The organism is Cohnella laeviribosi DSM 21336 (assembly GCF_000378425.1).
Taxonomy (GTDB): domain Bacteria; phylum Bacillota; class Bacilli; order Paenibacillales; family Paenibacillaceae; genus Cohnella; species Cohnella laeviribosi.
Genome location: NZ_KB899822.1, coordinates 1 through 100,213, shown reverse-complemented (window position 1 = coordinate 100,213; position 100,213 = coordinate 1). Strand labels below are relative to the sequence as shown.

100 protein-coding genes and 1 pseudogene are annotated in these 100,213 nt (G+C 55.7%); 87 read left to right on the top strand and 14 right to left on the bottom strand.

Annotation, left to right across the window (positions count from 1 at the left end):
- Positions 1-318 precede the first annotated feature (318 nt).
- The 39 genes from F560_RS0111815 to F560_RS24195 all read left to right on the top strand — a co-directional run bounded on the left by F560_RS0111815 (position 319) and on the right by F560_RS24195 (position 33,773).
- Positions 319-543, top strand: a complete 225-nt coding sequence (locus tag F560_RS0111815; RefSeq protein WP_019005947.1) for a hypothetical protein — start codon at positions 319-321, stop codon at positions 541-543.
- A gap of 159 nt (positions 544-702) precedes the next feature.
- Positions 703-4,932 (top strand): CARDB domain-containing protein, encoded by a 4,230-nt coding sequence (locus tag F560_RS0111810; protein WP_020621282.1) that lies wholly within the window; start codon positions 703-705, stop codon positions 4,930-4,932.
- Positions 4,913-5,419: a TadE/TadG family type IV pilus assembly protein gene (locus F560_RS0111805; RefSeq protein ID WP_019005945.1), complete on the top strand. Its 507-nt coding sequence runs from the start codon at positions 4,913-4,915 to the stop codon at positions 5,417-5,419. The genes F560_RS0111810 and F560_RS0111805 overlap by 20 nt, the downstream gene beginning before the upstream one ends.
- A 100-nt stretch (positions 5,420-5,519) precedes the next feature.
- Positions 5,520-5,825: a hypothetical protein gene (locus tag F560_RS0111800; protein WP_156828965.1), complete on the top strand. Its 306-nt coding sequence runs from the start codon at positions 5,520-5,522 to the stop codon at positions 5,823-5,825.
- A 30-nt stretch (positions 5,826-5,855) separates the two neighbouring features.
- The gene (locus F560_RS0111795; RefSeq protein ID WP_156828964.1) at positions 5,856-6,068 is read left to right on the top strand and encodes a hypothetical protein; all 213 of its coding nucleotides are present in this window, start codon (positions 5,856-5,858) and stop codon (positions 6,066-6,068) included.
- Positions 6,069-6,156: 88 nt separating this feature from the next.
- Positions 6,157-6,432, top strand: a complete 276-nt coding sequence (locus tag F560_RS0111790) for a hypothetical protein (protein WP_019005942.1) — start codon at positions 6,157-6,159, stop codon at positions 6,430-6,432.
- Between the two features lie 37 nt (positions 6,433-6,469).
- The gene (locus F560_RS23115) at positions 6,470-7,621 is read left to right on the top strand and encodes a DNA cytosine methyltransferase (protein ID WP_019005941.1); all 1,152 of its coding nucleotides are present in this window, start codon (positions 6,470-6,472) and stop codon (positions 7,619-7,621) included.
- 75 nt (positions 7,622-7,696) lie between these two features.
- On the top strand, positions 7,697-8,038 hold the full coding sequence (locus F560_RS0111780) for a hypothetical protein (RefSeq protein WP_019005940.1): 342 nt from the start codon (positions 7,697-7,699) through the stop codon (positions 8,036-8,038).
- Between the two features lie 17 nt (positions 8,039-8,055).
- A complete protein-coding gene (locus tag F560_RS0111775; protein ID WP_019005939.1) occupies positions 8,056-8,838 on the top strand; it encodes a DNA adenine methylase in 783 nt (260 codons plus the stop codon).
- Positions 8,839-8,866: 28 nt separating this feature from the next.
- Positions 8,867-9,178, top strand: a complete 312-nt coding sequence (locus F560_RS0111770) for a hypothetical protein (RefSeq protein WP_019005938.1) — start codon at positions 8,867-8,869, stop codon at positions 9,176-9,178.
- Between the two features lie 74 nt (positions 9,179-9,252).
- The gene (locus F560_RS0111765; protein ID WP_019005937.1) at positions 9,253-9,447 is read left to right on the top strand and encodes a hypothetical protein; all 195 of its coding nucleotides are present in this window, start codon (positions 9,253-9,255) and stop codon (positions 9,445-9,447) included.
- Positions 9,444-9,872 (top strand): prepilin peptidase, encoded by a 429-nt coding sequence (locus F560_RS0111760; RefSeq protein ID WP_083932068.1) that lies wholly within the window; start codon positions 9,444-9,446, stop codon positions 9,870-9,872. The genes F560_RS0111765 and F560_RS0111760 overlap by 4 nt, the downstream gene beginning before the upstream one ends.
- 117 nt (positions 9,873-9,989) lie before the next feature.
- Positions 9,990-11,210: a DNA-methyltransferase gene (locus tag F560_RS25030; protein ID WP_020621281.1), complete on the top strand. Its 1,221-nt coding sequence runs from the start codon at positions 9,990-9,992 to the stop codon at positions 11,208-11,210.
- Positions 11,179-11,406: a hypothetical protein gene (locus F560_RS0111750; RefSeq protein WP_019005934.1), complete on the top strand. Its 228-nt coding sequence runs from the start codon at positions 11,179-11,181 to the stop codon at positions 11,404-11,406. Before F560_RS25030 ends, F560_RS0111750 begins: the two co-directional genes overlap by 32 nt.
- Before the next feature lie 13 nt (positions 11,407-11,419).
- Entirely contained in the window at positions 11,420-11,632 is a 213-nt protein-coding gene (locus tag F560_RS0111745) for a hypothetical protein (protein ID WP_019005933.1), read from the top strand.
- 79 nt (positions 11,633-11,711) lie between these two features.
- Entirely contained in the window at positions 11,712-11,906 is a 195-nt protein-coding gene (locus F560_RS23105) for a DUF5049 domain-containing protein (RefSeq protein ID WP_019005932.1), read from the top strand.
- 58 nt (positions 11,907-11,964) lie between these two features.
- Positions 11,965-13,272, top strand: a complete 1,308-nt coding sequence (locus tag F560_RS0111735) for a CpaE/TadZ family protein (protein ID WP_026298234.1) — start codon at positions 11,965-11,967, stop codon at positions 13,270-13,272.
- A gap of 36 nt (positions 13,273-13,308) precedes the next feature.
- Complete coding sequence (locus tag F560_RS0111730) at positions 13,309-14,403, top strand: SAF domain-containing protein (protein WP_020621280.1); 1,095 nt, start codon at positions 13,309-13,311, stop codon at positions 14,401-14,403.
- A 12-nt stretch (positions 14,404-14,415) separates the two neighbouring features.
- Positions 14,416-15,138: a hypothetical protein gene (locus F560_RS0111725; protein ID WP_019005930.1), complete on the top strand. Its 723-nt coding sequence runs from the start codon at positions 14,416-14,418 to the stop codon at positions 15,136-15,138.
- Positions 15,128-15,970 carry a CpaE/TadZ family protein gene (locus tag F560_RS0111720; RefSeq protein WP_019005929.1) on the top strand — a complete coding sequence of 281 codons (843 nt, stop codon included), beginning with the start codon at positions 15,128-15,130 and terminating at the stop codon, positions 15,968-15,970. Before F560_RS0111725 ends, F560_RS0111720 begins: the two co-directional genes overlap by 11 nt.
- Positions 15,971-15,973: 3 nt before the next feature.
- Positions 15,974-17,854 carry an ATPase, T2SS/T4P/T4SS family gene (locus F560_RS0111715; protein WP_019005928.1) on the top strand — a complete coding sequence of 627 codons (1,881 nt, stop codon included), beginning with the start codon at positions 15,974-15,976 and terminating at the stop codon, positions 17,852-17,854.
- The gene (locus F560_RS0111710) at positions 17,844-19,919 is read left to right on the top strand and encodes a hypothetical protein (protein ID WP_019005927.1); all 2,076 of its coding nucleotides are present in this window, start codon (positions 17,844-17,846) and stop codon (positions 19,917-19,919) included. Before F560_RS0111715 ends, F560_RS0111710 begins: the two co-directional genes overlap by 11 nt.
- Positions 19,920-19,999: 80 nt before the next feature.
- On the top strand, positions 20,000-20,479 hold the full coding sequence (locus F560_RS0111705) for a hypothetical protein (protein ID WP_026298233.1): 480 nt from the start codon (positions 20,000-20,002) through the stop codon (positions 20,477-20,479).
- Positions 20,480-20,543: 64 nt separating this feature from the next.
- On the top strand, positions 20,544-20,933 hold the full coding sequence (locus tag F560_RS0111700; protein ID WP_019005925.1) for a hypothetical protein: 390 nt from the start codon (positions 20,544-20,546) through the stop codon (positions 20,931-20,933).
- Between the two features lie 15 nt (positions 20,934-20,948).
- The gene (locus F560_RS0111695; protein ID WP_019005924.1) at positions 20,949-21,497 is read left to right on the top strand and encodes a hypothetical protein; all 549 of its coding nucleotides are present in this window, start codon (positions 20,949-20,951) and stop codon (positions 21,495-21,497) included.
- A complete protein-coding gene (locus F560_RS0111690; protein ID WP_019005923.1) occupies positions 21,484-22,467 on the top strand; it encodes a hypothetical protein in 984 nt (327 codons plus the stop codon). The genes F560_RS0111695 and F560_RS0111690 overlap by 14 nt, the downstream gene beginning before the upstream one ends.
- Positions 22,468-22,539: 72 nt before the next feature.
- Positions 22,540-22,902, top strand: a complete 363-nt coding sequence (locus F560_RS0111685) for a hypothetical protein (protein WP_019005922.1) — start codon at positions 22,540-22,542, stop codon at positions 22,900-22,902.
- A 229-nt stretch (positions 22,903-23,131) separates the two neighbouring features.
- A complete protein-coding gene (locus tag F560_RS0111680; RefSeq protein ID WP_026298232.1) occupies positions 23,132-24,244 on the top strand; it encodes a copper amine oxidase N-terminal domain-containing protein in 1,113 nt (370 codons plus the stop codon).
- A 167-nt stretch (positions 24,245-24,411) separates the two neighbouring features.
- A complete protein-coding gene (locus F560_RS0111675) occupies positions 24,412-27,567 on the top strand; it encodes a DUF5704 domain-containing protein (protein WP_245554839.1) in 3,156 nt (1,051 codons plus the stop codon).
- A gap of 334 nt (positions 27,568-27,901) precedes the next feature.
- Positions 27,902-28,225, top strand: a complete 324-nt coding sequence (locus tag F560_RS0111670; protein ID WP_026298231.1) for a DUF4259 domain-containing protein — start codon at positions 27,902-27,904, stop codon at positions 28,223-28,225.
- A 116-nt stretch (positions 28,226-28,341) separates the two neighbouring features.
- The gene (locus F560_RS0111665; RefSeq protein ID WP_019005919.1) at positions 28,342-28,659 is read left to right on the top strand and encodes a DUF7678 domain-containing protein; all 318 of its coding nucleotides are present in this window, start codon (positions 28,342-28,344) and stop codon (positions 28,657-28,659) included.
- A 107-nt stretch (positions 28,660-28,766) separates the two neighbouring features.
- A complete protein-coding gene (locus F560_RS0111660; protein WP_019005918.1) occupies positions 28,767-28,991 on the top strand; it encodes a hypothetical protein in 225 nt (74 codons plus the stop codon).
- A gap of 331 nt (positions 28,992-29,322) precedes the next feature.
- Positions 29,323-29,652: a hypothetical protein gene (locus tag F560_RS0111650; protein ID WP_156828961.1), complete on the top strand. Its 330-nt coding sequence runs from the start codon at positions 29,323-29,325 to the stop codon at positions 29,650-29,652.
- Positions 29,653-29,773: 121 nt separating this feature from the next.
- The gene (locus F560_RS25025) at positions 29,774-30,022 is read left to right on the top strand and encodes a DUF2442 domain-containing protein (protein WP_083932066.1); all 249 of its coding nucleotides are present in this window, start codon (positions 29,774-29,776) and stop codon (positions 30,020-30,022) included.
- A 143-nt stretch (positions 30,023-30,165) separates the two neighbouring features.
- Positions 30,166-30,462 carry a hypothetical protein gene (locus F560_RS0111640; RefSeq protein WP_019005914.1) on the top strand — a complete coding sequence of 99 codons (297 nt, stop codon included), beginning with the start codon at positions 30,166-30,168 and terminating at the stop codon, positions 30,460-30,462.
- A gap of 262 nt (positions 30,463-30,724) precedes the next feature.
- The gene (locus F560_RS0111635; protein WP_019005913.1) at positions 30,725-30,910 is read left to right on the top strand and encodes a hypothetical protein; all 186 of its coding nucleotides are present in this window, start codon (positions 30,725-30,727) and stop codon (positions 30,908-30,910) included.
- A 40-nt stretch (positions 30,911-30,950) separates the two neighbouring features.
- Positions 30,951-31,175, top strand: a complete 225-nt coding sequence (locus F560_RS0111630) for a hypothetical protein (protein WP_019005912.1) — start codon at positions 30,951-30,953, stop codon at positions 31,173-31,175.
- Between the two features lie 342 nt (positions 31,176-31,517).
- Positions 31,518-32,534: a tyrosine-type recombinase/integrase gene (locus F560_RS0111620; RefSeq protein WP_019005910.1), complete on the top strand. Its 1,017-nt coding sequence runs from the start codon at positions 31,518-31,520 to the stop codon at positions 32,532-32,534.
- Between the two features lie 285 nt (positions 32,535-32,819).
- A complete protein-coding gene (locus F560_RS24195; RefSeq protein ID WP_019005909.1) occupies positions 32,820-33,773 on the top strand; it encodes an IS110 family RNA-guided transposase in 954 nt (317 codons plus the stop codon).
- A gap of 501 nt (positions 33,774-34,274) precedes the next feature.
- Here the strand turns inward: F560_RS24195 and F560_RS24630 are convergent.
- Positions 34,275-34,856 carry a hypothetical protein gene (locus F560_RS24630; RefSeq protein ID WP_019005908.1) on the bottom strand — a complete coding sequence of 194 codons (582 nt, stop codon included), beginning with the start codon at positions 34,854-34,856 and terminating at the stop codon, positions 34,275-34,277.
- 339 nt (positions 34,857-35,195) lie between these two features.
- Here F560_RS24630 and F560_RS0111605 point away from each other — a divergent pair, with 339 nt between their 5' ends.
- The 8 genes from F560_RS0111605 to F560_RS0111570 all read left to right on the top strand — a co-directional run bounded on the left by F560_RS0111605 (position 35,196) and on the right by F560_RS0111570 (position 39,129).
- The gene (locus F560_RS0111605) at positions 35,196-35,525 is read left to right on the top strand and encodes an ArsR/SmtB family transcription factor (protein ID WP_019005907.1); all 330 of its coding nucleotides are present in this window, start codon (positions 35,196-35,198) and stop codon (positions 35,523-35,525) included.
- The gene (locus tag F560_RS0111600; RefSeq protein WP_019005906.1) at positions 35,522-35,944 is read left to right on the top strand and encodes an SRPBCC family protein; all 423 of its coding nucleotides are present in this window, start codon (positions 35,522-35,524) and stop codon (positions 35,942-35,944) included. The genes F560_RS0111605 and F560_RS0111600 overlap by 4 nt, the downstream gene beginning before the upstream one ends.
- Before the next feature lie 92 nt (positions 35,945-36,036).
- Entirely contained in the window at positions 36,037-36,630 is a 594-nt protein-coding gene (locus tag F560_RS0111595; protein ID WP_019005905.1) for a YdeI/OmpD-associated family protein, read from the top strand.
- 37 nt (positions 36,631-36,667) lie between these two features.
- Positions 36,668-37,039, top strand: a complete 372-nt coding sequence (locus F560_RS0111590; protein WP_019005904.1) for an iron chaperone — start codon at positions 36,668-36,670, stop codon at positions 37,037-37,039.
- A gap of 522 nt (positions 37,040-37,561) precedes the next feature.
- Positions 37,562-37,849 (top strand): nucleotidyltransferase family protein, encoded by a 288-nt coding sequence (locus tag F560_RS0111585; protein WP_019005903.1) that lies wholly within the window; start codon positions 37,562-37,564, stop codon positions 37,847-37,849.
- Entirely contained in the window at positions 37,846-38,196 is a 351-nt protein-coding gene (locus F560_RS0111580; RefSeq protein WP_019005902.1) for a HepT-like ribonuclease domain-containing protein, read from the top strand. Before F560_RS0111585 ends, F560_RS0111580 begins: the two co-directional genes overlap by 4 nt.
- A 302-nt stretch (positions 38,197-38,498) precedes the next feature.
- Positions 38,499-38,756 carry a hypothetical protein gene (locus F560_RS0111575; protein ID WP_019005901.1) on the top strand — a complete coding sequence of 86 codons (258 nt, stop codon included), beginning with the start codon at positions 38,499-38,501 and terminating at the stop codon, positions 38,754-38,756.
- Positions 38,746-39,129, top strand: a complete 384-nt coding sequence (locus tag F560_RS0111570) for an aspartyl protease family protein (protein ID WP_019005900.1) — start codon at positions 38,746-38,748, stop codon at positions 39,127-39,129. Before F560_RS0111575 ends, F560_RS0111570 begins: the two co-directional genes overlap by 11 nt.
- Positions 39,130-39,328: 199 nt before the next feature.
- Here the strand turns inward: F560_RS0111570 and F560_RS0111565 are convergent, their stop codons facing one another.
- Entirely contained in the window at positions 39,329-40,318 is a 990-nt protein-coding gene (locus F560_RS0111565) for a tyrosine-type recombinase/integrase (RefSeq protein WP_019005899.1), read from the bottom strand.
- A 1-nt stretch (position 40,319) separates the two neighbouring features.
- Positions 40,320-41,297 carry a tyrosine-type recombinase/integrase gene (locus F560_RS0111560; RefSeq protein WP_019005898.1) on the bottom strand — a complete coding sequence of 326 codons (978 nt, stop codon included), beginning with the start codon at positions 41,295-41,297 and terminating at the stop codon, positions 40,320-40,322.
- Between the two features lie 606 nt (positions 41,298-41,903).
- Here F560_RS0111560 and F560_RS0111555 point away from each other — a divergent pair.
- The 5 genes from F560_RS0111555 to F560_RS0111535 all read left to right on the top strand — a co-directional run bounded on the left by F560_RS0111555 (position 41,904) and on the right by F560_RS0111535 (position 48,647).
- Entirely contained in the window at positions 41,904-43,694 is a 1,791-nt protein-coding gene (locus tag F560_RS0111555; RefSeq protein WP_019005897.1) for a sensor histidine kinase, read from the top strand.
- A gap of 122 nt (positions 43,695-43,816) precedes the next feature.
- A complete protein-coding gene (locus F560_RS0111550; RefSeq protein WP_019005896.1) occupies positions 43,817-45,532 on the top strand; it encodes an extracellular solute-binding protein in 1,716 nt (571 codons plus the stop codon).
- A gap of 133 nt (positions 45,533-45,665) precedes the next feature.
- Positions 45,666-46,634 (top strand): ABC transporter permease, encoded by a 969-nt coding sequence (locus F560_RS0111545; RefSeq protein WP_019005895.1) that lies wholly within the window; start codon positions 45,666-45,668, stop codon positions 46,632-46,634.
- An 18-nt stretch (positions 46,635-46,652) separates the two neighbouring features.
- Positions 46,653-47,579 (top strand): carbohydrate ABC transporter permease, encoded by a 927-nt coding sequence (locus F560_RS0111540; protein WP_019005894.1) that lies wholly within the window; start codon positions 46,653-46,655, stop codon positions 47,577-47,579.
- Positions 47,580-47,624: 45 nt separating this feature from the next.
- Positions 47,625-48,647, top strand: coding sequence for an endo-1,4-beta-xylanase (locus F560_RS0111535; protein ID WP_019005893.1), 1,023 nt, complete (start codon positions 47,625-47,627; stop codon positions 48,645-48,647).
- Between the two features lie 80 nt (positions 48,648-48,727).
- Here the strand turns inward: F560_RS0111535 and F560_RS0111530 are convergent, their stop codons facing one another.
- The 8 genes from F560_RS0111530 to F560_RS0111495 form a co-directional block, all read right to left on the bottom strand.
- Positions 48,728-49,174, bottom strand: a complete 447-nt coding sequence (locus F560_RS0111530; protein WP_019005892.1) for a hypothetical protein — start codon at positions 49,172-49,174, stop codon at positions 48,728-48,730.
- A 41-nt stretch (positions 49,175-49,215) separates the two neighbouring features.
- Entirely contained in the window at positions 49,216-50,181 is a 966-nt protein-coding gene (locus F560_RS0111525) for an ABC transporter ATP-binding protein (protein ID WP_019005891.1), read from the bottom strand.
- A complete protein-coding gene (locus tag F560_RS0111520) occupies positions 50,174-51,163 on the bottom strand; it encodes an ABC transporter ATP-binding protein (protein ID WP_026298230.1) in 990 nt (329 codons plus the stop codon). Before F560_RS0111520 ends, F560_RS0111525 begins: the two co-directional genes overlap by 8 nt.
- Positions 51,164-51,175: 12 nt before the next feature.
- The gene (gene opp4C, locus F560_RS0111515; RefSeq protein ID WP_019005889.1) at positions 51,176-52,102 is read right to left on the bottom strand and encodes an oligopeptide ABC transporter permease; all 927 of its coding nucleotides are present in this window, start codon (positions 52,100-52,102) and stop codon (positions 51,176-51,178) included.
- Between the two features lie 12 nt (positions 52,103-52,114).
- On the bottom strand, positions 52,115-53,071 hold the full coding sequence (locus F560_RS0111510) for an ABC transporter permease (protein ID WP_019005888.1): 957 nt from the start codon (positions 53,069-53,071) through the stop codon (positions 52,115-52,117).
- Positions 53,072-53,129: 58 nt separating this feature from the next.
- Entirely contained in the window at positions 53,130-54,848 is a 1,719-nt protein-coding gene (locus tag F560_RS0111505) for an ABC transporter substrate-binding protein (protein WP_019005887.1), read from the bottom strand.
- A 211-nt stretch (positions 54,849-55,059) separates the two neighbouring features.
- Positions 55,060-55,980, bottom strand: a complete 921-nt coding sequence (locus F560_RS0111500) for an ArsR/SmtB family transcription factor (RefSeq protein WP_019005886.1) — start codon at positions 55,978-55,980, stop codon at positions 55,060-55,062.
- A gap of 161 nt (positions 55,981-56,141) precedes the next feature.
- Positions 56,142-56,987 carry an AraC family transcriptional regulator gene (locus tag F560_RS0111495; protein WP_019005885.1) on the bottom strand — a complete coding sequence of 282 codons (846 nt, stop codon included), beginning with the start codon at positions 56,985-56,987 and terminating at the stop codon, positions 56,142-56,144.
- Positions 56,988-57,114: 127 nt separating this feature from the next.
- Between F560_RS0111495 and F560_RS0111490 the strand changes: the two genes are divergently transcribed.
- From F560_RS0111490 to F560_RS0111390, 21 genes are all read left to right on the top strand, one after another.
- Positions 57,115-59,190 (top strand): beta-galactosidase, encoded by a 2,076-nt coding sequence (locus F560_RS0111490; RefSeq protein WP_019005884.1) that lies wholly within the window; start codon positions 57,115-57,117, stop codon positions 59,188-59,190.
- Positions 59,191-59,492: 302 nt separating this feature from the next.
- A complete protein-coding gene (locus F560_RS0111485; RefSeq protein WP_245554838.1) occupies positions 59,493-60,596 on the top strand; it encodes a CgeB family protein in 1,104 nt (367 codons plus the stop codon).
- Between the two features lie 31 nt (positions 60,597-60,627).
- Positions 60,628-61,770, top strand: coding sequence for a CgeB family protein (locus F560_RS0111480; RefSeq protein WP_019005882.1), 1,143 nt, complete (start codon positions 60,628-60,630; stop codon positions 61,768-61,770).
- A 34-nt stretch (positions 61,771-61,804) separates the two neighbouring features.
- Complete coding sequence (locus F560_RS0111475; RefSeq protein WP_019005881.1) at positions 61,805-62,044, top strand: hypothetical protein; 240 nt, start codon at positions 61,805-61,807, stop codon at positions 62,042-62,044.
- A gap of 106 nt (positions 62,045-62,150) precedes the next feature.
- Complete coding sequence (gene gmd, locus F560_RS0111470) at positions 62,151-63,266, top strand: GDP-mannose 4,6-dehydratase (protein ID WP_019005880.1); 1,116 nt, start codon at positions 62,151-62,153, stop codon at positions 63,264-63,266.
- 26 nt (positions 63,267-63,292) lie between these two features.
- Positions 63,293-64,243 (top strand): GDP-mannose 4,6-dehydratase, encoded by a 951-nt coding sequence (locus F560_RS0111465; protein WP_019005879.1) that lies wholly within the window; start codon positions 63,293-63,295, stop codon positions 64,241-64,243.
- Between the two features lie 52 nt (positions 64,244-64,295).
- Positions 64,296-65,762 carry a glycosyltransferase family 4 protein gene (locus F560_RS0111460; protein ID WP_019005878.1) on the top strand — a complete coding sequence of 489 codons (1,467 nt, stop codon included), beginning with the start codon at positions 64,296-64,298 and terminating at the stop codon, positions 65,760-65,762.
- Between the two features lie 107 nt (positions 65,763-65,869).
- Positions 65,870-66,235 (top strand): hypothetical protein, encoded by a 366-nt coding sequence (locus tag F560_RS0111455; RefSeq protein ID WP_019005877.1) that lies wholly within the window; start codon positions 65,870-65,872, stop codon positions 66,233-66,235.
- 192 nt (positions 66,236-66,427) lie between these two features.
- Entirely contained in the window at positions 66,428-67,360 is a 933-nt protein-coding gene (locus F560_RS0111450; RefSeq protein WP_019005876.1) for a class I SAM-dependent methyltransferase, read from the top strand.
- Positions 67,350-67,673: a hypothetical protein gene (locus tag F560_RS0111445; RefSeq protein WP_019005875.1), complete on the top strand. Its 324-nt coding sequence runs from the start codon at positions 67,350-67,352 to the stop codon at positions 67,671-67,673. The genes F560_RS0111450 and F560_RS0111445 overlap by 11 nt, the downstream gene beginning before the upstream one ends.
- Positions 67,657-69,561 (top strand): motility associated factor glycosyltransferase family protein, encoded by a 1,905-nt coding sequence (locus tag F560_RS0111440; RefSeq protein ID WP_019005874.1) that lies wholly within the window; start codon positions 67,657-67,659, stop codon positions 69,559-69,561. The genes F560_RS0111445 and F560_RS0111440 overlap by 17 nt, the downstream gene beginning before the upstream one ends.
- Before the next feature lie 2 nt (positions 69,562-69,563).
- On the top strand, positions 69,564-71,483 hold the full coding sequence (locus F560_RS0111435) for a motility associated factor glycosyltransferase family protein (protein WP_019005873.1): 1,920 nt from the start codon (positions 69,564-69,566) through the stop codon (positions 71,481-71,483).
- A 13-nt stretch (positions 71,484-71,496) separates the two neighbouring features.
- Positions 71,497-72,552 (top strand): N-acetylneuraminate synthase family protein, encoded by a 1,056-nt coding sequence (locus F560_RS0111430; RefSeq protein ID WP_019005872.1) that lies wholly within the window; start codon positions 71,497-71,499, stop codon positions 72,550-72,552.
- Positions 72,549-73,700 carry a UDP-N-acetylglucosamine 2-epimerase gene (neuC, locus tag F560_RS0111425; protein WP_019005871.1) on the top strand — a complete coding sequence of 384 codons (1,152 nt, stop codon included), beginning with the start codon at positions 72,549-72,551 and terminating at the stop codon, positions 73,698-73,700. The genes F560_RS0111430 and neuC overlap by 4 nt, the downstream gene beginning before the upstream one ends.
- 15 nt (positions 73,701-73,715) lie before the next feature.
- Positions 73,716-75,026: a nucleotide sugar dehydrogenase gene (locus F560_RS0111420; RefSeq protein WP_019005870.1), complete on the top strand. Its 1,311-nt coding sequence runs from the start codon at positions 73,716-73,718 to the stop codon at positions 75,024-75,026.
- A 39-nt stretch (positions 75,027-75,065) separates the two neighbouring features.
- Positions 75,066-76,013 carry an NAD(P)-dependent oxidoreductase gene (locus F560_RS23090; RefSeq protein ID WP_019005869.1) on the top strand — a complete coding sequence of 316 codons (948 nt, stop codon included), beginning with the start codon at positions 75,066-75,068 and terminating at the stop codon, positions 76,011-76,013.
- Positions 76,010-77,605 (top strand): thiamine pyrophosphate-dependent enzyme, encoded by a 1,596-nt coding sequence (locus F560_RS23085; protein WP_019005868.1) that lies wholly within the window; start codon positions 76,010-76,012, stop codon positions 77,603-77,605. Before F560_RS23090 ends, F560_RS23085 begins: the two co-directional genes overlap by 4 nt.
- A gap of 5 nt (positions 77,606-77,610) precedes the next feature.
- Positions 77,611-78,618 (top strand): Gfo/Idh/MocA family protein, encoded by a 1,008-nt coding sequence (locus F560_RS0111405; RefSeq protein ID WP_019005867.1) that lies wholly within the window; start codon positions 77,611-77,613, stop codon positions 78,616-78,618.
- A gap of 18 nt (positions 78,619-78,636) precedes the next feature.
- Positions 78,637-79,362: an acylneuraminate cytidylyltransferase family protein gene (locus F560_RS24625; protein ID WP_019005866.1), complete on the top strand. Its 726-nt coding sequence runs from the start codon at positions 78,637-78,639 to the stop codon at positions 79,360-79,362.
- On the top strand, positions 79,359-80,318 hold the full coding sequence (locus F560_RS0111395) for a class I SAM-dependent methyltransferase (RefSeq protein ID WP_169449900.1): 960 nt from the start codon (positions 79,359-79,361) through the stop codon (positions 80,316-80,318). Before F560_RS24625 ends, F560_RS0111395 begins: the two co-directional genes overlap by 4 nt.
- A gap of 146 nt (positions 80,319-80,464) precedes the next feature.
- Positions 80,465-81,496, top strand: coding sequence for a mannose-1-phosphate guanylyltransferase (locus tag F560_RS0111390; RefSeq protein WP_019005864.1), 1,032 nt, complete (start codon positions 80,465-80,467; stop codon positions 81,494-81,496).
- Between the two features lie 46 nt (positions 81,497-81,542).
- Here the strand turns inward: F560_RS0111390 and F560_RS0111385 are convergent, their stop codons facing one another.
- On the bottom strand, positions 81,543-82,439 hold the full coding sequence (locus F560_RS0111385) for an AraC family transcriptional regulator (RefSeq protein ID WP_019005863.1): 897 nt from the start codon (positions 82,437-82,439) through the stop codon (positions 81,543-81,545).
- A 165-nt stretch (positions 82,440-82,604) separates the two neighbouring features.
- Between F560_RS0111385 and F560_RS0111380 the strand changes: the two genes are divergently transcribed.
- Entirely contained in the window at positions 82,605-84,710 is a 2,106-nt protein-coding gene (locus F560_RS0111380) for a glycoside hydrolase family 52 protein (RefSeq protein ID WP_019005862.1), read from the top strand.
- Between the two features lie 1,502 nt (positions 84,711-86,212).
- Here F560_RS0111380 and F560_RS0111360 read toward each other — a convergent pair.
- Positions 86,213-86,800 carry an NlpC/P60 family protein gene (locus tag F560_RS0111360; RefSeq protein ID WP_019005858.1) on the bottom strand — a complete coding sequence of 196 codons (588 nt, stop codon included), beginning with the start codon at positions 86,798-86,800 and terminating at the stop codon, positions 86,213-86,215.
- A 248-nt stretch (positions 86,801-87,048) separates the two neighbouring features.
- Here F560_RS0111360 and F560_RS0111355 point away from each other — a divergent pair, with 248 nt between their 5' ends.
- From F560_RS0111355 to F560_RS0111325, 7 genes are all read left to right on the top strand, one after another.
- Positions 87,049-87,351 (top strand): LiaF transmembrane domain-containing protein, encoded by a 303-nt coding sequence (locus F560_RS0111355; RefSeq protein ID WP_156828958.1) that lies wholly within the window; start codon positions 87,049-87,051, stop codon positions 87,349-87,351.
- 36 nt (positions 87,352-87,387) lie between these two features.
- Entirely contained in the window at positions 87,388-88,056 is a 669-nt protein-coding gene (locus F560_RS0111350; protein WP_019005856.1) for a PspA/IM30 family protein, read from the top strand.
- A 3-nt stretch (positions 88,057-88,059) separates the two neighbouring features.
- Positions 88,060-88,557, top strand: a complete 498-nt coding sequence (locus tag F560_RS0111345; RefSeq protein ID WP_019005855.1) for a PspC domain-containing protein — start codon at positions 88,060-88,062, stop codon at positions 88,555-88,557.
- Positions 88,558-88,560: 3 nt separating this feature from the next.
- Positions 88,561-89,262, top strand: coding sequence for a PspA/IM30 family protein (locus F560_RS0111340; protein WP_019005854.1), 702 nt, complete (start codon positions 88,561-88,563; stop codon positions 89,260-89,262).
- A gap of 245 nt (positions 89,263-89,507) precedes the next feature.
- Positions 89,508-90,149: a cell wall-active antibiotics response protein LiaF gene (gene liaF / locus F560_RS0111335; RefSeq protein WP_019005853.1), complete on the top strand. Its 642-nt coding sequence runs from the start codon at positions 89,508-89,510 to the stop codon at positions 90,147-90,149.
- A 12-nt stretch (positions 90,150-90,161) separates the two neighbouring features.
- Positions 90,162-91,229, top strand: coding sequence for a sensor histidine kinase (locus F560_RS0111330; protein ID WP_019005852.1), 1,068 nt, complete (start codon positions 90,162-90,164; stop codon positions 91,227-91,229).
- Complete coding sequence (locus tag F560_RS0111325; RefSeq protein ID WP_019005851.1) at positions 91,189-91,842, top strand: response regulator; 654 nt, start codon at positions 91,189-91,191, stop codon at positions 91,840-91,842. Before F560_RS0111330 ends, F560_RS0111325 begins: the two co-directional genes overlap by 41 nt.
- Before the next feature lie 175 nt (positions 91,843-92,017).
- Here F560_RS0111325 and F560_RS0111320 read toward each other — a convergent pair whose 3' ends face one another.
- Positions 92,018-92,404, bottom strand: a complete 387-nt coding sequence (locus F560_RS0111320; RefSeq protein ID WP_019005850.1) for a hypothetical protein — start codon at positions 92,402-92,404, stop codon at positions 92,018-92,020.
- A gap of 311 nt (positions 92,405-92,715) precedes the next feature.
- Between F560_RS0111320 and F560_RS0111315 the strand changes: the two genes are divergently transcribed.
- The 6 genes and pseudogenes from F560_RS0111315 to F560_RS0111290 all read left to right on the top strand — a co-directional run.
- On the top strand, positions 92,716-94,275 hold the full coding sequence (locus F560_RS0111315) for a response regulator transcription factor (RefSeq protein ID WP_019005849.1): 1,560 nt from the start codon (positions 92,716-92,718) through the stop codon (positions 94,273-94,275).
- Between the two features lie 3 nt (positions 94,276-94,278).
- Positions 94,279-96,072: a sensor histidine kinase gene (locus tag F560_RS0111310; RefSeq protein WP_019005848.1), complete on the top strand. Its 1,794-nt coding sequence runs from the start codon at positions 94,279-94,281 to the stop codon at positions 96,070-96,072.
- Positions 96,073-96,255: 183 nt separating this feature from the next.
- Positions 96,256-97,554, top strand: a complete 1,299-nt coding sequence (locus F560_RS0111305; RefSeq protein ID WP_019005847.1) for an ABC transporter substrate-binding protein — start codon at positions 96,256-96,258, stop codon at positions 97,552-97,554.
- A gap of 97 nt (positions 97,555-97,651) precedes the next feature.
- Complete coding sequence (locus tag F560_RS0111300) at positions 97,652-98,542, top strand: carbohydrate ABC transporter permease (RefSeq protein WP_019005846.1); 891 nt, start codon at positions 97,652-97,654, stop codon at positions 98,540-98,542.
- Positions 98,535-99,359: a carbohydrate ABC transporter permease gene (locus tag F560_RS0111295; protein WP_019005845.1), complete on the top strand. Its 825-nt coding sequence runs from the start codon at positions 98,535-98,537 to the stop codon at positions 99,357-99,359. Before F560_RS0111300 ends, F560_RS0111295 begins: the two co-directional genes overlap by 8 nt.
- 55 nt (positions 99,360-99,414) lie before the next feature.
- A pseudogene (locus tag F560_RS0111290) lies at positions 99,415-99,957 on the top strand (sugar-binding domain-containing protein); the annotation flags it as partial.
- Positions 99,958-100,213 lie beyond the last annotated feature (256 nt).

Sequence of the window (100,213 nt, the reverse complement as noted above, 5' to 3'; positions counted from 1 at the left end):
AAACGGCGTCCACACCTCGAGAGGCAGAACGAAGGAATGTAAGGGCTAAGACCCAGCGTGACATGGGAGGGTAAGCCGTCGGGGGAATAGAGTGGATATCCAGAGTGCGGTCATACGACTCATCCATAGATTGGGAACAGCGTCCCAACCTCTATTCCCGCCTCCGGCTCCTCCAGAAAATTATGTCATAGCTACATGACTTATCCATCTTTCAGGATGGTCGATGGTTGAAAATCTAAGAACGAGTGAGAAAACGCGAGAAAACATTAAATAATAGTGGGAGGAAAGGCCCTGGTTTACGGGACGGGGCCGGGCGCAATGAAAAAACGCTTGATGAGGTGGCTGAAGGACGAACGCGGCATCGCCTCGATTGACGAGGGGAACATGGCGATGGTCAAGCTGCTTGCCGGCATGGGACTCGGCACGCTGCTGTTTGCCGGCATCGCCGCCTTCGGATCGGCGCTCCTTGGTGACGGCGGCATCTTCCAAAGCGTCCTCACCAACACGTCCGTCAATTATGACGGCGGTCTTTGGACCAATTAAAGGGAAGGGGGAGAGCGAGACCAATCGCTCTCCCTGTTCCAAATTGCCGATGACGTAAGCGGAACGAATTTCCGGAATGATGGTTGATAAAAGAAATCATGAGTAAAGTTGCACAAAAGCATCAGGTTGAACAGAACGGTTTGGAGGTGATCATGCCAAATGCTCAGTTCGCCAAGACGAATCACGCACCGGCTAAAAGGCTTCTTATTGCTTGTGCTTGCCTTGCTGGTGATGCTGCCGTCCACCAGCCGGGCAGCCCAGAGCGAGCCTTTGGTATCCGCCACGGTGGATATCATTGTGGCGATTGATACGACGGGCAGCATGTCCGGCTGGATCCAGCAGGTGCGCTCGGAAACGACATGGTTTGCAAATCAGCTGCAGGCCGAGGGGTTCGATTACCGTCTGGGGCTTCTCGACTTTAAGGACATATCGGTCGACGGCGGCCCATGGTGGTACGGCTTCACAAACAGCGCGTCCACATTTAGCTCGCGGGTGGGCGGACTTTCGGCAACCGGCGGGGGTGATACGCCGGAGTCGGATATCAACGCACTGCTCACCGCGCAACTAAAGTTTGTGAATGAAGGGCGTTCCACGGCCGGACGGATGGTGATCCTGATCACGGATGCCCCGTTCAAAGAGCCGGAAAGCGGGTATAACGTCACGAGCATTGCGACATTATTGAACAGTCACAACATTGTGGTGAATATCATCGGTTCCGGCGCCGATGCGTACGGTCAGGCGAGCAGCTTGAATGCCCGAACGCGCGGCGAATATTACAACACGACCGATTTGCGAACGGCTTATCAGGGCATCATTTCGCAAATTCAGCGGAATACGCCGCCTCAGGTGACAGACAGCCGGATCGTCCTCCCTCCCGGTGTCGATCCGGGGTCGATTACAACGTCGACGGAGTTGGAATTTACTTTGGCCGGTTCGGACCCTGATGGCGATGTGCTCCGATATTACTGGGAGGCGCTGTCGCCCAGCGAGCGCGAAATATTTTTGGGAGACACCCCAACCATCCGCGTGCGGCTGAAAGAACCCGGCGTTTGGGAAGTGACAGGGACCGTGACGGATCCGACGGGGGAATCGGTATCCGTGACGCACCGGATCGCGGTGGGCAACCGGAAACCGACGGTCAGCAATCTGCGGATCCATAGTCCCAATACGAAAACCCCTACTCTGTTTTGGGATTATGCGGACCCGGACGGACATGCGCAAGGTAAGGTGCACATCAGGGTGAAACAGGGCGCTGCGGTGGTCTGGGACAGCGGGGAAGTGGCACAATCCGGCGCTTCTGCCGTCCTTCAGGGCATGGCCTACGGACAGAACTATACGGTTGACGTTCAGGCCATGGATCAGTACGACGCCTGGAGCGACTGGGCCAGCTTGTCCGTACACATCAACCAGCTGCCCGATCTGCGGCCGTTCGCGATGACGACGGTTCCCTCCGGTTCGGTGCTGGAGCAGGCCCCCGTGGTGGCAAAAGTACAGGTGAAAAACGAGGGGGAACAGCCGGCTGGAAGTTTTAACGTCTCGTTGTATGACGAAAGCCGCCTGATCGGCCAGCAGACGGTGACCGGCCTATCTCCCGGTGCCAGCACGGAAGTCTCGTTTTCGTTCCAGGCTGCGGGCCCGGGCAATCACACGCTGAAAGCCGTGGTGGATTCCGGCGGGCAAATTGCGGAAGCGAGTGAAACCAACAACGAAATCTCGGGAACGGTTCAGGTATTGCACCGGGTGGATTTGACCCCCTCCCTTTCCATTTTCCCGGATATGGTTCCCCAGGGCGGGAGCTTGACCGTCCGGATTGGGGTGACCAACCAAGGTCAGGGCGCTGCCGGAGCCTTCCGCGTCGATGTGCTGCAAAACGGAACCGTGATCGCGCAACAAACGATCGAACGGTTGGAGCCTGGCAATACGACCACCTTTGATATTCCGAATCTTCCGGCGCAACCGGCTGGACCGAACACGTTCCAAGTCGTGGCGGATGCGGCCAATCAAATCCCGGAAGCGCGGGAAGACAACAATACGGTTCAGAAGAGCATCCAAGTGGTTGCGCCGCAGGAAGTCACCGGTCTTGAGTGGACAGCGACTCCGGACGGGCGCTCCATCACGGTCACTTGGACGGACCCGGCGGACGTCTTTTTCGATCATGTGGAAATGACGTTTGCGCCAACCGGGGGGACCGGTACTCCAATCCGGGTGGACAAGGGGATCAGGACCCGAACCTTTTCCGGATTGACCCCTGAAACGTCCTATACGTTACGGATCCGAACGATCAATACGGCCGGTTATGCTTCTGCCGGGTTGACCCAAGTGATGGTCACGCCGCGGGATACCGTCCCGCCGGATGAAGTGGCGGAGGTCGGCATCACATCCGGTTATGAAGGACGCTCCGTGGAAGTGAGGTGGCGGGACCCCGGCGATGAGGACCTGCGGTTTGTGGAACTTCGCCTGTTGCGGCCGGACGGCACTCCTTTCGGAGAACCGATCCGGGTGGAAAAAGGCGTAGAGCGGGCCACCTTTTTGCATACTTCACCAGGTACGGAGATGATCGTCCAGCTCCAGACCATCGATGAGAGCGGCAATCGATCGGCCGGCGTCCGGCAGGCGTTTCGCACAGCGGCGGACACGATTCCACCGGCAGCGGTTCGCGATCTTGCCGTACATGCGGACAAGGCGAGCGGCACGATCCGGGTAACGTGGAACGAACCGGAGGACGAAGGTTTGGAGACGATCCACCTGTATCTGCGGAACGCGGATGAAAAGGAGGCCGAATGGCTGGAAGCGGGAAACATTCCGGCTGGCGTAAAACAGGCGGAATTCAGACCGGAACCCAATCATCGTTACTCGGTCCGCGTGATTGCCGCCGATGATCAGGGAAATCTCTCCCCCTTTGCCGAAGCGAATGTCACGTTGTTGCCCGCGAAGCCGCTGAAACCGGATCCTGTCCGTTTCAGCAAATGGGGCTCATCGCAGGTCATTCAATGGGAGGAAGCGGGAAACGTACTCCCGGTCACGTACAAACTGTACCGGCAAATGCCCGGTGAGGAAGCGAAAGAAATTGCAAGCCTTCCGGCGGGCACGACCCGTTATGTTGATTCCATATCCCTGGAAGTGGGTCTGCCGGTGAAATATTACGTCACGGCGGTCGACCGGGATGGAACCGAATCGGATCGGAGCGGACCGGTTGGTCCGGCGGGATCGTTCTCCGACAATCCCATCGTGCGGATCCTTCATGCGTCCACTGACGAAGTACGCCTGGAAAGCTCAACGGTGAAAGGAGCCCGAACCTACCGTTTGGAACGCCGCGAGTCCGGTGATTGGCAGGAAATTCAACAATCATCCGCAACGACGGAAGAGACGTTGATCTGGACGGATCGCGGTGTCCAACCGGGGCATCGTTACCAATACCGGGTGATTGCGGAAAGCGAGGGAAGACAAGCGGCTTCCGTACCCATTTCGGTGGCGGTACCGGCGTTGGCTCCGATGCCGCCGGTGAACGTCCATGCTGAACGGAACGATGACTGGCAAGTGGTCGTTTCCTGGCAACCTCCAGCAGACGGGGCGGATGCGTATAATCTTTACCGGCAGACAGACAGCGGTCCGGTCTTGCTGCTTGCTTCCCGCATCACGCCGGAAACCCGCTTTACCGATCAAACGGTGCGCCCGGATCACAGCTACACCTACTTCGTGTCCGCCTGGAAAAACGGAAAAGAATCCGAAAAAGCGGCGTCACTGCCGGTTCGGGTCACGGCATCCGCACCAGCCGGTTGGGGTCCTCCGGATGCCGATCCGAAAGACTACGTGGGTGATTTTGTATTCGTGGAGCAACTCGGAGAGAGTGTCCGCGTTTCCTGGAGAGCGGCAGAGGGAGCACCGGCCCACTATTTTGTCTACCGCCAGGAAGCGGGCACGCTGTACCAAAAGCTGATCGCGGTTTTGACCGGGGATCGTCTGCAATGGGTCGACAGCACGCCGCGGCTGGGCAAAACGTACACGTACGCGGTTCAAGCCCAGTATCGCTTCACCTATGGGAGCACGTTAACCCCCAAATTTGAGGCGGCTCCCATCACGGTTCAACCGCCCGATGGCATAGACCCCGCTGCCGTGTTCGATCCCGAGCATGTCCGGGCAACCGTCGACGATGACCGCTCCGTATTGCTTACTTGGGACGTGCCCAAAGCGGCAAAGGAATATTTGATTTATCGGAAAGAATCGGGACAAGCGATCAGCACGCTGATGGGAAGGGTCGACGGAACAAACGGCACGTTGTTTTCCGACACGTCGGTGAAGCCGGGAAGCACATACGTGTATGAAGTGATCGCCCGGTATCCGGGCGGAAACTCGGCGATGGTGAAATCCAATGCGGTCACGATTCCGTAAGAACAGGGGCAGATTTTCAAAAGAGGGGCTATCCCTTCGTGCTTTCTTTCAAGACAGGAGAGGATCAGCAAGCCTGGAGTTTGTCATCCTGCTTCCCTTTCTCCTTTTCTTCCTGTTGATCGGATTTGATTTCATGCGCTGGATCGTCGCCGCATTTTCGATTCAGCATGTGGCCGATCTGGCGATGCGGGAGATTCAGGAGAGCGGATTCGATGGACGTCTTTCCTTACAAGTGAGCGAATGGATGGAAAACAACCGGCTCGATCCCGAACAATGGAGCGGTTCCGTCACTACGGTCGGGAACGGTCGCGGAAGCCTTGTCTTCCGTTCGGCCGTTCGCTTTCGCGCCTTTTCCCTCTTCGGGTGGAACGTGTCCGTCCCCGTCGAAGCGAGAAGAACTTTTGACAAACGCGATCGTGTTGTGGAAGGCCAGGACGCATCTGAGGGTGCTCAGGAAGGAATCGGTCTGTGGGATGAAGATCCATAATGCTTCCAACATGATACAGATCAATTGGCACCAAGTTTTTTCTTAAGGAGAGAAAAGGTTAGAAAAAGAAGCGCTGGAAACAAAATGAGTTCTGTGGCGATTGACGCAATTCCGCGTGATGGCCAGAAAGGGAAGAGGAACCATGATGTTGTGGAGGAAAAAGCAAGCGGCCTCTTCGCTGAAAGATGGTTGGGTGGAGGTTGGGAAGAAAGGAAGCAAATCAACGCTTTCCGTCCAAATGAAATGGCTTCCGTCCAATCCGCAATCGGTCCTATTCCGGATCATCGACATGAAAACGGGCAGGACGGTTGTTGAACCATGGATCATGCATCAGGATCTCATCAAGATGCTCTACGATGGATTATTCAACCTTCTTTCCCAGGATCGGCCGGTTATCCGGAAATGACCTGAAAGATTGAATTGGTGGTGGAGACTCATGAGAGTGACGTTGCGTTTTCGGGAATGTGAGCACAACGGAGATCTGGATGCGTATGCTTCGGACGTGGTGAAGTGCGGTGGTATCGTGCTGGAACGCATGGTCGACCCGTTGGCCGAAAAGGGGTACTTAACCGTCAAACTGAATGGCCCGGACCCGGAAGATTTCTACCGCAAGTTCAGGAAAACGAGTTCTTATGATTTTTTGTGTTAGACATAGGCAGCATGATAAGGGCGTGTCGACTTCGGAAACGAAGTCGTTTTTTTATGCCATTTGAATTTTGGAAATGAGGAGGATCCATATGGGAAAGCCGATTCAAACGGTGATGACAAGGGGCGTTGAAAGGCTGGATTTGCCCCCTCATGTGTTACGGACGTTGTTTGACAAAGCGATCGCCAATAAAGAAAAGTCCTGGTTCATATCCTTCCAACCGAAAAATGGACGGGTAGAAATTACCGATGGCAACGACAAAATCCTGGACACCGTGAATCTTCATTTGCCTGAAAAAATATGGGTGATTTTCGATAACTACGGCGATTATCTCGTAGCCACGGCTTTGTTGCCGAGGGAGTATTAACCCGTTCCTCCCAGAAAATGGAGAAAGGAATGGGGAAATGGATTACGGTACCTGCATTGATTTGTTTTGCGGGGCAGGAGGGCTTTCCCTCGGGTTTGCATGGGCCGGTTTTCATATTGCGCTTGGCGTGGATTTGGACGTTTCCGCTCTTCGGACTTTTCAACAGAATCATCCCGTAGCTGGTGTTCTTCGCGCCAACGTGGCGGAACTGGATGGGAATACGTTAATGGATTTGGCTGGAGGCAAATCCATCACCGGTTTGCTGGGCGGGCCGCCATGCCAAGGGTTTAGCATTGCCGGAAAACATGATCCGGGCGATCCGAGAAATCAGTTGCCCTACGAATACGCCCGAATCTTAAAGGAAATCCAGCCCAGGTTTTTCTTGATGGAGAATGTGAAAGGGTTGTTGTACCAAAAACAACGTATCCATTTCGAATCCATCCTGACTTTGCTTGCACGCGCCGGATTCCGCTTGCACTGGAAGCTGTTGAATGCCTGGAACTACGGTGTTGCGCAAGTAAGAGAGCGGGTGTTTATCATCGGATTTCGCGAAGATTTAAACGTTAACTTTCAGTGGCCGGAGGAAGATCCAAGCAGACCTGTATTGCAGGATGCCATTGGGGATTTGCCCGACCCTTTGGAGGAGCCCGCGGCTCTGCCCAATCATGTGCTGCATAACCCGATGCCTCCTTCGATGAAGCACAGGATCCGGAAGAATGGCAAGGGAGCCGCAATATTTGATTGCAAGGTCATGTCCTGGGACCAGCCATGCAAAACGATCACGGCACATTTGGCCAAAGATGTTGACTTGGCGCATCCGGGGGGAATATTCAATCATTACGGTCATTTATTTGACAACGTCAAATTAGACGGTGCATTTCGTCAAGCCAATCGCCAGACCAGTTGGAAACGCCCTTGTCACACGATTACGGCTCATGCCCGAACGAACGGAATCCATCCAGGTTACATGGGAACCGTGCAAGAAAGGAACAACCCGGATTCGGGTCCGTTGGCCGTGCAGAAACCAAGACGCTTTACCGTACGGGAATGCGCCCGGATTCAAAGTTTTCCTGACTCCTATGTATTTACGGGAAGTGTGACGGCCCAGTACCGGCAGGTGGGCAATGCGGTCCCTCCAAGGCTGGCGTATCTGCTGGCGAAAAGTATATCGAATGCGCTGAACAGTTAAACAGCCTATGATTTTACTCCTGAAAAGTCCGGATCATCTTCGATGATGACGGGGAGATGATCCGGTTGCTGCTGCATGATGATCCAAGAAGGACGGACCGCTTTCATTTCGTTCACTCTCCAAGGGTGTGAAAATAACATCCTAAAAGAAAGCGTCGGATGTGCCATGGATTTACAGCTCTATATCAAAGAACAGGGTGAGTTTTATCTCGTAGGGGTTGTACCGGGGAAAGAAGTTTATTTTTTGGGACACAGCCCCCAATGGGAAAGCATTTTGGACAAAGTTTTTCAATATGCGAGTAACCTGAGTGTACCGGATGATCGCATTTTTTACCGGGGAAAGACATTGCGAACTTTTTTGTCGCAAGAAACGGAGAATGGCAGCAGCCATCCTTCCATCGAGAGAAACAGCGTCTGAGCAAAGGAGGAATCGGTATGCTCAAAAGCCCGATTCGTTGGCAAGGGGGGAAATCCCGCTTGCGAAAAGAAATTATCCGTCGTTTTCCTCCTCACACGTGCTATGTGGAAGTTTTTGGAGGCGCCGGCTGGGTGTTGTTCGGAAAGGAACGGTCAAAAGTCGAGGTGTTTGCCGATATTAACTCGGAGCTGGTAAATTTTTTTCGCGTGATCCAGGAAAATTGGGAGGAGTTGGCGCAAAGGTTTGAATGGGCCTTGTACGCCCGCGATGAATTTCAACGGATCATGGCGCGAAGGAACGAGGAACGGGACCCTGTGACGCGCGCCTATGACTTCTACTACCGGATCTATTCCCACTTCGGGGGCAAATACAACGATTGTGACGACTGGGGATACTCCCGGACAAGACCCGCCTACAATATGAGCGATGTGAAAAAGAAATTCAGGGAGACCCATGAACGACTGATCGGTGTGTACATTGAAAACCGGTCCTTTGAAGAAGTGATCCCGCGGTACGATTCGCCGGACACTTTTTTTTATTGCGATCCTCCCTATTTCGAGCTTTCGGGATACATTTACAAATTCACAAAAGAGCACCAGCTTGAATTGCGGGATTTATTGGCCGGGATCAAAGGGAAGTTTCTGCTCAGCATTAACGACCATCCGGTGGTGCGGGAATGGTATAAGCCGTTTTATATCGAAGAAGTGGAAACCCGGTATACCCTTTGCAGACAGCAAAGCGGCCGGCAGCCGGTTAAGGAACTGTTCATTACCAATTACCCGCCAGAGGAGGCAGATTGATTCCAGTTGTACGGATGGAGGGCCACGCATGATGAAAATGGACGTGAAAGTGTTCGGGAAATTGCGGAAGTTCAATCGCATTCCGGGATATGAAGGAAACCCAGATGCCTCACACATTCTTTACCGGGATGTTCCAATCTTTCTTGTTACTCCCCAGGAGATGGATGCGGCGATTCGGCTTGAAGATCTGGATGTCATGCGGGAGCATAAGGACTGTCCACTGCTCATTCTTACGGACAAAAAGCGCGTGCTGGCGGTGGATCCGCAGGGATACAACTATGCCCGCTACGTTTGCGTGATCGATGTCGAAACGGCCCGGACGATTCTCAATCGGGTGTAACATGGACGAGCAGGCGAAAGGATCGGGAGCTATAGAAAGTTCATGATGGAGTCGAAGTACTTCGGAGGTGAGACATGGTGAATGGGCACAAGTGGGAGCATATCGATGCTGAGCTGGAGGAAAAGGTAGAGCAAGTTTGTGAACGCGGTTCAATCGAGGTATCCACTTATGCGGAAGCCGAAAAGCTTGTGGATTATGCTTTGTTCATGCACCATAATCGCCTTGGTATTGACAAGGGTTCGACAGGTTTCCGTGTATACAAGAAATGATGATCGCCGGATTGTCCGTTGGTTTGGTAACCACCATGGCATTGTTAGCTGCTTGGTACGATGGAAAGGATCAAATCATACCGAATGGAGTGAGCCTGGGAGGGATCTTATGCGGATTCCTCCTGAACGTTTTAGATGGAAATACGATGGAAAGTTTAACAGGTTTTTTATCCGCAAGCATGTTGATTGTTCCCTATCTGAAAGGATGGTTGGGCGGCGGGGATGTAAAGCTCATGATGGCATATGGAACTCTCTTGGGTCCTTCGCGATTTGCCAGTTTGTGTTTATGGGCTTTCATGTTCTCATTGCTTTGGTTGGCATTTGCCTGTACTCAACATCAACGGGGTGCAAATAAGAAGATTTCTTTTGCCATCCCGCTTGCTGCCGCGGCATTGCTCACGTGCGGTCAATCCTTCACGATTTGAATCGAATCAAACAAATATGGCAAAGGAAAGGGTGAAACAACACTGGAACATGGTCAATGCGCGCAGGTTCAGTCGAACTTCTCTTTTTTCGTGAATGTGATTATTCAGCGGCATTGCATGGATGCCTTGAAGGAATTACCAAGCGGTTCCATTCATACGTGTATCACTTCTCCGCCGTATTATGGATTGCGGCATTACGGGACTGAGCCGCAAATCTGGGGCGGAGAGAAGGATTGCATCCATCACTGGGAAGAGTTGTCGGAAAAGAAGCAAGATGGGAAGCCCGCAAGAACAGACCGAAAGCAGGTAACAAACGGGGGGAGCGTTTCCACGTTTCCTGCATCGGAGCTGTGCTTGAAATGCAGAGCTTGGCGCGGAGAATTGGGTCTTGAACCAACACCCGAATTGTATGTCCAGCATCTTATCATCATTTTCCGGGAAATTCGTCGGGTGCTTCGCCCGGACGGCACGTTGTGGCTGAACTTGGGTGACAGTTACTGGGGCGGCAAGGGACGAAGCGGACAAACCTCCCCGGAACGGCAGGCGGCTCGTGCGCACGTCTCATTGAACCGTCCGCATCAGCAAATAGGCGGCCCGGGTATAACCCGCCCGCAGGATGGAAAACATCCGGTTCTCAAACCGAAGGACATGATTGGTATCCCATGGAGAGTTGCTTTTGCCCTTCAGCAGGATGGATGGTTTCTCCGATCCGATGTCATCTGGTCGAAGCCGAACGTTATGCCGGAGAGTGTGAAAGATCGGCCAACCAAGGCACATGAATATTTCTTTTTGATGTCCAAATCGAAGCAGTACTATTACGATGCCGATGCCATCCGTGAACCTCATAAACCGGAATCCTATCAGCGACAACAGCGTGCCGTTGGCTTTTCCCATAAATATTCAAGTGGGGCACCGGGACAACCAGCCCATTCGTTCCTTCGGCCAAGACCAAATATCCGGGGGAAGCGAGGAGCGCTTGAAGCGTTGGATGCCGGTCAGGGACTGAACCGGAAAGGGAGAAACAAACGAACGGTGTGGACCATTCCCGCCAAACCGTTTCGCGGGGCTCATTTTGCCACATTCCCTGTCGAATTGATCGAACCCTGTGTGCTGGCAAGTTGTCCGGAAGGGGGGATCGTATTGGATCCCTTTTTTGGTTCCGGATCATTAGGGATTGCGGCCGTAAAACACGGCCGTTTTTTTATCGGGATTGAGTTGAATCCCCAATATGCGGATATGGCGAAAAGCCGGATTGAGACTTTTGTACATTCCATAAAAACCGTGAAGGGAAGTGAGGGATGCCCCGATGAGCCAGTCCCAGTTTCTGTTATTTATTGAAACGATGCCGATCAGCCCCAATGTCGTTCGATTAAATACGAAAGACAAATACGGAAATCCGGTGACCGTGTATGTGCGCCGCGATCGCATCAACCAGTGGCAGTGGCAATTTGAAACATCAGCCGGGAAAAGTCTGTGGCACAGCGGGGAATTGGATGAAATCCGAAATTATTGGCGGATGTTTGCCCTGCAATAAAGAGGAATGGAGGATGGCGATGAAAAACCGCATTACGTTGCCCAGGGATTGGATTACGGTCCTGATCGTTTCCCACTGCGTATCAAATGCATACTTCCGCAAGGATCTTGCTGTTTATGCGGGGGACAGGGGATACGATCCGCGAACCATCATGGAGGCAACGGACCGGCAACTGGAACGGGCGCTTCGCGGTGTGTTGAACGGCCAGGACTTCAGGATGGAATGACAGTTTTCGTTTCGAATTTTCATATTCACAATGTATCCACAACATATCCACAAGTTAAACCAAAGGAGTGGAAGATGCGATGATTCAAGTTTCCCAAAAGGTGTATGAAGGTCTTGAGGCGGTTCGCCAATCGGGCCGCACCAATATGCTGGACGTCCCTGTTGTGATCTACTGGGCGGAAGTGCTCGGTTACCCGGAGACGGCCAATTGGATCCGGCAACATCGGAACGAATACGCACGCGGCGTTTTTGAAGGGTTTGAAGTAAAACCCTGACAGGAAAAAGGTGTATCCGATTCCGGTTGGCATGCATGGCGAAAGGAGGACGGAACACATGCGGCTGGTCCTTTTTCGGCCGCGCCATCGTGAGGAGTGGATCGATCGGCTTCGGGAAAAAGGATGGGTGGTGCGGGTGTTGCACGAGGCCCATAAAGTCAGAGGGAAACTGGTCGTTCTCGATGCCGCGGACGCTAGCTGGGAAAAATTCGTGCCCGTGTTTGTCCGCAAAAAGATGACCGTTCTTCTGTTATCTGACGAGAATATCCCAAAAGAAAAATGGGCGACCATCGGGATTTCCAACGTGATCACCCCCACGGATGAACCGGATTTTGAAGCGTACGTTTCGTCTCCGTCAACATCGCGGGAGTCTTCCTTACTCTTTGAAGAAGACGAAAATATGGAGCCGGATGACCCGGTGCCGCTTTCCCAACGGGCACAAAAGGCTCCTTCAGAGGAAGTGATCCCGCAGAACGAACAGCACGAACAGGAGAAATTCCCCCGCTTTATTTTGGGGCATGAGCCGGTTTCTTCGGTATCCACGCCGCCTTCCGGATCATGGGCCGAAAAGAAAAACGAAACGCCAGTTCCATCGGTTTCCGCAGAACTTGCCCAGTATGTGCCCTCCGTTCTTGCCGCGTATGCGGCCAAAGGAGGGGTCGGAACGACCACCTTTCTGCTTCATTTGGCGGCGAAACTGGCTCGGGAGGGAGGCCGGGTGTGCATCCTGGATTTGGATTTGATGCACGGATCCGTGGCTTCCACCTTGCAACTCCAGCCAAAAAAGACGATTGCCGACCTGGTACGCCGGATCGAGGATGTAAAAGCCAGCCAAGCCTGTCTTCTGAAAACGGTGATGGGTTTTTTTATTGTCGCTGCTCCCGCCCAGGCGGGGACGTTGGTTCTGGAGCGGGAACAGTTGATCGCCGTCGTCCGTTTTCTGAAGTCGGAAATGGATACGGTGCTCATCGATACTCCCGTCCATTTCGACTCCATCACGAAGCTGGCTTTGGAGCAGGCCGAACAGTTATGGTTAATGACCACAGACGAGCCGGCCAGTATCCGCAATCTTGGCAGGATGAAACCGTTCTTGTCCGCCTTGTATCCTTCGCCGGATACCGCGGTGGTCTGGAGCCGGATGCGGGAGAAGATTCCGAAAGACCGTTTGCGCGAACTTCTTCCGTGGCCTTACGCACTTGATCTTCCCGAGGACGAAGCCGTGGGTGAAGCGGTCCGGCGCGGCGAATGTGCGACGAAAGGACCTTATGCGGCCCGAATCCATGCGTTTGTCGACCGTTACTGGTTTGGAAGGGGAATCCTTGAGGAACCCAGATGGAACCGGTTCTTTCGCTTCAAACGTTTCTGACCATATGGAAAGGAGCAATGAAGAGACATGCCATTCATGGGACAACAACGAAAACGAAACATGAAGATATTGATCGCAAGCATCTTGTTCGTTTTGTTTTTTGCTGCCGGCATGGTGCTGTACAGCTTTTTGCAAACCAAAGAAACCACAGCCCAGATGAAAGCTGAATACGAAGCAAGGATCCAGGAACTCCAAAACCGGCAGGCAGCCCAAAAAACGAGGGTGGTTGCAGTTGTTCGCGATCTCCCGGCGGGAACGGTGCTAAAATCTGAAGATTTGCGGGTGCTTGACCTTGCCGCGGATCTGGTTTCGAAAAACCGGATCACCGATCCGAAGCAGGCCATCGGGAAAGTGACGAAGATCGACCTGAGTCCAAACACGCCGCTCATTCCTTCCATGTTGTTTGAGGAAGCGCCCATTCCGCGGGATTTGCGGCTACAGGAATTTAACGTCATTCAGCTTCCGACCAACCTGCAAAAAGGCCAGTACGTGGACGTGCGGATCAACTTCCCGACCGGCCAGGACTATATTGTCCTTGCCAAAAAGAAAGTGCAGGAATTGTCGGGCAATATCGTTTGGTACACGATGGATGAACGGGAAATCCTGATGGCTTCCAGCGCCATTATCGACGCCTACCTGCAAGGCGCGAAATTGTACGCTCTCGCGTACGTGGATCCGGGCATGCAGGAGGCGGCCATTCCCAACTATCCGCCCAATCCGAAAATGCTGGACCTGATGGAAACGGATCCGAACATTTTGGAAACCGCGAAGACGGAACTGGCCAGACAGCTTCGGATCCGCCTGGACAACGATCTGAAAGCCATGAGCGACGTGGATAAAATGAAGGTGGTCCATGGCAGCGTCACGGTCCAACAGCAACTTCAAAACGAGCGGATCGTCACGCAGCAAAACAATACGAGCCGCCAAACCATCCAACCGCCGGCTGAGCCGCCGGCCGGTCAGGAAAACGGACAAGCCCGGCCCGGGAACGAGCCCGCCGCCGGCCAACCGTCGCCGGGGCCCGAAGCATCTCCGGGGGAAACGAAGGAAATGCCGCCGGAAAACGGTCAAGAAAAGCCACCGGCAAATAAACTGGAAGATGTGTTTAACCAGCCGCCTTCGGCTTCGTAAAGGGAGGGTGCCATGAAAAAGATCGCTTTTCTCGGCGCGACGGACAAAAGCCACTTGCTTCTTGCGCTAGCTAAATTGCTGGCGGCTGCGGGGCAACGCGTGCTGCTGGTCGATTCTTCGATGGCGCAATCGGTACTGGGATATTTGCCTCGAACTGACGATCGTCCGGGCGTTTTTGTGGTGGAGTTTGAAGGCTTTGACGTGGCTGCCGGATTTTTGACATATGGGCAACTGGATCGGCACGTGAACCAAACGGAAGGCGGATGGCCGCATTACGACGTGTTGCTTTTGGATACGGATCATTCCGAATTCGCGGGGCGGCATTTGCCGGCCTTCGATCACTATGTCTGGTGCGGCAACTTCGAGAAGATGACCCTGCAAAAAAACGCGGACCTGATGCGGCGGCTCGGTTTGGACAAGGCAAGCGAACAGCCGCTTGTGGGTTTCAAAATGTGGTGCCCGTTTGTGGAAAGCACGATCCCCGAAGCGTATTTTGATTCCTTTTATTCGGGCTTTCACATCCGGTGGGAGGAACCGGTGTTCCGGATTCCGCTTTCGGATCAGGATCTTTCGGTGATGATCGGCAATCAGCACCAGGAACGCGTGAACGTGAAAGGACTGTCCGGAACGTATGCAAAAAACGTGCAATGGCTGGCCCAAGTGCTGTTCAGGTTGGACGGCCGGACGGTGAAAAAAGCATGGAAGCGGATGAGGAGGGATCGGCGTGGGGCTTAGCGTTGTGTTCTGGAGCCCGGTGCCTGGCCAAACCGGGACCACGTCCAATATTGTCGCCTTATCGGCTTTGCTGGGTCTCGAATATTCGTCCTACCTGCTTTTGTTCGGGCATTTGCAAAGCCGCCGCGCCAGCTTGGAACAGGCGCTGATCCGGCGGCGGACGCAAGAGGGAGACGAACTGGCCCATGCGGCAGACACCGGCATTGATGCGCTGGAACGGCTGCTGCGCAACCGGAAGCTTACGCCGGCCATGGTCCGGGACTATACCATCCCGCTGCTGAAGGATCGGCTCGATCTCTTGCCGGGTTCGAACAAGCCGGACAAAGTATTTGTGCCCGGCATGAAAGACGTGCTTCCGCTTCTGCTGGAAACGGCGCGTTCATCCTATGACCTGGTTCTGATCGACGGGGGAAGCGGCACCGGTTCCGCCTGGACCCAAACGTTGCTGCAACATGCGGATCTGGTCGTCGTGAATTTAAATCAGAACCGCTTGGTGTTGGACCGGTTCTTCGGGCATCAGGAAGCGGATGAACAGCCGGGCGGCAAAAAACGGATCCTGGTGCTCGGCCAGTACGACCGTTACTCTTCCTATACCGCAAAAAATATTGCGCGTATGTACAGGGTGAACGAGCCGCTCCTTCCGGTTCCGCACAATGCCGGCTGGATGGACGCGACGCGGGAGGGACGCGCGATCGATTTTTGTTTTCGCAACCGCAACGTCCCCCGCGATCACGAGAACCACTTTTTCATGCAAAGTGTGCGAGTCCTGGCGAAGGCCGTCATCGAATGGGCCGGGTTGAACAAGCCGTTTTTTGGCGGGAAGGGGGAGTGACGCATGGCGCAGGTGCTGAACGGACTCCTGACGGTTCTGTTGCTTGCCCTTGCCGGCGCGTTGCTCTATTTCCGCATGAGCGAACGCAAACCGAAAAAACCGCCGGCGGAGGAGAGGATGTACACGATCGAAGCGATGACCGAATACGTGAAACAGGCGCTGCATCACCTGACGACCAGCAATCTGTACGATCTCGGCCTGTCCGAAGAAGAACTGCGCCGCCGCAAAAACAAGCGGGCGGAACTGAAAAAGGCGCTTCGCGGATGCACCTCCGGCGATATGCGGGACAAGGCGTACGTCAAACAGTTTCTGTTCGATCTGCTCCTGCAGACGTACAAGCTGGACGAATCCAACATTAACCGAATCATCCCGTTTGACGATCCGTACGAACTTTCGCCGCAGGATCAGTTCGAGATTTTACTGTACCAGTACAAAAAACGGTACGGGCCCGACGCGCTCGGTGAACTCATCCGCAAGTACGATCTGGATCGGCCGAAACGCCTGATCGAGGACGGAAAAACGGAATCGTACCGGATTACGGCGGAAGAAATTCACGAGATTTATAAAAAGGAAGCGCGGCGCCTTCATTTTGAGGACAAGCTGCACATGATCGTTCAGCGCATCTACCAAAACTACAAGGGATTCGGCGTCGTGGACGAAATCCGGGACATGCGGATTGACGGCGTATCGGGCGGTGTTTCCGGACTCCCTCCGGCCATCTGGGAAGGGGAATGGGAATTCCGGGCGGATTCGCTGCTCAGGGAAGTGCCGAAATCCCATGACAGCGTTTGGATTTTTTACAAAGGCAAGTCGATCCATCTCGCTTTCCTCTCGTTTGGGTCGGAGCGGGAATTAAAGCGGGTGTGCCAAAACATTTACAAGTTCAATTATCCCGGACAGTTGTCCGAAGCCAACGGCTACAAGGTCAACGAAATGGCGGACGGCTCCCGCGTGGTCGTCCTGCGCCCCCGGTTCTCCGAATCGTGGGCGTTTTTTGTGCGCAAATTCGACGTGCAAAATGCGACGCTGGAGCAACTGATTCGGGACGAAAACGCCGAACTTCCCATCGGGCTGATCCCGTTTCTCGTCAAAGGCGCGCGGATTACGGCGATTACCGGCGCGCAGGGCAGCGGGAAAACGACGCTTCTTATGGCGATGGTGCGGTACATTCCCGCAACCTTCACGATCCGGGTGCAGGAAATGACCTTTGAACTGCATCTGCGGAAAATTTACAGGGACCGCAACATTTTGAGCTTGCGGGAAACGGAAACGATCTCCGGCCAGGAGGGCCTCGACATCCAAAAGAAGACCGACGGCACTGTCAACATTCTCGGCGAGGTGGCCACCGATCCGGTAGCGGCGTGGATGATTCAAATGTCGCAAGTCGCATCGCTCTTCACGCTGTTTACGCACCACGCGAAAACGTTCCGGGATCTGGTGTTCTCGCTCCGCAATTCCCTGCTTAAAACCGGCGTGTTCCACAACGAGAAGGTGGCGGAGCAGCAGGTGATCAGCGTCCTTCATTTCGACATCCATCTGAAAAAAGATTATAACGGCCATCGCTACATTGAACGCATCACGGAATGCGTTCCGCTGGATCAGGACATGCCATACCCCGGCGATTACCGGAACGCCCGGACGCTGGAGCAAAAACTGGAGCGGTTTATGGACACGGCTGCCGAGTATTTCCGCCGCAGCACGGACCGGCCGCTGTACGAAGCGCGGAACGTGATCGAGTACCGGGACGGCCGCTATGTGGCGGTTCATCCGATTTCCGAACGGACGGTGCGCGAAATGCTCGAGCAAATGTCCGAAACCGATCGACAGGCGTTCCGGTCGTTCCTGGCCGCTCATTGGGGGGTGAAGGCGGAAGATGGAGCTTAAAACTTGGCTGACGTTTGCGTTCGGGTTTTCCGTCGCGTTCTTTATGCTCGCCGCGCTTCTGTTTCAAATGGTGTCCAGAAAAAATACCGGCGCGGGATCGGTCCGGGAATACGAAGGGTTGCGGCTCCCGGACAAAGCGTCGCGACGGCAGGCCGCGTACAGCTTTTTTCAGCAAATTTACGTCTGGTGCGCCAAGGTTCCGTTGCTGCGAATGTACTTGACGGGGATCCGCAGGCGGCTTGCGGTGCTGCATGTGGTTGACGAATGGAAACTGCGGCTGGAAACGGTCAAGTTGGCTCTCGCGGTGTGGGGGGTATTGCTTGCGGCCGTTGTGCCGCTTCTGTGGATCACCGACGATGTGCTGATGCTGCTCCTGCTTGCGACCGGGATATGGGTTGGACACGGGGTGATGGCTGATGCGTTCGTCCACCGCCTGGAAAACCGCCAGCTTCATCAACTCCGCCATTTTCTCGCCGATGTGAGGCATCACTACCACCGTCACGGGATGGTCGAGGAGGCGATTTTCGACGCGGCGGAAACCGCGCCGCACGAAATGGCGCTGCATGCGCGGGAAATTTACGAGGTATTGACGTCCAGCAACCCGGAGGAGAGGCTGGAGCAATATTACGAGGCCGCGCCGAACCGCTTTTTGAAGGGACTGGCGGGCATTTCCTATCTGGTCAGGGAGTACGGGGATAAAATGACGCAGCACGGGTCGGTGTACTTGAAAGCCCTCGGCCAGCTTACCGGCGAACTGAACCTGGCCATTTTGCGGCGGGAGAAACTGAGTTTCCTGTTGCAAGGTCTAACTGCCATCGCGCTGATTCCGCTTCTCTTCACGAAGCCGATCGAAAACTGGGCAAGAAGTTACTTTCCGGCGATGGACGCGTTCTACGCCGGCAAACTTGGCTGGATGACCAAAATCGTCATTCTGCTGATTGTTCTCGGATCGTACGTCCTGCTGCGCCACATGCGGGAACTGGACCGGGAACAGCCGGCGGCGCGGCGGCGAAAACCATGGGAACAGCGGGCTTATCGGGTTCCTTGGATTCGCTGGCTGGTTGACCGGATCATGCCCGGCCCCGGAAGCAAAGAGGCTGCCCGCTGCACCATGTTGCTCAAGGAAACGAGCTCGCCGCTTCGTTTGGAGTGGTTTTACGTTCAGCGGGTGGCGGTGAGTATCCTCGGATTTTTATTGTCCGTCGCGCTGTTTGTGACGCTTCATGCGGTGGCGACGCATCAGCTTCTGTATGCCTGGGATAAACCGGACACGATGTTCGGGCGCCTGTCCCCGGAAGAGGAGAAAGCGGCCAAGGATGCGGCGGCGCTGGACCGCAAAATTTTGGCGGACGTGAAGGAAGCGAAAAGCCGGATTTATGAAGCGGTTCTTTCCCGATTGCGGCAAGAACCGGAATTTGCGCAGAACGAGCAACAGCTTCATGCCACCGCACAGCGCATCCTGCGAAAGCTGGAGGTGCTGAACCAGGAATATCTGAAATGGTGGGAGGTGATGCTCAGCCTGCTGATCGGCTGGGGCGGCTATTTTGTACCCATGTGGATGCTTTGGTTCCGGAGACGGCTCAGGCAAATGGAGATGAAACACGAGGTGGACCAGTTTCACGCCGTCATCGCCATGCTGTCGGAAATGGACCGCATCTCCGTGGAACAACTGCTGGAATGGATGGAACGGTTCGCCTTCATTTTCAAGGAACCGCTCCAGCAATGCCTGTTGCATTACGAGCATGGCGCGGAGCAAGCTTTGGAACGGCTGAAGGAAGAGGCGCCGTTTGCGCCTTTCGTCCGCATCGTGGACAGGCTGCAGTTGGCTGCGGAAAGCGTTCCGATCCGCAGGGCGTTCGACGATCTGGAATCGGAACGGGAGTTTATGCTGGAGCAGCGCAAGCAGGATTATGAACGGTTGATCGAAACGAAGGCGGGGTGGGGGAAATTGATCGGTTTTGCGCCGATGGTGTCCCTCATTTTTTTCTACCTCGTTTTCCCGCTTGTTTACGTCAGCCTGAGCCAAATGTCGGTGTACTATGAACAAATTCACCGGATTCAATAGAGGAGAACCACCGCTTGAAGCCTTCATCCCGGAAGGCTTTTTTCAACATCTTAAAAAATGCAAAAGGAGTGAACGAAACGATGTCCAACGCACAAAAAGCGCTGGTGATGGCGGCCGGCATTTTTCTCGCCATCGCCCTGATTACAATTGCGGTCGTCATGTTTATTTCCGCGCAAGAAGCGACGAAAGCGGCGCAAAACAATTTCTCCAACATTCAGACCGAACTTTCCCAAACGGCTTTCACGGTCTATGACAATACGCTGGTATCCGGCAGCCAGGTGTTGAACGCCCTGCGCAAATTTGCCGATCAGGATCAATTCGGCATTCAGATCGTGACGGGAAAAAATCCGGCCGGGCAATGGTACGGCAAAGTGATTAATACCGGTGTGCCCGTAGACAGCATCACGTATGGGTCTGTCATCGGCCCCGCACCTGGAACGATTGCAGACGCGATGGACGAAGCGGACATCAACTATGTGAATCCGAGCGGCAAGTTCCGGGCGCAGCTGGTGAGAGACCGGAGCAACGTGATCCGCGGCATTGTGTTTGTGCAACAGTAACGATGCATGTTGGATGGCGGGCTCCTCCTTATGGGGGAGCCCGGTGTGTAAGGAGGAACAGAAGGTGGGACATTCCGTTCGAACGATGATCGAAATGAGCGCGGCCTGCCTCCTATTTGTGGCGGCCGTCACGGTGGGCCTGATGTTGTTTCAAAGCGGATCCGACGCATTGGGGTGGACGTATGCGTCCAACCGGATGGCGGACCCCAATATTCATTCCACGTTGTCTCCGCTGGCGGGTGACGGCAGCGTGTCCGGTGCAGAGGTATTGCATTCCGTCGCGCAAATCCGGGACATCGGGGTGGAACTGGTTGTGGACGGCACGGTGTATCCGCCGGATCTGGAAAAGGAGGATGTCCGGTTGTCCGGTATCCGGGTGAACGGCAGGTACAAACCATTCTATCAACGGGGGCCGAACGGAGAATTGACGCGCGTGGTCTTTACGTCGATTTGAGAGGGGGAGGCGGGTGTGAACAGCATCTCAAAAGTGTTTGCCATCCTGATCGCGGTCCTTTTGTTATACATTTTCCCGATCTCCGCCGCGTTTGACCATCAGGACGATGTATCGGAATTGGTCGTGCTGCGCGCGGTGACCGCGTTTGTCGACGCGGTCCGGGATAAGGGATACATTTCTCCGGAGATGTACAACGACTTTGTGCAGGCGATAAGCGCGACAGGCAACACCTATGACATTCAAATGGAACACGGCCACAAACGGTACGATCCGGTCTATGACGATCCGTCGCGCCCGGAGACGTTCCGGGGCGAATACGCGGTTCATTATGAGATGTTCTACAGCGCGCAAATTTTGCCGGTGCTCTTCCCTGACAATGCCGTGGGGAAAGACGATCCGTCGCGCCGCTACAGGCTGGCGGTGGGCGATACGTTTTATGTCGTAGTGAAGAACACAAACCGGACGAACGGAACGATTCTGCACGATTTCTTGAACAACGCCGGCAGTACCCATGTCAAAATCTTCATTCCGTACGGGGGGATGGTCCGGAATGAAGATGATTAACTGGGCCATCGTCGGGGTGCTCATCCTGTTTCCCTTCTATATGGTGAATCAAACGGAAACTCCGATGCAGCGAAAGACGATGATCACCGAATTGCGGTACGACGCGGCACTTGACGCGGCGGTGGACGATGCCGCCCAGGCGCTGATCATGAACGTCGATCCGGGGCGGGAAGCGCAATACGATTCGCTGAAACGGGTCAGGGTGAACAAGGAAGAAGCGATTGACACGTTTTACCGGACGCTCTACATGAACTTCGGCATTGCCGACGATCCGGTTTCCCAAGGTGTGCTGAACCGTTATATTCCGGCCGTGGTTATCATCGGGTATGACGGTTTTTACGTCTATGCCGAAGAAGAGTTCACGAACGCGGAAAGTGAAACGGAGATGCGCTCCGTATGGGGGCCGAAAAAACCGTACGCATATGCCGACGCGCAGGGGAACAGCCTGTCGTTTACGCTGGACGATTACGTGATCGCCTATGAGGCGGGTAGTCAGAGATGGGTTGAGGGCTTTCGGGGTGAAATCGCGGAGGATACCGCCATCCTTCTGCTGCGCGATCCGGACAAATTTGAACAGGTGCGGCGCAGCACCATCGTAAACGCAATCCAGAACGAACTGGCGTACCGGATCAACCGGCACAACGAATACGCCGCCCGTGTGGGAATTTCCTACACCTTTACGCTGCCGGTGATTTCCGGGGAAGATTGGAGCAACACAATCGACGACGTCGGCGTGATGGCCTTTCTGCAGGGAATCCCGGTCGGGCAACGATTCTACAACAACTACGCGCTGGGCGGCAGCCGGGTGCTAAAGAAGCCGGCCATCGTCGGAGCGGTGAAAAACGGAATGAAGGTGTATTACCGCAGTTCCTGCCCGTTTCCCTATCCCGTTGAGGAAACGTTTGCCAGTGAAAAAGAAGCCGCGGAAAAGGGATACGTTCCTTTAAGTTGCCATAATATCGCTCGTTAAGAAAGCCGACCGTTATGTTTTCCAATCCGTGTACCGATATTGTAAATGAAGGAACAATCGGAGGTGTTGGTCGTGTCTTTTTCCGCTGTGGATGCGAACGGGAGATTTACCCCGGAATTTGCCGCTTACACGAAGGTTACGCTGGTCAATCGGTTTCTGACCTATGGCGGGGATATGGGGATCAGCAAGTACGGCAACCGCGACGGGATCTCTTTTGCCGAGTTTATGAATGCCGTTCAGGAGAACCGGGTGGTGAATCCCCGGTATGCCCGCGCCTTGCCGGAACATGTGGTTCGGAGTTCCCGGTTGAACGCGCAATTGAACGGCAATGTTTCGTTTGAAAATCAAAAATTGGGCATGATCGAAAAAGCCTATTCGCTGGGGATGATTGGTCCGGACGTTGTTTTGCTCCCATCGTTCGAGGCCATTGCATGAGCAGTAAGATGTCAGGATCGAAAAAGGACCAAGCTGCAATCCCTACCAAAAGTTGAGGATTGTGGCTTTTTCGTTTATCAGCGTGTTTCCTGCCTAAAAGCAACTACCGTTTCCGTTCGTTCCAGCAACGGTTGATAGAGTGGACAGGTTCACGTAACAAGACTAAGATGGAGACACGAATGGATTTCCTTTTTTTCTCAGCATTCCAAACGGGAAGGAGTTGAGTTGATTGAGGAAGTGGTTGAGCCTAAGCTTGGCAATCCTGATCTGTGTCAGTCTTTTCGCGAATCTCTCCTATGCCGCGGTGACGTCGCCGGCATTTGTCAGCGTCGTGATGGATGGCCGGAAAATCTGGTTTCCGGACGCCCAAGCGTTTGTTGACGAAAACGGACGCACACTGGTACCGGTTCGCTTTGTCGCCGAAAACATGGGCGCGAAAGTGGGCTGGGAAGCGGATACGATGACGGTCCCGATTGAGCGGGGAGACAAGCGGATCCGCCTTACCGTCGGTGAAAACAAGGCGATCGTGAACGGGTCGGAAGTCATTTTTGATACGAAAGCGGTCATGAAGGGTGGGAGAACTTTCGTCCCGCTGCGGTTTGTCAGCGAAGTGCTGGGGGCGAAAGTCACTTGGGATAACCTCACGGCAACCGTGCACATATCGACGAAGGAGAACGATACGGCAAATTACGACGAATGGGGGCGGCTTGTACGCACAGCGAATTTGCCGAAAAACGCCAACGATTATCCTTATATTTTGGAAGACATACCGAATGAGATGTATGAATTTCAATATCCCCATTCGAGAAAAGGGCATACCCAAGTCTCCGTCGACATTTACAAGGAACAGATCTTTTCGACCGAAGATTTGAAAAAGATCATGCAGCGGGTGAAAAACGGTATTGCCTTGAAATTAAATGTGGACTATGAAACCATTGATCCCGCTGTGTGGGCCGAAGAATTGTTTCAGTATGAGAACCAAGCGTTCGGTAAAGTCCGGGTACAGCAAAACAAAGAGTACGCCGAATGGGTGAAGGAAAACAAAATAAAACTCGAGGGTTTTGTCGAGCCGGAGCCGAGCATGTTGTACAATTCGGGACTGGGAGGTTGGTACGTAAGAGCGAGGGTTCGTTTCAAGATCGACAACTATGCGGAGTACAAGAATATTTTTCACGACACATTCTTTAATCCGGATACCGACAAATTTGAAAAAGGAGTTTGGTACGAGGGTTACGCCGATATTTGGCTGGGCACCAATCATTCCGGTAATTACGGCGATCATCTGGCCTTGTCGACGATGGCCAGCTTGTTTGACAACAGTATCATCCGAAAAATGGAGTGAAGTGCGGGATGAAATATATGGCGGTAAGAGTAAAGGGAATCGCTTCGATTCTCTTTTTTTTGTTTTTGCTGACTTCTTTCCTCCCGGGACTCGCAAGTGCGAACGAAGCGTATTTCGATGGAGGGAAGTTTACTTTTGTCACCCAGTCTAAGAAGGCCACTAGCAGCGTGAGGTATTTAACCGTCGGCTGGTATATTCACATGCATGACACTTGCACAACGGAAGATCATACCGGCGAATGCGATCCGACGTCACAAAAAGCGGGAGAACACTTTAAACTGGAAGGCGGCCATATTATCGACGAGCGGATCACGGACACGCAGGTTATCACGACATTTCAGTGGACGAAAGAGGAAGTGCTTGCGGCGATCGGCGAAGCCAAAGCCGAAAAAGCGATTAAACAAGGTATGACGCTGTACGCAAGCGCGATCATGGTGTCCGTCGATGGTCCGAGGGAAAACCCGCATGTAAGAAAAGGCCCTTTTCATACGTTGTCGGGCATTGTGAAGGCGGAAAATTGGGCAAAACCGTCCGATTTGCGGCAATATTTCGATGTGCAAATCGTGTTTGAGGGTGACCCGGAGGGTTATCCGGTGAACAAAATCCTGTACCTTTCGGACGGAACCAAAGTGGATGAAACCCTCGTCGGAAAGTTCCCCGCCGGCCACGAAATATTGGAGTCGTTTCCGGAAGAAGTGGAGTACCGACAACAAACCTACGAGATATACCTTTCGTACCTTTCACCTGTTCTCAGGCCGGAAGAACGGAATTTCGTACAGGAAAAAGATAAAGGGGACACCAAAGTTGTCACCCGGAACTTTACCGTCTACGTTGGCGGAACCAATATGGTCGCCATGTACAGGTTAAAGAACGACGTTTGCGAAAGTGATCCGAATGCCGACGGTTGTGGGCAGCCTCCCTGCGAAGACGGAAATTGCGGAGGAGGCGGCGGAGGACACGCCGTTTGCACCGGGCCTGTTAAAGGAACGGTGCAGAGCGCACAGGTTATGGACCCGGCGGCAACAGGCGTCATCCAAGCGGATCCGCGCGGCGCGGAGCGATTCGATGTGCTGAAGGGCATTCCGACTTCAGAGAGCCTGTATGTGAATGCATCATCCAAAGCCTATCTGTACAAAAACGAATTTGCCGAGATGTCCGGAACGTGCAAGTATCCGATCCGAGTTACGAAGACATACACGTTGAAATGGACGGAAAGGGTGCCCGGACCGCCCGATTCCGATGGAAACCCGACGACGATCACCGTTCCACGATCGGATACACAAACGGTAACTAAGAACTACACGATCGAACGGAGATACCGTTATTGGGTCATCGACAATCTTGAGGTGTATGGGATCCAAAAAGCCACCTTCAACAATTACGCTTTGCCATCGGGAACGGTCACGGTGCAGCCGACCGGATATTCGCCGCCGAGCGTTTCCGCGGCGCATACGGATGCATTGGAATCGCACATTACGCATCCCGTTTATTTCGATGTCACCCTTCCCGGACAAACCATTAACGGTGGTTCGAGCCGGCCGTCCGTACCCGATGAAGACTGGACGGGCGAAGCGGAAAAGGCGATCGGGAAAATCCGGGTCAAAAACGATTCGCTTGTGTTTAACGGCACAATGGTGATGGACAATCGGACGGTGGAAGAACAGGCTCCGGCTCCCGGACAAATTCCTTCGCCGCCCGTGATTGGTCCGGACGTGCTGTACGGAAAAGGTTATCTCATCGAACCGAGCAAGACAAACAAGGCCAACCAGCCGAGTTCCGGCACCATTGATTATTCGCTCGTCAAAGGAATCAACGGCGGGGAGAACCAATCTTTCCCGATTCACGGTCTCAATCCCGTCACCGTTCACACGCCGGTGGTGAACTACGCCACAGTCTCGGACGACAGAGCCCATAACCAAAAAACCACCCCGAGCGCGGGCCGTTCGGCACTTATTTTGGACAGGCCGTTTACCGTCACTATTCCGACCGAAGGCCAGCATCGGAACATCCCGGGTTACGGAGATCGCGACTATGCGAAGTATACCAAAGAAAAACAGGTATGGTTTCCGTTCGATGTGTACAGCGGCGACAAATCCAGATTTTATCCGAAAGAAACATGGATATCGATTCCGGTGTCGCAGGAAACCACAACGTTTTTCCTGCCGGTTTGGGTCGATGAAGGCAACTACGATGTGCTGTTCCGCACCTTCGCGGAAAACAGCCCGCAAACCGGGTTCGGAACCGAGATGAACGCCAATCTGAATGTGTCCAACCATGTGGCGACCCAGGTCGTCCCGGTGGAAGTGATCGGCCGGCTGTACGATTTCCGCATCACGGATATTGCGGACTACAACTGGGAGACGGTCTTCCGGACGCAAAAAGGCGGGGCCGCGCCGACAGGAAACGCGTATTGGGTGGGCACGAAAGACATCGACGGATCGCCGCGCGGCAACCAGCCGCCGTTTGTGTTGCCGGTCCGGCAGGGCAGCCACCCGGATCCGGGTAAGAAAAATGTGGCGGTGAAGACAGGATATCATGTGAAGTTTGAAGTGAAAACCAAAGGCAATATGTTCGGAGCGGGGGACGGCATCCGCATCACGCCGAAATTTTATTTCGTGGACAGACAGGGCAGGAACCGACAGGAAGTGGATTTATACTACCATTCCGGCAATAAGCGGTTTATCCGGATCGGATCCGCAGACGATGCGGAGCGGCGGTATATCACTTTGGACGAGCGGCTGCGGAATGTACCCCGGCAAGAGCTGATCAACACCGCAAGCTCGCTCTGGAGTTTGACCGGCGCAGGCGGAAACAAGCAGGCGTATATCGACCAGTATCTGAAAAACACCAAAAAGTCCACGTACGTCGGCGGTTACGACATCATGCTGCTGCCGCCGCAATTGCGGACGTTCATCGGCAGCATGAATGTTCCTTCCGGAGTGGATGCGGCGAGGGCCAATGCGTCGGTTCAGCGGTGGTACGGGGAATACAGTCTGCCCGCTGCGGTGTATGTGGTGCCGAAAGGCACGAATCTGGCGGAGTATGGGCGCACGCATCGGCTGGACGATCAATCCCCCATTTTTCTGCGGGACGGGTATATCATTGTTAATTTCAACATCGAGACGATCCGGAATAAGGACCTGGATCACCCGCATTTGCAATACATTTACGGACCGCTGAACAACCAGTGGCAAATGGAGGGATTCAAGCGCAGTTTCACCGATCCATTTGGGGTGACGTTCCAACTGAAGGACGGGGATATCGTGTTTTACCACGCCAATCTTTCTTCGTATGACGACTTTGGAACGGGCGGAACCCATTAGTTCAGGTTTATTCGCGGCATGCAACGATGTGGAAACTCAGTTTGACCTGTTGGAGAAGGACTCTTGCATTTCCAAGGGTCCTTTTCCTGTTCTTGAGGTACGTAATTCTACGTCGGAAGATCATATTCTCACTGGACTTGCTTTTTCGGCAAAGTGGAGCAAAGCTGTGTCATGCGAAGGGAGGATCAGCGTGCGGCGATGACGTGGGATTACAATGCCGAAAGCGATGTTGTCTACGGTGTGGTGCGACTGGCGTCTGCATTGGCGTGTGTTTAGGTATTTAAGTAACGTTACGAAATGGAAAGGCCATGAATCCAAAAGGAGTGCGATTGGCATGGGGGCATGGGGATACGGCATTTTCGACAACGATGATGTGTTGGACATTCGTGACCTTTTCCGGCAGTTGGTGCGCGAAGGACTGCCGATGAAGGAAGTTACGAAGTGGTGCGTTGAAGATTATCCCGATCCGATGAATGATGTTGCGGTTGTTCTGGCACTTGCCGCTCTGCAAATGGAACAGAAACAATTGCAGCCGGAAATCAAACGGCGGGCGTTGCAAATGATCGAGAAGAGAAAAAGGACATTGCGACTTGGAACGATCCGGAAAAAAGGAAGCAAGCGCTTGAAGCCTTCCGGCAGAAAACTGCTCCGTGATTAGCATATTTGTCTGAATTCGAGCGTTAGGAAGCAGTTCAAAAAAAAGACGGGAATCGCGGCCGGAGAGGTTTTCCAGATTGGATAACCGGCGGATTTTGCAATAGGGGAGGAACAGTCATGTTTACGGAAAAAGGCAATTGGTTTATGGGCAAGCGTTATGTGGGAGAAGTCGACGGGTTTTATGTGGAGGCGCAGGTGTTTGGCGAACCGTCCATGTACGGCATAGCCGAGGGAAGAATCAGCCGTCTGCAGGTTTATCCCGACTGCTCGGCCGGCTTCGGCAGGTGTCTGGCCAATTACGACCGGGGATGGGACGGCGGGCCGCCGAAAGATCGGCGCATCCGCTCGGTCATCGAAAAAACGGTTCGCCATTTTGACGGAAAAAATGTCGATTGGTCGTCCGAGGAACGGCGTTATCAGGACAGTCGGGATTAGCGTAAAAACGGAAGCGGAAAGCATCCTTCTTGCTTTGACAATACCATACAGTGAAGCAATAATATTGAGTAAAGCATTGAAGCAAAGGTCAAGGTTGGTGATAAACAATGGCCAAAAAAATTGACAATCATACGATGGAGGCAATCAAACAGTTGCCTCAGCAGTATAACGTTAAGGAAGATGGGTGTATCGTCATCGATTTAAAAAACAACCTGATGACCGAATATGACGAAACAGGGATTTCGGACTTGATGGGCATTCGGGGAACCATTTCCGATGAACGGGCAAAAGAATGGTTGAAGGAAATTGAGGAAATGAGGGAAGGATGGTGAAAAAGGGGGTCATTCTCGATACGAACATTGCCATTGCTTTGTTGAATGATAACAAAATCGTGGTCGAAACGATCCAGGCACTTCAGAAAGACTTTTATGAGTTTTACTCGAGTTGTAAAAGCCCCCGATGCACTCATTATTGCAACCGCAATCTATAGAAAATATGATCTTTTCACATTGGACAAAGGCATGTGGTTTGCAGAAAAATACGGAATTCAATTAATAAAGGGAGCAGATTAACATTTCAGGAACACCTTGTAAAAACAACTTGCTTTAGCGTCCGGGCAGAGTTACCATCGACACACCATTTTGAGAGAAAGGGGAGCAAGGTGTGTACGGTGGTGTGCCGGAATGGTTGATAACCGCGTTCCGCAAACGGATCGACGAATGGGAACAGCGTATGCAAACCTATCCCAAACATCGGGAAAAGAGGAAGCTTGCGATCGAGTCTTTCGACCGGCTGCAAACATCGTTTTCGCGCGAGCAATTGCAGTTGTTTATGGAATGGGAAGAACACATGAGTTTTCAAGTTTCCGAGGAGAAAGAGAAATTGTATATCCGAGGGTTTTTGGACGGATTCCAATTGTATGCCTGTCTGGACGAGATAAGCGGTTGGCTTGATGCCGGCAAACGGAATGGAAAAGAAAGCCCAGATGAATAGCCGGAAAGATCAAAGGTAATGTGACGGGTAATTTTATGCCGTTTGTTACCAGGATCATTTGCCGCCCCATATTCATGTGAGAGGGGAGTACATCGCTGCGGTAAGCGAGGTGATATGATGAATGATGCATGAAATCCGCAGCACCCAACCGGTCGAACCTTTCCATCTAGTTTTGGAATTCAATTCTGGGGAATATCGTATTGTGGATATTCGTCCTTTTCTTAAAGGTCCTGTATTCGAACCTCTGAAGAACGAGCGGTTTTTCAAACAAGTCAAAGTCGACCGGGATGCCGGAACGGTGGTCTGGCCCGGAGACATCGACCTCGATCCGGATGTGTTGTATGAACATAGCAAACCCTATCTCCCTTAATCCTTCTGTGCGACTAACGTCCGGAAGGATTCGTTGTTTTTCTGAGGGTACAACCAAATCCGGATTCATTCCAAAACCGCTTGCTTCAGCCGCGAAGCAGAGTTACCATCGACACATCCAATCGAGACGATGTGAGGTGTGGCATGGAATACGAATTCATTTCGACTTTGCGGCAGCGATTTGACTTGTGGGAGCGGCAAAACCAAGCCCATCCCGTACTCCGGCAGGAATTTCAAAAAATCGAGACATTACGTGAACAGTTGAAGCAAGTTTTGAACCCCGAACAGTTTAAGATTTTTTTGGAATGGGAGGAGAGCAGTAACTGGATTCAGGCCAAGGAAAAGGAGAGGTTGTTTTACCAAGGAATTATGGAGGGATTGCAATTTTGTTCGGCTGTGATTTGTGCCGGACAGGTTCTACTGTCTGATTATGATGAATAAATTTCAGGGTCCTTCAGACTCGTTTATTGAAGAAATTTAGCATATCGTTTTGGAAACTCAAAGCCGTCCTTCGGGGCGGTTTTATTCATTTCAAGTAAATTGGGGCGTTAATATGAAGCGAATATTGTTTACTTGCCGCAGTTGTGGGAAAACGATTTGGGTCGAGCCATCCATTTATGACCAGGTGTACAAAGGGCATGAACGATGCCTTTCCTGCAGGAACAAAGCGTAACAAAAAATTGACCAAAAGAAGGTGAACATATTGGACAAACGTTACGAGTGCTTGTTGGAGGCAGCGGGATATCGCCTAAAGCTAACGGTGTTTGCAGCACACCCGACAGTAGCGGAAACATTGGCGCGGCAGAAGGCTGCGGAACGTTTGAAACAGGTATATGGACTAACGGTTGCACAAAATGATTTCCAACTGTTGCTGATACAGGAGAAGTAACCCCTTAACTTTATTGAACAGGAATGGAGGATGTAGCCGGATGATTAAAACACTTGTCTTTGGCGAATGCGATCATGAAGGGGATTTGGATACTTACGCGTGGGAGGTGGCGAACAGCGGGGGAAGGATCGTCGGGAAACGATTTAATCCGCGGCAAAAGACTGGAGTGATCGAAATTTACGTGGATAACGAACAAGAATTTGCTTCGTTCATGGATAAATTGAAGACCAAGGATGCCAGCTTCTTTTTGCGGAACGCAAGGTAACCGGTTTCTTAATACTTTTTTAGAGGTGTAAGCGGTATGACCTTTGATGAATTTAAACGGAAGGTAAAAAAAGCATATGAAGGCTACGATATCTCTTTTTCAACCAATGGAGTACAGCATATGGCCCAGGTAGGGAATAACTTGACGTTGTACACGAACGCCCATAGTGATGCGATATATGGAATGATGAACGGGAACTTCATAGGTAGATGTCCCGGTGTCGAAAAGTATGAATGACAGTTATTGGGAAAACGGGTTGCGGAAATACCGCTTCGGTGTTAACGAACGGCATAACGGTTCAAAGAGGAAACAAGATTCCACCATACCGGGGAGGAAAGACTGGTGAGCAGCAACATCGTTCCTTTTTTTAATGATAACAACCACTTTAAAAAACAAAGGCGGATAAACAAAATACCAGAAATACAATTGTATCATGGCTCGAATGGCACACTAACGTGGGATGAAGCCGTCGATCTTTTCCTCCAGGCCAAGAGGACAGAAACAGCGTCTCCCAGAACGGTGGATTTTGAAAAAGAGAACTTGAATAGTTACCGTAAAATGATGTTGGAACAAGGCATAGAACCTCAAGTGGAAGGTTTGTCCGTCGACGTACTCCGAAAACATTTTGTCGCATATATGGTCAATGAAAAGAAGTATGCGCTAAACACCATCAACAACCGGATCAAAACGATCAAACGATTTTTTTCATTTTTGCACAAAGAGGGATGGATACAGAGCAATCCCGCGGCGAACCTAAAAATAAGAAGCGGGCAGCGTCCCGTTATTTATTCGTTCACGGAGGAACAGGTTTTGGCATTGTTGGCGCAACCGGATCAATCGACTTTTACGGGGTTTCGGGATTATTGCATGCTATATCTGATGCTGGATACAGGGCTGAGATTGGGAGAAGTTTTGACGCTGAAAGTGAATCAGGTGGATCTGAAGCAATGTTATTTGATTGGAGTATTGGGGAAAAGTAAACGGCCCAGGGACGTTCCTTTTTGCGATGATGTTCGAAAGGTGCTGATAAAATACATGAAAGTTCGAGGTGAACTCCCGAATCCCACTTTGTTTGTTTCTTTAGACGGTTTACCGATGACAGGCAGAACTTTTCAGGAGACGCTAAAGGAATACGGAGAACGTGCGGGTATCAAAGGCGTCCGGGTTAGTCCTCATACCCTGAGGCATACATTTGCGAAAATGTACATCTTAAATGGCGGGGATCCTTATAGCCTGCAAGAAATTTTAGGACATACGACTCAGGATATGGTGAAAATTTATGTGAACTTGTGGAAACCGGAAAAGAAAATACAGCACCAAAAAGCTTCCCCCATACGCAACTTGAATCGAAAGGGATAGAAGGGTTGTAATTGTCTTTTGGATAAAATAAAACATTCATGACCCTGCCGGGTCACAGGCTATGATGAAAATGTAATCATAGTCTTTTTTCTTTTTCCGTAATCCCTCATACTTAGATTGAACCGGCCAGTTCGTGGGTTTTTGCGGTGGGCTCGACCCCGTAAATAAAACTGTTCGGACAACCTTGAAGCACAGGCTATCGGACCGAGAGTCCGGATAAAAAATCTTCGTTGTTCTCAGGTTGTCTTTCCGGTTCAGCATCTTCATGTTGGAGGGATTCTTACTATGCTAGAAGCCATTCTTGAACGCTGCGCGGGACTTGATGTCCACCAGGAAACCGTCGTTGCATGTCTGTTGACGGGTCCTCTTGATCGCTCCCCGAAGTCGGAGATTCGCACCTTCGGCACCATGACTGATGAACTTATGGAACTGGGTCAATGGTTAGTCGATGAAGGTTGCACTCATGTTGCCATGGAGAGTACAGGCATCTACTGGAAATCGGTATGGAATGTACTGGAGGCCTTCGACCTAAACCTTTTACTTGCCAACGCGCACCACGTCAAGAATCTTCCCGGCCGTAAGACCGACATGAAGGACGCCGAATGGATCGCCAAACTTTTGCGCTGCGGTCTCATTGAGGGCAGCTTTGTTCCCTCTGAAGACATTCGCGATCTTCGAGATCTCACCCGCTATCGCAAAAAATTGGTTCAAGATGCCACTTCGGAGAAAAATCGCATTCACAAACTGCTCCAAGATGCGAACATCAAGCTGACCACTCATATGTCGGACATCTTTGGAGCCTCCGGCCGTCTCCTGCTTCAAAAGATCGTGGACGGCGAAGTCATCACCATGGAATTTCTCGAAACGCATATGAAAGGAGCCCTCAAACACAAGTCGAACAAGCTGCTTCAATCCTTGAACGGGCGGCTTCGCAAACACCACCGGGATATGATTCGGTTTTCTTGGGATCATCTGATCTATCTCGAGCAGCAAATCGAACAGGTGGAGCAAGACATCCGACGCCGTCTGACAGACAAGCAGGAAGCGCTGGACTTGCTGACTACGATCCCGGGGGTTAATGAACAGGCAGCCTCGATCATCATCGCGGAAATTGGGACGGACATGAAAAACTTCAAAGATGATCATCATCTGGCCGCATGGGCTGGCGTCAGTCCCGGGAATCACCAGAGTGCGGGTAAAAAAAACGAACTCGGGCCCGGTCCGGAAACAACCACCTGAAAGCTGTACTATGCGAATGCGCTTGGGCTGCATCGATGACTCGGAATACGCGACTTTCTGCAAGGTATTGGAACTGGGTCAAACGCCTTGGCAAAAAGAAAGCATTGGTTGCTTTAGGCCATACCTTGCTTCGGATCATTTACCACATCCTCTTGAACAAGACCCCTTACATAGAACTTGGAGCTGATTATCTCGAGCGCTTCCGGAAGGATCAGGAAAAGCGCCGCGAAGCAGAAATGATCCGCCAATTAGAGTCCAAAGGCTTTACCGTTTCGCGTACCGCTTAGTTTTTTTCCAATCACACCCCAGTACAAGGTCTGCCGATGGTAGTCCTGTTTTGTCATGTTCAAATAACAGTTCGAGCAAGACTCATTTTCATAAAAAACAGCCAGCATGAAGAGTAAGCCGGCCGGCTGCTCAAAATGTGCACCCCAATAGATTCGTCTTTACTTGTGGGAAGTACCGGGATAGGGAATGGGATGCCTGGAGCTTGCCAATATATCAATTCAGTACGTATGTTTTAGTCGGGGGAGGACTGCCCCACGCATTTCCCGTCATATCTTGCAGATACTCAAGGTGGGTTATGAAATACTGCCCGCCCTTGCCCACTGAATCCGGTCTTTCAGGTTCCACCGTTGCCTTCCATGCAAAGGCTAATTGTTCCGGTTTATCGCCGTATGGGGCGAAATAGGCCGTTATTGTATACTGTTCGGTGTCAAGTGGACGGATCTCGATTCTTTTCAGTGGCGTGGATACGCCGACCACCTGCGGTTTGATCACATGGCGCAGTTCATGCTTTAAAAACAGGCGGGCGACAGCTCCATTGCGGGCTTTTAAAGCAGCTGCGAAATTTTCCAGGAAATGCTCTGGACTGTCCGCTTGCCTCAAATAACTGCTGATTAAATCAATGCCGTCGTCCCCGATTTCTTCTGACGGGTGCTCGTCTGTCGGATGATCAGCTTGGACGGTTGGAGTTCTCTCCAAAGTTTGCGGCGGAGACTGTGCCGCGTCCGCTTTCGAGCAGGCCGTCACCGCCACCATGAGCAGCAGGCAAACGGGGACCACAATCCATCGTTTTTCCATGTTTTTCTCCTTCCTTCTAAAAATGGATACTCATCATCCCATTAGACGACGATGTCCAGGGCAAGGTTGCGGTTGCCCGCGGCCAGCCGGTAACATAACAGCCGTGCACCCGGCTTTCATTTTGTTTTTGGCCGGCAGCCTGGCCCGCGAATGCTGACGATGTGCGCTGACGTAGTTGACAGGGCACCAAACGGTGTCCTATAATAAATTTGACACCAAAAAGTGTCCATTTTCCCGCGTTGCAGGAAAACCTTTGCCCCGTTTCGCGCGGCATCGCAGCCGCCCCGCCGTAGTGCGTCGCCTATGGCCGGGAAGCTATCCGTATTTGGGGGGGGTGTTATGAGCGAGAACAACCCGTTGCGGGATGTGTTTGACGCGATTGCCGATCCGACCAGGCGCCGGCTCATTCGTCTGTTGGCCGAGGCGGGGGAATTGCCGCTTCACAAATTGACGGCGCCGTTTTCGATGGGCCGGACGGCGGTTTCCAAGCATTTGAGAATCCTGAAAGAGGCCGGACTGGTTGTGGACCGGAAAGTCGGCAGAGAAACGCGGTATCGGCTCAACGCCTTTCCGCTCAAGGAAATTCAGGATTGGGTGGCTTTTTACAGCGTGTTCTGGAGTGCGAACATGTCGCGCCTGAACCAATTTTTGGAGGAGGAAGAAGAGTGAGCCTGAAATTGTCGATGGATTTTCAGTTCACGACGACCATCGAGAAACTTTGGTCCGCTTTAACCGATTCAAGCAAACTTGCCAGGTGGGTGGTCAACATTCACAACGGCCAGCCGAAGGAAAACAATTTTAAACCCGTCGTGGGACACCGTTTTCAGTTCCGCACGCAGCCGTTCAACGGATGGAACGGGATCATTGAAGGCGAAGTCCTTATTGTCGAGCCACCAACCCGGTTATCCTATACCTGGGCCAGTGGAGGGGAGAAGCATACGGTCACCTGGACGTTAAAGGATTTGGGGGATGGAAGGGTCAATCTTCATCTCGAGCAGACCGGGTTTTCCCAGGTTCACGGTCTGGAAGGCGCCAGGTACGGCTGGGGGAAATGGTGCGGAGAGCTTAAAAAGGTGTTGGAACAATAATCGCAGAACGCGTGCAGGATCGAACATTACCGGCTGCATTCCGTGTGCAGCCGGTCGTCGGTTAAGCAACCTTTTACGAAGGGTGAACCTTGATGAGCAAAGGCAAAAGGAATCCCAAATTGGATCCTTATTTTCACAAGCTCAAACAGTGGAAGGAAGAATTCGGGCTGCTGAGAGAGATCGCCCTTGACTGCGGGCTTACCGAGGATTTCAAGTGGATGCATCCCTGTTACACGTTTGAAAACAAAAACATTGTGTTGATCCACGGTTTTAAGAATTACTGCGCGCTTCTGTTTCACAAAGGCGCGTTGTTAAAAGATCCCTACGGGATCCTTGTCCGGCAGACGGAACATGTTCAGTTGGCTCGCCAGATTCGGTTCGCCAATGTCCAGGAAATCGACCAAATGCGGCCGGTCTTGAAGACCTATATTGAGGAAGCCGTTGAAGTGGAAAAAACCGGTTTGCAAGGGAACGTTCAAAAGAATGTGGAGCATCCCATTCCGGAGGAGCTGCAGAAGAAATTTACGGAAGTACCGGGCTTGAAAACGGCTTTTGAGGCGTTGACGCCGGGACGGCAGAGAGCGTACATTCTTCATTTTTCCGCGCCCAAACAAGCCAAAACCCGGGAGGCTAGAATCGAAAAATATATCCCGCATATTCTGAGCGGAAAAGGACTGAACGATTAGGCGCAGGCAAACCGCGGAGTTGGAGGGAGTAACGGGCATGGAGGTTTTTACCGATTATCTGGCAGGCATCCGCCATCCGGATCACCGCGGCCGGCTGGAGGAAATGTTGACGTGGGTGGCCAGAAGATTTCCGCAATTGGAACCGCAAATCAAGTGGAACACGCCCATGTTTACCGATCACGGTACCTTTATCATCGCTTTTTCCGCGGCGAAGCAGCATGTCAGTGTTTCCCCAGAAGAGAAGACCATGAGGCTTTTTGCCCACGACATCGCCCGGGCCGGCTACAGCGCCACGAAAGGTCTGTTTCGGATTCCGTGGAACGAGCCGGTCCATTACGACTTGCTGGCGGACATTATTGCGTTTAATATTCGGGACAAAGCTGGCTGTTCGACGTTCTGGCGGAAATAGAAGGGCCGTCAGTCCCGCTTTCAGAACGGCGGTGTCGCCTTTTTACAATACATCCGGCACACGGGTGCCTATAATAAAACGACAGCAGACGCGGTGCCGGCGGCAAACCGGTCTCGCTGTCGCGGGCCCAGCAACTGCGGGCTGAAACCAAACAAACAGACGGGAGGAATCACCTAGACGGATCAAGGAAATTGCCGATTTTCAAAAATTTCCATAAACAAATCGCCGAACGGCTGTGGGAGGGATATTGGAACTTGAGGAGAACAAGTAGCTTGAGACAACGGGCAGAAAGAAGTTATTGGCGGACTCGGCAAGAAAATTCCCCGATTCTTTCGCTGTGTCCTCTTTTTTTCGGGCAAGCGAGGCTTATGTCTGATACATGCACTTGGTTTCGGGAAATTCCAGGCGGGCGTTTCTGCTTTAAGAACAGGACGGTTTTGATATAATGTTAAATAAGGGAAGAAGGTTGAACTGTCAATAGCAAGTAAAGGATCGGTAAATTGCAGGTGTGAGGCGATTTCGATGAAGCGCAAGGATATTGAAAAAATTCTTAAAGAACAAAAGCCGTTTCTGGCTGAGAAGTTTTTTGTAAGCAGGATCGGTGTGTTTGGATCTTACGCCCGGGACCAACATACGGAGAACAGTGACATCGACATTTTGGTCGAGTTCATCAAACCGGTTGGATTTGAATTTTTTGATTTGAAGGAGTATCTGGAATCTGTATTCAACAAACCGGTTGATTTGGTAACGGTTCAGGCATTGAAGCCGATGATGAAGAATGACATTATTCGAGAGGTACAATTTCAATGAAAAACCGCAGTCTGCTCTATCTGAAAGATATATTGGACTCCATTAACAAGATTGCTGATTACACCAGAGGAGTCGATTATGACTTCTTTTTTCGTCATCCGATGATGGTGGATGCCGTGATTCGTAATCTGGAAGTGATTGGTGAAGCGTCAAAAAATGTTTCCGATGAAATACGTGGCAAATATCCGGAGATTCCATGGAAGAAGATGATTGGTCTAAGGAATATTCTTATTCATGAGTATTTCGGGATCGATGAAAGCATTGTTTGGGAAATTATTAAAACGAATCTGCCGGAAGTGAAGCCGTGGATTGAGAAGGCCATTCAGGAAATCGGAGACATCACATAACAATGTGGTCACTCCGCTGTCATCACGGGAGCTCTCTCCGAAGTTTGCGACGACGACCGTGAAGCGTCCACTTCCGCGCAGGCCGTCATCACCACCATGAGCAACAGGCTAACGAGGACCTCAAATCAGGGTCTTGCCGCCATGTTTCCCCTTCCTCTCATCATGAATACTCACTACATAAAAAACGATGATGGCCAGGCCGGGTTGCGGCCGCAGCGGTTTCCGCCGATCCACATAGAGAACCGTCCATCCTTTTATCGGTAATGGTATAATAGTCCAGAGGGAAGCAAAGGGGTGAAAGCATGCTGTGGTCTGAAGTGAGGGAGTTATTCCCCAATCAATTCATCCTGGTGGAAGAACTAAAATCCCATTACGAGAACGATAAGTTTCATGTGGAAGAAGTGGCTGTGGTCAGACCCATTCAGGATGCGCAACAGGCGTGGAAAGAGTTGTTTGCCGCTTCAAACGGGCGTTTTGTCTATCATACATCCAACGAGAAAATCATCATCGAAGTCCGAAATAAGCCGATGCTCAAGAGACTTTCCGTTCATGAATCGTAAGCTGATCGATGGTCTGTTATTTTCCTCTATTGTCATTACTCATCATGGAAAACATATGACCATTCGGAATGTGGTCATTGATACGGGTGCGGCTGAGTCCATTATTTCCATCGATGCGGTGGATGATCTGTTCCACTCCTGCGAACCCGAAGACTGGATCCGTTTTATGACAGGAATTGGAGGCAGAGAAGCGGCGATCCGAAGGAGAGTCGATCAAGTTCAGGTGGATACTTTTGTAATCAAAGACTTTCACATGGACTTTGGACGAATCGGAGAAGATAACGGGATTAACGGTTTAATTGATTTGGACTTGTTGATTCCCGGGAAATTTATCGTTGATTTGTCCCGTATGCAACTGTATCCGGCGGACTGACCATACTATATAGATACAAGGTTGATTATTCAATATTTAAATGGCTGATCATCAAGATTCATCCCGTTCGCGAACTGAACCCTATTGATACGCGGGGAATGAAAAAGCTGCGGGTGTTTCAAAACCCCAACGTTCAGTGTTGGCTGGATATACAAAAGGGCATCCGGAAACAGATGCCCCCTTCTTGAATGGGATTTATTTATATCACATTTCGATACCGGGCCATATGTTCAACGGGACTGTATTTTTGATGCTGCTCTTTAATATCTTTGCTGAACAATTCCACGTAATATCGGACCATGTCCAGGGTGCTGTGCCCCAGTATCTGTTGCAGGGTGAAGACGTCGCCGCCATTTAATATATAGAACTTGGCCATGGTATGCCGGAAGGTGTGCGGGGAAACACGGACTCCTGTAATCCCGGCCTTCTTGCCGTACTCCTGGACATTTTCCTGAAAGGTCCGGATATGCAACGGTGCCTCGTCAATGCTGATGAACAAGGCATCCGTTTCCGCATCGCCCCGTTCCCCCAGATATTGCTTCAGGATTTTGGCGCATGTTTTTTGAATGGGGACCCGCCGCGCTTTCCCTCCTTTGCCTTTTTGGATGCGGATTTCAAGCTCTTTGAGAAAGACGTCGTCCACCTTTAAATGGAGGAGTTCCCCAATCCTCATCCCGGTTTCCAGCATAACCACCATCATCGTGTAATCCCGTAATCCGGTAAACGTTTTTTTGTCGGGTTGCTGGAGCAAGGCAACCACCTGTTCTTTTGTAAACGTTTGAATCATTTTCTTTTCCGCTTTCACCAGTTTGATTTCTTCCGCCAGGTTATGGGGGACGATCCCTTCTTCAAACAAATACTTGAAGAACGCTTTGCAGCTTTTGATCCGGCCGTTGATCGTATTGCTGGCCAGGCCGTTTTCAATCATCCGGCCTACATAATGGTGCTTGATCTCCCGGGCTGTGAGCGTGGTTACGTTCAAGGGGATCCCCTGTTCATCAAACATTTTTTTCATCCGGACCAGGTTCTCTTCGTAAAACTGAATCGTGCGTCCGGATAAGTTTTTCGCCCGGCATTCCGTAAGAAAGGACTTTACCAGATCCATAAATTCGGCGGAGCGTTTAGGGGTGGTGGTGTTTACAGCGGCCGCCTTGATGATGTTTTTCCGGCGCGTTACGGGCCTGTCCATGTTATTGCACCTCTTCTTTCAAATCTTCGGCAAGATGTTCGACCGGACTGCATTTTTCGTGCTGTTTGTGAAGGTCTTTGCTGAACAGTTCCACGTAGTAACGGGTCATTTCCAACGTCGTATGCCCCAGCAGATATTGCAGGGTGAAGATATCGCCGCCGTTCATTAAAAAGAATTTCGCAAAAGTGTGGCGGAACGTATGGGCGGAACCTTGCACCCCTTTGATCCCGGCCTTTTGGCAGTGGCCGCTGATCATTTGGATGATACCATACCGTCGAAAGGGTTGATGGAAGACGGTGACCCAGAGGTCATCAAACTCGTGTTCCCCCCGTTCCTCCAAATATTCCTTTAGGGCGTTTACACACGTTTGCTGAATGGGGACGACGCGGAACTTCCGGCCTTTGCCCATGGGAATGTGGATGGTTTTCTCCTCAAAGTCGATATGGGAAATTTTCATTTGCGTTAATTCATTGACCCGCATGCCCGTATCCAGCAAGACCAGCATCATGGTATAATCGCGCAATCCGGTAAACGTTTTTCGGTCCGGTTGGCGCATGATGGCCTGGACTTGTTCTTCGGTGAAAGTATGGACCATTTTGCGCTCATTTTTAATGGGTTTCAAACTTTCCGCAAGGTTGGTGTCCAAGATGCCTTCGAGATGGAGGAATTTGAAAAATTGTTGGCAAGTCCGAATTTTTCCGTTGATCGTATTCGGTTTGAATCCCTGTTCCAGCATTTCGTTGACCATCCGTACAGTGAGATCTTTTGGGGTGAGGGTATTCAGGGAAAGCCCCCATTGGTCGAGATCGCGTTGCAAGGCCCGTAAATACGTATAATATCCTTCGATGGTCATCGGAGAAAGATTTCGGAACCGGCAGTCCATCAGAAACAGGCGGACGGCTTCGCTGAATTGGGCCCGCGAGGAAACGTCGGCGGGCAAGGAAAGTTTTACACTGGCATCGGCTTTGTCCTTCGACATTTTTCGTCAACCTCCCGTTTTTTGGGAGTTTGGCGCGGTCAAAGTTGTGCGAGGTTGAGGGGGTTTGGCCTCGTACAACCCGGGGAAGTACGAGCGCACAAAACCCTTCGCAAAATCGCGGGACGTATTTTTCAAATGGAAAAATTTACAATCCCTGAAATCCCTTGTGTCACAATGCTTCTCGGATTTTGGCGAACGTTTGTTCACCTCCTTGCACCTCCTCAAACTCAAAATCCGCTTCCCGCGAGGGAGTGGGGGTTCAAGTCCCTTCACCAGCACCATACTTAAATCAAAAGCCTGGGAATTGTTCTCAGGTTTTTTTGTTTTTCGTACCTTTCCCCCATTGCGGAGCGGATCCTCTTTTCTTCGTCACGAAAGAACGGTAGAATAAGAAGCAACTCAACGCGGCCATCTCGTGTATGTGGGGCAGCCGGCGCACGGGCTGATACTGGGCAATTCGTAACGGGCGAGCAAGAAAGCAAGCCAAACGATCGTTTGCGACAGGTTGAAACCGCTTACCAAACAAGCCGTCGTTCACTGGTGCGTGTCCGGCGTCGTCGAACGGTTGAATGACGTTGTGAAAAGAGCTCATAAAGGAGAGTAGGCATGAAGCTGCCGTTTAATCTCGACAACATCCGCCTGCGCAACAAGATGATGATCATCTATGTCCTGTGTGTCTTGCTGCCGATCGTGCTGACCAATGTCGTGTTTTACCGGGCGACGACGGAAAAGGTGAAAAACCAGCGCATGCAAGATATCGAACGCGCCCTTGAACAGGTCAAAAACGAATTCCGATCGGAAATCGAAGACGCCGTGAGCGTTTCGTCCGTTTTTTTTACCGACTACAACCTGAATCAAATTCTGGAAGAGGAATATCAAAACCCCGCCGATTATGTCTCCGCCTACGATTCGTATTTTCGCCGCATTTTAAACAGCTACACGCCCGTGTACACCTCGATGCAAAACATCAAAATTTACCTCGACAACCCGACGATGCTGCACTCGGGCGGCATCGGTTTTCTGTCGGAGCAAGCGAAGGAATCGGTCTGGTACAGGGCGCTGCGGGACGCCAAAAACGCCAACCCCGTCCTCGTCCGCACGGCGCGGGAAGACACGTTTGTGCCGGGACTCGGCTCCCCTTACCGCGATACGTTCAGCATCGTGCGCCGAATGAACTATTTTGACGGGAACAAGTGGGAAAAAATTCTCAAAATCGAACTTCGCACGTCGGCCGTCGAGCAGGTTTTCGGCAACCTGAACCTGAACGGCTACGTTTATCTGCTGAACGAAAAAGGCAGCATCGAATATACGACCGATCCCAACGTGAACTGGCCCGTCGACACCGTGTTCTACAACGAGCTGCAGAAACCCAAAGACGCCATCGAGTTTGAAACGACGTACGCCGGCATAAGTTATATGAAAGGCTGGAAAATTGTCGGCACGATTTCGGAGGAAGAAGTGTTCCGCGTCGTCCGCAAATCGCGGGAATTCATCATTTGGCTGGCTGCCGCCAACCTGTTCATTTCCACCCTGATCATCACCTGGATTTCGCGGTCGATGAACGTTCGCCTGGTCAACATTCTCCGGCATATGAAAAAGGTAAAAAACCAGCAGTTCGTGACCATCGAAGACGGAGCGTCGCGCGATGAAATCGGGCAGCTTCAGGTCGAGTTCAACCGCATGTCGCTGCAAATCAAGCGGCTGATCAACGACGTCTACATCGCCGATATCGAGCGAAAATCGCTCGAGATCGAGCACCGGAAAGCGCAGCTCAACGCGCTGCAAAGCCAGATCAATCCGCATTTTCTGTTCAACTCGCTGGAAACGATCCGCATGCGCAGCCTGATCAAAAACGAAACGGAAACCGCGAAAATTATCCATAACATGGCGAAGCTGCTGCGTTCCTCGCTGGCCTGGAGCAAGGACAGAGTGACGGTCGAAGAGGAACTGGAATTTATTTTGTGTTTTCTCGAAATCCAGCAATACCGTTTCGGCGACCGGCTGGTCTACCGGCTCGATGTCGATCCGAACGCCAAAAAAGCGGTCATCCCCAAGATGGTGTTTCTGCCGTTTGTGGAAAACGCCAGCATTCACGGCATCGAACCGCTGAAACATGGCGGGGAAATCGACATCAGGATTGAACTGGGGACGGATTGCCTCGAATTTTCCATTCGCGACAACGGCGTCGGCATGAAAAAGGAGCAGGTCGAGCGCTTGTACGGCTTCCTGGACAACGTGGAGGAGCTCGGGGAGCGCATTGGCGTGCAAAACGTGATTTATCGGCTCAAAATGCTGTATGGCGACCGCATTCGGCTGTTTATCGACAGCGCCCCCGGCGAAGGGACGCATATTCAAATCTCCCTTCCGGTTCAAGCCGATCCGGGCCCGCAAACCTAAACCCCTTTCCGCATTATGTTTATTTTTTGAAGGATGACCTTTAGTTTATCAGGTAAACAAAGTATTGGCCGACCGCTATAATGAAAGTGCTTACAAACTAAAGGAAAGGGGTTTCATGCACGGTGGCGAAGAAAAAGTGGTTTGCTTCGATGATCGCCCTCATCATGGCGCTATCCATGATCGTTACCGCTTGTTCGGGCAAAAAAGAAGCGGCGGAAAGCTCCGGTGAGCAGCCCGCAAGCACCGGAACCGCCGGAAGCAATACCGGCGAACAGCCGCCCGACAAGGTGACGTTCAGAATCTTTAACGGTGTCGCCGGCGAAAAAGACGTCAATACCAACGAGACCACAATCGGCAAAATGTTGGAGGATCAGACCGGGGTCAACTTCAAGATCGAGCACCTGGTCGGCGACCTGAACACGAAGATCGGAACGATGGTGGCCGCCAACGAATATCCGGACGTCATCATTCCGGACGCGGGGATCAACCAGCTTCTCGACGCCGGCGCCTTCATCGATCTGACCGACCTGATCGAAAAGTACGGCCCGAACATCAAGCGCGTTTACGAGCCGTATTTCAATCTGATGAAGGCCGAGGACGGCGGGATCTATTTCCTTCCTTTCTCCACGGTCGTCAATGGGTACATTCCCGATCCGAACATCAACCAGGGCGCGTTCTGGGTTCAGCGCCGCGTGCTGGAATGGGCCGGTTATCCGAAAATCAACAAGGTGGACGACTACTTCAAGCTGATTGAAGATTTTATCAAAGCCCATCCGAACGAAAATTTGACCGGGTTCGTCACGCTAACGCACGACTGGCGCTTCTTCGCGACGACCAACGTGCCGAATCATCTGGCCGGTTATCCGAACGACGGCGAAGTCATGGTCGACATGCAGACGCACGAAGCGAAGATATACGCCGGCACCGACTATGAAAAACGCTGGTTCAAGCTGCTGAATGAAATCAACGCCAAAGGTTTGTTCGACAAGTCCTCTTTCGTCGACAACTACGACCAATATATCGCCAAACTGACCTCGCACAAAGTGCTTGGATTCTTCGACTACGGCTGGCAGATCGGTTCCGCGCAGAATGCGCTCAGGGACGCCGCGAAGACCGATCCTTCGCAGGACGGCTACCGGTACTTCCCGCTGCCGGTCACCTTCGACGGCGGCAAAGACCAGTACCTCGATCCGCCGGGCTTCGTCAACAACCGCGGGTTCGGGATTACGGTCAGCGCGAAGGATCCGGTCCGGATCATCCAATTCGTGGACAACCTGCTGAAGGAAGAAAACCAGATCCTCGTCAAATGGGGCGTCGAGGGCGAAACGTACCTGAAAGACGAAAACGGCCGGATGTACCGCACGCAAGAAATGATCGACAAGATGAACCAGAAATTTCTCGAAGATTACGGATTCACGGTATTCGACTGGGATTGGCCGCAATACGGCACGAACTCGACGCTGGCCGACGGCAACGCGGCGTCGCCCGGTTTGCAGCCGGAAGTGTTCCAGCTTAGCTTGACGGAAGCGGACAAGAAGATTTTGTCGGCTTACGGCGTCAAAACGTACGCGGAAATGTTCGCGCCGCCGGACAACCGTCCGTGGTTCCCGGCATGGGGCATCCAGAAGGAGCAAGGTTCGCCGCCGCAAATCTTCGAGGCGAGAAAGACCGAGCTGCAGCGGAAGTACATTCCGGAGCTGGTGCTTTCGGATCCGGCCAAGTTCGAAGACGTGTGGACCAAATACACGACGGAATTGAATAAGCTGGATATCGCCGGTTATCAGCAGTGGTATACGGAACGCATCAAGGAAGTTGTGGCGAAAGCTCAAGGGAAATAAACGTTATCGTCCCGGCGTTAGCGAAAGGCCGGCTTCATCGCGCACCGCGCAAGTCCGGCCTTTCGCTCGCCGTTTCCGGCGTCGCGATCCCCGTGTCGGCGATTTTCGGCACCGTTAAGGAGAGAAATTGACGATGGAGAATAACCTTGCGTACACGGAACCGTCCGCGGCCGGCATGAGCAAGCCTGCGGGATGGAAGCGATTTTTCCGGCAGCTTGTTCAACAGCGGGCGCTGGTCGTGATGTCCGTGCCGTTTGTCGTCTGGCTGTTTGTCTTCAAATATTTGCCGCTTTGGGGATGGACGATCGCGTTCCAGGATTACAAGCCTGCAAAGGGTTTCTGGGATCAAAAATGGGTGGGGTTCCAGCATTTCGAATTTCTGTTCGGAGACGAGCGGTTCCTGCGCGTGCTTCGAAACACGCTCGTCATGAGCTCGCTCAACCTCGTGCTCGGCTTTGTCACCGCGATTACGCTGGCCCTGCTGCTGAACGAGGTGCGCCAACTGGTTTTCAAACGCGTGGTGCAGACGATCAGCTACCTTCCCCACTTCATATCGTGGGTGGTGGCGGCAGGGATTATCCAGGCCGTTCTGGCAACGGACGGCATCGTCAACGATTTGCTCATGTGGCTCGGACTTTTGGATGACGAGGTCCTGTTTTTGGGCGTGGGGCATTGGTTCTGGGGCATTTTCGGCGCCAGCATCGTGTGGAAGGATCTGGGGTGGAACACGATTGTGTATTTGGCCGCGATGACGATGATCGACCCCGCCCAATATGAAGCGGCCGAAATGGACGGCGCGGGACGCTTCAAGAAGATGTGGCACATCACGCTGCCCGGCATCAAGCCGGTCATCATCGTCCTGCTCATCATGAACGTAGGCTATTTGCTGGAGTCGGGATTCGAACCGCAGTACCTTTTGGGGAACGGCATGAACATCGATTATTCGGAAAACCTTGATATATTTGTCCTGAAATACGGGATCAATATGGGCAACTTCTCGCTGTCCGTGGCGGCCAGCATGTTCAAGACGGTGGTCAGCTTCATCCTGCTGTTCGCCGCAAACCATATCGCGAAGCGCCTTGGCGAAGCCAGGCTGTACTGAGAAGGAGGGCGTTGCAGCATGGCGGAATTGGCGGCGAAGAGACGCAAAAGACGGCGCATCCGCATGTCGTTCGGGGATCGGGTGTTTGAAGCGGTCAACTTTACGTTGCTGACGCTGCTGATGGTAGTGACGCTGTATCCGTTTCTGAACACGCTTGCCGTATCGTTCAACGATGCGACCGATTCGCTAAAGGGCGGCATTTACTTGTGGCCAAGAAAGTGGACGCTTGAAAATTACCGGTTTGTCCTGGAGGAAGCGACCATTTTTCACGCCACCCTGATTTCCGTTCTGCGCACCGTCCTCGGCACCGTGCTGACCGTCCTGTGTTCGGCCATGGTGGCCTACACGATCAGCAGGCCGGAGTACGTGCTGCGCAAGTTCGTTACGGTCGCCTTCATTTTGACGATGTACGTCAACGGCGGGCTGATCCCGACCTTCTTGCTGATGCGCGATCTGGGGCTCGTCGGCAGCTTCTGGGTCTACATCTGGCCGGGGCTGGTCGGCGTGTTTAACCTGATCATCATCCGTTCGTTTATTGAAAATTTGCCGGACAACATTCTGGAATCCGCCAAAATCGACGGAGCCGGCGACTACCGGACGTTCTTCAGCATCGTGCTGCCGCTGAGCACGCCCGTGCTGGCGACCGTGGCGCTGTTCACCGGCGTATACCAATGGAACTCCTGGTTCGACGTGTTTCTGTACAACTCTTCGTACGAGCATTTGAGCACGCTGCAGTATGAGCTGCAGAAAATATTGCAGAACTCCAACGCTTCCCAGAACGCGCCCGACTTTATCGCGGCCGGGAATACGGGGGCGAGTATGGTGACGCCCTATTCCATCCGCTCGACGATGACGATCGTGGCCTCCGTGCCGATCATCATGGTGTACCCGTTTCTGCAGAAATATTTTGTCAAAGGGATGGTCGTGGGCGGCGTGAAGGAATGACCACCGTTCGCCTCATTGCAAGTGTCAACCCCTGGAGGTGTTTTCATGGATCAGGACGCGAACGGTGTCGTGCCGAAATTGCGGGACGTGTTTGCCGGCTATTTTCGGATCGGCGCCGCCGTCAATCCGCGAACGCTCGTCAGTTCGGCCGATCTCTTGGCCCGGCATTTCAACTGCATTACCGCCGAAAACGAGATGAAATTCGAGCGCATCCATCCGCACGAGGAAACGTACGCGTTTGAGGACGCCGACCGGCTGGCCGGTTTCGCGCGGGAGCACGGCATGAAGATGAGAGGACACACGCTCGTATGGCACAACCAGACGCCGGACTGGCTGTTTGAGAAGCCGGGCGGCGGCCTTGCGGACAAAGCGTTGCTGTACGCCCGGCTGAAAGCGCATATCGATACGGTGGTCGGCCGATACAAAAGCGACGTGTTCTGCTGGGACGTGGTCAACGAGGCGGTGGCGGACGAAGGGCCCGAGCTGCTTCGCGAGTCGAAATGGCTGCGCATCGCCGGCGAAGAATTCATTGCCAAAGCGTTCGAATTCGCGCACGAGGCCGACCCGGACGCGCTGCTGTTTTACAACGATTACAATGAAAGCCATCCGGCCAAGCGGGAAAAGATCGTTACCCTCGTCCGGTCGCTGAAGGCGCGCGGCGTGCCGATCCACGGCGTCGGGCTGCAGGCGCATTGGCAACTGCGGAGTCCGCCAGCGGACGACATCCGCGCCGCCATCGAGCGGTACGCATCGCTCGGGCTGAAGCTGCATATCACCGAGCTGGACGTCTCCGTGTTCGAGTGGGACGACCGCCGCGCCGATCTCAAGTCGCCGACGGCGGAAATGATGGAGCTGCAGGAACGGCGGTACGAGCAGATCTTCCGCATCTTCCGGGAATACCGCGATGTCATCGAATGCGTGACGTTCTGGGGCGTCGCGGACGATTACACGTGGCTGGACCACTTCCCGGTGCGCGGGCGGAAGAACTGGCCGTTCCTGTTCGACGAGCGCCATCAGCCCAAACCGTCGTTCTGGAAAGTCGTGAGCGGCGCGGGGACTCAGGAGTGAAAAAGGGACAAAACGGCGAACGCCGTCCGTTTCCGTTTCGCGGAGAAGGACGGCGTTGTTGTTTTTGCGCGACGTCTGATTTATGCCAGCATGATGGAAATTTCGACGGTTTCTTCGGACCGGCCGACTTCCGTTCCGGTCTCGGCAAAACGCCAATAATCCGGAACCCGCTTTCTTAGCGATTCGAGCTCGGGCCTGGTCAAACGCAGCCGTTCAATCCGGCCGTCGCGGAACCGGTAATCCCTTTCCTCGCTCTTTCCGAACTTAATGAACAGCAGGTTTCGGATGCCGCCGATCGTGAGGAAGGGAAATTCGTATCCATTCCGGACGGCCGCCTCGATCGCTTCTTCGTGCGCGTTGGCATATTCCAGGAAGCTCTCCCAAGCGGTTTCGGGATTTACTTTCTCCCGCAGCTCCGCCGCATCGTTTCGCCGAATCAGCTTCAACGCCTCATCCGCCGAGAACCCCTTGGCCAAAATCATCTCCAGCCGGAGCCCGTAAGGCTGCGGCAATTTCGTTTTCTGCATGTTTGCTCTCCATTCGAATTTTCCAGTTCGTTTGTCCGCCGTCAGACCAAATGGCACGCGACGAAGCGCTCTCCGCCGACATGCCGGAATTCGGGCGCCTGTTCTTTGCACCGCTCTACGGCGAAAGGGCATCTCGTATGGAACTTGCAGCCGGACGGCGGGTTGGCCGGGCTCGGGATATCGCCGCTCAGCACGATTCTTTCCCGCTTGAGCTTCGGAATCGGGATCGGCACGGCCGACAGGAGCGCTTTGGTATAGGGGTGGAGCGGGTTGCGAAACAAGTCATCCCGCGGGGCCGTCTCCACCATCGAGCCCAAGTACATGACGCCGATGCGGGAGCACAAGTGCTCGACCACGCTGAGATCATGGGAGATGAACAAGTAGGTCAAGCCCCGGCTCTCCTGAAGCTTCCGGAAGAGATTGATGATCTGCGCTTGAATGGACACGTCCAGCGCGGATACGGGCTCGTCGGCAATGATCAATTCCGGATTCAGAACCAAAGCGCGCGCGATCCCGATCCGCTGACGCTGCCCGCCCGAGAACTCGTGAGGGAAACGGTCGATATGATAGGCGGACAATCCGCACGCGGCCAGCACGTCAAGAACGCGGTCGCGGATTTCCTCCTTCGGCGCCAGGCCGTGGTCGAGCAGGGCTTCGCCGATCGCATCGCCGATCCGCACGCGGGGATTCAAGGAACTGTACGGGTCCTGGAAAATCAACTGCATTTTCGGACGAAGCCGGCGCAGCTCCTCAGCGTTAAGACCGTAAAGGTCGATTCCTTTGAACCGCACTTCGCCATCCGTCTTCTCCGTCAGCCGGATCGCCGTGCGTCCGACCGTGCTTTTCCCGCTGCCCGATTCGCCTACGAGACCGAAGGTCTCGCCGGGCCGTATCGAAAGGCTGATGTCGTCAACGGCTTTGATTTGCCCGACGGTGCGGTTCAGAAAACCGGATTTGACGGGAAAATACTTCTTCAGATGACGGATTTCAAGCAGCGCCTCAGGCATGAACTACCGCCTCCTCGTACAGCCAGCACGCGACTTTCCCGTTATCCCCGACCTCGCGCAGACGCGGCTCGCGAGTCCGGCAGACGTCCATACAGCGCTCGCACCGCTCATGGAAATAACAAGAAGGTCTTAATTCCAACGGGTTCGGAACCTGTCCCGGAATCGAGTACAGCTCGTCCTGCCGCTGGTTGATGACCGGCTTGGATTTCAAGAGCCCGCGCGTGTACGGATGCTTGGGATTCGTGAACAGTTCCACCACTTCGCCTTCCTCGACGACCTTGCCGGAATACATGACGACGACGTAGTCCGCCATTTCGGCCACGACGCCGAGATCGTGCGTAATGAGCAGAATGGACATGTTCGAATCGGCCTTGAACTGCCGCATCATATCCAGAATCTGCGCTTGAATCGTGACGTCGAGCGCCGTCGTCGGTTCATCCGCGATGAGCAGCTTCGGATTGCAGGAGATGGCGATGGCAATCATGATCCGCTGCAGCATGCCGCCGCTTAGCTCGTGCGGGTAAGACTTCGCGATCTGCTCGGGCCTGGAGATGCCCACTTTGCGGATCAGTTCGATCGCCCGCGCCCGCGCAGCCTTCCGGCTCAGTTTAAGATGCTCGATCAGCGGCTCCATGATCTGCTCGCCGATGGGCAGAACCGGATTAAGCGAGGTCATCGGCTCCTGGAAAATCATCGCGATCTCGCGGCCCCGAATCGTCCGCAGCTCGTTCCGGTCAAGCCGGAGCAAATTCCGGCCGTCGAAGCGGATTTGCCCGTCCACGAATGGGCCGGCGGCCGCATTCGACCCGACCAGGCCCATGATCGACATCGCCGTAATGCTCTTGCCGCAGCCGGATTCGCCGACGATGCACACCGTTTCCCCCCGGCGAACGCGCAGGCTGACGTCGTCCACCGCTTTGACGGTTCCTTCCCGGGTATCGAAATAGACTTTAAGACGATCGATTTCAAGCAAGTCACTCATCCGATGTCGCACCTACTTCCTGGGTCTGGGGTCCAGCACGTCCCGGAGCCCGTCTCCGAAAATGTTAATGGCGATGACTGTCGCGAAAATGGAAAACCCCGGCGGAATCCACAGCCACGGACGCTTTTGAAAATCGATCATGTTGTTCGCCGAATCGATCATATTGCCCCATGTCGGCGTCGGCGGCATGACCCCCAGGCCGAAGAAGCTGAGCACGGATTCGCTCAGAATGGCTCCGCCCACGTTGAGCGATGCGATGACGATGATCAAAGGCACCAAATTGGGCAGCAAATGGTTGAACAGTTTGCGCCGGTTGCGCAGGCCGAGAACGGTAGCCGCCTGCATGAATTCGCGCTCCCGGAGGCTGAGCACTTCGCCTCTGACCATTCTGGCAAGACCGGGCCAGTTGACGAGGCTGAGCATCAGCATCACGATGTACATCCGGTATTCGGTCGGCACCTTCCAATCGGACAGCAGCGCTCCGAGGATAAACAGGAGCGGAAGCCCCGGAATGGTCAGGAGCAGGTCCGCGAGACGCATGATGATCTGGTCGCAAATCCCGCGGAAATATCCGGCAATCGCGCCGAGCAGCGAGCCGATGAATACGGAGAGGACCATGGAGGCCAGCCCCACCGTCAAGGAGATTCGTCCCGCCTGCATGACGCGGGTAAGCACATCCCGGCCGAGCGCATCCGTTCCGAGCCAATGCTGCGGACTGGGCGGTTTATTCATCTGCGCCAGATGGATCTTGTTGTCCGTATAAGGGGAGAACAGCGGGCCGATGAAACAAAACGCGAACATAAAGACCACGACGGCCAAACCGAGCATCGCGAGCCTGTTCTTCAGCAACCGCCGCGCGGCCTGCCTCCACATCGAGGATCTGACCGGCGCTGTGCCGGCCGTGCCGGCTTTGGTGATTTCGCTCCCGATCGTTGACATGGTCTTCCTCCTTTATTGCAGCCTGACGCGCGGATCGGCAACGCGGTACAGGATGTCCGACAGCAGGGTTCCGATGACGGTCAAAATCGCGATCAGCACGGTGAATCCCATCAGAAGCGGGTAGTCCCTTAAGCCGAACGAGGTCAAATAGAGCTGCCCGATTCCGGGCCAGTTAAAAATTTTCTCGATGATCAACGAACCTCCGAACAGCGCCGGCAGTTCGAAGCCGACTAAGGTAATGGCCGGAAGCATGGCGTTGCGAAGGGCGTGCGTAAACAGCACTTTCCGTTCCTTCAAGCCCTTGGCCCGGGCCGTGCGGATGTAATCCTGCTTGATGACGTCGATCATGGAACCGCGAATATAACGGGCCAGCGAGCCGACGCCCATAATCGTCATCACGATGACCGGAAGCGTCATATGATGAATCACTTCTTTCACGTAAGCCAAGCCGGTTGCCTGGCTGCCCGTCGCGATCATCCCCCCCGGAGGCAACAGCTTCCAATCGACCGCCAGAATCTTGATCAGGAACAGCCCGATGAAAAAGGAAGGGAGGGACATCGCCGCGAAGATGGCGACCATCACCAGCGTATCGAACCAGGAATACTGCTTGTAGGCGGCGACGCACCCGATGATGACCGCGGTCACCCAGGTCAGAAAGGTGGAGACGGCGGCCAGCAGAAAGGAATTCCAAATATATTGGTTAAACAAAGTGAGAACCGGCTTCTGCTGCGCCATCGAATAGCCTAAATCGCCGTGCAAGGCATTTTTCAGCCAAATGGCATAACGTTCGAGAACCGGTTTGTTGAGGCCGTAAATCTCCCGCAGCTCCGCCTTTCGTTCGGGCGTCAGCTTGATGTTGCCGGTGATGAAATCTCCCGGCGTCAAGGCGTACAGACTGAAGATGAGCAGCGACGCGGCAAACAGAATGACGACCGTATACAGCAATCGTTTGGTGATAAACGCGCTCATAATCGGCTCCTTAAACACGTTCCCTGTCCCATAAAGAGACAGGGAAGCGTTCTTCAGGTTATTGCAGATACCAATCCGGCAGACTGGGCGCGATGCCGTTGAAAGGGCTGACGTCCAGGTTCTGGATTCTGCCGTTATAGGCGTAGACCGTTTTTCGGTAGTTCGTGAAAATTACGGGCAGCTCGTCGTTCGCCAGTTGGAAAAGCTCTTTGTAAATTTGCTTCCGTTCTTCGAGGTCGTTGGTAGCCAATCCTTTGTCGTACAGTTCCTTGAATTTCGGATTGTCGTAGCCTTTGATTTCGCCGTCCACGAACTGGATCAGGCCGTCCGCGGGATCGGTCAGCAGCGGCGTGGAGAAGGAGGCGAGGTCGTAATCTCCGCCCTCCACTTTGGAGACGAGCGCGTTGAAGTCCGCGAACACTTCAGGCTCGAACTTGATTCCGAGTTCCGCGAAATTCTCTTTGGCCACCGCAATGAAGATGTCCGTGTCTTTCTTCTTGGAGCCAAGGTAATGAATGGTGAGCTGCTTGCCGTCCTTCTCCCGGATGCCGTCGGCCCCCACTTTCCAACCGGCTTCGTCGAGCAAGGCCTTTGCTTTTTCCGGATCGTATTTGTAAGGATTGATTCCTTCCTCGGTATAGGCCCAGGAGATCGGAGACGAAGGAATGTTGGCCACGGCTCCCGCTCCTTGGTTGGCGTCGACGTAGATGCTCTGGCGGTCCAGGCCGTACGCGATCGCTTGCCGCACCTTCTTGTCCTTCAACGCTTCATGCTCCAGGTTCACTTGAAGGTAGCCGTAGGTGCTCGGCGTATAGGGAAGGATATTGACGAATCCCAGGCTTTTCAGCTTTTCGATATTTTCCTGCGTCGCGCTGAACGAGGCGAAATCGATCTCTCCCGTCTCGAGGAATTGCCAGGTATCGCCTTCCGACGTCTTGTAGATGAAATGCTCCGTCTTCGGCTTGCCCTTATAGTAGTACTCGTTGGCCACGAACCGGACTTCCTGGCCCGGGATGAATTTCTCCAGCTTGTACGGCCCGGTGCCGACCGGCTTCTCATGAAGCTTCTTGATGTAGTCCAGCTGGCCGAACTTGTAGTCTTTGCCGTAATACGCTTTGGACAGCACGTCGGAGCCGAGCGTCGTCAGGGCGGACGCGTTCGGCTGCTCCAGCGTGACGGAGACGGTCAGCGGATCGATGACTTTGATGCCTTCGATGCTGGACGCTTTCCCTTCCTTGTACGCTTCTCCGCCTTTGACGTGAAGGGCGGGGACTTGGGAATCGCCGTCGTAGGCTTTGTCGTGCAGGAGCGTCCACGTGAACGCCACATCGTCGGCCGTCAACGGAGAGCCGTCGCTGAATTTCAGATCTTTTCTGAGGTGGAACGTATAAGTCAGGTTGTCGGGGGAGATGTCCCAACTCTCCGCAAGCGCCGGAATCGGAACCCCCTTGTTGTCTACGGTGACCAGCGGCGTGTAAAGCAGGGAAGAGACGTTGCCGTCGTAGCCGCTTTGGTGAAAGTACGGCGTGAACGCGCCGCTCGGGTCCGTTAGACCCACAATGATCGTATCCGTCCGCTGCTTGGCCGTATCCGGCAGCTTGGACAAGTCGGACGCCTGGATGACTCCGGAATCCGCCGGTGCCGAAGCGGTTGGGGAAGCCGCCGGCGTATTTGCGCTTTCGTTTGCGGAATTTCCCCCCTTGTCGGACGAGCAAGCGGACAGAAACAACGAACCGGCGATCAGCAGTGCGGATAGCGAAGCGATGCTTTTTTTCATGATTTCCTCCCGATTTTCTCTATTAAGTCCCGACATTTCCGATGAAATAAGTATGCTTTATGCCGGTAGTTTTATTATAGAAACCGATATTGGTTCTGTAAATAGAGAACCGAAAAATATTTCTTTTGAAGGAGAATTATTCGTTCCGCAATACGAAAAAGACTCCTTTCGCCCGGCCGGGCGAGAGGAGCCTGCAGGAGAATCCTTCCGTTCAGGCTTGCCGGATATACGCCATCAGCTTGCTCTGCATTTGCTCCAGCGCTTTCGGTCTCAGGCTGTACTCGGTCAGCGATTCGCCTTCGAAATGCGCGTAAATCAAGCCCGCCATGCGGAGTTTGGAGAGATGGTCATGCGTGATTCCCTTGGATAATTGCAGATGGCGGACGATTTCAATAAAAGTTCTGGGACCGTTGTGAAGATAGCGCAAAATTTTGAGTCTGCTTCTCTCTCCGAGGCAGCGAATCATGCGGTACTCGTGCGTGGACAGGAAGTCCGTCTCGTTGAAGTAGATTCGGGCGGCATAATGGCATACCGTCATTCCGCCGAAACAGTAGATGACATTCATCGGCTGAAAATGATATTGCGGGATTAAGACGAGCTGCTCCAAACCGGGCGTGGATTTGAAAATCAACCCGTTGGTCGTCTGATCGACGAATTCTTCCGGCGGCATGCGCGTTAAAGCGCGCTTGCGATCCCGCTCTTCGTTGCGCAGCGACTCGACAATCGCCGGATCGGTCTCCTTAAAGTACTGCTTGTTCCACTCGGCGAAAACCGTCAAGGTGCGGGCGCGAAATTCCCCCATCCGTTCCGGAAATTGCTGGCTGTAGGGGGAGATCAATTCGTACAAATCTCCTGCCGACATCCCCTCCAGCCAGGCCAGAAAGCCGTCCACGTCTTCCGATGGGCACAGATGGACAAGCAAGTAAGTCAATTTCCAGGCAAAATCGATCTCGGATTGATCCAGCAACGAAGCGAATTCGGGCGTCAATCGCCGGCGAACTTCATGGGCCCAGGAAGCGCCTATGTCGATCTTCTTGTGCGATTTGCGGCAAATATACGTATGCAAACTGTTGATGGCTTCATACAGCGGTTTAAACTGCACATCCAGACGTACATCCAAATGATGGTCCACGTTCGCTCGCCCCTCTCTGCAATCTATTATAGACGGCGGAGACAAGCCGCGCCAAGGCCAAGCCTTCGCCGCCCGGCGCACCGCCCCGAGCGTTCGGGCGGACGGTTTCCCGGCATGGTCCGCGGCCGGCATTCCGCCGGATTCGTAAACAACGGCGTGCGTCAGCCATCCTCCGCTTTCAAATACTGCTTGGGCGTCTTGCCGTACGTGCGTTTGAACATCCGGATAAAATAGCTCGTTTCCATGCCGAGCAGCTCCGCGACTTTCGCTACCGGAATCCCCGGATGCTCGCGAAAAAGCTGAACGGACCGCCGCATGCGAAGCTGCAAAAGGTACTGCTGGGGCGAAATGCCGTAGCTGGCCGCAAACAGCCGCTGAAAGTGCTGAACCGAATACCCGACCGACCGGGCGATGTTGGAGAGAAGCAGCCGCTCGTGGTAGTGGTCGTGGATCAGCCTTACGGCCGTTTGCAGGGCCGCGTTCGGCTGACCGGAGCGGCGGATGCTGCCGCGTTCCTTTTGGCCCGGATACTGATCCTCCAGTACGGAAAGAATCATGGCGTACATCCGTTTGGACAATTCCCAGTAAGCGTTTTCCCCGTTCAGATGGACGAGATGCCACAGCGATTCCAATTGGCTCCACAGCCGCTCGAAATCGGCCGCTTTGCGGACGGACAGCACAAGGCCGCTCATCTGCGCCAGCAGCGGGCCGGCCGCGGACCCGTCAAAGGCGACGAAGCCCAAATCCCATATCCCGTCCGAACCGTCGGGGGCGTATTCATGCGGCACGTTCGCCGGCAAAACGAGCAGCGTCCCGGGCGTGAGCGTCAGTTCCCCTCGTCCCTCGACCCGGAAGCTTCCCCGGCCGCTTCTCGACAGAAAGATCTGATGCGCAGGATAGCCGCCGGGCCGGGAGAGCCGCTTCTGCTCGTGGCTTCCGACGCAGCAAACGTAAAGCGGCAGAATCGGCTCCATATTCGCAAATTCCGCCAGCAGGAAAGGCATCATGCCGTCCGGCCTCCTATGTTCAATTTGTACGATTTTTTGATGGTTTTGTTCTATGAGTATAAGGGAGTTTTGCTCTAAGATCAAAGCAGAAAAGAGGATATGACGATTTCGGAAGGAGAAGGACGACATGATCCCCAAGCTAAGATTTCCGCCCGTAAGCGCAAAACTCCCCGTCCTGATGCACGGCGCCGATTACAACCCGGACCAATGGCTGCACGATCCCCGGGTGCTGGAAGAGGACGTTCGGCTGATGAAACTGGCCGGCTGCAACGTCATGTCCGTCGGCATATTCGCCTGGGCTGCGCTGGAGCCGGAGGAAGGCGTGTTCACGTTCGGGTGGCTGGACCGGGTGCTGGACCGGCTGGCGGAAGCCGGCATTTACGTATGGCTGGCAACGCCGAGCGGCGCGCGTCCCGCGTGGATGTCGGAGAAATACCCGGAAGTCAGGCGGGTGGAGGCCAACCGCGTCCGCAACCTGCACGGGATGCGGCATAACCATTGTTATACTTCGCCGGTTTACCGGGAGAAAACGGCCTTATTGAACGGCAAGCTGGCCGAGCGGTACGCGAACCATCCGGCCGTAATCGGCTGGCATATTTCCAACGAGTACGGCGGGGATTGCCACTGCGAGCTTTGCCAGGAAGCGTTCCGCGGGTGGCTGCGGGAAAAATACGGAACGCTTGAAGCGCTCAACGCCGCCTGGTGGACTTCATTCTGGGCGCATACGTATACGGATTGGCGGCAAATCGAATCGCCCGCGCCCCACGGGGAGTACATGGTGCACGGCCATAACCTCGACTGGCGCCGTTTCGTGACGGATCAGACCGTCGATTTCTGCCGGCATGAGATTCGGGCGGTGCGGGCAGCCCATCCGGCGCTCCCGGTCACGACCAACATGCATATGATCGAAGGGCTGGACTACCGCAAGTTTGCCGACGCGCTCGACGTGATCTCCTGGGATTCGTACCCGACCTGGCACGAGCAAAAGGATGACAGCAAGCTTGCCGCATCGGTCGCCTTTTATCACGATCTGTTCCGCTCGCTGAAGCGGAAGCCGTTTCTGCTGATGGAATGCACGCCGAGCCTGACCAACTGGCAGCCGGTCAGCAAGCTGAAGCGGCCCGGCATGCACCGGCTGTCTTCGCTGCAGGCGGTGGCGCACGGGGCGGATTCGGTGCAGTATTTCCAGTGGCGCAAAAGCCGCGGCTCGAGCGAAAAGTTTCACGGCGCGGTCGTCGATCATGCCGGCCACGAGCATACGCGGGTGTTCCGGGAAGTGGCCGAGTTGGGCCGGACGCTGGCGGACATTTCGGAAATCGCGGGAACGGCGACGGTGGCGGAGGCGGCCATCCTGTTTGACTGGGACAACCGGTGGGCGGTGAAGGACGCGCAGGGACCGCGCAACATGGGCATTCATTATGAAGAAACGGTATACGCGCACCATCGGGCGCTGTGGGCGCAGGGCGTGGCCACGGATGTGATCGGGTCGGACGACGACTTCGGCCCGTACAAATTGATCGTCGCGCCGATGCTGTACTTGTGCCGGGAAGCGACCGGACGGAAGCTGGAGCGGTTTGTGGAGGCGGGCGGCACGCTGGTGGCCACCTACTGGTCCGGCATCGTGGACGAGAACGATCTTTGCCATCTCGGCGGCTTTCCCGGACCGCTGCGGAAGACGCTCGGGATTTGGGCGGAGGAAATCGAGGGCTGGTACGATGATGACCGCAACGGCATCGCGATGCTCCCCGGCAACGAGCTCGGCTTCGGCGGCGAATTCGAATCCCATGAAATTGGTGAGCGGATCCACGCGGAGAGCGCCGACGTGCTGGCGGTCTATACGGACGCGGACAGCTTCTATGCCGGGTGGCCCGCGCTCACCGTGAACCGGTTCGGCAAGGGAAACGCCTACTACATGGCGACGCGCCTGAAGGACGACTTTCTCGGCGCGTTCTACCGCAAGCTGGCGGAGCGGGCGGGGCTTATCCGCGCGGTGGAAACCGATCTCCCGCACGGCGTGTCCGCCCAGGTAAGGACGGACGGCATCGCCGATTACGTGTTTATCCTGAATTTCAGCGGGCGGGCGCAGCGGGTCGCGCTGGACGGCCGCCGCTATACCGACCTCGAAACCGGGCAGCCGGCCGGCCCGGAACTGGAGCTTCCCGTCTGCGGCGCTCGGGTGCTGAAACGGCTCAGACAAGAATGAGGCCGTACCCAATCCAGAATAGCCGAATGCGAATTTGGCGGAAGACAAAACCCGGAGTTGCAAGCGGTGGATACGCTTGCGGCTCCGGGCTGTTTTTTTGGGCATATCAGAATTGACGGGGCAGCGAACATCGAAAAGGAACCGTTATCCTGGACTCCGCGCCGCCCAATGATTGGCGCCTCTGTACAAGTGCCGTTACAGGTGACTCTCGTCCACTAATACTATGGGGATAAATGTCGGTCGCCCGATCTGAAAGGCGAGGTGATGTGCGGCAAATGCCAAAGCGGGAAAAGGGGTTAAAATTGAAATCCGATACGCGGACATCGGCAAGAGCGGGTTCGAACGGCCGAAGCGCCGGTTTTAGAGCGGGTTGGAACGACGGCTATTTTCTCGGCATGTGCGAAGCGATCGGCCGCCGCACGCCCGGCTTCCGGGCGGAACCGCGCAAGCTGAAGGTGCTGTATATTCCGCAAGGCTTCGAATCGGTCGACCATGGCGTGATGGAAGGACTCGGACAAACGGTAACCGAACCGATCGCGGGAAATCCCGAGACGATGGCGGAACAGGCGCGGGAATGCCGGCCGGATCTGGTGCTGGTCATGAACGGGCTTCACGTGTTTCCCGAGAACCATCTGGAGCAAGTGGACCGCATTCGGGCGATGGGGGTGCGAACCGCGGTCTGGTTCGCCGACGATCCGTACTTCACGCAGGATACGGCGGCGATCGCTCCGCATTACGACTACGTGTTTACGCATGAAATCGGCTGCGTGGACTGGTACCGCAGCATCGGCTGCGCCAACGTTCATTATCTGCCGCTAGCGGCCAGCGTCTCGCGGTACCGGCCCGCGCATGTCGACCCCCGATATCGCAGCGACGTGTGCTTTATTGGAACGGCCTTTGAAAACCGGGCCGCGTTTATCGACAAGATCGCCCGATTTTTGTCCGGCTTGCGGGTCGTCATCGCCGGCGGTCTGTGGGATGCCCGCTTGACCCGATATGCCCTTCTGGCCGGACAAATCCGGCTCGGCTACACGCCGGCCGAAGAATGCGCCCGGTATTACGCGGGGGCAAAGATCGTCCTGAATGTGCACCGGCATACGGCTGAGCCGAAAAACACCGCCGGACTGCCGGGGAGGTCCGTCAATCCGAGAACGTTTGAAATCGCGGGATGCGGGACGCTGCAGTTGACGGACGTCCGCGAGGATCTGCCGCTTCATTATGCGCCGGGCGAAGAGATTGCGGTCTTCTCTTCGCCCGGTGAAGCCCGGGAGCGGATTCGCTACTACTTGAACCATGAAAGCGAACGGCGCAAAATCGCTTGGAACGCGCTGATGCGCACCCGCCGGGACCATACCTACGCCCATCGCTTGGACCGACTGCTCGGGACGGTGTTCGGAGATGGTTAGGCGATCATTTGGGCGAAAAGGAGGGGGACCGATGGCCAAACCGCGCCGAAGGCGAATCGAAGCGGTACCGCATGCGGAAGCGATGGTGAGACAAAAAAGGGAAGAAGGTTTTTTGACGGGTCATCATTACGGCTATCATCTTGGGCGCTGCGAAGCGATTTTCCGGCAGACGCCCGTTCATCCCCAGCGAATGTGGAACGTGAAGGTGCTGTACGTCACTTCGGGCAAAGGTTACCCGTATTCGCCGCTCGATGAGGCGATCATCGACGGCTTGAAGGCCGTCGTGCGGGAGGTGGCGATTTTTCAACTAAACCCCAAGGTCAAGACCGAGCTCGCCTCCGTCGCGATCCGGGAGAAGCCGGACCTGGTGCTTATGCTGGAAGGCCTGAATCTCGACCTGCAGTCGGTCTACCGCCTGCGCCAGGCCGGCATACCGGCGGCGATCTGGTTTACCGACGACCCCTATTATACAGACATGACGGATAAGCTGGCGCCGCATTTCGACTACGTGTTTACGCTGGAACTGAACTGCCTCGACCTGTACCGCCGGCTGGGCTGCAGGGAGGTTCATTACCTCCCGTTTGCGGCCGACGTCCGCAAGTTTCGTCCCGTTCATCTCGATCTCGTGCAGCGAAAAGAAATTTGCTTCATCGGCAGCGCCTATTGGAACCGGGTGCGGTCGTTCGACGAGCTGGCTTCTTACTTGTCGGAGAAGAAGATCTACATTTGCGGGCTTTGGTGGGACCGGCTAAAGCACTACCCGCTTCTTAAGCGGAACATCGATCTGAACCGCTGGCTATCGCCGGAAGAAACGGCTCTGGCCTACAACGGTTCGCGCATTGTCATCAATATGCACAGAGCGCACGACGATGCGACGTACAACTTCAACAGCCGCAACATTCCCGCCGCTTCGCCCAACCCCCGGATGTTTGAAATCGCTTCGTGCGGCACGCTGCAGGTGGCCGACACCCGCGACGACATGAGCCGGTTTTACAAGCCGGGCGAGGAGATTTTGACGTATTCATCCGTCGGGGAGCTGATCGAGATCAGCGAATATTTCCTGACCCATGACAGCGAGCGGCAGGAAATTGCGCTGCGGGCTCTGCGCCGCACGCTGGAGGAGCATACGTATCCGAAACGGCTCGCGCAAATGATGCAAATCGTCTTCGGCTGACGGCAAGGCGGAAAACGGGACGGGAGGTGACAAGATGGCGCGCTTTCGCAAACGCCGCGTCCGGAAGCGGAAAGCGGCCCGCGGCGGAAGGACCGCATCCCGCGTCCTCCGCAAGCGGTCCGTCCGGGCTTCGGCCCGCCGGCGGCGGGGACGCAAGGCAGGAGCGGGCAACTATGCGGAGAGATATACCTCGGCTTTCAACCAAGGTTACAACGAAGGCTTCCAAGCCGGTTTTGCCCGGGGGCTCGAGGACGGAAGCCGTCCCGCAAGCTGACCGTCCGGCCGGAGCGTCTTTCCGCCGGCGGCACGGACCGCCAGACGGAGCGCCCTTATATGCGGGCAGACCGTGAAGCCCATCATCGGACGAAGGAGAGATGCTCATGAGCAAGGTCGCTTTGATCACCGGCATAACCGGGCAGGACGGCGCCTATCTCGCCGAATTGCTGCTGGCCAAAGGTTATATCGTCCACGGGCTGAGGCGCAGAAGTTCGCTCGCCAATACGGGAAGAATCGACCGTTTGTACCGGGGCGCCCATGCGCATAACGCCCGTCTCTTTCTGCACTACGGCGACTTGACGGATACCGCCAGCCTCTTTCGTCTCATTCGGGAAGTGCAGCCGGACGAAATCTACAATTTGGCTGCGATGAGCCATGTGCAGGTAAGCTTCGAGTCCCCGGAATATACGGCCAACGCCGACGGAATCGGAACGCTGCGAATACTGGAAGCCCTGCGGATTCTGGGACTTGCGGGCAAAACGAAATTTTACCAGGCGTCGACGTCGGAGCTGTACGGGCTTGTTCAGGCGGTGCCGCAAAACGAAAAAACGCCGTTTTACCCCCGCAGCCCCTATGCCGCCGCCAAACTGTACGCGTACTGGATTACCGTAAACTATCGGGAAGCTTACGGCATGTACGCGTGCAACGGCATTCTGTTTAACCACGAAAGCCCGGTTCGCGGCGAGACGTTCGTCACGCGCAAAATTACGCGGGCGGCGGCCCGGATCGCCCTTGGCCTTCAGGAGAAGCTGTACCTGGGCAACCTGGGCGCCAAGCGCGACTGGGGACACGCGAAGGATTACGTGGAAGCGATGTGGCTGATGCTGCAGCAGCCGGATGCGGAGGACTACGTCATCTCCTCCGGCATGACGACGGAAGTCCGGGAATTCGTCCGGCTCGCGTTCGACGAGCTCGGCATCGAGGTGGTGTTTCAAGGCAACGGCCTAAGCGAAAAAGGGATCGTCCGTTCCTGCCGCCTTCCCGAATTCCAGCTTCCGGCCGGCCGCGAAATCGTGGCGGTGGATGCCCGGTATTTCCGGCCTTCCGAAGTGGATCTGCTGCTCGGAGACCCGGCCAAAGCCCGGACAAGGCTGGGCTGGACCCCCAAATACGACCTGAGGTCGCTCGTAAAGGAAATGGTGGCCGCGGATTTGAACGAAGCCCGGAAAGCGGAGCATTTGAAAAAGGGCGGCTTCGAAGTCGACCTCGATTTGGAATAAACGCGGGGGAAAGAGGAGGCGAATCGATGAAAGCGTTGGTCACCGGAATCACCGGCTTCGCAGGCAGCCATCTGGCGGAGTATCTGCTCCGGCAGAACGTGGAAGTGTACGGAACCGTGAGAAGCGGAAGCAGGCTGGACAACATCCGGGGCATCCGCCAAGACATCCGGCTTGCGGAATGCGAGCTCCGCGATCCGGTTTCGGTCGACAGGCTCGTCAAGGCGCTCAGACCCGATCTGATTTTCCATCTCGGGGCGCAAAGCTCCGTTCCCGCGTCATGGAGCGCGCCGCTCGAGACGATCCAGAACAATATCGCGGGCCAGATCAACCTGATGGAAGCGGTCCGTCGCCACGGTCTCGACTGCAAAATGCAGATCGCCTGCTCCAGCGAGGCGTACGGGGCCATATGGCCTCACGAGGCGCCGATCAAGGAAACGAATCCGCTTCGGCCGCTCAGCCCTTATGCGGTAAGCAAAGTGACGCAGGAATTTCTGGGCGGCCAGTACTTCCGCAGCTGCGGCCTTCATATCGTCGCGACCCGGGCGTTCAACCATATCGGTCCGAGGCAGAGCGAGAAGTTCGTCGCCTCAAGCTTTGCCCGGCAAATCGCCCGCATCGAGAAGGGCGACATGCCGCCGGTGCTCCGCGTCGGCAATCTGGACGCCAAGCGCGATTTCACCGACGTGCGGGACGTCGTTCGCGCCTATTGGCTGGCGCTGGAGTACGGCGAGCCGGGGGAAATCTACAACATCGCCTCGGGAACGTGCCGCCCCATCCGCGAGATTCTTCAACTGCTGCTTGCGTCGAGCAGGGCGGCGATTCAGGTGGAACAGGACCCGGGCCTTCTCCGCCCTGCGGATGCGGAAACCCTGGTCGGCGATTCCTCCAAGTTTTACCGGCGGACCGGCTGGAAGCCGGAAATTCCGTTAACGCAGTCGCTGAAGGATTTGCTGGACTTCTGGCGCGCGCAGCCGTGAAGGAGGCCGCCCCGGAAGCTTCGATCAAAATCGAGCAGAGAGGATGAGACGCTTGAAACAAAGCGCGGCAGTAAAAACGAGGGCCGGGAGAAGGAGAAGACCGGTCAAGCTTCGCCGGAAGCTGGCGAAGACGAAGAAGCATGCCGTCAAATCCGCAAGACGCAAGAAAACTTTAAAATCCGCCCGGCCGCTGCGGCTGAAAAAGTCTTCGGTCCGGACGCGGAGCCGGAAGCGGAAAGGCCGGCTTTCCGGAGCCGCCAGGAAAAAGGGGAAAACAAGAAGAGCGGGAAAAGCGAAACGGCTGCGCCGCGTCCCTCCTGCGGAAGCGGCGCTGCAGCCGGCGGAATCCGAGCTGCGGGCGGAACCGCCGGAGGAGCCGGAGGACGAGCAGCAGGAGCAGGGCGAACCCGGGTTTCGCAGAGGCGTCAACCTGATCGGATTTTTGCGAGCCGAGCTCGGCCTCGGGGAATCGGTAAGGCTGGCCGCAAGATCGCTCTCCGCCGTGAACATGCCTTTCGGGATTCTCGATTACAAGGAAGTCATTTCCGAGGGCATGAGCGACTTGACATGGGCGCATAAGGAAATCGCGGAACCGCAATACAAGGTCAACATTTTTCACATGAACGCCGACGCCCTGTCCCACTGCCATAACTATTTCGGCCATGAATTGTGGCACAACCGCTACAATATCGGCGTCTGGCACTGGGAGCTGCCCGAATTCCCGGACGAATTCTGCAGCGGCTTCAATTACGTTCAGGAGGTTTGGGCTCCGACAACATACGTGCAACACGTCGTCTCCCAGAAAGCGAATGTGCCCGTGCTCCGGATTCCGCACAGCATCCATGTGGACGTCGTGCCCGAATTGAACCGGGAAGCCTTCGGGCTCCCGCAAGACCGCTATCTTTTCTATATGATGTACGACCTGCAAAGCACGACGGCCCGCAAAAACCCGCAGGGCGCGATCGAGGCGTTCAAGATGGCCTTCGACAAGGACGATCCGCGCGTCGGTCTCGTGCTGAAAGTCAACAATTCGAGCCTGAGGCCCGAAGATATCGAAGAGCTGCGTCCGCTCATCGCCGGCCACAGCAACATTTTCCTTATTGACCGGGTGCTCTCCCGGATCGAGGTCAATTCGCTGCTGAACAGCACCGACTGCTATGTGTCGCTGCACCGGGCGGAAGGCTTCGGTTTGGGCCTTGCGGAAGCGATGTATCTCGGCAAACCGGTCATCGGCACGAACTGGTCCGGCAATACGGATTTTATGAACGAGGAAAATTCCTGCCCCGTCAACTTTTCCATGGTTCATGTGGGCGAAATTTGGGGTCCGTACCAGGCGCACCAGATCTGGGCCGATCCGGATCTGTCCCAGGCCGCCGGATATATGCGGGAGCTTGTCCATAACCCGGAGTGGCGGAACGCGATCGCGGCCAAAGGGCAGGAAACGATCCGGACGCAGTTTTCGCCCCGGGCGGTCGGACAGATGATCAAGCAGCGGCTCAAGGAGATTGGCTGGTACTGATCCCGAAATTCTGAATTTGGTTGCAATGACCAGGGAAGAAGGCCCGATCAAGCACCGGCTTGTCTGAATATATTGCTGTATACCATCCAGAATGGGGGTGACTACGCATGGCAGTATTTGTTTACAAGACCGGAGCGATCCCAAGAGCTTCGCTGGACGGGACGACGAGCGTCAGCGTGACGGTAACGACGATGAACGACGATCTCGGCGTCAACACGGCAAACATCATCATTTGGGAGGTTCCGCTCTCCGGTTTCAAAACCGCGCTTACGCAAACAGCTTTCGCCCTTCTCGCGAACAACGCCCTGACAACCGGATTTACGGTGACGTCTACGGTAGCCCAGTTTGCGGTCGAGGTCCGCTATTCGAACCCGAATATGGTTCCGGAGATTACATTGGTGGGCGGCACTGCAACTGAGCGCATTTTCGCCGGAGAATTGTTCACCGCAAGCAGCGCAACGGAAAATCCGTAATCAACGTTTCTCCGCTCGGAGGAGGACCGCCGAACTTCGGCGGTCCTTTTGCTTGGCCGGTGGCCGCACCGGCACGTACGAACCGAAATCACCTGTCGCGGCCGAATGCATAAAGTAAAAGCAGACGCAAACTCGGCGCGCGAGCGGCAAGAACGACAGATTCCCCGCGCGGATCCAAGGAGGGAAGAACCGTTGGGGGCTGAAGACCAAACGCACTACGAAGACAAGGCAAGAGACCTCTTGCGCCGGATCAGGCAGGATGCCCGGCAACTGGAAAGCGTTCTATGGTCTCCCGAAGACTGGAACCAAATCGGAAAAACGATGGAAATCTGGCAAGCGAGGATGAAGAATCAGCGCGACGATATTATCGAGCATTTGATGTGGTATAAACGGATCGGCTGGAAGAAGTTCGTTCCGGACGCCGGGGAATTGGAAAACCAAACGAGGCTGCAGGCCATCGCCGAGGAAAAAGAGCGGCTGAAAGAATGGCTGGAGGGGCAACTGCACGTATCCGAGTTTTATTTGATATTCAAGCGGCAGCTGAAGGAGAGCCGATTGTCGGAACGGCTTGCCAAATCCGGCTTGCAGGGGTGGGACCGGCTTCACGTTCTGGATGCGGCCTGCGGGGACGGGCATTGGTTAAGAACCTTCGCGAAGTGGGGGGCCGATGTCCAGCGGCTGGCCGGACTTGAACCGTGCGGCTGGATGCTCGAACGCGCCAGTCGGCTTTCGCCCCCGGGCATCGCGTTTAAGAACGCGTTTGCGGACGAACGGCCGTTTCAAGGCAAGCGATTCGATCTGATTTTGGCGTTCGGCCTGTTCATGCACATTCTGGACGACGGACTGCGGAGCCGCGTGGCGCAGGAGCTGGCTGGAGCGCTCGGCGACGGCGGGTTGATCGTGACGTTCGATTTTCTTCCCGGCACCGAGAAAGGACTGGAGCCTTACCTGCGGTATACGACCAAAGGATTGGGACGCGAGGAGCTCGCGCGGCTCTTTCCCGATTGCGAGATCGAATGCGAGACCTTGCCGCTCAGCGATCAATATCCCGATTACGGGTACGGCCTGGCGGCCATCCGCAAACGAAAACCGGACCGGAAGGACGGGGATTCGCATGGAGCTTAGCCTCGCGAAGACGCTGGAGAACGTGGAGGGGCTGCTGGTTTCCTGCGTCCTGGAATGGAAGCGGGATAACGATTACGCCGGCTACGAGCGGTTTACTCAAGCGCTGGAACAATTGGAGCGCATGGCGGACCGGTTGTCCGGCAACCCGGAGACATGGAATGCGGCGCTTGTCTCCTGTCTGGAAGAGCTGAGTCAACATATCCGGAACCAAGATATTATCGCGATCGGCGATGAGTTGGAAGGAAAGCTGATCCCGCTTGTCCGCGAATGGAGAAAGGAGGCTGTAACGACGGGTGATGGCCAACCGGGCTGACGAGAAAGAACAGGACGACTTGTACTCGAAAAATTTAGCTTTTCTGCACGAGCCGTTGCAGCGGCGTATCCGGCAGATCGAGCCCGAGGAAGTCCGGCGGCGGGTCGAGATTGTCCGTACGCGGGAAGGGCATCCCGTTTGCCGGTATAAGCGGGCGGGAACAACCGTCCGCATCAACAGCACCGACCCGGTCGGCCAGGCGGAGGCGTGGGGCGATCAGATTCCGCTCGAAGAGATCGGCGCGCTGTTCGTATACGGCTGCGGATTCGGGTATCCTCTCCTGGAAATCGCAAAGCGGAAACCGCCGGAAACCGTCGTGCTCCTATTCGAGCCCGATATTTATCTGTTCATCGCGATGCTGCGGCATTTCGACCTGGAGCCGTTGTTCCGCACGCAGAAGTTCGCCTTTTTCGTCGGGAGCTACGAAGACTTTGCCCAGGAGTTCGAGCGGCTGTTGTCGACGGATGTGTTCCACGGCTGCACGGCTCCGTCCATCGCCTTCGCTCCGGGCTCCAGGCCGTTTAAGAAGGAATGCCTCCATATCCATGAGCGCGTGTTCGAGTTCTTTATGCTGCAGCTGGAGAAACTCGGAAACGACCATTACGATTCCCTGCTGGGATTCCACCATATCGTCGACAATCTGGACGAAGTGCTGAAAAACCCGTATTTAAGCTGTATCAAGGACCAATTCAAAAACGTTCCCGCCTTCATCGTCGCCAACGGCCCGTCGTTGGACAAGGCTATAGCGGAGTTGGGAAAGGCGAAGGGCAAAGGGTTGATTCTGTGCAGCGAATCGGCGATTACCCCGCTCGTCAAAAATCAGATCGTGCCGGACGCGGTGTTCGTATCGGAGCGCTCCGAACGAAGCTTCCGACGGCATTTCGACAACAAGCGGTATCCGGAGGAGCTGGCCCTGATTGGGCTGGCCGTCATCGATCCGCGAATTTTCCCGGCTTTTGCGGGGCCCAAAATTCCCGTCTTTCGCGATTCCGAGTCCAACAGCACGTTTTTCAACCAAATCGTCGGCGACGGAAGCGCGCTGTTCGGCGGCAAAAGCTCGGCGCATTTCGCCTTTGAAGCCGCCCTGTACATGGGGGCCGATCCGATCGTGCTGGTGGGGCAGGATCTCGCATACGGACCGGACGGATCGACGCACAGCAAGCAGTCGGTATACGCCGAGGCGGCGCAGAAGGACGTGGTGCAGAAGCTGCAATCGCTGCCCGCGGTTTACGTGGAAAGCAATGACGGCCGCCTGATCCGTTCCAACCTGATCTGGCACCAGTTCAAGATCATGTTTGAGGAGATGATCGCCCGGAACCCGCAGACGACCGTGATCAATACGACGGAAGCGGGCGCCGCCATCAAGGGGACGAGACGCGGCAAGCTGGCGAGCGTGATCGAAACGCATTGCGCAAGTCCGCTGCCGCGGCGGCTTCACGAGGTGATCAGCGACAACCGGAAAGCGCTGGATATGAAGGACAGAAACCGCAAACGCGAACGATTGCGGGCCGAGCTCGAAAAATATAGGGCGATTTATCATGCGCTGGGGTTGTGGACCGAGAGAAGAAAGCGCGCATGCGAACGATTGCTGGACCGGTGCGAAACGGCGGATGCCGGCATCGAGCGGGAGCTGCGCGAGGCGTACGAAAGCAATCTCCGGGACTTCATCCGATTTCTGTCTCCGCACATGCATATTCTGTATTTCCAGCAAGTCATCATGGCCGGATTTTACAAAATGAACGTGCTCGGTCCTCCCGGCGCTCCCTGGAAATGGAGCAAGCTGTTTCTGGTTCATCACGAATTGTTCGATCATTTGACCGTCGTTTGCCAAAGCCTTGTCCGGAATATCGGGATCGCGATCGGCAAGCTCTCGTCCGGAGGCTCGTGAACATGGCGGGGACGCGGTCCGGCGGTTCCGGGCGGAACGACCGTTTTGCCCGCAACCTGCAATATCTTCACGAACCGTTAAAGCAGCGGATTCTGCGCACGGACCCGAAGGAAACGCAGCGGCGGATCGAGATCGTTCGGCCGAAGGACGGTTATCCGGTATGCCGGTATATCGAGGAAGGAAGGGCGGTTCGGATCACCAGTACCGATCCCGTCGCCCAGGCGGAGACGTGGTGCGGGCAAATCCCGTTTCGGGAGATCGGAACGCTGTTTGTATACGGGTGCGGCTTCGGTTATCCCCTGCTCGAAATGATGAGACGCAAACAGCCGGAAACGCAGGTTCTGGTGTTCGAGCCGGATCTCCATTTGTTTATCGCCATGCTGCGGGAATTCGATCTGGCGCCCTTGTTCGAAACGGGCAAATTCGCGTTTTTCGCCGGTCCGCTTCCGGAGCTTTCGAAGGAATTTGCCCGATTCATTTCGCAGCCCGACCTGTTTTATCTGACGTCTCCGTCCGTCGCGTTCGCGCCGGGGGCCCGGTTGTTCAAACAGACGTACATCCGTCTGCACACGCAGCTTTTCGAGCTTTTGGCGCTGCAAACCAAAAAATTCGGCAACGACCCCTCCGATACGCTCCTGGGCTTTCACCATATGGCCGACAATCTGGACGAAGTGCTGGAAAACCCGTACCTGAGCTGTTTGAAAAACCGGTTTGACAACGTTCCGGCTTTTGTCATCGCGAACGGCCCTTCTTTGGACCAAGCGATTCCGGAGCTGAAGGAGGCGGTTGGAAAAGGGCTGATCCTGTGCAGCGAATCGGCGATTGCCCCGCTGATGAAAAACGGGATCGTGCCGGATGCGGTATGCGTCCTGGAACGCACGGAGAAGAGCTACCGCCGGCATTTCGAAAACAAGCGGTATCCGGAAGAGCTGGCCCTGCTGGGACTTGCGGTCATCGACCCGCGGATTTTCCGGTCGTTCCCGGGGCCGAAAATTCCCGTTTTCCGCAGCCGGGATTCCGACAGCCTGCTGTTCAACCGGACGGTAGGCGACGGAAGCGCGCTGTTCGGCGGCAAGAGCTCGGCGCACTTCGCCTTTGAGGCCGCCCTGTATATGGGAGCGAATCCGATCGTGCTGGTCGGGCAGGATCTCGCTTACGGCCCGGACGGATCGACCCACAGCAGGCAGTCCGTATACGCGGAAGCGGACCAGCAGGACACCGTGGCCATGCTGAAAGCGCAGCCCGCGGTTTACGTGAAGAGCAACGACGGCCGGATCATCCGGTCCAACGCGAAGTGGAATCACTTCAAGCTGCTGCTCGTCCAAATGATCGAGCAACATCCGCAGGTCACCGTCATCAACACGACGGAAGCGGGCGCCGCCATCAAGGGGACGGTGTGCGCGCCGCTGGCGGACGTCATCCGGACGCATTGCCCAAAGCCGCTGCCGCACAAGCTGCATGCGGTCATCCGCGACAGCCGGCAAACGCTCGACATCCCGGCCCGCCAAAGGCGGGTCAAGCGCCTGTTGGCCGAACTCGAGAAGTACGCCGCGATCTACCGGGCGCTTGAGCGGCGGACCGCCGCAAGGCAAAGCGAATGCGAGCGGCTCATGCGCGGCAGCGTTCCGGAACCGGAATCGGACCGCTTCGCCGAGCTGCGCCGGTTTGCCGCCGATAACGCCCGCGGCGTTCTTTCGGATTTTCTCCATCCCGATCTGCACTTGACCCATTTTCAGCCGGTTCTGTTTGCCGGATTTCACAAGCTGGGCGAACTCGGGCCCATTCATTCTCCCGGGAAGTTCCGGCAGGCGATGCAAGCTCAAGCCGAGCTGCTCGATGGTCTGAACGCGCTTTGCCAAAGCCTTGCCCGCAACATCCGGATCGCGGCCGGCCGCATTCGCTCCCGCGGGTACGAACGGTAAGGGAGGAAACGACATGGCGTCCTTACAGTCCTTTTTCACGGAGAAAAAATGTCTCGTCGCAGCCGAAATCGCGCAGGCGCACGACGGAAGCCTCGGCACGGCGCACGCCTTGATCGACGCCGCGGCGGATGCCGGCGCAGACGCCGTCAAGTTCCAGACGCATATCGCCGAAGAGGAAAGCACGCCGCAGGAGCCCTGGAGAGTCCAATTCAGCCGCCAGGACGCAACCCGCTACGACTACTGGAAGCGGATGGAGTTTACGAAGGAGCAGTGGAAAGGGCTCAAGGAGCACGCGGAGCAAAGGGGCCTGATCTTCTTCAGTTCGCCGTTTTCCCCGCTTGCCGTCGACTGGCTTGAAGAGCTGGACGTTCCGTTCTGGAAAGTGGCCTCGGGCGAAATCGCGAACAAGCCGCTGATCGACCGGATGACCCGGACCGGCAAGCCGATTCTGGTGTCGACCGGTCTGTGCACGCTGGAGGAATTGGATGCGTGCGTCGGATGGCTTCAGGCGGCGGGAAGCGAATATCTCGTCTTTCAATGCACGTCCGAATACCCGTGTCCGCCGGAAAAGGTGGGCCTGAATTTGCTGCCGTTTTACAGGGACAGGTACGGGTGCCCCGTCGGCCTGTCGGATCATTCGGGCGAAATTTACCCGGGTCTTGCCGCCGCGCTGATGGGCGCGTCGATGATCGAGGTGCACGTCACGTTTTCCAAGCAGGCCTTCGGTCCGGATGTACCGGCTTCCCTCACGATGGAGCAGCTCAAACTGCTGACGGACGGCGTCTCGTTCATGGAGAAGATGCTGGCTCACCCCATCGACAAGGAAGCGGCCGCCTACCGGTACCGGGACATGCGGGCGATTTTTTACCGCAGCCTCGTGGCGCGCGAGGACCTTCCGGCAGGCACCGTGCTGCAGGAGGGGATGATCGCCGCCAAAAAGCCGGGAGGCGGCATTCCGCCCAGCCGCCTGGGCGACCTGATCGGGAAAACGCTGCGGCATGGCGTAGCGGCCAACCATCCGTTCCGCGAATCCGATTTCGAAGCGGATGAGGGGGGGAGCGCGCGGTGAAAATCGCCGTCGTCCTGGTCGACCGCGCCAACTACGGCCGGCTGAAGCCGGTCATGGCCCAAATGCGGTCGCGCCCGGACATCGAAATGCAGGTCGTCTGCGCGGGAACGATGCTTCTCGACCGGTTCGGCAAAGCGAAGCAGGTCGTGCTGGAGGACGGCTTTCCGGTTGACGAAGAGGTGTATCTGGAAATCGACGGCTCGCTGCCCGCGACCATGACGAAGTCGATCGGCCTCGGCATCATCGAGTTTTCCAGCGCGTTTCGCAAGTTGGCTCCCGATTTCGTGCTGCTGATCGGCGACCGCTACGAGGCTTTGGCGGCCGCTATCGCCGCGGCGTACCAGAATATTTGCCTGATTCATCTGCAAGGCGGAGAAGTGACCGGTTCGATCGACGAAGCGACGCGGCATGCGATTACGAAGCTGTCCCATTACCATTTTCCGGCTACGAAGCGTTCGGGACGCTACATCGTCAGGATGGGAGAAGACCCGAAGACGGTGTTTCCGTTCGGCTGTCCGAGCGCCGATGTGGTCGCAAGTGCGGCGGCGGATATTCCGGCCGAACGGATCGCGGACGCGGGCGTCGGGGCGCCCATCGATTTCGGCAAGCCGTATCTGCTGGCGCTGTTCCACCCCGTGACCACCGAATTCGCCGACGCCGAAGCCCAAATGGAGCAGCTGCTGCTGGCTCTTCGCGAGACGGGCGCGCAAATCGTGCTGCTGTGGCCCAACATCGACGCGGGCTCCGATTCCGTCTCCGGCGCGATCCGCCGTTTCCGCGAATTCAACCGCGAGATCCCCTTGCGCGCCTTCAAAAACTTCGAGCCGGAGGATTATATTCCGCTGCTGCGGCAGGCGGCCTGCTGCGTCGGCAATTCCTCCAGCTTCGTCCGCGAGGCTTCCTTCGTCGGGACGCCGGTCGTGCTGGTCGGCTCCCGGCAGGACGGGAGGGAGTGGTCCGAAGCGGTCCGGCGGGTGGAACCGGTCAGGCAGGCGATTGCGGAAGCGATACGGGCGCAGCTTGCGCACGGAAAATATCCGGCCAGCGAGCTGTACGGCAAACCCGGCGTGTCGGCGCGGATCGTGGATCAGATCTTGACGCTTAAGCCCTACAGCCAGAAAAAGCTGGCCTATGTCAAAGGAACCTGAAAAGGAAGTGCCGGTATGGACGTACTGGATAAAATTCGCGGCAGGTCCGCTTCCGTTGCCGTTCTCGGCCTGGGTTACGTCGGGCTGCCTCTGGCTCTCGAATTTGCGGAAGCGGGGTTTACGGTATACGGGATCGATGTTTCCGCGGAAAAGACGGAGCTTCTCCGGCAGGGCAAGTCGTATATCCGCGACGTGCCGCCGCAGCGCGTGAAGGAAGCCGTGGCGTCGGGAAAGCTTCGGCCTGCCAGCGAGCCCGACGCCCTTGCGCTGGCGGACGCCGTCGTCATCTGCGTGCCGACACCGATCAAGCACAATCAGCAGCCGGATTTAAGCTACATTCAGGCGAGCGTGGAGACGATCAAGCCCCGCTTGCATCCGCAAATGCTGATCGTGCTCGAAAGCACCACGTATCCCGGGACGACGGAGGAATGCCTGGAGAAGGAATTCCGCCAGGCGGGCTATGTCCCCGGGCAGGACTATTATCTGTGCTATTCTCCCGAGCGGATCGATCCCGGCAACCGCAAGTACGGCATCCGCAATACCCCGAAGGTGGTCGGCGGCACGACGGACGCCTGCCTTGCGGCCGGAAAAGCGCTGTACGAAACGGTCGCGGACCGCGTCGTGACGGTTTCGAGCCCGAAGGCGGCGGAGATGACGAAACTGCTCGAAAATACGTTCCGGAGCGTCAACATCGGATTCGTCAACGAGATGGCGCGGCTTAGCGAAGAGCTGGGCATCGACATCTGGGAAGTCATTGCCGCCGCATCGTCCAAACCGTTCGGGTTCATGCCGTTCTACCCGGGCCCCGGCATCGGCGGGCACTGCATTCCGCTCGATCCCCTGTTTTTGGCGTGGAGGGCCAAGCGCGCGCATTTTTACAGCAAATTCATCGAATTGGCGCAGGAGTCGAACCAGTCGATGCCCCGTTACGTCGTTCATCGGCTGATGGAAATTCTGAACGATTACGGCAAGTGCCTGGCCGGCTCGCGGTTGCTGCTGCTCGGCATGGCCTACAAGCCGGATCAGGACGACCTGCGCGAATCGCCCAACCTCGAGATTTTCGGCCTGCTGGCGGACAGGGGCGCGGCGGTGGACTATCACGATTTTTATATCGAATCGTTTACGGACGAAAGCGGCATCAAGCGGCATTCGATCCCGGAACTTACCGAAGAACGGCTGTCCGGATACGACTGCGTCGTGATTTTGACGGCTCACCGGTCGTACGATTTCGGCTTTGTCGTCCGGCATTCGCGGGCCGTATTCGATTGCCGCAACGCCGCAGCGGGGCTAAAGGATCAGCATGTCTACAGGCTTGGCGCCAAGTAAAAAAACGGCTGTCCGGCCGGCCGGCGAGGAAGTGATCGATTGAAACGATTGGTTTACAGCGGGCCGTCCCATAGCGTTCGCATCGTGGAGGAGGCGCTGAAAGGGCGGTTCGACATTCGCGCCGCCGAGGACCGGGCGGAGTCGCTGCTTCCCGAAATCGAGCGGTGCGCCGTGTTTTTGGACGCCTCGATGAAAGTCAGGCTGACCGCCGAGACGATTATGAACGCGAAGCGGCTCGAACTGGTCGCGACGGCGACCACCGGGGCGAATCATATCGACCGCGAGGCGCTGCGGCGGCGGGGCATTCCGCTTCTTACCCTGCAGGGGCAGACCGAATTTCTGCGCGGGCTGACGCCGGCGGCGGAGCATTCCTGGCTGCTGCTGATGGCGTGCGCAAGACGGCTGAGGGGCGCGGTCGCCGATACGATGCGGGGAAGCTGGGACCGTCAGCGGTTTCCGGGCGTCATGCTGCGCGGCAAAACGCTCGGCATCATCGGCATGGGCCGCATCGGGACATGGATGGCGAAATACGCGGACGCGTTCGGCATGAAGGTGGTCGGCTACGATCCCTATGCGGGCGACTTTCCGCCGTGGGCCGAGCGCGCCGATCTGGACCGGCTGCTGGCCGTTTCGGATTTTGTCAGCGTCCACGTGCACGTGACGGAGGAAACGAAGGGCCTTCTGGGGGCGGACAACATCGGGAAAATGAAACCGGGCGCCGTTCTGGTCAACACGTCCCGCGGCGAGGTGATCGACGAAGAGGCGCTGCTTCACGCGCTTCGAAGCGGTAGAATCGCCGCCGCCGGCCTCGACGTGCTGGCGGACGAACCGGACGTCCGCCGCAGCGGGCTGTGGCAGTACGCCCGCCAATCGGACCGGGTGATCATTACCCCGCACATCGGCGGCTACTGCCCGGAGGCGGTCGACCGTGCGGTCGCGTTCGCCTGCGGGCGCATTCTCGAGCATTACGGAGGGAGCGCGACATGAGCGGCCTCGCGCGCCGGCTCGCCGGGGAGCTTATCCGGTCGGGCGTCAGGCATGCGTTCGGCATCACCGGAAGCGGGATCAGCTATGATCTGATCGCCTGCCTGGAGGATTCGGGCGTGCCGTTCTATCCGGTCGCCCACGAAGCGGCGGCGGCATTGATGGCCGGCGCCTGCTGCCGGGACGGCCGGCTGCGGGCGGCCGCGATCGGGATCAAGGGGCCGGGGCTGGCCAACTTCATTCCGGGCATCCTCTCGAACCGGTACGAGGGGAGGCCGGCGCTGACCGTCAGCGAATCGTATTCCTCGGCGGCTCCGGCCTATTACATGCACAAGCGGGCCGATCACGCGGCGCTGTGCGGTCCGGCGGCGAAGGGGTACGCCCGGCTGGACCGGGAGCTTCGCAGCGTCGGCCTTCTGGCCGAGCTGGCCGTCCAAGAGGCGCCGGGACCGGTCCATCTGGACATTTCCGACGAACCGGAACGCGAGCCCCAAATCCGGACCCATCCGGACGGCGAGTCCGGGTTGCCGCACCGGGAGGACGGCGGCCGGGCGTTCGAGCGGATTCTCGAGGCGGTCGAGCGCTCGCGCAAGCCGGCCGTCGTGCTCGGCTCGATGGCGGCCCGGCGGCTCGGCTCGATCCGTTGGGACCGGCTCGGCGTGCCCGTGCTGGCAACGGCCGCGGCCAAAGGGTGCATCGACGAGCGCAGCGCTTTCTTCGGCGGGCTGGTGACCGGCGAAGCGGGGAAGCTGTCGCCGGAGCGGAACATTTTACGGGAAGCGGATCTGATCGTCGGCATCGGGCTTAGAAATACGGAGGTCGTCCGCCCGATCCGCGCGGAGGCGGAGATCGTGATTGTGGACAATGCCGGGCATGAATTAAGCGAGGGGTTTCAGGCGTCGGCGGTCGCGCATCCGTTCGATATGGAAGCCGCCGGGGAAGAGCTTGCCCGGGCCCTGTCCGCCAAATCCTGGGGCGAGGAGCTTCTGCGCCGCTATTGGCGGGAGGTGGACCGCGAGCTGTTCCGGGAAGCGTGGCTGCCGGCCTTGGCGCTGAGGGATGTGCAGGAGCGGCTGCACGGGAAGGAGACGATTCTCGTATCGGATACGGGGCTGTTCTGCACGATCGCCGAAACGGTGTGGAAGGCGCGGCAGCCTTCCGAATATTGCGGGAGCGGCAACGGAAGGTTCATGGGCACTTCGGTTCCGACCGCCATCGGCCTTGCCGTCTCCCATCCGGAGGCCGCGATCGTCTGCCTGGCCGGCGACGGGGGCATCCGGCCCTATTGGGCCGAGCTGAGGCTGGCCGCCGAGCTTCGGCTCAAGCTCTTCGTGCTCTATATGTCCGACGGCGGCTACGGCTCGATCCGGCGGGCGGCGGCGTCCAGGGCGGGCAGCGGCAAGCCGGTCGAAATCGCCGGTTCCAGCTGGTACCGGCCGATGAAAGCGATCGGATGGGAGGCGGTCCGGGTGCGAAGTTACCGGGAATTCCGGAGGGCGCTGGAACGGGCGGACCTGGACTTTCCGGGGCCGTTGTTTATGGAAATGGCGTTCGACAAGACCGGCTATACGTCGATGACTGCGAATTTGAGGTGAAAAGCATGACTGCAAAGCATATTTTGGTTGCCGGAACCGGTTCCGCCGGCAAGCGGCATTTGCGCAATTTCGCTTTTCTGGGCTGCCGCGTCTCCGGCATGGACCCCCGCAAGGACCGGCTGGAAGAAGCGGCGAAAAGCGCGGAGCTCGTTCATTCGTTCGGCTCGCTGGACGAGGCATGGCGCCAGGACGATTTCGACGCCGTGGTCGTCGCTTCTCCCCCGGCCTTTCATGTGTCCCAGTGCGCCGAATGCCTGAAACGGGGCAAGCCGGTGCTGCTGGAGAAGCCGGTCGCCCCGTCCTTCGCGGAAGCGGAGCGGCTCGCGGCCGAAGGAGCGGGTGATCCGGCGCGGCCCGCCGTCCTGGTCGGCTATACGTACAGATGGTGGCCTTCCATCCGCTTCCTGCGGGGCAAGCTGCGGGACGGCACGATCGGCAAGCCCTTGTACGCCGACTTTGTCATGAGCGCGCATCTGGCGGACTGGCATCCGTGGGAACGGTATCAGGATTTCTTTATGGCGAGCAAGGAATTGGGCGGCGGGGCGCTGCTCGACGAAAGCCATTTTATCGATCTGATGATCTGGCTGTTCGGGATGCCGTCGAAGATTTACGCCCAAGTCGAGCGCTTAAGCCCGCTTGAAATCGAAACGGACGATCATGTGGACATTCTGGCGTCGTACGATGGGAGCTTTCGGGCGCGGCTTCATCTGGACCTGTACGGACGGCCTCATGAAAGAACGATCCGGATCGTCGGGGAAAAAGGAAGCCTGGTGTGGAGCTTCGAGCCGGACGCCGTCAAGATCGGCCTGGAAGCGGGGCGGGATTGGCAGGAGATTCGATTCGGTCACGAACGGAACGAGATGTTTCTCCGGCTTGCGGAGCATTTTCTCGACGTGGTCGGCGGCGGCTGCGAGCCTCTGTGCACGCTTCGGGACGGATTGAACGCCCTGCGGGTCGTCGAGGCGTGCCGGCAAAGCTCCATATCCGACCGGGCCGTAACGCTGGACCCCTAAACGGGACGGGAGACGGCCATGTATTCGAATCGCAGCGTCATTGCCATCGTTCCGGCGCGCAGCGGAAGCAAGGGCATCCCAGGCAAAAACATGCGCCGGCTGGCCGGGGTGTCGCTGATCGGCCATGCGGGATTGTGTTTGGGCCGGCTGCCGTGGCTGGACGCCAAGGTCCTTTCCTCGGATTCGGCGGCGTATATCGCGGAAGGAAGGCGTTACGGCCTTGACGCTCCGTTCGTCCGTCCGGCCGAATTGAGCACGGATACGGCGGGCGCCGTCGAGACGGCCGTCCACGCGCTTGCGGAAGCCGAGAAGCATTACGGCCGGACGTTCGACGTCATTTTGCTGGTCGAGCCGACGAGCCCGCTGCGGCTGGCCGAGGATGTGGAGCGGGCGACGGAGCTTTTGATCCGGTCCGGGGCGGATTCGGTCGTGACGGTGAGCGCCGTGCCGTCCAAGTTCCATCCCCGGAAAATCTTCGGCCTGAACGGCTCGAAGCTGTCGTTCTACGAGCCGGAGGGCGCCGGGGTGGTCTACAGGCAGGCGCTGGACGCCAAGTATTGGCGCAACGGGGTGTGCTACGCCTTGACGAGAGATTGCCTCCTGAACAAGCGGAACGTGATTACGGACCGCACGCTGCCGCTGCTCATCGACCGGGAGGTTGTGAATATCGACGATCCGATCGAACTCGAATGGGCGGCATTTTTGCTTCGCCTGCGAAAAAGGAAGGAGGCGGAAAACCGGTGAACTGCCCGTTATGCGGCCAAGACCGCACGAAGGTGTTGACCGACCGGCTGCGGAATGGGGAGAAGCTTCGCGTTTTCCACTGCCCGGAGTGCGATCTGGGCTTTTTGGAAGAACGGAAAGACGAAGCTGAGCTGAAGCGGTACTATCGGAACGAATACCGGAAAGCCTACAAGCCCGATGTCCGCGGACAGGCCGACGCCGAGCGGCTGTTCGACAGCGCCGTCGGATTCCAGCAGGACAGGGTCGCCCGAATCGAACGATATTTGCGCCGGGATGCGGCGGTTCTGGACGTCGGCTGTTCGTCCGGGGCCTTTTTGTTTCATATAAAGGATAAGGTGAAAGAAGCGGTCGGCGTCGAAATCGACCCGGAGGCGGCCAAGTTCGCTTCGGAGCGGTGCGGATGTCCGGTATATACGGATTACCTGGCCGAGACGCCGCTTGCGAAACGGTCGTTCGATGCGGTTTGTGCCTTTCAGGTGATGGAGCATGTCGGCAATCCGCTGGAATTTTTGCTTCAGCTCAAAGACTACGCGAAGGAAGACGGGCTCCTGTACGTCGAGGTGCCGAACTTGCGGGACGTTCTGGTATCGGCGTTCGATCTGCCGAATTACCGGACGTTTTATTTCCGCAGCGCGCATCTGTTTTACTTCAGCGAGCGGAGCCTGCGGATTTTGCTGGATCAAGCGGGACTGGAAGGCGACTTTTTTTATTCCCAAGATTATCATTTGGTGAACCATCTGAACTGGGTGCTTCGCGACCGGCCGCAGCCGCGTGCGGAGGACGGCATGGGGGAGCCGGCGTTTCCCGTCCGGCCGGGGACCGACGGGCGCGCGGAGGCGGCATTGAACGGTTTCTTGGCTAGGGTGAACAGGGAGTATAAAGAGCTGCTTTCCGAACTTGGGATGACGTCGAAAATCGGCTTTATCGCCCGCAGGAAGCGGGAAGCGAACGGATAGCCGGCGGCGCCTTTGCCAAAGCGCGCCTTGCTCCGGCCCGTTCGGCGCAATGGTGCGAGAAAAGGCGGTTCAAGCCGTCGGGCAGGGGGAAATGTCCAAGCCATCCGGCCGCGCCCTTTCATATATATAGCCAAGGGGTGATACCGATGAACGCGGTGATTATGGCCGGAGGAAAGGGCAGCCGGTTCTGGCCGAGAAGCACGGACGCGAAGCCGAAGCAATTTCTCGAATTGACGGCAAGCGGAGAGACGATGCTGCAGCTGACGTACCGCCGCCTCCGCTCCTGGCTTCCGAAGGAGAACATTTACGTTTCGACCTCCCGAAAATATGCCGCGCTAGTGAAGGAACAACTGCGGGAACTCGCTGCGGACCGGCTCATCGAAGAACCGGAGCAGCGGGACACCGCTCCCGGCATCGCGCTTGCGGCGCTATACTTTTTGAACCGGGGTTCGGACGAAGCGTTCGTGGCCATTCCCTCGGATCAGCATATTCCGGACGCGGACGCGCTTGGGGAAGCGCTGCGCCTGTGCGGGGAAGTCGCGCGGGAAGAGCGGGCGATCGCGACGCTCGGGATCGTGCCGTCCCGGCCGGAGACGGGATACGGCTATATCGAGGCCGAACCGAAGCCGTATCGGGATGACGTGTTTCGCGTCATGTCCTTTATCGAGAAGCCGGACGCGAGCACGGCCCAGTCGTTGATCCGGCGCAGCAACATTTACTGGAACAGCGGAATTTTTACCTGGCGGCCTTCCACGATCGCTTATTACATGGCGCTTCATCAGCCGCAGATGTGGGCGGCGCTGACCGGGGCGGGAGAGCATCTCGAGACGGTGTATGCAAGCCTGCCGAAAATATCGGTCGACTACGCGATTTTGGAGAAGGCCGACCGGATTTTTATGATCCCCGCCCGGTTCGAGTGGGACGATGTCGGAAACTGGATGGCCCTGGAGCGCATCCGCGGCGCGGACCGGTACGGCAACATTATGGAAGGAAACGTTGAGGCGGTGGACAGCACCGGCAACATTGTGTTTTCCGATGCGCCGAAAACGGTGCTCATCGGGGTGAGCGACCTGATCGTCGTGTCCACGCCCGCCGGCATTCTGATCTGCCGCAAGACGATGGATCAGCGGATCAAATCCGTGATGGAAAAAAGGGAGGAGGATGCGGACGGCAGCTGATCGGCCTTCGGCGCCAAACCGGCATATCTCCGCCGTTATTAGGCGTTCAATGCGACAGCCTGCGGTAGCCGAGCGGAGAAATGCCCGTCCAACGCTTGAACTGCTTGCTGAAGTGCGAGACGTCCCGGTAGCCGAGCCGGACGGCGATCTCGTCGACGGACAGCCGGCGGTCCATCAGGAGCAGCTTCGCTTCCCTTACGATCAGGCCGGACAAGTACTGCCTGGGCGAGACGCCGTACACCTGCTTGAACGCTTTGTTGCAGTAGGCGGGCGAATAGCCGAGCGAAGCGGCGATGTCCTCGATGGCGGTCCGTTTGGCGGCAAGGCCCGTCACCGATTCGCGCAGCATTCGTTCCATGGCGCCGGCCAGCGTATGGGCGGGGTCGGCGGCGCGTTCCGGCGGCCCTCCTCCTTCCGCCCGGCTCTGCGCAAGCGCCCAGTCGCACAGCGCGGCAAACAAGCGAAAGGCCGAGCGCTGGGCGACGAGCCGCTCCTGCGAGAGGTCCGCGGACGGCGACGGCGGCTGCAGATAGGACCGGAAAATCTCGTGAAGCGAAAGCCCGAGCGGAGAATCCGGCGCGATGACCGGCTCCTCGCGGGCGAGCAGCATTCTTCTCAAAGCGGGATCGTCGATGTCGAAGTGCAGGCTGAAATAAACCATGCCGGCGTTCTCCGCGGAGCCGTCGCTACGGTGGGCCACCTGGGGACGAATGAGCAAAATATCCCCTTCCGACTGGATAACCGTTTGCCCGTTCACGACCATTTTTTGTTTGCCTTCCAGCACGACGTTAAATTCGAACAGCGGGTGAACGTGCTCCGGATACGTCCAGGCGGCGTTGACCTTGCGCCAATGGGCGGCGAACACTTGAACGGCGGCTTGCATGTCCGGGTACATTTGCCCTTCAAGGCTGTTATGGGTGCCTTCCGGCATCTTGCGTTTCATGGCGCGCCTCCGGCTAGTGGGATGATTATCCGAATTATAGCACAACGGCTGCGGGCAAAGGCACGATTTGTCCAAATAAAAGCGGGTTTTGACCCTGTAATGCCGCTCCGCGCTGGACTATGATGGGGGTAAAAACAACCGCTTCGGAAGGGGAAGTGTGCCGCAATGGGACGCAACGATTTTTTTAACGCGCATCATTCGCCGATCGGCGCTTTTGCCAGCTTTACGCTGGGGTTTCCGGGACCGGGGGGCGGCTTCGATCTCGAGCTCGGCCGATCGCCGAAGCAGAACGTCTACATCGGGCTGGAGCGGGAGGACGGAAGCGGCTACGATACGCTGCCCTTCTACGAATCCCAGGAAGAGGACGAGAGCAAACGGTACGACATCGAAAATCCGGACCCGAACCCGGACAAGCCGCGCTTGCTGCACGCGTGGCCCAAATCGCAAGTGAAGCGGGACTTCCGCCTCGGCACGGACGCGTGGACCGCGGGCGACCTGACGTTTAAGATTTATACGCAGGTCCGTTCCGTTCCCGATCCGAAGACGGCGGACGAGGAGGAACTGCGGGAGGCGCTCGTTCCGGCCGTGCTGGCGGAGCTCATCGTCGACAATACGCGTTCGAGCCGCAAGCGGCGGGCGTTTTTCGGCTTTCGGGGCGCCGATCCGTACAGCGCGATGCGGCGGCTGGACGATACGTCAAGCCTGGCGGGCGTCGGACAAGGGCGCAGCATCGCCATCGCGACCGACGACAAAAGGGTGCGTTCGGCGCTGCATTTCAGCATGGAAGATATTTTGACGGAAAAGCTGACCGAGAACTGGACGTTCGGCCTGGGCACGGTCGGCGCGCTTATCGCCGATGCGGAGCCCGGAGAGAAAGCCGTGTACCGCTTCGTGATCTGCTTTTACCGGGGCGGCATCGTCACCGCGGGTCTCGATACGTCTTACTATTATACCCGTTATTTCCGCAATATCGAGGCGGTGGCGGAATACGCGGCGGAGCGCTTCGACGCGCTGAAAGCCTCGGCGGAACGGGCAAACGGGCTGCTTGAGAACGGGCGTCTGTCCGAGGACCAGAAATTTATGATGGCGCACGCGATCCGCAGCTATTACGGCTCCACGCAGCTGCTGGAACTGGACGGCGAGCCGTTCTGGGTCGTCAACGAGGGCGAATACCGGATGATGAACACGTTCGACCTGACCGTCGACCAGCTCTTTTTCGAGCTGAAATTCAATCCGTGGACGGTGCGCAACGAGCTCGACATGTTCGTCAAACGGTACAGCTACACCGATACGGTCCGCTTCCCGGGGGATGAGACCGAATATCCGGGCGGCATCAGCTTTACGCATGACATGGGCGTAGCTAACGTGCTGTCTCGTCCCGGCTATTCCGCTTACGAGCGCTACGGTCTCGACGGCTGCTTCTCGCATATGACGCACGAGCAGCTCGTCAACTGGGTGCTCTGCGCCGCGGCCTATGTCGAGCGGACGGGAGACCGGGCATGGCTTGAGGCCAATTTGACCGTGCTGGAAAGCTGTCTGGAAAGCATGCTGAACCGGGACCACCCGGACCCGGCGCAGCGCAACGGCGTCATGGGCCTGGACAGCTCGCGGACGATGGGCGGGGCGGAAATCACGACGTACGACAGCCTCGACGTTTCGCTTGGCCAGGCGCGCAACAACATCTACCTGGCGGGCAAAACCTGGGCGGCCTACGTGGCGATGGAGAAGCTGTTCAAGGAAACCGGCTGCGGCGAGCTGGCCGAGGTTGCGGGCCTGCAAGCGCAGCGGTGCGCCGACACGATCGTCAGCCACGTCCAGGAGGACGGTACGATTCCGGCCGTCATCGGCGAAGGCAACAACTCGAAAATCATTCCGGCGATCGAAGGACTGATTTTCCCTTATGTGACCGGCTGCCGGGAAGCGCTGGATGCGGACGGAAGGTTCGGCGCATACATTCGCGCGTTGGACCGCCACTTCCGCGAGGTGCTGCGCGAGGGCGTCTGCCTGTTCCCGGACGGCGGCTGGAAAATTTCGTCGACGAGCGACAACAGCTGGCTGAGCAAAATCTATTTGTGCCAGTTCATCGCCCGGCGCATTCTGGGACTGCCGTGGGACGAAAAGGGAGCGAGAGCGGACGCCGCCCACGTGAAGTGGCTGACGCACGAGGAGCTGTCCGTCTGGAGCTGGAGCGACCAGATCATCGCGGGCGAAATTACCGGCAGCAAATATTACCCGCGCGGCGTCACGAGCATTTTGTGGCTGGAAGAATAAGATGGAAGGCATTGATGTTTGTTGCCAGAGGCTGTCCTAAAAGGGCTGCCCGAAAATCCAACGCCGTATAAAACCCGTGCCATATCAAAAATGAACCTTCGAAACCCCCGTAAAATGCGGGGGGATTGAAGGTTTATTTTTATGAGCTCAGGATGGCATCAAAACCGGACCGGCCGGTGGATTGCAGTTGCTATAACGGCAATTACAAACCCGTTTTCGCCCGGATTTGAATGGCCAAAGAAGCGATAGCGGGCGAGCGGCGGGGCTGGCGGCAAAGAAGGGTACTGGGCGGACTACATAGCGGGCGAGCAGCGGGGCAGGCGGCAAAGAAGAGTACTGGGCGGACTACATGGCGGGCGAGCAGCGGGGCAGGCGGCAAAGAAGGGTACTGGGAGGACTACATAGCGGGCGAGCAGCGGGGCAGGCGGCAAAGAAGGGTACTGGGCGGACTACATGGCGGGCGAGCAGCGGTGCAGGCGGCAAAGAAGGGTACTGGGCGGACTACATAGCGGGCGAGCGGCGGGGCTGGCGACAAAGAAGGGTACTGGGCGGACTACATGGCGGGCGAGCAGCGGGGCAGGAGGCAAAGAAGGGTACTGGGCGGACTACATGGCGGGCGAGCGGCGGGGCTGGCGGCAAAGAAGGGTACTGGCATATCCCGGCGGCAGACGTAGCGGTCGGACGGCTTTCGCTTGCCCATCATTTACGCAAGAAATTGGCCATAAAATCGGAAGCAAAAAATAGTTTGTAACTTTGGAGGGATTTCGCGTCTAATCCGATAATTATACAGTTGGGGAGGGCGTCGGATCGCCCCGCGATTGCCAAGAACGAAATCGTAACGTTGAAAAATGTGGTGAACGCAGGAGGGTCTTACCGGGCTCCTCTCCTCTATATTCTCGTTGCTCCCCGAACGATCAAAACGCTGCAGGAATGGACAAACGAATCGTAAGCTGCGGACTGGCAGGGCCGCGAGATTCCGCAATTCGGCCAAGTGCCGCCATATTTGCCTCCCGCGTGAGAGCTACATTGGAAATGATCCAACGAACGAGGCGTTTTGTTTCTTTATGCGAGGGCTATCTTGGAAATATCCAACGATTTAAGCACGCTTAATCCGAAACCTCCCTTCAAATAAGCAATTCATTGGAGAAAATCCAGTATAGGGTGACGAACGGCAAAAATGAACGGATTATCCTGTACCAAATCCAATATAGCTGGAGGAGGGTGCGTCGTGAGGCGCGGTGAGGAATATAGACGAAGAAAGTGCGGCCTGAAAAGGGAGGATAGCCGAAGAAAGTGTGCGTAGGGGAAGCCGGTATATCCGAAGGTTGAAAAAGATCGGTCCTGCCGCGTGCACGATGCGAAAAGATCCGCTGAAAAAGGAAAACCCGGAGCAGCAAGCGGTTGAAAATGCCTGCGGCTCCGGGTTATTTTTTTAAATCGTCTGGCGCTCAAGCGAATGCGCCTAGGTCAAGGACGGCGCTGTCCGCTTAAGCAGAATTACACTATAACACGCTGCCTCCGAACAGGAAGCGGTATTCCCACGAGTTGTCCTTTATCGTGCTTACGGTTACCCCGCCGCTTTTGACGGAGTAGGTATGCAGCAGCTTGCCGTTCCCCAGGTAGAGGCCGACGTGCGTAATGCGCTCGGAAGATTTGTCGATGCCTTCGTAATCGGACTTGTCGGGGCCTTTGTACGCCATAAAAAACACCAGATCCCCGCGCTTCAGCCGATCGATGTCCGTTACGGCGTGCCCTTTCTCTTTTACATATTTTCCTTGTCCGCGGGAATCGGCCGGCAGCGTGATGCCCAGCGCCTCCCGGAAAATCCAGCGCACGAAGGAAGAGCAGTCGAACGTCTTGTCCGACTCGCGGTCGGCCCCGAATTCGTAAGGCGTGCCCATATATTTCATGCCGTCGGCGATCACGTTCTCGATATCGGCGGCTTTCGCGTCCGCCAAATCCGCTTGGTCACCGGATTGCCGATCGGCCGAGGATGCGTCCGCGGGCGCCGCCGCCACCTTTCCGGCCGTTCCGGCCAAGGAACCGGCTGCGATGCCGAACGCCAGCAAGGCAAGTCCCAGTGCTTTCATGTTCGCACCTCCCAGCAGGTTGTATCTTTACGCTAACATAGGCCGGAGCCCGATTGGAACCCTCAAATGTTGCCACTTGTCCGCAAGGCCGACCGCGCCGGGGACGGAAGACGGTAAGGCTCCCCGACCGCAGTCCAGGGTCAAAAACATGCGCGGGTCCGTTATGCGCAAATCCGGTCCGGTTTACAATGGGATTGTGAGGTGAACGACTCGGCAAAGGCGCGAGCCGGCCGAACTGGCAAAAGGAGGTGCAGCCATTGAAAAAGGGGAACGGATTGGCCATTGTGCTCGTTGTGATCGGCAGTTTGCTTCTGGTCGGGAAGTTGGGCAATCTCTTCGGATTTCTGATCGGATTGCTGATCCCGCTGCTCGTCGTCGGATTGGGCGTGCTCGGCTGGAGAAACGGCAACCGGTTCATCGGCGGAATTCTGATCGTGATCGGCGGCTTCATGCTGCTGGGCAAGCTGTCCGCCGTCATCTTCTGGGTCGCTGCAATCGGCCTGATCGTTTTCGGAATATCCCTGCTGGCCCGCAATATGAGACGAGTATAACGCTCCGGGCCGGAAGCCATAAGAAGGAGGAACGAGATGAGCGTCATCAAACGAGTGCGCGATATGACGATAGCGACCTTGAACGATCGCTTGGAAAAAGCGGAAGACCCCGTTCGTCTGATCGATCAGTTTCTGTGGTCGACGCATCAGGAAATCGTTCAGTGCGAGCAGCTCCAAAGGCAGTACGCGGCGCATAACGATCACCTGCTGAGACAGTGGAAAGAAGCCGAGCATTGGAAAAATAGGCGCGAAGAACAAGCCGTCACGGCGCTCAAAGCCGGGGAAGAAAACGTCGCCAAGCTGGCGCTTCAAGATAAAGTGATCCACGAGGAGAAGGCGCAGCGCTACAAGGAGCTGTACGAGCAAAGCCGCAGCGAATTGGCCGAGCTGGAGCAGCTGCTTCAGGAACTCAGGGATGAGTACCGCATCGTGTACGACCAGCGGCAGTTCTATCTGGCCCGCATGGAATCGCTGCGCCTGCAGCAGCGGCTGAACGCGCGGTTCGGTGCCGGCGCGGCGGACGGGCCGGCGAGCATGTTCCGTAAGTTGAACGACCGGCTGACCGACATCGAGCTGGAGACAAGAAGCCTGCGCGATCTTCGCCGCATGGGGCAGGAACTGGTATACCAGGCCGGAACGGTCGTTCACGACACCATCGAACGGGAACTGGAGCAACTGAAACGCAAACTGCAACAAGGAGGTTAATCCATGCGCAAATTGTATCGTTCGTCGCGGGATCGCAAAATATTCGGCATTTGCGGCGGACTGTCGGAGTACCTGGGCGTGGACGCGACGTTGCTGCGCATCCTGCTGGTGGTTGTCGCCGTATTCTCGGCGGGATCCGTCATCTTCGTCTATCTCATCGCCGGCCTGATCATTCCCCAGCAGCCGAACTTCGGCGCCGACCCGTTCGGCGATCCGTGGAGCGGCGGACCGCGCGCCGGCGGCGCCCATTACGGGTGGACGCCCCCCCACAACGCCTATTCGCCGTCCCCGCAGCAGGGCTGGACCCCCGGACCGGGACCGCAGGCGGCGGGAGGCGGAGCGTTCGCCGGCGGAGCCAAGATCCGCAACTCCGCCGCGCCGGGGGAATCGGGCGGACTGGATGCCATGATGGACGACATCGAGAAGAAGGCGCTTCGGCGCGAAATCGAAGAACTGAAGGCCCGCATTGCCAAATTCGAAAAGGAATCGAAAGGAGAATAAACCATGGGTGTATTTCAACGGATGAAGGATTTGACGAAGGCTTCCATTCACGAATTGCTTGACAAGCTGGAAGATCCGGTCGTCATGCTGAACCAGTATTTGCGCGACATGGAGAAAGAAATCCATGAAGCGGAAGTGACGGTGGCGCGGCAGATGGCCGCCGAGCGCCGGATGAAGCAGCGGCTCGACGAGGCGATCCGCATCGGCGCCGAGCGCGCGTCGCAAGCCGAGCAGGCGCTGCGCTCCGGCAACGAAGCGCTGGCCCGCAAGCTGCTCGAAGAAAAAGTCTACTACGATCAGCAATCGAACAACCTGGTTGGACTGCACGAACAGGCGCATGCGCAAGTCGGCGAGCTGACGGCTCAGCTGCATGAAATGAAGGACGAATACTACAAGCTGCGCAACAAGCGCAACGAACTGGCCGCCCGCGCCCAAATGGCGAAGGCGCGCAAGCAGCTGTCGCAGATCAGCTCGCTTCATACGATCGAAAGCGGCGCGGCGTCCCGCGGCTTCCACCGGATGGAGGAGAAGATTCTGCAAATGGAGGCGGAAGCCGACGTCGTCCGCATGCCGGGCACTCCCTTTGCCGCCCCGGCTTCGAGCCTCGATCCCGACAAAGCGTTCCGCGTCGAGCAGGAGCTTGCCGCGCTGAAGAGCCGGATCGCTCCCCCGTCCCCGGCTTCCGCTCCGGCTTCGGAAGAATAAGCGCGGGGCAGGCGGATGGCCGCAAGCCGATCCCGGGCGATCGCCCGGATCGGCGGCGAACGGGCCGGGAAGAGCGAGCCGAGGAGAGCGGACCGAAAAGACCGTTTTCCGCAACCGGAAACTTGTGATATTCTTACAAAGAATGCTGTGATGAAGGCATCGATCAGGCCATGACGGACCCCGGGGGTCCGTTATGGCCTTCGCCGTGAAGTCATCGTTAGAAACCGCTAGGAGGGACGGCCGTTATGAAATCGATACCGAAACAGGCTCTTGTGTTCATTGCGGCCGGCAGCTATCTCTTGCTGGGCGGAGTGGCGGGTTACTTGACGGCGAATGCGTTGGCGCTGCTTGTTTTGGGCATTGTCCGGTTCCGAAGCGATCGCGAGCGAAAGGCCGCCGTCCTGATCGCGGTTTCCGTTCTGGCGCTGATCATCAATCAACTCGGCCTCGTCGTCGCGATCGTGCTCCTCTCGCTCGGGGTGTTTTATATGAAGGCGAAACCGCCCGGACCGGGCAATTTCGTCAGCCGGCACCGCCTGCTGCTTCATTTGCGTTTGGACCAGCCCTCATGGATACTCCGGTCGATGGCGTACTGGCATGCGTTCGGGGAAATCCGGGTGGATTTGACGATGGCGGTTCCGGAAGAGCGCGAGACAACGGTGGTGCTCCAGGGAATCATGGGGGATGTCGAATGGATCGTGCCGGAAGATTACGGCTTGCAGATCGAAGCGTCCGTTCTCCTGGGCCAGATCGGCTGGAACGCGCAGCAAGAGGGCGGCATGGCTCAACGGATCTACTGGCGTTCGCCCGATTACGACCAAAAAGCGCATCAATTGAAACTCCAGTTGTTTTATCTCGTAGGCAATATTAAAATTCGTTCGATGTGAGGAGGGGTCCAAATGGTGTGGCGTCAAATGGGCGAAGCCGTTTTGTTCTCCCTCGGCATCGGTTTTCTCGTCGTCTATTTGTTGGAAAGTCAGGGCCTGGCCGCTCCGTTCGAATCCTGGTCGACGATCATCACGTTCGGCCTGACGGCCATCGGCGTGCTGATCGCGGCGGGGGCGGCCTTCGGGTTTTATCGCAGCTACCCGATCCGAAGCCGGGTCGAACTGATGCGGGATGCGATGCTTATGCTGGAGAAGGGAAACCCGGTGCCGCCGCTGCCCAATATGGGCAAGGATGAAATCGGCCGGCTTGCGGAGCAGCTGTCAAGGTTAAGCCGTAAATGGGAAGAGCAGGTGGCGACGCTCCAGCGGCTTTCCTCCAATAATACGGAGCTTGCCGCCAAGGTGCGGATGAGCGCGGTTATCGAGGAGCGCCAGCGGCTGGCGAGGGAGCTTCACGACGCGGTCAGCCAGCAGTTGTTCGCCATTTCCATGACCGCCACGGCGGTCGGCAGAACGCTCGAGCAGGATTTCGAACGGGCGCGGCGCCAGGTGGAGCTCATCGAGGAGATGGCCGCCGTCGCGCAATCCGAAATGCGGGCGCTGCTGCTTCACCTGCGGCCGGTCCATCTGGACGGGAAGCGGCTGGCGCAGGCGATTCCCGAACTTGTCAAGGAAATGCAAGCCAAAGTCCCGATGCATATATCGCTGGATATGGACGAAGATTTGCAGTTGAACAAAGGGATGGAGAACCATCTGTTCCGGATGGTGCAGGAGGCGCTTTCCAATACGCTTCGCCATGCCAAGGCGACCCGAATGGACATCGCGCTGCACCGGCGCGGCGACACGGTTCGACTTGCGATCCGCGACAACGGCGTCGGCTTTGACGTCCAGGAGAAGAAGCATACGTCCTACGGCCTCGTCAGCATGGAGGAGCGGGCGAACGAGCTGGGCGGCTCTTTCAATGTCGCCAGCGCTCCCGGCAAAGGAACGAGAATCGAAATTCGGGTGCCGATCATGGCCGAAGAGAGGGGGTGGAACGATGGCGGAGTGCAATCCGATCCGGGTACTGCTGGTCGATGACCACGAGATGGTCAGAATCGGGCTGGCGGCCGTCCTGGGAACGGAGGAAGGAATCGAGGTGATCGGCGAAGCGGGAAACGGCGCCGAAGGTTTGCGGTTGGCGAAAGCGTACAAACCGGACGTCGTGCTGATGGATCTGGTCATGGAAGGAATGGACGGCATCGAAACGACGCGAAGGATTATGGAGGAACACCCCGACTGCCGCGTCATTGTTCTGACCAGCTATCTGGACGACGAGAAAATGTATCCGGTCATTGAAGCGGGCGCATTCAGCTATCTGCTCAAAACGTCCCGCGCCTCCGAAATCGCCGATGCGATCCGGGCCGCCGCGCGCGGTCAGGCCGTCCTGGAGTCCCAGGTCGCCTCCAAAATGATGAACCGCTTCCGCAAGCCGGCCGCAGCGGCTTCGATGCCGCACGACGACTTGACGGAGCGGGAAATGGAAGTGCTGAAGCTGATCGCGCAGGGCAAGTCCAACCAGGAAATTGCCGACGAGCTGTTTATCGGCGTCAAAACCGTCAAATACCATCTGACGAATCTGTTCGGCAAGCTTGGGGTCGAGGACCGCACGCAGGCCGCGATTTACGCCCACCGGAACGGGCTGGCGGAATAGTCCGCGGAAGCGGCCCGTGCTCCGGCAGCCGTACATATGCATGAATAAAACGCCGGAGTTCGCCCGGCGTTTTTTGCCGTTCGCCCGTTTGCGCGAGGGTCTGAAGAAACCCGCAGACGGAGCGTCTGCGGGCGGCGAGGGACCAGGCGGGAACGGGGCGGCGCCGATTTGCCGTTTACAGCAGCAACACCGCTTCGATCGGCTCCAGCGGCAGGACGATTTTCGAACGGGGCGAGCCTTCGAACGGTTCCCGGAACGGGGCTTCCGGGACATGTCCGCCGGAGGCTGTCTTGTGTTCTGTCCAGACGTCCGCTTTGCGATGGCTGCGCTGCTTGGTGCGCTCCGCTGCGCGCTTTTTGCGTTTCTCGGGCTTAAAGGATGAATGGGAAGATCCTTCCTCGATCGGCTCCGGCCCGAAATTGCTGTTAAGCACGACTTTCCCTTTTTTGCAATCCGTAATCAAGCCGAAATAGCGGGCTCCGTCGTTCATGATGATGCAGACCGGATATCCCTTTAGCTTCCGCAGGTTTTCTTCGTCGGCAGGAACATATTGCTCCAACATCCCTTCACCCCCCTCCGCTGCTCAAATGTAAGACCAGTATATTCACCCGGGGGCTCCTGCGTATGGGTGTTCACCTAACCCATCGCGGAAGGCAAAACCTAAAAGATAAGTTGTGCGCCAGCGAAAGCTGCAAAAAGCCGAGCAGTGATGTGTTGGACATAAACTCCAAATCAAGGGTCCGGGAAAGTTCGACAATGTTCGGAGAGGTTCGGCTTGCCATTTTTCTATCTTATGCTAGCATATATAAACTGAAGAATATATAAACCGCATCCATCGGAATGAAAACGTTGTCAGAACAGGGGGGGACGGGCATGGATGAGTTCTGCAGGGTATTGATTGTCGATGATGAAATATTGGTGCGGCAGGGGATTAAACATCATCTGAACTGGGAGCAGTTCGGCTTTCAGATTGTCGGAGAAGCTTCGAACGGCAAGGAAGCGCTGAACTTGATAGAGCGGCTGTCGCCTCACATTGTGATTACGGATATAGTGATGCCGGTCATGGACGGAGAGGAATTTACCCGTATTCTGAAAGCGCATTACCCGCAGATCGAAGTCATCGTGCTGAGCAGCTATGGGGAATTCGACTATGTGCGGTCTACGTTCCAAAGCGGGGTAGCGGATTATATTTTGAAACCGAAGTTGGAAACGGAGGAGCTGCTGCAGGCGCTGCAAAATACGGCGCGTAAAATTCCCGGTCTGAAGCATAAGAAGCAAACGGCGGACGGCAGCTTCTCCGTGGACCGTTTGCTGGACCGATTGCTGGCCGGCTACGATTCGGACGAAGACGGCCGACTGGCGGAATATTTTCCTTACGACGCCTTTGTGCTGCTAGGCGCGGACCTGAGCCGGGTTGCCGGAGAGCCGCACAGCTATATCATCGGGCTGGCCGCCAATCTGGAGGCGCGATTTGAGAAGCTCGCCTTCCCGACGGTATCGAAGGCGATTGCCGCAAGCAACAAGCAGCTGCTGATGCTGGCCAATATGCCGCGGGAGCATTATGAGGCGGTCATTGCCGAGGTTCATGCGCTTGCGGCGGAAAAGTCCGAGAGCATGCCGGAAATGGTGTGGGCGGTAAGCGGCATGTTCGGGGAGCTTAGCCAATTGGCGGAAATATACCGGGATGAATGGCTGCGGCTGTTGGCTTACCGTTTTTATTTTCCCGGCCGGATCATGATGAAAGCAAGCGAGTTGCCTCCCGCCCGGGTCCCGGAAGCATTCGACATGAAGCTGTTGACGGCCGAACTGCGGAAGAAGCAGTTTGCTTCCGCGTTTGGCCGGCTGCGGGAATACGTTGATCAGGCGGCGGGCAATTATCGTACGCCTCCATTTGAGTTCAAATCGTTCCTTGGCAACGTCATTTTCAACATCACGATTATTCTTGCGGATATGAATGAACAGGTGAAGGAACTGGACGATGTGAAATACGCCTATTTCAAGGCCATCGATGAGGCGAAGGATGTCACGGAAGCGGTTGCGTCGCTGAACGCTTTTCTGGATGAAGCGGAAAAGCTGGCAGCCTCCCGGTTCCAGCAAGCGGGAAATGGAAATATGAGAAAATTGCTGGAGTATATCGACGAACACTATAGCGAACCGCTCAGCTTAAGTTCCCTCAGCAGGCATTTTCATTTTAATCCCTCCTATCTGTCCAGTTATTTTTCCGCTCATAATGACGAAGGCTTCAGCGAATACCTGAACAAGATCAGAATTGCCAAGGCAGCCGAGCTGTTGCGCGCGGATGAAATGGCCATCTCGGAAATCAGCGCACGGGTCGGCTATTCCGATCACAGCTACTTTACAAAAGTATTCAAGAAGCAAACCGGCATGTCGCCGAGCCAATACCGCAGACAACATCGCAGCAAGAGGAACTGATCCATGAAAAAAATGATCGAAAAACTGAGCAACCAGCGGTTGTTCTCCAAGCTGTTTATCGTGATGACGGCGAGCATTGTCGCTGTCTGCCTGCTTACCTCGCTGATTACGATCCGCATGTCGGAGCGGCTGTTCGCAGAGACGTTCAGCATTACCAATGCCAAGGTGCTGAAGCAAATCAACACCAGCCTCGACTCCTTTAACGACTCAATCGTCAATGCGGCCAGCTATGCCTCGCAGAGCGGCACGATCAAAACCTTTTTGACCGGGGGAGAGATGGATTCCGTCTCGATGTCCAAGGTGTATTACCGCATGTCGGAGCAGATGAAGCAGTTGACCTCCAACATCAACGCTTACGATGTGGCGGTGACGATAACGGGAATGAACGGCCGCAGCTATTCCACCGACCGGGCCTATTGGCCGGTCACGGAGGAACAATTGGCGGCCGCCCCGCTGACCGTGAATACGGCGGCCCATCCGCAGCGCCTTATGTATCAATACGATGAGCGGCAAAATGAGGGTGAAACGGAGCGCTACATCATCGCCTCCAAGGCGCTGGTGGAACGGACGAGCGGACAGCTATACGGCATGCTGTATATCTCGATCCGCGAGCGGGAGTTTAAGCAGTTTTATTCCAATTTCACCAGCACCGGCAACGACGTGCTGGTCTTGGACGCTTCGGGCGCCATCGTCTCCAGCAACCGCCCGGAGCTGATCGGCCGCTCTGCTCCGGAGCTGTTAGAGGAAGCCAAGGAGATCGAGAGCAAGAAGCTTAATTATAAAAACGGCTCCGTGATGGGGAAAGAGCGGATCATTTTATCCAATTATTTGCCTTCATACAACTTTTATCTGGTGAACCTGATCGACCGGCAGTATACCGCCGGACAGATTATTGACGTGAGATCGGTGTCTTTGACCTGTTTGGGAATTATTGCGGCCGCCATGCTGGTCGTTTTTGTCATTTCCAGAAGATTGACCGATTCGCTGACGCGCCTGGTTCGGCAGATGTCCATGATCGCGCAAAAGGATTTCGGCAACTATATTACGGTGAGCGGAAGCTACGAGGTCAGGGAGCTTGGCAAAGCGTTCAATTACATGCTGGACGAGCTGAACGATTATATCCGCAGGCTGCTGGATACTCAAAGGGAGCAGCGCAACGCTGAGCTGGCGGCGCTGCAGCGGCAGATCAATCCACATTTTCTCTACAACACGCTTGCGTCGATCAAAATGCTGGTGCAAAAAGGCAGCAAGGAAATGGCGGCGGAGACGATTAACGCCCTGATTTCTCTCTTGCAAAATACGATCAGCAATGTCAGCGAGACGGTCACGATCGAGCAAGAGCTTGAGAATATGAAAAATTACGTATTTATCAATCATGTTCGTTACGGCGAGCGGATCAAGGTCAATTATTTTGTCGCGCCGGACTGCCTGCAATACGAGGTGCCCAAACTGATCATCCAGCCGTTTATCGAAAACGCCTTCTTCCATGCCTTTAATGAAAAAAATGAGGGCACGATCTACATCCTGGTCTCGAAAAACGACGACTCGCTCGTCTGCGAGGTGGTTGATAACGGGGACGGCATGGAGCTTACGGGTGAGACAGGCCCCTTGCCCAATCCGAAAAGCCGGCGTCAGCTGTTTACGGGCATCGGGATTCAAAACGTCAACAACCGGATCAAGCTGCTGTACGGAGAACCATATGGGGTTAGCATCTCCAGCAACAAAGGGGAGGGCACCAAAGTCCGCATTGTCCTTCCGCTGATTGCCAAGTCGGATGAAGCGGGCGACCGGATATAAATAAAGTACCAAAATCTAAAAAAATGACCAGATCCGTAAGTTTCCTTTCGGAAGATAGACAATAATATCGCCAATCCGCACAAAGATATTTCTAACAGCCCCAATTACCCCGATGCTATCATAAAAGCGGATACAGCAAGCGCTTTCTCAAGATCCAAAAACAGAGCAGGGGGTTGAACAGAAATGAAAAAACGGTTGTTATTTGCGCTCGTCAGCATGCTGTTGATGTTGGCCGTATCCGCCTGTTCGGGCAATTCGGGCGCCAAGAATACCGGCGGCAGTTCCGGAAGCGGCAAGGAAATCACGGTTTGGGCATGGGATCCCAATTTTAACATCGCTGCGCTGCAACTCGCGAAGGAAAAATACGAAGCGAAGCACCCGGACGTCAAAGTCAATATTGTGGAGTATGCCCAAAATGATATTGTACAAAAGTTAAACACCGGGCTGAACTCGGGAACAACGAAAGGGCTGCCGAACATCGTGCTTATTGAGGACTACCGGGCGCAAAATTTTCTGCAGGCTTATCCCGACGCTTTCCGCGATATGTCCGACGTCATCAAACCGGCCGACTTTGCCGAGTATAAAATTGGCCCGACCAGTCTTGACGGCAAGCAATACGGCGTGCCTTTCGATTCCGGCGCTACCGGGCTGTACGTCCGGACGGATTATTTGAAGCAGGCCGGCTTTACGGTTGACGACCTGACGAATATCGACTGGAACCGGTACATCGAAATCGGGAAGAAGGTCAAGGAAAAAACCGGCAAAGATATGCTGACCCAAGATCCCAACGACTTGGGGTTGATCCGGATGATGGCTCAATCCGCCGGCACCTGGTATTTGAAGGACGACGGCAAGACCCCGAATTTGGCGGACAATCCGGTTATCAAAGAAGCGCTTGAAACGTACAAAGCCCTTTTCGATGCGAATATCGTGAAAATGAACTCGGACTGGAGCCAGTTTTTGGCGGCCATTAACAACGGCGACGTCGCAACGGTGCCGACGGGCAACTGGATTACGCCATCCATCAAGGCCGAGGCTTCGCAATCGGGCAAATGGGCGGTCGTACCGACTCCGCGCCTGGCGAATAGTAAAGAATCGGTTAACGCTTCCAGCCTCGGAGGCAGTTCCTGGTACGTCCTGAACATGGACGGTCAGGATACAGCGGCCAACTTCCTGGCGGAAACCTTTGGTTCCGACGCGGAGCTTTACTCGCAAATGCTCGACAAAGTAGGGGTCATCGGATCGCTGAAGGCGGCTTCCAGCGGGGACGCTTACGATAAAAGCGACGATTTCTTCAACGGACAAAAAATCTATGCGGATTTTGCCAAATGGACCGAGGAAGTTCCGAAAGTCAATTACGGCCTTCATACCTATGCGATTGAAGACATTCTGGTCGTTGAAGTTCAAAATTATTTGAACGGCAAAGATGTGGACAGCGTCATACGCGATGCTCAGGCGCAGGCCGAATCCCAATTGCAATAATTGCGGGCAATTCAATAAAACCTTGGGCTGCTCCAGTTCAAGGTTTTATTGTTTTCCGGCCGCTCTACGATACATCTGAAAAAGGAGATGAGTCCTGATGAGAGCAACCGGCTCAGCTATCCGTTTGAAAGCTTCTGCAGTCGGCTGGCTGTTTATTGTGCCAGCAGTGCTGTTGATCGTCATCTTTTATTTTTATCCGATGATTCAGGCTTTGATCCTGTCGTTTCAGACCGGAACCGGCTCTAATTTGAGCTTTAACGGCTTCGGCAACTATAAACGGCTGTTTACGGATTCCATGTTTATTACCGCCGTATCCAACACGTTTGTTTATTTGATTTTTCAAGTGCCGCTGATGGTGCTGCTGGCCTTAGTTTTATCCGTTTTGCTGAATGACCGCAATCTGAAGGGCAAGAGCTTTTTCCGCACGGCGATTTTTTTGCCCTGCATCACCTCGCTGGTCGCCTATTCGGTCGTGTTCAAATATCTGTTTGCGGGCGACGGGCTGGTCAATTCCCTGCTGCTTGATTTGCATGTGGTCTCTGCCCCGATTCAGTGGATCACCGATCCCTTTTGGGCGAAGATCACGATCATTATCGCGATTACTTGGCGCTGGACCGGCTACAATATGGTTTTTTACCTGTCCGGCATGCAAAATATCGATCCGTCGATCTATGAGGCGGCCAGAATTGACGGAGCCTCCGCGATCAAGCAATTTTTCCGGATCACGATTCCGATGCTGAAGCCGATCATTTTATTTACCTCCATCACCTCGACGATCGGTACGCTGCAGCTGTTTGATGAAGTGATGAATATAACCAAAGGCGGACCGGGCAACGCAACGACCACAATTTCGCAGTACATTTACAATCTGTCGTTCAAATATTCGGCGGATTTCGGTTATGCGGCGACGGTATCGTATTCCATCGTCATCATGATCGTCCTGTTGTCCATCATTCAATTTAAAGCGGCAGGTGACCGGGATGCATAAGACGAAAAGATTTTTCATGTATCTTTTCCTTATTGTAGCGGCGTTCGTATCCTTTTTTCCGTTCCTGTGGATCATCGTCAGCTCGACGAATCCCTCCGTGGACGTCACCCGTGGACGTCTCCTGCCAGGGACTTATTTTATGGACAATTTGCGCAAATTGCTCAGCTCCGTCGACATCCTGACAGCCTTGAAAAACTCGTTGCTCATCTCCGTGTCCACCACGCTGCTGGCGATGCTGATCGCCTCGCTCGCCGGATACGGCTTTGAGGTTTACAGAAGCAGGGCCAAGGACGCCGTGTTTAATCTTTTATTGCTGTCGATGATGATTCCGTTTGCGGCGCTGATGGTGCCGTTGTACCGCATGTTTGGCAAAATCACCAATCTTCTGCCGCTGATCGGCATCGATACGCTGGCGGCGGTCGTGTTGCCCACGATGACAACGGCGTTTTTGATTTTCTTTTTCCGGCAGAGTACAAAAATGTTTCCGAAGGAGCTGCTTGAAGCCGGCCGGATCGACGGGTTGTCCGAACTTGGGCTGTTCTTCCGCGTTTATGCGCCCACGATGAAAACGACGTATGCGGCAGCGTCCATCATTACGTTTATGAGCAGCTGGAACAACTATTTGTGGCCGCTGATCGTGCTGCAAACGCCGCAAAAGCAAACGATTCCGCTGCTGATTTCCAATCTCGGCTCCAGCTATGCGCCGGATTTCGGGGTTATTATGCTGGCGATTTTCATCTCCACAATTCCGACGGCGATCGTGTTCTTCGTGATGCAGAAGCATTTTGTCGCGGGGATGATCGGCTCGGTCAAATAATCGGTCAAATATTAGAAGGATCGCACCCGAACGTGCAGGGAGGAGGATTTTCCTTATGAAAACCAAGCAGCCTTCTTTGGATTGGCTGACAGATGTAAAGATATTTGCAATGAACCGGCTGCCCGCTTATTCGGACCATAAATATTTCACGAGCGAAGAGGAGGCGGCAACGGGTGAAATGAGCCTTCGGCATTCGCTGAACGGAAGCTGGAAATTTAACTATGCCGCAAGCCCGGCCAGCCGTCCGGCAAGCTTCTATGAGCCCGGCTTTGACTGCGGCGGCTGGAGCGATATCCAGGTGCCGGGCCATATTCAGACACAGGGCTACGGCCGGATGCAATATGTAAATACGATGTATCCTTGGGACGGCCATCATGAAATCCGGCCCCCGGCCATTCCGGAAAATGACAATCCGGTCGGCAGCTATGTAAAAACCTTCGTACTGCCCGCAGAGTGGAAGGATCGTCCGGTGTTTATTTCTTTTCAAGGCGTGGAGTCGGCCTTTTACGTTTGGCTGAACGGTCATTTTGTCGGCTACAGCGAAGACAGCTTTACACCCGCCGATTTTGAGCTGACTCCTTATATAGTTTCCCCTGAAAAAGTCAGGGTGTTTTGAGCATAATTAAAAGGAATTCAGCACCTCAAAATGGAAATTGTTATTGACGAGATAACAAAGTTCCACACCCCGAGGGAAGAATTCCTTTGCTATAGGAGTTCAACAGAAGCCCTCGGGAATCCTTCCAAGAGGTGAAGAAAATGTTGAAACTTCGAGACGAGCAATTGACCATCTGGGATGCCATTCTCCCGGAATCTGTTAGAAAGTTGCCGGTCGAGCTTGCAATCATAGATCAATT

Bases quoted from the DNA above. Each gene is read 5' to 3' on its own strand.
- F560_RS0111555 (WP_019005897.1), top strand. From the start codon at position 41,904: ATGAAGCTGCCGTTTAATCTCGACAACATCCGCCTGCGCAACAAGATG.
- F560_RS0111760 (WP_083932068.1), top strand. From the start codon at position 9,444: ATGATGATCGCCGGATTGTCCGTTGGTTTGGTAACCACCATGGCATTG.
- F560_RS0111715 (WP_019005928.1), top strand. From the start codon at position 15,974: ATGGCGCAGGTGCTGAACGGACTCCTGACGGTTCTGTTGCTTGCCCTT.
- F560_RS0111305 (WP_019005847.1), top strand. From the start codon at position 96,256: ATGAAAAAACGGTTGTTATTTGCGCTCGTCAGCATGCTGTTGATGTTG.
- F560_RS0111745 (WP_019005933.1), top strand. From the start codon at position 11,420: ATGGCGATGAAAAACCGCATTACGTTGCCCAGGGATTGGATTACGGTC.
- F560_RS0111630 (WP_019005912.1), top strand. From the start codon at position 30,951: ATGATTAAAACACTTGTCTTTGGCGAATGCGATCATGAAGGGGATTTG.
- F560_RS0111405 (WP_019005867.1), top strand. From the start codon at position 77,611: ATGACTGCAAAGCATATTTTGGTTGCCGGAACCGGTTCCGCCGGCAAG.
- F560_RS0111345 (WP_019005855.1), top strand. From the start codon at position 88,060: ATGCGCAAATTGTATCGTTCGTCGCGGGATCGCAAAATATTCGGCATT.
- F560_RS0111510 (WP_019005888.1), bottom strand. From the start codon at position 53,071: ATGAGCGCGTTTATCACCAAACGATTGCTGTATACGGTCGTCATTCTG.
- F560_RS0111735 (WP_026298234.1), top strand. From the start codon at position 11,965: ATGCGGCTGGTCCTTTTTCGGCCGCGCCATCGTGAGGAGTGGATCGAT.
- F560_RS0111480 (WP_019005882.1), top strand. From the start codon at position 60,628: ATGGCCAAACCGCGCCGAAGGCGAATCGAAGCGGTACCGCATGCGGAA.
- F560_RS0111310 (WP_019005848.1), top strand. From the start codon at position 94,279: ATGAAAAAAATGATCGAAAAACTGAGCAACCAGCGGTTGTTCTCCAAG.
- F560_RS0111790 (WP_019005942.1), top strand. From the start codon at position 6,157: ATGGGAAAGCCGATTCAAACGGTGATGACAAGGGGCGTTGAAAGGCTG.
- F560_RS0111605 (WP_019005907.1), top strand. From the start codon at position 35,196: ATGAGCGAGAACAACCCGTTGCGGGATGTGTTTGACGCGATTGCCGAT.
- F560_RS25030 (WP_020621281.1), top strand. From the start codon at position 9,990: ATGGATGCCTTGAAGGAATTACCAAGCGGTTCCATTCATACGTGTATC.
- F560_RS0111475 (WP_019005881.1), top strand. From the start codon at position 61,805: ATGGCGCGCTTTCGCAAACGCCGCGTCCGGAAGCGGAAAGCGGCCCGC.
- F560_RS0111725 (WP_019005930.1), top strand. From the start codon at position 14,416: ATGAAAAAGATCGCTTTTCTCGGCGCGACGGACAAAAGCCACTTGCTT.
- liaF (WP_019005853.1), top strand. From the start codon at position 89,508: ATGAAATCGATACCGAAACAGGCTCTTGTGTTCATTGCGGCCGGCAGC.
- F560_RS0111350 (WP_019005856.1), top strand. From the start codon at position 87,388: ATGAGCGTCATCAAACGAGTGCGCGATATGACGATAGCGACCTTGAAC.
- F560_RS0111440 (WP_019005874.1), top strand. From the start codon at position 67,657: ATGGCCAACCGGGCTGACGAGAAAGAACAGGACGACTTGTACTCGAAA.
- F560_RS0111465 (WP_019005879.1), top strand. From the start codon at position 63,293: ATGAAAGCGTTGGTCACCGGAATCACCGGCTTCGCAGGCAGCCATCTG.
- F560_RS0111340 (WP_019005854.1), top strand. From the start codon at position 88,561: ATGGGTGTATTTCAACGGATGAAGGATTTGACGAAGGCTTCCATTCAC.
- F560_RS0111325 (WP_019005851.1), top strand. From the start codon at position 91,189: ATGGCGGAGTGCAATCCGATCCGGGTACTGCTGGTCGATGACCACGAG.
- F560_RS0111590 (WP_019005904.1), top strand. From the start codon at position 36,668: ATGGAGGTTTTTACCGATTATCTGGCAGGCATCCGCCATCCGGATCAC.
- F560_RS0111580 (WP_019005902.1), top strand. From the start codon at position 37,846: ATGAAAAACCGCAGTCTGCTCTATCTGAAAGATATATTGGACTCCATT.
- F560_RS24195 (WP_019005909.1), top strand. From the start codon at position 32,820: ATGCTAGAAGCCATTCTTGAACGCTGCGCGGGACTTGATGTCCACCAG.
- F560_RS0111540 (WP_019005894.1), top strand. From the start codon at position 46,653: ATGGCGGAATTGGCGGCGAAGAGACGCAAAAGACGGCGCATCCGCATG.
- F560_RS0111430 (WP_019005872.1), top strand. From the start codon at position 71,497: ATGGCGTCCTTACAGTCCTTTTTCACGGAGAAAAAATGTCTCGTCGCA.
- F560_RS0111775 (WP_019005939.1), top strand. From the start codon at position 8,056: ATGCTCAAAAGCCCGATTCGTTGGCAAGGGGGGAAATCCCGCTTGCGA.
- F560_RS0111360 (WP_019005858.1), bottom strand. From the start codon at position 86,800: ATGAAAGCACTGGGACTTGCCTTGCTGGCGTTCGGCATCGCAGCCGGT.
- F560_RS0111815 (WP_019005947.1), top strand. From the start codon at position 319: ATGAAAAAACGCTTGATGAGGTGGCTGAAGGACGAACGCGGCATCGCC.
- F560_RS0111420 (WP_019005870.1), top strand. From the start codon at position 73,716: ATGGACGTACTGGATAAAATTCGCGGCAGGTCCGCTTCCGTTGCCGTT.
- F560_RS0111705 (WP_026298233.1), top strand. From the start codon at position 20,000: ATGTCCAACGCACAAAAAGCGCTGGTGATGGCGGCCGGCATTTTTCTC.
- F560_RS0111770 (WP_019005938.1), top strand. From the start codon at position 8,867: ATGATGAAAATGGACGTGAAAGTGTTCGGGAAATTGCGGAAGTTCAAT.
- F560_RS0111490 (WP_019005884.1), top strand. From the start codon at position 57,115: ATGATCCCCAAGCTAAGATTTCCGCCCGTAAGCGCAAAACTCCCCGTC.
- F560_RS0111780 (WP_019005940.1), top strand. From the start codon at position 7,697: ATGATGATCCAAGAAGGACGGACCGCTTTCATTTCGTTCACTCTCCAA.
- F560_RS0111525 (WP_019005891.1), bottom strand. From the start codon at position 50,181: ATGCCTGAGGCGCTGCTTGAAATCCGTCATCTGAAGAAGTATTTTCCC.
- F560_RS0111585 (WP_019005903.1), top strand. From the start codon at position 37,562: ATGAAGCGCAAGGATATTGAAAAAATTCTTAAAGAACAAAAGCCGTTT.
- F560_RS24630 (WP_019005908.1), bottom strand. From the start codon at position 34,856: ATGGAAAAACGATGGATTGTGGTCCCCGTTTGCCTGCTGCTCATGGTG.
- gmd (WP_019005880.1), top strand. From the start codon at position 62,151: ATGAGCAAGGTCGCTTTGATCACCGGCATAACCGGGCAGGACGGCGCC.
- F560_RS0111390 (WP_019005864.1), top strand. From the start codon at position 80,465: ATGAACGCGGTGATTATGGCCGGAGGAAAGGGCAGCCGGTTCTGGCCG.
- F560_RS0111570 (WP_019005900.1), top strand. From the start codon at position 38,746: ATGAATCGTAAGCTGATCGATGGTCTGTTATTTTCCTCTATTGTCATT.
- F560_RS0111495 (WP_019005885.1), bottom strand. From the start codon at position 56,987: ATGATGCCTTTCCTGCTGGCGGAATTTGCGAATATGGAGCCGATTCTG.
- F560_RS0111435 (WP_019005873.1), top strand. From the start codon at position 69,564: ATGGCGGGGACGCGGTCCGGCGGTTCCGGGCGGAACGACCGTTTTGCC.
- F560_RS0111810 (WP_020621282.1), top strand. From the start codon at position 703: ATGCTCAGTTCGCCAAGACGAATCACGCACCGGCTAAAAGGCTTCTTA.
- F560_RS0111765 (WP_019005937.1), top strand. From the start codon at position 9,253: ATGGTGAATGGGCACAAGTGGGAGCATATCGATGCTGAGCTGGAGGAA.
- F560_RS0111295 (WP_019005845.1), top strand. From the start codon at position 98,535: ATGCATAAGACGAAAAGATTTTTCATGTATCTTTTCCTTATTGTAGCG.
- F560_RS23085 (WP_019005868.1), top strand. From the start codon at position 76,010: ATGAGCGGCCTCGCGCGCCGGCTCGCCGGGGAGCTTATCCGGTCGGGC.
- F560_RS0111795 (WP_156828964.1), top strand. From the start codon at position 5,856: ATGAGAGTGACGTTGCGTTTTCGGGAATGTGAGCACAACGGAGATCTG.
- F560_RS0111315 (WP_019005849.1), top strand. From the start codon at position 92,716: ATGGATGAGTTCTGCAGGGTATTGATTGTCGATGATGAAATATTGGTG.
- F560_RS0111445 (WP_019005875.1), top strand. From the start codon at position 67,350: ATGGAGCTTAGCCTCGCGAAGACGCTGGAGAACGTGGAGGGGCTGCTG.
- F560_RS25025 (WP_083932066.1), top strand. From the start codon at position 29,774: ATGATGCATGAAATCCGCAGCACCCAACCGGTCGAACCTTTCCATCTA.
- F560_RS23105 (WP_019005932.1), top strand. From the start codon at position 11,712: ATGATTCAAGTTTCCCAAAAGGTGTATGAAGGTCTTGAGGCGGTTCGC.
- F560_RS0111670 (WP_026298231.1), top strand. From the start codon at position 27,902: ATGGGGGCATGGGGATACGGCATTTTCGACAACGATGATGTGTTGGAC.
- F560_RS23115 (WP_019005941.1), top strand. From the start codon at position 6,470: ATGGATTACGGTACCTGCATTGATTTGTTTTGCGGGGCAGGAGGGCTT.
- F560_RS0111320 (WP_019005850.1), bottom strand. From the start codon at position 92,404: ATGTTGGAGCAATATGTTCCTGCCGACGAAGAAAACCTGCGGAAGCTA.
- F560_RS0111575 (WP_019005901.1), top strand. From the start codon at position 38,499: ATGCTGTGGTCTGAAGTGAGGGAGTTATTCCCCAATCAATTCATCCTG.
- F560_RS0111545 (WP_019005895.1), top strand. From the start codon at position 45,666: ATGGAGAATAACCTTGCGTACACGGAACCGTCCGCGGCCGGCATGAGC.
- F560_RS0111750 (WP_019005934.1), top strand. From the start codon at position 11,179: ATGAGCCAGTCCCAGTTTCTGTTATTTATTGAAACGATGCCGATCAGC.
- F560_RS0111535 (WP_019005893.1), top strand. From the start codon at position 47,625: ATGGATCAGGACGCGAACGGTGTCGTGCCGAAATTGCGGGACGTGTTT.
- F560_RS0111640 (WP_019005914.1), top strand. From the start codon at position 30,166: ATGGAATACGAATTCATTTCGACTTTGCGGCAGCGATTTGACTTGTGG.
- F560_RS0111805 (WP_019005945.1), top strand. From the start codon at position 4,913: ATGCGGTCACGATTCCGTAAGAACAGGGGCAGATTTTCAAAAGAGGGG.
- F560_RS0111520 (WP_026298230.1), bottom strand. From the start codon at position 51,163: ATGAGTGACTTGCTTGAAATCGATCGTCTTAAAGTCTATTTCGATACC.
- opp4C (WP_019005889.1), bottom strand. From the start codon at position 52,102: ATGTCAACGATCGGGAGCGAAATCACCAAAGCCGGCACGGCCGGCACA.
- F560_RS0111380 (WP_019005862.1), top strand. From the start codon at position 82,605: ATGGGACGCAACGATTTTTTTAACGCGCATCATTCGCCGATCGGCGCT.
- F560_RS0111385 (WP_019005863.1), bottom strand. From the start codon at position 82,439: ATGAAACGCAAGATGCCGGAAGGCACCCATAACAGCCTTGAAGGGCAA.
- F560_RS0111710 (WP_019005927.1), top strand. From the start codon at position 17,844: ATGGAGCTTAAAACTTGGCTGACGTTTGCGTTCGGGTTTTCCGTCGCG.
- F560_RS0111300 (WP_019005846.1), top strand. From the start codon at position 97,652: ATGAGAGCAACCGGCTCAGCTATCCGTTTGAAAGCTTCTGCAGTCGGC.
- F560_RS0111565 (WP_019005899.1), bottom strand. From the start codon at position 40,318: ATGGACAGGCCCGTAACGCGCCGGAAAAACATCATCAAGGCGGCCGCT.
- F560_RS0111660 (WP_019005918.1), top strand. From the start codon at position 28,767: ATGGCCAAAAAAATTGACAATCATACGATGGAGGCAATCAAACAGTTG.
- F560_RS0111560 (WP_019005898.1), bottom strand. From the start codon at position 41,297: ATGTCGAAGGACAAAGCCGATGCCAGTGTAAAACTTTCCTTGCCCGCC.
- F560_RS0111505 (WP_019005887.1), bottom strand. From the start codon at position 54,848: ATGAAAAAAAGCATCGCTTCGCTATCCGCACTGCTGATCGCCGGTTCG.
- F560_RS0111530 (WP_019005892.1), bottom strand. From the start codon at position 49,174: ATGCAGAAAACGAAATTGCCGCAGCCTTACGGGCTCCGGCTGGAGATG.
- F560_RS0111730 (WP_020621280.1), top strand. From the start codon at position 13,309: ATGGGACAACAACGAAAACGAAACATGAAGATATTGATCGCAAGCATC.
- F560_RS0111330 (WP_019005852.1), top strand. From the start codon at position 90,162: ATGGTGTGGCGTCAAATGGGCGAAGCCGTTTTGTTCTCCCTCGGCATC.
- F560_RS0111455 (WP_019005877.1), top strand. From the start codon at position 65,870: ATGGCAGTATTTGTTTACAAGACCGGAGCGATCCCAAGAGCTTCGCTG.
- F560_RS24625 (WP_019005866.1), top strand. From the start codon at position 78,637: ATGTATTCGAATCGCAGCGTCATTGCCATCGTTCCGGCGCGCAGCGGA.
- F560_RS0111595 (WP_019005905.1), top strand. From the start codon at position 36,037: ATGAGCAAAGGCAAAAGGAATCCCAAATTGGATCCTTATTTTCACAAG.
- F560_RS0111690 (WP_019005923.1), top strand. From the start codon at position 21,484: ATGAAGATGATTAACTGGGCCATCGTCGGGGTGCTCATCCTGTTTCCC.
- F560_RS0111665 (WP_019005919.1), top strand. From the start codon at position 28,342: ATGTTTACGGAAAAAGGCAATTGGTTTATGGGCAAGCGTTATGTGGGA.